The following is a 115,343-nucleotide window of genomic DNA, read 5'->3' as shown; positions in this document are numbered from 1 at the left end:
GTCGACACTTTATCAGCACCGTAAATCAACTCTTCAGCAAGTCGGCCTCCATAAAGGCTTGAAATCATAGACTCCAAGTGCTGGCGAGACATACTGACTCTGTCTTGCTCTGGCAGGTACATCGTTACACCAAGCGCACGACCACGAGGAATAATCGAGACCTTGTACACTGGGTCATGCTCTGGTACCAAACGACCAACAATTGCGTGACCTGCTTCGTGATAAGCCGTTGACTCTTTAGTTTCTTGAGACATCACCATCGATTTGCGCTCTGCGCCCATCATGATTTTGTCTTTAGCCAGTTCAAACTCGACCATTGATACCACACGCTTGTTGCCACGAGCAGCAAACAGAGCAGCCTCGTTAACAAGGTTAGCCAAGTCTGCGCCAGAGAAACCTGGCGTACCACGGGCAATCAAGGATGCTTCAACATCGCCAGCCAATGGAACTTTACGCATGTGGACCTTAATGATTTGCTCACGACCACGGACATCCGGTAATCCAACAACGACCTGACGGTCAAAACGACCCGGGCGAAGGAGTGCAGGGTCAAGCACGTCAGGGCGGTTAGTTGCAGCGATAACTATAATGCCTTCGTTGCCTTCAAAACCATCCATCTCAACCAGCATCTGGTTGAGAGTCTGCTCACGTTCATCGTGACCGCCACCTAGACCTGCGCCACGCTGACGACCCACTGCATCAATTTCATCGATGAAAATGATACATGGTGAAGCTTTCTTGGCTTGCTCGAACATGTCACGCACACGTGATGCACCAACACCAACGAACATTTCAACAAAATCAGAACCTGAGATGGTAAAAAACGGCACTTTAGCTTCACCTGCAATCGCTTTTGCAAGCAAAGTTTTACCCGTACCAGGAGGACCAACCATCAACACGCCTGTTGGGATTTTTCCACCAAGTTTCTGGAATCGGCTCGGGTCACGAAGGTAATCAACCAGCTCTTTGACATCTTCTTTGGCTTCTTCAACACCAGCAACGTCGTTAAACGTCGTTTTAATCTGCTCCTCGCTCATCATGCGGGCTTTAGACTTACCAAAGGACATCGCGCCCTTGCCACCACCGCCCTGCATTTGACGCATGAAGAAGATCCAGACACCGATGAGAAGTAACATCGGGAACCAAGAGATAAAGATGGATGCGAGAATGCTCGGTTCTTCAGGAGGCGTACCTCTTACGCGAACTTTCTTGTTGATCAAATCATCAAGAAGTTTCGGATCTTGATAAACAGGCATGTAAGTTACGTAGCTCGTGCCTTCACGGCGCGTTACCTTCAGCTCACGATCGTTGAACTGTACTTCCTGTATTCTACCGTCTCCGACTTCTTGGACGAACGTTGTATAGTCGACTTGACGGCTTGAACCGTCGTTCGGACCAAAGTTCTGAAAAACAGACATCAGTACGACGGCGATTACCAACCACAAAATCAAGTTTTTTGCCATGTCACTCAAGGTGTTAGCCCCGCGATAACTATATAGATTAATGTAGAGTACTACAGTTTGTAACCTGTAGCCACAATGTAAACCTCACGTGAACGGGCACGAGAGGAATCTGGTTTCCGGATTTTAACCGCTTTGAACATCTTACGGACTTCAGCCAGATACTGATCAAAGCCCTCTCCTTGGAACACTTTAACCACGAACGCACCATTCGGTGCCAGCACCTCACGACACATATCAAGAGCGAGCTCAACAAGATACATAGCACGAGGTTGGTCTGATGCCTGATTACCGCTCATATTGGGCGCCATATCAGACATCACTACATCAACCATATCAGGTTTAATGCGCTCTAGCAGTGCGTCAAGTACCGCTTCTTCACGAAAATCGCCCTGAAGAAAGCTTACGCCGGGTAATGAGTCCATCGGTAGAATGTCACAGGCTATTACCTGACCATCATCACCAACTTGCTCTGCGGCATATTGCGACCATCCACCCGGTGCAGCACCGAGATCGACGACCGTCATACCCCGCTTTAACAGCTTATCTTTCCCTTGAATCTCTTCAATCTTGAAAATAGCACGGGAACGAAAGCCTTTCTTCTGAGCTTCAAGGACATACTTATCATCAAAATGCTCTTTTAACCAGCGGCCAGAGCTCGCTGAATGTTTCTTTTTACTCATATTTTAACCTGAACCAACCCGGCCACAGCCAATGGGTTTGAAGTGTTTAGGATGATACATGTTCAGTTTGATAACAGATGGCGGTAGAATGGCACGTTTTCAACCCCTAGCAAGCAGAAAATCGAGTCAATATGAATCTAAGCACCAAACAGAAGCAGCATCTCAAAGGACTGGCTCACTCACTGAAACCTGTAGTTTGATGGGTGCCAACGGCCTGACAGAAGCCGTTCTGGCTGAAATTGAACTCGCTCTTAATCACCATGAACTGATCAAAGTTAAGGTTGCATCGGAAGACCGTGACACCAAGAACCTGATTGTCGACGCGATTGTTCGTGAGACAAAAGCTGAGAAAGTTCAGGTCATCGGTAAAACACTGGTTCTATACCGCCAGAGCGAAGAGCGCAAAATCGAACTGCCGCGTAAATAAGTTAAGGCCGCATCAGCGGCCTTTTCTTGTTTCATCCGCAACATTTGCTAACAATTTTTGTTAACTCGCAGACTCAAGCGTATTCAACACTGTCGATTTCAAACTCTTTTAAACCGCCCGGTGTAGTGATCGCGACTTCATCACCTTCTTCTTTACCGATCAAACCACGAGCTATCGGTGAATTTACAGAGATTAGGTTTTGTTTGATGTCGGCCTCGTCATCACCAACGATTTGGTAAGTCACTTCAGCGTCTGTTTCCGCGTCTATCAAGGTCACTGTCGCACCAAAAATGACTTTGCCGTTGTTCGGCAGTTTTGCCACGTCGATGACTTGAGCGACTGACAATTTGTACTCGATATCTCTAATCTGTGCTTCACAGATCCCCTGCTCTTCACGAGCAGCGTGATACTCTGCGTTCTCTTTCAAATCACCAAGCTCACGGGCTTCTCCGATAGCCTGAGTGATCACAGGGCGACGCTTTAACAAACGCTCCAACTCTTCCCGCAGTTGCTGCTCACCACGAACAGTCATTGGTACTTTATCCATGAATAACAATACCTCGTTACCCAAAGCATATAGCTTCGGCAAAAACAAAGCCGCGCCCAACCTAAGTTGAGCGCAGACATATAAATCAATGTAGACCAGACAGTGTAAACAAGATCAGCCAGCAAATCATCTATCAATTTTTAGACACGGTATGACATGAGATCAACGATACGTAAATCAGGGCTGAGGTTCATTTACTCTTGTTGCGACAATAGATGATAAGGTTCAAACATCAGGTGAATTGAGACACTTATTCAGAAATTCTTTTGTACCCTTAATAGCGAGCCTGTTATTTGAGTATCGCTATGAGACCCCTGATTCTTTCGCTTCTTCTCTGCGTAAGCTTTTCCAGTTACGCCGTCAGTCTGCCTACCATCAACGCACTACTGCCTGAGGGGCACCAACTGGCGCTGTCGGTTGTTGATCCATCAACCAATCAGACTCGCCACACTTTTTCAGCTAATAAGCTCTTACCACCTGCAAGCACCCAAAAGCTCGTTACTGCACTTGCTGTGACACTCACTTTGCCTGAGCATTTTCGATTCACTACTCAGCTTACGGTCGCACAGGATAATCTTGTCATCCATTTCTCAGGAGATCCAACACTTACCCGAAGCGATCTCAAAGGGTTACTCCAGCAAGCTCGCCAGAAGGGAATTCGGGTGATAAAAGGTGATTTATGGATAGATAACACCGCATTTTCCGGCTACGAAAGAGCCATTGGCTGGCCATGGGACATTCTGGGTGTCTGCTACAGCGCCCCCTCTAGTGCTGTCGTTCTGGAACATAATTGCTTTCAAGGTTCTATATATACCGACAGTCGTAAAGGGACAACACGAACTTTTGTACCAGAGCATCAGCCAGTCACAGTGACTACTGACGCAAGAACTGTTTCGCGAAATGAGCAAAAACGAACGCACTGCGAACTGGAACTTTATACCTATGAGCATAACCGCTATCACCTCAGCGGTTGTCTTCCTCCGAGAAAAGACCCGTTACCACTGAAATTCGCGCTACAAGACCCGACGCATTACGTTAAAAGTGTTCTGAATGCGTTATTGAGGGAAACAGGTATTAAATTGCTCGGGACTATTAGAGTCGGTAAGCCTGTTTATCGAAGTCAGTTGATTGCGAGTCACCACTCTGTCACCCGAAATACTCTGCTCAATAAAATGCTCAAGCGCTCCGATAACCTGATTGCTGATAACTTATTAAAAACCCTCGGTAGGAAAACCTATCAAGTCGCGGGCACTTTCCAAAACGGCGTGGCGGCAGTTAAAGAGACATTGTTGGAAAAGACGGGCATTGACTTAAAAACCGCTGTGCTGGTTGATGGCTCTGGACTATCGAGAAATAACCGGATGACGGCAGAGCAGCTTATTGCTGTTCTAAGTTACATATATCGCCACCCAGAGCTGGGGATATTGGATATGCTGCCTGTCGCAGGTATTGACGGCACGCTTCGGTATCGACAAAGCGTCAGAAAATATCCGATAAAAGGAAAACTCCGCGCCAAAACAGGCACATTGTTTGGTAGCTATAACCTTGCAGGTTTGATTGAGACTGAAAGTGGCAAGCCGTTGTTGGTTGCTCAGCTTGTTGCGAACTACCACTTACCTGAAAGCGAAAAACCGACACCCCGTGGCGCGAGTCCAATATCTCAATTTGAATACGCTTTATATCATGCACTGTTTAAATCAGAACTAACGCGATAACTCATTTAGGCGGGTTTAAAGACAAAAAAACCCGCCTAAATGAGGCGGGCAAGGAGGTTGTTTCTACTGCCGAATTCAATCCGGCTTATTTTTCATATACGTTTGGCATTAGCCTTTGTACTTTTCCGCAACACGCGCGTGAAGTTCCTGAACTGAACTCACTTTGCTTGGATCCCAAGCGGTATGAGCCATACAGGTTGCAAACGCTGCATTAAGTGTTGTGGTGTAGTTAACTTTCTCAGCCAGTGCGCCACGACGTAGAACTTTAGAGTCCTGAATTGCCTGACGACCCTCTGTGGTGTTAACAATGTAGCTGTATTCACCATTCTTGATACGGTCAAGAATATGCGGACGACCTTCGTGAACCTTGTTCACCAGACGTGGGTTAATACCCGCTTCGCCAAGAATCACCGCAGTACCGTGCGTTGCGTCAAGCTCATAGCCAAGCTTCACCAGTTTCGCTGCAAGGTCAACAACACGTTGCTTGTCATTGTTACGAACAGACAGCAGGGCACGACCGCCTTGGTCTTTGTACTGCTTTCCGCAACCCATGTCAGCTTTCGCAAATGCTTCCGCAAATGTATCGCCAACACCCATGACTTCACCTGTAGAGCGCATTTCAGGGCCAAGGAGTGGGTCAACACCCGGGAACTTGTTGAATGGCAACACCACTTCTTTCACTGAGTAGTACGGTGGAATAATTTCCGTTGTAAACCCCTGTGATTCTAGTGACTGACCCGCCATCACGCGCGCAGCAATTTTCGCCAGAGGTGCGCCTGTTGCTTTAGAGACAAAAGGCACAGTACGTGCAGCACGTGGGTTAACCTCAATCAGGTAAACCTCGCCGTCTTTGACTGCAAACTGCGTGTTCATCAGACCGCGAACGCCCAATTCAAACGCCAGCTTCTCAACTTGTTGTCGCATCACATCCTGAATTTCCTGACTCAAGGTGTATGCTGGCAGTGAACATGCTGAGTCACCTGAGTGGACACCCGCCTGCTCGATGTGCTCCATGATACCGCCGATAACAACACGCTCACCGTCACAGATAGCATCGATATCAACTTCAATCGCATCATCAAGGAAACGATCCAGAAGCACAGGAGATTCGTTAGACACACTTACCGCTTCATTGAAGTAACGGCGCAGGTCACTCTCGTCATACACAATTTCCATTGCACGGCCACCCAAAACGTAAGATGGGCGAACAACTAACGGATAACCGATTTCACGAGATTTCTCTACCGCCTGCTCAAGGGCAGTAACTGTCGCGTTCTCTGGTTGCTTCAGGCCAAGACGTTCAACAGCAGCTTGGAAACGCTCGCGGTCTTCAGCGCGGTCGATAGCATCTGGGCTAGTACCGATAATTGGTACACCAGCAGATTCAAGAGCACGAGCCAGTTTCAGCGGCGTTTGGCCACCATACTGAACAATCACGCCTTTCGGCTTTTCAACACGAACGATAGACAATACATCTTCCAGAGTAACCGGTTCGAAATACAGACGATCAGAAGTGTCGTAGTCAGTGGATACTGTTTCAGGGTTACAGTTAACCATAATAGTTTCGTAACCGTCTTCACGCAGCGCCAGCGCGGCATGTACACAGCAATAATCGAACTCGATGCCCTGACCGATACGGTTCGGACCGCCACCCAAAACCATGATCTTGTCGCGGTCAGATGGGTTAGATTCACACTCTTCATCGTATGAGCTGTACATGTACGCCGTATCAGACGAGAACTCAGCGGCACAGGTATCAACACGCTTGTAAACCGGATGAATCTCAAACTGGTCACGTAGTTTGCGTACTTCGCTTTCGCTGACGCCCAACAGCGTGCTCAAACGAGTATCAGAGAAACCTTTGCGCTTCAGCTTGCGCAGGAAGTCTTTGTTCAGACCAGCAAAGCCCTTCTCTTTCACTTCTTCTTCAAGTTTAACAAGCTCTTCAATCTGAACCAGGAACCAACGGTCAACGTTAGTCAGGTTGAATACACCGTCTACAGACATGCCCGCACGGAATGCGTCAGCAATGTACCAGATACGCTCAGCACCTGCGTCTTTCAGCTCGTGACGAATCTTCGTCAATGCATCTTCGTCATCAAGATTAACCATCTCGTCGAAGCCTGAAGCACCCACTTCAAGGCCACGCAGTGCTTTTTGCAGCGATTCTTGCTGGTTACGACCAATCGCCATAACTTCACCAACAGACTTCATCTGTGTGGTCAGACGGTCATTGGCGCCAGCAAATTTTTCAAAGTTGAAGCGAGGAATTTTGGTAACAACATAGTCGATGGTGGGTTCGAATGACGCTGGGGTTGCACCACCAGTGATGTCGTTCATCAGCTCATCGAGGGTGAAGCCAATAGCCAGTTTGGCTGCAACTTTCGCAATTGGGAAGCCCGTAGCTTTCGATGCCAACGCTGAAGAGCGAGATACACGCGGGTTCATCTCGATGATAACCATACGGCCATCTTTCGGGTTGATACCAAACTGAACGTTTGAACCACCCGTTTCAACACCAATCTCACGCAGTACCGCCAAAGAGGCGTTACGCATCAACTGATATTCTTTATCTGTCAGAGTTTGTGCAGGCGCAACCGTGATGGAGTCACCGGTGTGGATACCCATCGCATCGAAGTTTTCGATAGCACACACGATGATGCAGTTGTCGTTTTTGTCACGAACAACTTCCATCTCGTACTCTTTCCAACCAATCAGAGATTCGTCAATCAGCAGCTCGTTGGTTGGAGACAGATCCAGACCACGGCGACAGATTTCTTCGAACTCTTCTTTGTTATATGCGATACCGCCACCCGTACCGCCCATAGTGAACGAAGGACGGATAATACATGGGAAGCCCACCATATCCAGAACCCCATAGGCTTCTTCCATGGATTTAGCGGTATCAGCGCGTGGACATTCCAGACCGATAGATTTCATTGCTTTATCAAAGCGCGAGCGGTCTTCCGCTTTATCAATCGCGTCGGCTGTCGCACCAATCATTTCAACGCCGAACTCTTCCAGTACGCCGTGACGCTCAAGGTCAAGCGCACAGTTCAGTGCAGTCTGGCCACCCATGGTCGGCAAAACTGCATCAGGGCGTTCTTTGGCGATGATGTTGCGCACAACCTCCCATTGAATTGGCTCGATGTAAGTAGCATCAGCCATTTCTGGGTCGGTCATGATGGTAGCTGGGTTAGAGTTAACGAGTATGACTCGGTAGCCCTCTTCACGCAGCGCTTTACAAGCCTGGGCACCTGAGTAATCGAACTCACAGGCCTGACCGATAACGATAGGACCTGCTCCCAGGATAAGAATACTTTTAATGTCTGTACGTTTTGGCATTCTTTGTTGCTCCGGTTTACGCGCTGTGTTGTTTAATCAGTTCAATGAAGTGGTCGAAAAGCGGGGCTGCATCATGCGGGCCCGGGCTCGCTTCAGGGTGTCCCTGGAAGCTGAACGCTGGCTTATCGGTGCGATGAATCCCTTGCAGGGAACCATCAAACAGAGACTTGTGCGTCGCTCGCAGGTTCTCTGGCAGCGTATCTTCATCCGCTGCAAAACCGTGGTTCTGGCTGGTGATCATCACGACATCGCGGTCGAGATCTTTCACAGGGTGGTTAGCACCGTGGTGACCGAATTTCATCTTCACGGTTTTTGCGCCACTTGCCAGAGCAAGGATTTGGTGACCAAGGCAGATCCCGAAAATAGGCAGGCCTTTGTCTAGGAATGTTTTGGTTGCTTCAATCGCGTAATCACATGGCTCAGGGTCACCCGGACCATTTGACAAGAAAACACCATCGGGATTCAGAGCCAACACCTCTTCTGCTGATGTCTGAGCGGGGACAACTGTCAGACGACAACCGCGGTCAACCAGCATGCGAAGGATGTTTCTTTTCGCGCCGAAGTCATAAGCAACAACGTGATAAGGCAGTTCACTGTCATCTTTTGCTGCAGGCAGGCCACCTTCCAGCGTCCAAGAGCCTTGCTTCCACTGATAGGTTTCTTGCGTTGTCACTTCTTTCGCAAGGTCCATCCCCTTCAGGCCCGGGAATGCCTTCGCTTTCGCCAGTGCCAATGCGTCGTCAAGATTCTCGCCCGCCATGATGCAACCATTCTGGGCACCTTTCTCACGAAGCAAACGTGTCAGCTTACGCGTATCGATATCAGCGATGCCAACGATATTCTGTGACTTAAGGTAATCGGATAGAGACTGTTGATTACGGAAGTTAGAAGCAAGAAGTGGTAGGTCGCGAATGACCAGACCTTGAGCGTGGATTTGGGAGGATTCTTCGTCTTCGGAATTTGTTCCGGTGTTGCCAATGTGGGGATAAGTAAGAGTAACGATCTGTTGGGAATAGGAAGGGTCAGTGAGTATTTCCTGATATCCCGTCATCGAAGTGTTAAACACCACTTCACCAACGGCCGTTCCATCAGCACCAATAGATGCACCGTGGAATATAGTCCCATCTTCTAGGACCAAGAGCGCAGACTTGCCCAAGACAACCTCCATATAAATAAAAATGCAACCAATGCGAATATATACGCAAAAATCATTTCAAACAATGACCAGACAATCACTTTGGTGATTTCTGACAAATTGCGCGCATTCTAGAGACACCCGGCTGGAGTGTCAACATTTCTCACAAAAAAAGAGCACAACTTTTAGCGACCTCATGGCACATTCATAATTAAGGCACCATAAAGCAACATTAACGCCAGCATTTTCGACAAAATATGTAATTTTGTTTCCAGATTTACCCACAATCTGGCAAAAACTGGCACATTACAGATTTCAAGCGTAGGCAAACGATAAAATGGCTCTCAGCAACGCTCATTTTGAGCCACAAACTCAATTCACACACTTAAAAGCCCAAAACACACAATAACCAGTTAACAAAGCAGCCAAATGAACCAATAAGTTAACCATCTATCTTTTCAGTAAAAAAAACGGCGGGATAATTCCCACCGCATAAATACTCATTAGAAGTCATTGAGACCAAGCACATCGTGCATGGTATAGAACCCGCTTGGTTTATCCACCAGCCAAATGGCAGACCTCACGGCACCATTTGCAAATGTCATTCTGCTTGATGCTTTATGAGTGATCTCTACTCGCTCACCGATATCAGCGAACATTGCGGTGTGTTCGCCAACCACATCACCAGCACGTATTGTTGCAAAGCCGATTTCATCACGTGTTCTTTCTCCCGTAATGCCTTCGCGGGCATATACAGCAACATCACTTAGCTTGTTGCCCATCGCTCCAGCGATCGCTTCGCCCATGCCAAGTGCCGTTCCAGAAGGTGCATCTACTTTGTGTCTATGGTGGGCTTCAACAATCTCGATGTCGCAATAATCACCCATGACTTTCGCCGCTTTCTCTAGCAGCTTGAACACAAGATTCACACCGACGCTGTAGTTTGGTGCCATGATCATTGACACGTCTTTGGACGCTTCATCGACCAGCGCCTTTTCCTCTTCGGTAAAGCCCGTCGTACCGATTACAATCTTCTTACCGTGCTTACGGCATAGCTCGATATTCGCCAGCGTTGAAGCAGGCGCTGTGAAATCAATGATCACATCAAAGTTGTCGACGACCTTTTCAAGATCATCAACCAACTCAACCTCAAGCTTCCCAATTGCCGCTAACTCACCTGCATCAGCACCGACCAGACTTGACTCGGGACGCTCGCTCGCTGCCTTTAGTGTGGCACCCTCAATACTTTCCGTAGCTTGGATTAACTGTCGACCCATGCGACCGGCTGCGCCAGCAACTGCAATGCGAACCATGTGTTTCCCCTTATTTCCTTTCCCCTGAGGGTATTAACGTGTGTACTAAACGACTGATCACTCTACCCCGAAGTGCCAATAATGTATATGTGCATCATTGATCTCTTCATTGAAACCTGAAGCACATAAAAACCAGTGTGTAAAAAAGGAAGCCAATTGGCTTCCTTCGATTAATCAATCTGCTTCACCTGAAGCTCTTTCGGCACTTCGAAGAACATATTCTCCTCTCGGCCCTCAAGATCTTCGACTGTTGTACCACCGTATTCCTTGATCCTATCAATGATAAGATTCACCAGTTCTTCAGGTGCAGAAGCTCCAGCAGTCACACCAACACGCGTCTTGCCGGTAAACCAGTCTTTCTGAACGTCATCAGCGCTGTCAGTTAAATGCCCGGGTGTGCCGAGTTTTTCACTTAGTTCCCTTAATCGATTGGAGTTTGAGCTGTTTTTTGAGCCAACGACAACGACAACATCGCATTGAGAAGCCAAATCACGAACCGCATCTTGTCGGTTCTGAGTGGCGTAGCAAATGTCGTCTTTACGTGGTCCCTGAATCTCAGGGAAAACTTCACGCAGCTTATTAATAACGTCAGCCGTCTCATCAACAGACAGTGTTGTCTGGCTGACATAATGAAGGTTTGATGGGTCTTTAACGGTTAATGAATACACGTCCTCTGGCTTCTCAACCAGATACATGCCACCTTCATCACTCGCGTATTGGCCCATCGTGCCTTCAACCTCAGGGTGACCCGCGTGACCAATCAAGACAACTTCCATATGACGGCGGCTAGCACGCGCAACTTCCATATGTACTTTTGTGACTAATGGGCAGGTTGCATCAAACACCGTAAGACTACGAGATTTCGCTTCATTTCTTACAGCCTGAGACACACCATGGGCAGAAAATATCACGATATTGTCATCAGGGACTTCGTGCAGTTCTTCGACGAAAATTGCCCCGCGTGCTTTCAGGCCATCCACCACGAACCGATTGTGAACCACTTCGTGGCGCACGTATATCGGGGGTTGATACATTTCAAGTGCACGATCAACGATACTGATTGCTCGATCGACACCAGCACAGAAACCACGTGGGTTTGATAACAGAATTTTCATCGTGTTGCCTTATTACTCGACGCTTATGATTTCAACATCAAATATCACACGCTGACCAGCCAGCGGATGATTAAAATCTACAGTTACTGATTCACCCGTAATTCCCGTGATAACTCCGGGAATATCCTGACCACCAGGACCAGCGAAGGCCACTATAGTACCCTCTTCTGCAGGTATGTCGCCACCAAATTGACTACGATCAACGTGATGAATGTTATCAGGATTTGGCATACCAAAGGCATCTTCGGGCTCAAGAGTGAAGCTGGAGCTCTCCCCAACCGTCAAGCCCACCAGACACTTTTCAAAGTTCTCTGTCAGGCTGCCGTCTCCCATCACAAGCTTGGCGGGTTTGCCTGACGTTCTTGTGCTGTCAGCGACGGAGCCATCTTCCAGTTTGATGGAAAAATGCATGATGACCTGACTGTCTGCACCAATTGTACTCATTATTATCGCTTCCTTGGCAAAAGTTCACGTTTACACATCTCGTCTCGGTAGGTGTAAACAATCTTTTTTTGTATCTCCCTATTTCAACAGACAGCCATTACGAAGAAAGTCTGTGACATAGGGATATTATGAATACGACGCCAACCGCAAAAGCGGCCAGCGCCATTATGACAATTCACCGATGTGCTATTCAGTGCCTTTTTCTTGTCTGGAATCGGAACGGAAACTATCCAGCAGCATCAATGCAGCACCAACACAAATAGCACTGTCTGCCAAGTTAAATGCCGGGAAATGGCTTGTTCCCCAGAAGAAGTCGAGAAAGTCGACCACATAACCGTGAACAAGTCGGTCAAACAGATTACCCAGTGCACCACCAATGATCAGTGCGTAAGACACATTCACCATTCTCTGCGTCGCGGGGGTTTGACGCATCCAGTACACCAGCATTCCTGAGACACCCAATGCGATAACACTGAACATCCATCGTTGCCAGCCACCTGCATCACTCAGAAAACTGAACGCGGCACCATAGTTGTGCACATAAGTCAGGTTGAAGAAAGGCAACAGCTCAATACTGTAAGCAGGGCCGTACTGCATGGTATTCATTACCAACAGCTTGGTTCCAATATCCAGCACGAAGACCAGAAGCGCCAGCCAAAGCCAGCGCAATCCAGACGTTTGCTCCGTCGAGTTCGTCATTAGGCAAATCGGCGCGTTTCGCCGTCTCCATCAATGTTACTGACACAGCGGCCACAAATCCCTTCATGCCCTTCGATTTCACCCACATCGGACACGTAGTGCCAACAGCGATCACACTTCTTAGCCTCTGACTTGGTCACAGAAACGAATAAACCTTCCATATCTGTTGCTGTCGCGGTTTCCGGAGCCTCATCAGCAGAGACAACGTCTGCTTTTGACGTCAGCAGCACGAAACGCAACTCATCACCAATCCCCTGAAGCTTTTCTGCCAGCTCTGGTTTCGCAAACAAAGTGACTTCAGCTTCCAGCGAACCACCGATCAGCTTCTCGTTACGCGCCTGCTCAAGCAATTTATTTACCGCACCACGCACGCTCAAAAGTTCAGCCCAGAACGCATTGTTCAGGTTTTCATCTTCAGCCAGACCAAACAGGCCGTCGTACCAGACTTCAGTGAAGACAAATTTGTTGCGAGCTGTTTTATCCGCTTGCTTCTGAGGCATCTCATTCCAGATCTCATCAGCAGTGAATGACATGATAGGCGCCATCCAACGAACCAAGGCTTCAACGATATGGAACAACGCCGTCTGACAGCTGCGATGTGCATGGCTTCCCGCTTTCGCTGTGTATTGACGGTCTTTGATGATATCGAGGTAGAAAGAGCCCATTTCGATAGAACAGAATTGCATCAAACGCTGAGTCACAGCGTGGAAGTTACATTCTTCGAAAGCTTTCAGGATTTCTTCCTGTGCTTCTTTTGCTTTACCTACTGCCCAGCGATCAGCCACAACCATGTCAGAAGGCGCAACCATGTCTGTTTCAGGGTTAAAGCCGTTCAGGTTAGCCAGCAGGAAACGTGCTGTGTTACGAATACGGCGATATGCATCAGCACTTCGTTTCAGGATCTCGTCTGAGACGGTCATTTCACCGGTGTAGTCAGTCGATGCCACCCACAGACGCAGGATGTCGCCACCCAGCTTATTCATCACTTCCTGAGGTGAAACCACGTTACCGATAGACTTAGACATCTTGCGGCCCTGACCATCAACGGTGAAACCGTGAGTCAGTACCTGCGTGTAAGGTGCACGGTTTTTGATAGCAACAGACGTCAGCAGTGATGACTGGAACCAACCGCGATGTTGGTCGGAGCCTTCGAGGTACATATCAGCTTCGTGGCCAGCAAACTCTTCGCGCTGGTTAACCACTGCAGAGTGTGTCGCACCTGAGTCAAACCAAACATCCAAAGTATCGAGCACTTTTTCATAGTTAGCCGCATCAGCACCCAACAGCTCTTCACTGTCGAGATCCCACCATGCCTGAATACCGCTTTCTTCGACTTTTTGAGCCACTTGCTCAATCAGTTCAATGGTATTTGGATGAAGTTCAGCTGTTTCTTTGTGTACAAACAGCGCGATTGGCACACCCCACGTACGCTGGCGGGAAATACACCAGTCAGGGCGACCGTCAACCATTGATTCGATGCGGTTTTGACCCCACTCAGGGATCCATTGTACAGATTTGATCTCTTCCATCGCTTTAGAGCGAAGGCCAGCCTTGTCCATCGAAATGAACCATTGTGGTGTCGCACGGAAGATGATCGGTGTTTTGTGACGCCAGCAGTGTGGGTAACTGTGCTCGTATTTGTGGTGATGCAGCAATGCACCTTTTTCTTCCAGCACAGCAACCACGTTATCGTTAGCTTTAAATACATGCTGCCCGGCGAAAAGCTCGGTGTCCGGCAAGTAAACACCGTTACTACCGACAGGGTTAGCCACTTCAAGGTTGTATTGTTGACCAACCACAAAGTCTTCCTGACCATGACCCGGAGCAGTATGTACAACACCCGTACCCGATTCTGTAGTCACATGATCGCCAAGGATCACAGGTACATCGTAGGCATAAAACGGGTGGTTAAACCGCAGCAGCTCAAGCGCCTTACCTGAACATACACCCAGCGTGCGGTAGTTTTCGATGCCAGCACGTTCCATCACGTCTTTTGCAAGTTCAGCTGCCACAATCAGGCGAGCAGGCTTGTCGCCTTCAAGCTGAACAAGCACGTATTCAAGTGCTTCTGCAACAGCAACAGCGCGGTTTGCAGGCAGGGTCCACGGAGTGGTGGTCCAGATAACGATAGATACGTCCCCCTCACCCTGTTCTGACAAATCAAATTTGCTCAGAACAGCCTGCTCATCAGCAGCAAGAAACTTCACATCAATCGATGGGGACACTTTGTCGTAGTACTCAACCTCGGCTTCTGCCAGCGCAGAACCACAGTCGGTACACCAGTGAACAGGTTTGAAGCCTTTGTGAAGGTGGCCATTATCGGCAATTTTACCCAAAGCACGAATAATGTTGGCTTCGGTGTTAAAGTCCATGGTCAGATAAGGCTTGTCCCAAGCACCCAATACACCAAGGCGCTTGAAATCTGCCATCTGGCCTTCGACTTGTTTAGCAGCATACTCACGGCATTTTTGGCGAAATTCAGCAGCAGTCACCTTCTGGCCCGGTTTGCCCACTTTTTTCTCTACTTTGAGTTCAATAGGTAGGCCGTGACAATCCCAACCAGGCACATAAGGTGCATCAAAGTCTGACAGGGTTTTTGACTTGATAATAATGTCTTTAAGGATTTTATTGACTGAGTGACCAATATGAATATCACCGTTTGCATACGGAGGGCCGTCATGCAGGATGAAAGATTTTTTGCCTTTTTTCGCCTTACGGATCTCTCCGTACAGATCTTCATCGTACCAGCGTTTAAGCATTTCAGGCTCACGCTTGGCAAGATTACCTCGCATCGGAAAACCGGTTTCCGGCAGGTTTAAGGTATCTTTAAAGTCACTCATTAATTGTTTATTCCGTATGGACGTTTTTGACATTACTCTTCTCAGCGAGCCAGTCACGAGCCGTCTGAGTATCAAGTTGAATTTGTGCTTTAAGCTCATCAAGTGAGCCAAATTTCTTCTCGTCGCGCAGTTTATTCAGTAACTGCACTTCAATATGCCGACCGTACAAGTTTGTATCGACATCAAAAAGGTGTACTTCTAGCTGCTGCCTGACTCCGTCTACAGTTGGACGAGTACCCACATTGGCAACACCGTTAACCAGTTCGTTTGATTCTATTCCAGCTACTTTGACAACGTAAACACCTGAAACGGGTGAAACAAGTCGTTTTAGAGGTATGTTGGCTGTTGGGAACCCCAGCGTTCTTCCCAATTTTTGTCCGTGTGCAACCCGACCCGTCACACTGTAGGGGCGTCCCAGCATTTTTGCAGCCGATGCTTGGTCGCCATTTGCCAATACCTGACGAATGGCTGTGCTGCTTACACGCTGTTCAGAGACACAGAAACTTTGGGTGCTGACAACCTCGAACCCGACTTTCTCGGCTTGTTGCTCAAGGTAAGAGAAATCGCCCTTGCGCTTAGCACCGAAACGAAAGTCGTCACCAACCACCAGAAACTTAACACCCAAGCGTTGTACCAACAAGCGATGAACAAAATCCTCGGGCGACATTGACGCGAATTTCAGATTAAAGTTAACCACCAGAAGCCTATCGACACCAAGAGCTTTCAGCTGCTGATATTTATCTCTCAGGCGTGTCAGCCTTGCGGGTGCAGCATCGCCTGCAAAGAGCTCTTGTGGTTGCGGCTCAAACAGCAGTACTGTCGCTGGCAGCCCAAGATGCTTTGCTTTCTCAATGACGTTTGACAACACTGCCCTGTGGCCAAGATGGACACCATCAAAATTTCCGATCGTCAACACACAGTTTTTGTGTTCATCGCGGATGTTATGAATACCCCGGATCAATTCCATATCGTTTTAGTGGCTTCCCCTTAGAAAACTGGCGGATTATATACTAGTCGGAACAATCACTCTATATCTGCACGCTCAGCTACCCGCTTTGAGGTGGCGAGGTCTTAATCCTGTAAGCAGGAGTACTGCAAAATAAGACAAGGCTCCAGCACCAATCAACAAGGTTAGATCCAACCCACGCTGCCAAAGCGGTGACGCCAACCATTCAGAAAAACTTGGGTTCAACGAATAAACCGTCGCAGACATAAAAGCCACCGCTATTATCAACCGAGCAACAAACACAATGGTTGCACGTTTAATTCGGTATACACCATCAAGATGAAGACCACGATACAGTAATGCTGCATTCACCAGCGCAGACAAAGAGGTCGCAATAGCCAGTCCAACATATCCATACAAATACGCAAAGATAAAGTTGAAGCCCATGTTGCTGACCATAGCAATAATGCCAATTTTCACTGGTGTTTTCGTGTCCTGACGCGCGTAGTAACCTGGAGCCAACACCTTTATTAACATAAAGCTTAACAGACCACTGGCATATGCATGAGTGAAAGCGATGCAGCATCCACATCAGACGGTAAAAACTGACCGCGCATGAATAGGACCATTAGCATTGGCTTAGCCAGTAAAATCATACCCGCCAACGCAGGAATACCCAGCAAGAGTACCATCCGGATTCCCCAATCTAGGTTGAAGAGAACTCTTCCGCCGTCTTCTCAACGTGCTTTTTGGATAATGCAGGTAAGATGACCGTCGCAATAGCAATACCAAACATACCTAACGGAAATTCAAGCAACCGATCGGCGTAATAAAGCCAGCTAACAGCGCTATCACCAAGAAAGCTGGCAATAAACGTATCGAACAACAAATTGATTTGGCTAACCGAGACCCCGAACAAAGCTGGGATCATTAAGGTTCTGACTTTGATAACACCAGGGTGAGACCAGCCCCATTTAGGCCTAATCAACATGCCCTCTCCATACAAAAACGGCAGCTGAAAAAGAAACTGAATTAAGCCGCCTAAAAATACGCCGATGGCAAGACCGGTTTCGGGGTGTTCGAGGTTGGTGAAAGAAATATGGCGGCAAGGATCATTGCGATGTTTAAAAACACAGGGGTAAACGAAGATACTGCAAACTTGCCAATGGTATTTAATATTGACCCCGATAAGGCAACGAAAGTAATGAACCAGAGGTAGGGAAAAGTGATTTTTAGCAAAAAGCTGGCAATTTCGTATTTTCCCCCATTAGGCCCCTGGTTTATCCAGTCAGAAAACCACCCTGCTGCAAATAGCGCCATGATCACAGGAGACGCAACGATGCCTATCAGGGTAACCACTGTCACCAGCAGGCCCAGCGTGCCTGATGCGTACGCGATAAATTCCCGGGTTTTATTTTTATCACCACTCGCCTCGTATTCTGCAATGACAGGAACAAACGCTTGCGAAAACGCGCCTTCAGCAAAAAGACGGCGCAAAAAGTTAGGTATTTTGTTCGCCATCAAGAAGGCATCGGCAGCGCCACCAGCCCCCATCAGGTTGGCAATGACGATATCTCTCGCCAGCCCCATCACTCGGGAAACCATGGTCATGGTGCTTACTATTAAACCTGAGCGAAAAAGTCGCTTTGACACGCTGTTCCCCTTAAAAGAGTCGTTATTGTTATGGTTTTGACCGACAGCGCATTTTACCGCGCGTAACCCCGCCGCACTCGTCACTTCAGCTGTTAATTATCGAACAAAAGGCTTACTTCATGAAAAGAATGCTGTTAGAATCCGTCGCCATATTAACCGCGATGACCGCCTTACGCCAACATCGACACATGTTCGACTTGGTGCGGCGGATATTTGCACAAATGAATTGACAACACGGGTAAAAAGAGGCATATTCCTCGGCCTTAAATTGTCACCGAATACAAGATTTGGGAGTTAGACCCTTGGCGAATATCAAGTCTGCTAAGAAGCGTGCAATCCAATCTGAGAAGCGTCGCCAGCACAATGCAAGCCGTCGCTCAATGATGCGCACTTACATGAAAAAAACTATCGCAGCAATCTCTGCAGGCGATAAAGAAGCCGCTACTCAAGCATTTGGCGAAGTAACACCAGTTCTGGATCGCATGGCTACTAAGGGCCTGATCCACAAGAACAAGGCTGCTCGTCATAAAGCTAGCTTCGCTGCTCAAATCAAAGCTCTGTAAGAGTTATTGATTCGATAAAAAACCGGCTTATGCCGGTTTTTTTGTTGGTAATGAAAGGTGCTTTTTAAAACACTATTTACAATAGAGTTGGTAAAGCATGGTTATCATTTCTCTGACCTCCAGACTTTTCAACGAATAGTAAACAGTCTGTGCCTCTTTACGCGTAGCAACAAGCTCGTCTCGTCTTAGCCAAGCTAGGTGCTGAGAGAGAGCGGATTGACTTAAACCCAGTTTCTCACTGAGTATGCCCACTGAGATCTCTCCTTCAAGTAAGTAACACAAAATAATCAAACGTCTTTCATTTGCCATAGCCTTCAGCAAGGTAACTGCCTGCGGACTATTTTCCTGCATCTTCTTTAATTCCATTTTCTTACCACTCAAGCGATGTAATATTCCACTGACAAACCACCAGCGGCTGAAACCAAGGAAAACATGACAACTATTGTTATTGACTCTCAGCTTTGGTCCTGAAAAAGAGAAGAGAGGTTCGCTTCACAAATTCGGGCAACAGCCGGATGTTTAATCATGCGTTCGGCGAATATAACGAAATATTCCTCTTTCAGCTCTTCCACTCTTGCGACTTCTGCAACATTGGGCAGTTTCATCTTTTCAACATATGAGCTAGGAGCCAGAAAGATAGCCTCGCTATTTACACCAAACGCTTTCATCAGGGCCGCATCATCGAACTCACCCAAGATATCAGGCGTAATTCCTTGCGTGTCAAACCATTGTTTCACCTTACGCCCCATCGCAGAACGGCTACCAGGGATCAGTAGTTTGTTTTGCTCAAGGCATTCAGGGTATGACGATAGTTTCACACCTTGTGAACAAAAAAAGCTCATGGTGCTTTCACCGAGCTTTACACTGAAAAGGCCCTCATTTTGCGAGGAATCAACGGGACAATCAGATAGGATCATATCCAGCTTGTGTTGCCGGAGCTTCTCTAATAAAAGCTCGTGGGTTGATTCAAAGCATCGAAGGTGGACACCATCCTCGGCAGAGGAGCCATGCAGTAAAACCGCACTAACTAGCTCTTTTGATAAGGCATCAGCAACACCGACCTCAAATAGCAGGTTCTCTCTTTGGCTGTAGTTAACGATATCCAATAGTTCGTAACTCAAGCCAAACATTCGGTCTGCATACTTGAACACGAGTTGCCCCAATTCAGTGGGTTCAACATAGCGACCGTTTCGCTTCGTCAGTTTTCCTTCAAGTCTTTCTTCTAGCGTTCTGATCTGGCCGGTAACGGTCTGAGGGGTTAAAAACAGCGCGTCAGCGGCTTTAGTGATCGAACCTTGTTTGCATACCATCCAAAAATAATAAAGATGGTTGTAATTGAGATGCGACATACTGAGCCTTTATTCCGATGAGGGGACAGCTTACGCTGTCCCTCCGGTGGCCGCAATACGAGGTATCGAGGGTAATATTAGGAAAGTATGTTGAACGACTAGTAGTCTATTCCCGCATCTTTTTCATCATTTTGCGCCAGACTCTGGTCATCATTTGGCAATACTTGACGCAGTATGAAATAGCCAACCAGTGCAGATACGGTAGAGCCAATCAAAATACCAATTCGAGATTCGGTAATATATGAGCTCTCAACACCTACAAAAGCCAGAGATGAGATGAAGATAGACATGGTGAAGCCAATACCACAGAGGATGGAAACAGCGAATATCTGTTTAAAGTCAACGCGTTCTGGCAATTGAGCAATACCCAGTTTCACCGCCAACCAACTGAAAGTGAATATGCCAAGGGGTTTGCCAATGAACAACCCGAGCATGATGCCTAAAGGCAATACGCCTGTCAGGCGGTCCGGCGAAAAGCCTTCCAGCGAGATACCTGCATTCGCAAAGGCAAAAATAGGCAATATAAGAAACGCACCAAAGGGATGAAGCGCATGCTCCATTGTCTTGAGTGGCGATTTGTCTCCTTTCTCATTGCCCTCGAGCGGAACAGTGAACCCGAGCACGACACCCGCAAGTGTTGCGTGAACACCTGATTGAAGCACACTGAACCAGAGCACGGCACCTACAACAACATACCAACGTATCGCTCTCACGTTTAAATAATTAAGCGCAAAGAGAACAGCGGTAGCGACAAACGCTACAGACAAGGCGGTGACTGATAGGTCGCTGCTGTAGAAAAGGGCAATAATGACAATAACGCCCAAGTCGTCAATGATGGCTAATGCCAACAGGAATACTTTCAGCGCAAGGGGCACACGGTTGCCAAGAAGAGCCATAACCCCCAAAGCAAACGCAATGTCTGTTGCAGCAGGGATTGCCCAGCCGTTAACGGTAACCGGATCAGAACTATTGAAAACAAGATAAATGAGTGCGGGAGCAACCATACCGCCCACAGCGGCGATTGCGGGAAAGATAGCTTTTTCTTTGGTGTTAAGGGCCCCTTCAATCAGCTCCCTTTTTACTTCAAGACCGATAAGTAAAAAGAAAATAGCCATGAAGCCATCATTGATCCAATGTTCTACTGATAACCCTGCAATATAGGTGTGCAGAGTCACATCGTAGAGAGAATAAAGTGGTGAGTTCGCTACAAGCATTGCCAGCAGTGCTGCGACAATCAGGACAATGCCTGCCGCTGATTCCACTTTCATAAACTGACGGATAACATCAGTCATTGCTTTTCCTTCTTCAACTGAATTGCGAGTCATATCGTTAGTCTATCTATCACTTCGATGAGGGAATAATCGCTTGTTTGGAGCTTACGTATCGGAAAAACCGAAATCCGGTTCCGTAACAATCATGGAGAATCACAACGACAAAGGCCAATCGATACTTTTAACACGAGACATTGATCTCAAACCGCTAAGACATTCACCTGATAAATGAACGACGAAACAAACCCACCTTAACCCCGTTAAATCAGAGTGTTAAGTTAGACCAGACACATCAAATTTTAATAATATATTCATTAAAATTTATATTATCGTCACACTCAATCAAGACTGTAATATTAATGAAATATTAACTCCATACTATGCCTTCAGATTTTTAAATTGACATATTTCTGACAAATTACTGTCATGGAGCTTTAGGTATGACATCTCAGATTTCAACGGTTAGTGAGTCTTCATCAAAGAATTGGTTTAGATGGACCAAGCTAGCCTTTATGCTTTACATGTTGCTCGTCGCTGTTGCGATGGTCGGTAGCGGCTTTAAATGGGCAACTGGTGAGCATGCAAAAGAACTGTTTGAGTTTGCATCCCATCCAGTCGCTGCACTGATGATTGGTATTGCAGCAACAGCACTGATACAGTCATCAAGCACCGTTACCTCGATCATTGTTGGTCTAGTAGCTGGCGGCCTCCCCCTTGAAACTGCAATTCCTATGGTTATGGGTGCCAACATCGGTACGACTGTAACCAACACTCTGGTGAGCTTGGGCCACGCGCGTTGTAAAGAAGAGTTCCGTCGCGCCTTTACTTGTGCCACTGTTCATGACTTCTTCAATCTTTTCGCTGTCGCAATCTTCTTACCCTTGGAGATGGCATTCGGTCTGTTAAACAAAATCTCTGCATGGTTGGTCTCGCCACTGACCAGCGCGAGTGACATGAGCATCAAAAGCTTCAACTTCATCAAACCTTTGACAAAGCCTGTTGTCAGTGCGGTGAAAGGTCCGCTTGAAGCGCTGCCAAACAACACAGGCGGGATTATCATGATTGCCTTGGGTATCTTCATCATCATTGCTGCCATCACTCTCATGGGCAAACTGATGAAGAAACTGATGGTTGGTCGCGCAAAAGAAATCCTCAAGAGCGCCATCGGTCGTGGTCCGCTTCACGGAATCTTTTCTGGCTCAGTCGTGACTGTACTGGTACAAAGCTCATCAACAACAACAAGCCTAATGGTTCCTCTTGTCGGTACTGGCGTCCTAAAAGTGCGTGATGTGTACCCATTCACCCTTGGCGCGAACATCGGTACCTGTATCACTGCACTTCTGGCAGCGACCGCCGTGACAGGAGAAAATGCCATCTTTGCTCTGCAAATTGCATTGGTTCACCTGACGTTCAACATTCTTGCGACGCTGCTGATATTCGGTATTCCAGTACTGCGCGAACTTCCGTTGAAAGCCGCTCACTGGTTAGGTCAGTTGGCTGAACGTTCACAACTGGCTGTTGTCAGCTACATGGCTGTCGTCTTTCTGTTTGTTCCAGGAGCGGTTCTGTTCCTTACTCAGTAACGACCATATAGCGAAAAAAGAAAGCGTCCTTAAGGGCGCTTTTTTTGTTTAGCAAACAGTAGATGTAATCTAGCCCGTTTCCTTTCCCATCAAGAACGCAATTACAATATTTGAACGCCCTATCCTCCCCCGGCGATGTTACAATTCACCCAACAAACAAAAGAAGATGAAGCCATGAAACAATATCTGGATTTGTGTCAACGTATTGTTGATGAGGGCGTTTGGGTAGACAACAAGCGTACTGGAAAGAAGTGCCTGACCGTTATCAATGCAGACCTGACCTATGATGTCGCCAACGGTGAATTTCCACTGGTCACAACGAGGAAGAGCTTCTGGAAATCAGCCATTGCGGAAATGATTGGCTACCTGCGTGGTTACCAGAGCGCAGAAGATTTCCGAAAGCTAGGCACAAAAACATGGGATGCCAATGCCAACGATAATGCGGTGTGGTTAGCAAGCCCCCACAGGAAGGGGACAGATGATATTGGTGAAGCTTATGGTGTTGTTGGACGGGGCTGGCGAACCGCTGATGGCAGTCGCATTGACCTGTTAAGTCAGATTATTGACGATCTCTCACAAGGCATCGATAACCGTGGTGAAATATTGACATTTTATAACCCAGGTATTTTCGAGCGTGCCTGTCTTCGTCCATGTATGTACAGTCACCACTTTTCGCTGTTGGGAGACACCTTATACCTGAACAGCACACAGAGAAGCTGTGACGTCCCGTTGGGGCTTAATTTCAACATGGTTCAGGTATACTTCCTGTTGGCGATTGTTGCCCAAATAACAGGCAAAAAGCCCGGAAAGGCTTACCACAAAATCGTAAACGCCCACATCTACGGAGACCAGTTGGAGCTAATGCGAGACGTACAACTGAAACGTGAACCTCTTTCACCACCTACATTCAAAATCAACCCAGACATTAAAACGCTCGAAGATCTGGAAACATGGGTGACCTTGGATGACTTTGAGGTTGAAGGTTACGAGAGCCATGAGCCAATCAAATACCCCTTCTCGGTGTAGATCAGTGACTCAAATCAATAATAAAGGCATGTCTGGCAAGGCGTGCTTTTGTTCATTCTTGTAAACATACACGCTAAATAAGCATCGTAAATGCTACACAAATCAGAAACAACGCAAAGACTTTCTTAATCGCATCTACCGGAAGCTGCGTCGCGAGTCTGGCACCATATCCAGTGGTTAATACTGACGTCGATACAATACCTAAAAGTGCTGGCAGGTAAACGTAACCAATGCTGTAAGGAGGCAATGGTTCATGGTGATGAAAGCCAAAGAAAATAAAGCCTGTCATACCTGATATTGCCAAGAAGACACCGCACAGCGAAGCACTGCCTATTGCCCTCCTCATTTCAACTCCAAAGTAACTGAGATATGGCACAATCAGAGAGCCACCACCGATACCCGCGAGGCTCGACGTCACACCTATTCCCGTTCCACCTATGAGATTGCCAAATTTATCAGGGAGTGCTGCAGACGATTTAAATCGCATAGAAATCAACATCTGAATTGCTAACAGTAAGACGATACCCCCAAAAACCTTCGGCAAAATCTCTGTTGGCATCATGTCAGCCAACGCACTACCCAATAATCCTCCGATAAGAATACCCGGAAGGAGTGTACGAATAACTCTGATGTCTACATTACCCATTTTGTAGTGGCTGCGAGCAGACGAGGACGCCGTAAGCACAATACTGGCAAGCGAAGTGGCCAGTGCCATGGGCATCACCTGATCAGGGACAATATCGACTAATGGGAACAAAAAAGTCAACGCGGGAACCACCAGTAAACCGCCCCCAATACCTAATAAACCAGCCAACAGGCCGACAACAGATCCCAGAGCAAGACACGTAAGAAAAATCCACAAAGTGGCATCAAGCATAACTACTTCCTATCTGCCGACTCTGAGAATATCCCCCAGGTTATGCAGTTTTAAAAACGTTTCTGATTCAGTGCGGATTTCAGAAGCCAAAGGCAGCCTTGAAATCGTATTGATGTGCTTCTCCAATGATTTAACACTGAGATGCCGGAGAACATACTTTATTCGTGCAACACTTCGCGTGTTCATGCTAAGTTGGCGATACCCCATTCCAACGAGCAGCATTGCTCCCAAAGGATCACCAGCAAGCTCACCACACACACAAACTGGCAATTTATTGCGCTGACAAGTTTGAAGGATATTCTGCAACGCGGCAATAACAGAGGGATGTAAAGAGTCATAAACGTCCGACACACGGACATTATTCCTGTCTACTGCCAGCAAATATTGAGTGAGGTCATTTGTTCCCACTGAAATAAAATCTGCATGTTTAGCCACAGCATCAAGCTGATACAAAATCGACGGTACCTCAACCATCACACCGATATGAGGACGGTTGAGGGTCTTACCCTCTGCCTCAGCCATTTCCATGACTTCTTCGAACGCGCGATCAATAAGGATTTTGGCATCCAGCAACTCATTAAGGCCTGAAACCATAGGAAGCAGAATCGCGAGATTATCCAGGCCAATACTCGCTCTCAACATCGCTCTTATCTGAATAAGAAAGATATCCGGATGATCGAGCGTGAACCTGATACCACGCCAGCCAAGGAAGGGGTTATCCTCTTCAATCGTCAGATATGGCAGCGGCTTGTCACCACCGATATCTAAAGATCGCATAACCACCGGCTGACCCCGATATGCCTCAAGGATAGATTGATACAGTAAGCTTTGGTCATCTTCTGAGGGAAAGCTCGACTGCATAAGGAAAGGGATTTCGGTCCGGTATAGTCCTACACCATCCACACCATGATTGATTGCGATACCTGTATCGGCACTCAAGCCTGCATTGAGGTGTATTTCGACATTGGTGCCATCAGCAAGCTGGGTATTCTCAGTAAACTCGCTATCAAGGAGCAACTCAATTTCAGCCTCTTCCTCAAGCAGCTTTTCGTACTCTTGCAGCACGACTGGCGAAGGCTCAACAAACACCTTACCTTGATAACCATCGAGCACGATTTGTTTTCCATGTACGGAGGCAGGACGAAAGTCGACCCCCATAACAGCAGGAATGCCCATTGCTCTGGCGAGAATCGCTGCGTGAGCGTTAACCGCGCCCTCCTCGGCAACTATCCCAGCAAGCTTGTTTCTTGGGATAGACGCGAGCATACCGGCAGTCAACTCACGTGCGAGTAATATGATTGGCGTATCAAGTTGCCAATCGGGAGAAGCCTGCTGCTGCAAAAAAAGAAGAAGGCGTTGCCCTAGCTCCCGAATATCAGATGCTCGTTGTTTCAAGTAGGGATCTGACATTGCACCAAAGCGCTCAACGAAGCTGTCTACCGCTTGTTTCAGCGCCCATTCAGCCATATCTCCCTGCTTGATGCGCTCAACGATTGCATCTCGCAACATGGGGTCATTCAACAAGTGGGTAAACAGATCGAAGATAGCAATAACATCTGCATTTAAATCAAGGTCAAGACGCTTTCTAAACTTACGAAAATCGGCGCAGGCTGCATTAATGGCATCTTCAAGACGTTCAATGTCTCTCGGTTGATTTAATGTTGACGCCGGCAGCACATCATCAAGTTCAGGTCGGTTTAGATCAAACCATGCCTGCGCTATAGCTATACCTTGCGATGCTGCAGCACCACCCAACACCGTTGCATCATTTTCAGGCCATAGGCCTTGCGCTTTAGCATGTGCAAAAATAACGGCCAGCTGCGCTGCGAGGGTAACTAGAAATGACTCTTCGCTTTCGTCGAAATGACGGGAATCTTTTTGCTGAACAACGAGGATCCCCAGCACTTCACGTCGATAAATGATTGGTGTACCGAGGAAAGAGTGAAAAACATCCTCTCCGGTCTCGGGAAAATGCTTGAACCTAGGGTGCTTTTTCACGTTGGCAACGTTGATGGGCTCTGCACGCTTACCAACGAGGCCAACCAGACCCTCACCAAAGTCGAGAATAACTGAGCCAGACGAAGCCTCAAGCCCCTGGCTGGCCATCAGTTCATAGGTTTGTGTTTGGTGGTCAGCGATATACACAGAGCAACATTCTGTATCCATTGCCAGGCACGTTTCTCTGACCAAAGCTTCGAGTGACTCACTGACACTGCCAGACGACGCTACTTTATGTACAATGTCGCGCAACTTGGTCAGCATCAGTTTCCTCTCTCTACAGCACAGGGTTACTTTTTATTATGTCCTTTACGCGGCTTCTTTCTGGCCTTTCTTTCCCTGAATGGCATAGCGATAGACGCGAACTCTTTCATCGCCCGGCGATATACGTCCCGCTTAAAAGAAACCACTTGCCTCACAGGATACCAATAGCTAACCCATCGCCAGCCATCAAACTCCGGTGAAGCTCCACATTGCATGTTAACTCTCGACTCGTCACACTCAAGTTTGAGCAAAAACCACTTCTGCTTTTGCCCAATACAAACAGGCTTTGAATCCCAGCGAACTAAACGCTTTGGCAACTTATAGCGTAGCCAATGACGACTGGTCGCTAAAACCCTGACATCTTTTTTCGTCAGCCCGACTTCTTCATATAACTCCCTGAACATCGCCTGTTCCGGAGTTTCACCCTCATCAATTCCTCCTTGAGGAAATTGCCATGAATGTTGTCCACATCGACGAGCCCAGAGTACCTGACCGTGGCTGTTACATATTACGATCCCTACATTGGGACGGTAGCCATCGCCATCTATCACTGGACGACCTCAAACATAAATCTCTATTAACAGTAATTTTTTCACAGAATGCCCACAGTGGTAAACAAACAATGTAACTGGATGCGCGTTTTTGGGGATTAACCCCTACATTGAGGATAAATAGGCCAAGCGCAGGAAGTTATAAACAGCGACATGAGACCTAAAGCACATTTATTCACGCTTTCTGTGGATAGATGTGTGAAGAAACGGCTTGGTTCTTATTTCAGTCAGTTAAAAACTGCAAAAAATCAAATATACAAGCAGAGAATAAATTTAATTTATACTTTAAAATCAATTATTTATATTTAAACCTCAAAGTCCACGCGAGAAGATCCGACAAAGAAAAAGATCCAAAACTCAAGTCGGTCAAAGATCGTTCAACTTAGTCACAAATAAACGATGTTGAGTGAAACGCATACATTCATCACGAATATGACCTGAAAACAAAGATTTCAACCACTGATCATGCATACACCAGATCCAGAACAAACCCTTGATCCTCCCAGCCTGTGGATATCTTTCATCTCATCGCCTGTAAATGCAATCTGGCTGGTATTTTTTTACTTGTCCTGCTAGCGTTAGCCCAAACTCGACAAACAAGAAAATTATGACACCTGCCCCCCAATCCGAGTCAGAGCTTCTCCAAAGAGCATTAGACCTCGCGGGCTTTACGCTGGGAGAAATAGCAGCCAAGCTGAGCATAAACTGTCCGCAAGATCTCAAGCGAGAAAAAGGCTGGGTTGGTATGTTACTCGAAGCTTGGTTGGGCGCGACAGCAGGCAGCAAGCCAATGCAAGACTTCGAAAATCTGGGTATTGAGCTTAAAAGCATTCCAATCAGCTACATAGGCAAACCACTTGAAACAACCTTTGTCTGCGTCGCCCCGCTCACAGGTGTTCATGGTCTAAGTTGGGAAAATAGTCATATTCGACAAAAACTGTCCAAAGTGCTCTGGATCCCCGTAGAAGGAGAACGTGATATCCCCGTCCCTGACCGCCAGGTTGGTATGCCGCTACTTTGGCAGCCCAGTGAAGAAGATGAACGTCAGCTGAAAGCCGACTGGGAAGAACTGATGGAGATGATCACGCTTGGCAATGTGTCCAAGATAAACGCCAAGCATGGAGAATATTTGCAGCTAAGGCCAAAAGCAATGAATGGAAAAGTACTGACAGAAGCTTATGGCGCAAACGGGCAACCCATTAAAGCGCAACCAAAAGGGTTTTATCTTCGCAAAGCGTTTACCCAGAGGATCCTAAACAAACATTTTGTTGTGCCGGATTAAATATGCACAACGAAAAACTGCACAGTGTCATGTTTGCGCCATGCAGCATTAGCGTAGAAAATACATGAAGCTAGAGGCGAATTTCCATGTCCTCTTTCGTAGCAGGTGTCGCTGGCCCAAATTCGTCATAAGGGTCCATCAGACGAAGCGTTACCTTCTCAATACCCAATTTTCTGAGACTATCACTCACGCGCTCAATAGTCTCGAAGTGCATCATCTGATCATGGTCATCACGCAGAGGTTCTAGTTGGCCTTTCACCTCGACTTCAACCATGTATTGCACCCCTCCGGCATGGGCAACAATGTAACAATGAGGAATATCTTCAGGGTGTGACTGTATCCAATATTTCAATTGCTTAAGTTTCATCCTTGCACCTCCTTCCTGCGCTATGTTTAAAGACTAGTAAAGAAAGATATTTCCCTACGGTAAATAATGCTCAAATGATAACCACTACACACAATTAACCTTCAAGACTGAAATGCACCAAAAATCAGGTCATAGAGCTTCACAAACTACCAATTTTTTCTTCCGTTAACTCAATCAAGCATGAGCTATTTTCGGTAATACAGGGCTCTGCGCACAATATTCATAGCCAAGGAGAAGGAATGAAATACCACACGCTACCCCACACAGATCTCGAAGTGAGCAAGATTTGCCTCGGTACAATGACCTTTGGTCAGCAAAACTCAGAGTCTGAGGCACACCAGCAACTAAACTTTGCTTTTGAAAAAGGCGTTAACTTTATAGATACCGCTGAAATGTATGCCATTCCACCAACTAAAGAGACACAAGGGCTAACTGAATCTTATATTGGTAGCTGGCTTAAACAATCAGGAAAAAGAGACAAAGTCGTTGTTGCTACAAAGGTTGCAGGCCCACGGGGTGTGCCTTACATACGTCCAGAGATGTCTCTTGATAGGCGAAACATCCGTCAGGCATTGGAAGATAGTCTGAACAGACTTCAGACTGACTATATCGATCTCTATCAGGTTCATTGGCCGCAAAGGCAAGTTAATAGCTTTGGTTCTCTCAACTACCAACACCATGATGAAAACCCAGGCGTCACCTTACTCGATACCCTTGATGCACTATCGGAACTGGTCAAAGAAGGAAAAATTAGACATATCGGCGTGTCTAATGAGACGCCATGGGGCGTCATGTCTTACTTACAGTTGGCGGAGAAGCACAGTCTTTCGCGCATCGTCTCGATACAAAATCCCTACAACCTGTTAAACCGAAGTTTTGAGGTTGGACTATCCGAAATTAGCTTTAGAGAGGGCGTTGAGCTACTTGCATACTCGCCGATGGCATTCGGTAGTCTCTCTGGTAAATATTTGGGCAATACCAAACCAGAGGGCGCGCGATGCACTAAATGGCTGCGCTTCCAACGCTATTTTACGCCGCAAGGATTAAAAGCCACCGAAGCCTATGTTGAACTTGCAAAAGCAAACGATTTGGACCCAGCCCAGATGGCACTGGCGTTTGTAAATAGTCGCTCTTTTTTGGCAAGTAATATTATTGGGGCAACAACGCTTGAGCAACTTGAAAAGAATATCGCCAGTATTGAACTCGAACTTAGCGACGAACTGTTGACTGAAATAGATGCCATCGCGACTCAGTATTCGAACCCATGTCCCTAAGTTAGCCTCTCAAGGCTGAATTTAGGCAATAAAAAAGCGCCTCTCGGCGCTTTTTTATTCTCGTCATTACACAGCATGCCTTAATATTAGTGCTCGCTGAATTTTCGCCTGTTTTCGTTTAGCAACAAAACCGATATTCATCTCTGGTCGATGACAGAAACCATCGTCATCAAAACCAATGTCTCTCATGATATGAGCGGGCAGCGCTCCACCTTGAAAGTGCTGAATTCTTACTGTTTTGTTTGCTTGTTTTTTCTCTAAAATTACATCCAGCATAATCAATAAAGTGGCTAACTGGACTAACAATGAATTTCTCATTAATTTTCGATCTCTCGTCGTCAGGCTCGCGCATCTTTTGTCGCGAAGCCTGGGAATCACGTTACGAGGTTCAACCTAAGCCTTCGTCTAAGGCGCAAAGTTTCACGTCTCGCGGTAAATGTGGTTGAAGCTTGAGTTCTGTATGTGCTGCCATCTTTTTCAAGACCAAGGTCTCGAGCCATATGCTCGGTTAGTCCTTGGATTTGATATCGAACTGGCCTTAAGGCACGGATCTGACGTCTGTTTTCAAGTTCCAAATCCAGACGCACGAGCTGAGAAGCTAAATAAGTTAGTAAGTACATGTTTCTCTCCTGTAAGGGCGTTGTTTTACCGGGAGAGATACTGAGAGGAAGAGGGGTTAGCCAGTGCCGCAGTATATCTCCGCGGCCAATTTAGGACTACGGAATATTTTACTTAGTATCCTGCTTGACAAAGGTGCCAGCAGCGAGGTTTTTCGGTGATTGAGTGTGTTTAAATGTGTTCATCACAAACCTCCTTAAGCAAATGATTCCGTTAGTTAAGTTACGTATATAGTATTCATTTATAAGACATTCTTTTCAACAACTTAATGCCAAACAGGTCAAATTTGGTACAAAAACCTAAACCAAACCGTTATGACTACTAATTATCCGAATTATTATCGTAGTATCATTTTTTAGACAGCTCATATAGCTAATATTTAGTCATGGAAAATAATCAGCTGTATTTTTCTGATATCAAATGCAAAAAAGGCCACCGAAAGGTGACCTTTAAATGATTTATCTCTTAAGCCTATTGATTAGCGGAAGCTTCTCGGTGCCGGTATCAAGCTATGTTTATTCAGCAAGCGATACATGGTTGCACGAGACACACCCAGTTCTTTTGCTGCGGCAGACACTTGACCATTATTGCTCTCGAGTACAGCGAGTAATGCATCACGTTCAGATTCTTCACGAATCTTACGCAGGCTCTGCTTGTAGTCGCCTTGGCGCGGTAGGTCGAGGTGTTCAGCTTCAATCACCAAATTATCGGCCAATAAAACAGCACGTTTAACTTGGTTGATGAGCTCACGCACATTACCCGGCCAACTGTAGTTGGTCAGAATTTTATTCCCTTCTTCTGAGAATGTGCGCGCCTGCGTGTTGTACTGACGTGCAAACTTCAACAAGAAGTGCTCAGCCAACTCGGGAATATCTGAACCACGCTCTTTCAGCGACGGCACAGAGATTCGTAATACATTCAGTCTGAAGAACAAGTCTTCACGGAATTGCCCCTCAGCAACGGCTTTCTCAAGATCCATGTGCGTTGCAGCAATGACGCGAACATCCAGCTCTTTCGAGTACATGTCATCATGCGATTCAACAGTGCCATCTTGCAGCAAATGCAGAAGGTGGGCCTGAAGACTCAAGGGCAAGTCGCCAATTTCATCGAGGAACAAGGTACCCTGATGAGCTTGTGCCACTTTACCTTCAGTATTTTCGTCACCGAAAAGTTCTGCCTGAATTAACTTCTCTGGCAGCGCACTGCATTTAACAGAGACAAAAGGTCCTTTTGCACGGGTAGAAGCATTGTGGATAGCCATACCCACCAGCTCTTTACCTGTGCCACTCTCACCGTTAATGAGAATAGAAACGTCTGTTGGTGCGACACGGCGGACTTGATCACGCAGTTTCTTCATACTGGTTGTTTTACCCAGCAGCCCCATATCACTATGGTCGCCAAGCTGAGGCCAGACATGCCTTTCCAACTTGAGCATTCCCAATTGGTGACCAATGGTGCTCATAAACTGCGTATCAGGAATTGGTGATGTGAAATAATCGATGCAGAAGCTGACAATAAACTGACAGATAGCATCGTTCTTTAGTTGATCTTCTCTGATGAGTGCCAACCAGCGAACCTGCTTATTACGGTTTACCAGAGAGGCAACGCCATTAAGGCTGAAATCGTCGTGACTAATGTCGACGACGCCGATACACGGTCCAATGTCCTGAAGTAAGGACTGTGCAGCACGTAGGTCGTAGCAGCGGTGACAACGCCATCCTGCCTGCTCTAGTGTGGCTAACCAGGGCTCGTAGGTTCCACCTACGACAACCAGTGAACTTGGTACTGATTCCGATCTAAATTGCATACCCATAACAGTCTGACCCTATTTACCTTCTATTATTCCGTTAAATGGCACTGTTTAATTGTTGAGTATCATTATACTTATCAGCGACAACTGTCTCGTCTCATAGTTGAAACAAACCAGTAATCAATCATTATTTTCGCCAGAAAATACAACAATTATTGGTGTTACTCTTCTGCCTTTAACGAATAATATTTTTGGTAAAGTCTATTGTTATTCAGCTATTTATCTCAGGCGTTATTATGTTTCCTGTCAGTTTTTCTAACCATTCAAAAAACAAATTTTAAAAATGAGATAGTGAGTAGCTTTCTAACTTTATTTATTAAATAGTAGACCAGAGTGTATTTATTAACGATTTCATTGCCTTTCATATAAAGCACCTGTCATCAATACAAAACATGTGAATCACTGAAAAGCCTCAGTGTTGAGACAAAGGCTACCTGATGAAAGAACTGAGTATGGTTGCACCTTTTCACTTAAATATTATGGATATTGCACTGAAACCATTGAATTAACATCACTATTAGAATCAAATATCACTGCATTTTTCAAGTGTTACCGTGACTCTCTCAATAAAACCCAATAATTTTAATTGATAATATTATTCATAATATTAATGAGTTAGATAACAATTGGATAAGATTTGTAAACAGATAATAGAAAAAGGAATATTCTATACTTCGAGAATGGTCACACTTAGTACCCATTCACTTCTAAATCTGAGCAGTGAAATTTTTGTATTTATTATGTTTATCTGCATTTAGAGTGAGAAAAGTATATGCGTCTCGATGATACAGGAAGGTTAATTTTTGGCTCGCTAAAAACAAAAAAAGCACTGACAACGCCAGTGCTTTTTTCCTGATTAAATTTAACAATCAGCTATTGTTTTGTGGGCGCATCGCCGGGAACAGAATCACGTCGCGAATCGTCTGAGTGTTAGTGAAAAGCATCACCAGACGGTCAATACCGATTCCCTGACCTGCTGTAGGCGGCAGACCATGCTCAAGAGCACGAATGTAGTCTGCATCGTAGAACATCGCCTCATCGTCACCCGCATCTTTAGCATTCACCTGTGCCTTGAAGCGGTTATCTTGATCTTCAGCATCGTTGAGCTCAGAGAAGCCATTTGCCACTTCACGGCCACCAACGAAGAACTCAAAGCGGTCAGTGATGAACGGGTTGTCATCGCTACGACGCGCCAGCGGTGAGATATCTGCCGGATATTCAGTGATGAAGGTAGGCTGAATAAGCTTTGGCTCCGCCGTTTCACCAAATATCTCTTCCAGAAGCTGGCCACAGTTCCAGAACTTCTCAACGTAGATACCCAAGTCTTCAGCGATACCCGCCATCAGGTCACGATCCTGCACTGAGTCGTATGTCAGCGCCTGTATCTTGTCGTTACCCGAGTTGTACTCTTTTATTGCATCCAGCATGCTCAGACGCGGATATGGGCCACCGAAATCAACCTGCTCTTCACCGTATGGCATCACTGATGCACCCAGTACTTGCTTCGAAACACTGCTCAGCATTTCTTCCGTCAAATCCATCAGGTCACGATAGTCCGCGTACGCCATATAGAATTCCATCATGGTGAATTCAGGGTTATGGCGGGTTGATAGACCTTCGTTACGGAAGTTACGGTTGATCTCAAACACGCGTTCAAAGCCACCGACAACCAGGCGCTTGAGGTATAGCTCTGGCGCGATGCGAAGGTACATATCAATGTCCAGCGCGTTGTGGTGGGTAATGAATGGACGCGCTGAAGCACCACCGGGGATGGTCTGCATCATTGGCGTTTCCACTTCCATAAACCCTTTCTCAGTCATGAAGCTGCGGATAGCCTGAACTACTTTAGAACGCACGATGAACGCGTTGCGTGAGTCGTCGTTTACAATCAGGTCAACATAACGCTGACGATAGCGCTGTTCCTGATCAGCAAGACCATGGAATTTTTCAGGAAGTGGACGCAATGCTTTGGTCAACAGCTGGAACTCATCCATGTCGACGTACAAATCGCCTTTACCCGATTTTTGCAGCGCACCTTTTACTCCGATGATGTCACCGATATCCAGCCCCTGATACTGCTCTTTCAACACTTTCTGCACGTCTTTGGTGGCGTAAGACTGAATCCGGCCCGTCACGTCTTGCAAAGAAAGGAAAGGACCACGCTTGGCCATGATACGACCAGCAACGCTTACCTGGTAGTTAAGCTCTGCCAGCTCTTCTTTGGTTTTCTCACCAAATTCAGCCTGAAGATCTGCCGCTTTGTGCTCGCGACGGAAGTCGTTAGGGTGACCGTTCGCTTTGCAGTGCTGGCGAATATGGTTCAGTTTGGCACGACGCTCCGCAATCAGCTTGTTTTCGTCTTGTAACTGGTCAGTCATAGTGAACCTTAAATAAACATGGGTATTACAAACCAGATTTCAGGCTGGCTTCAATGAATCGGTCGAGGTCGCCGTCCAACACGACCTGCGTGTTACGGTTTTCAACCCCGGTACGTAAATCTTTAATTCTTGAGTCATCAAGAACATAGGAACGGATCTGACTGCCCCAGCCAATGTCTGACTTAGCATCTTCGTTCGCTTGCTTCTCGGCATTTTGCTTTTGAAGCTCAAGCTCGAACAGCTTCGCACGTAGCTGTTTCATCGCCTGATCTTTGTTCTTATGCTGACTTCGATCATTCTGACACTGCACAACGGTATTGGTCGGAACGTGAGTAATACGTACCGCTGATTCCGTGGTGTTAACGTGTTGACCACCCGCACCTGAAGCACGATAGACATCGATGCGAAGATCCGACGGGTTGATATCAATATCGATATTTTCATCTACTTCTGGATAGATGAACGCAGAAGCGAAGGAGGTATGACGACGACCGCCTGAGTCAAACGGTGACTTTCTTACCAGACGGTGAACACCAGTCTCAGTGCGCAGCCAACCATAAGCGTATTCGCCGCTAATGCGAACAGTCGCCGATTTCAGCCCGGCAACATCGCCCTCAGAAACTTCAATCACTTCGCTCTTGAAGCCTTTGGCATCGGCCCAACGCAAGTACATACGAAGCATCATTGATGTCCAGTCTTGCGCTTCCGTACCACCCGAGCCTGCTTGCAGGTCGATGTAGCAGTCAGAGGAATCGTGATCACCAGCAAACATACGACGGAACTCAAGCTTCTCCAGCTTGGTTTCCAGATCAGCCAGTTCAGGCTCAATCTCATCGAACGTGTCCTGATCGCCCTCTTCCACTGCTAATTCCAGCAGTTCAGTCACGTACTCGCCACCCTGATCCAGTTGGTCGATGGTCTCGACCACGGCTTGCAGTGCAGCACGCTCTTTACCTAGCGCCTGTGCACGGTCTGGTTCGTTCCAGACATCAGGTTGCTCAAGTTCTGCGTTTACTTCTTCAAGACGCTCTTTTCTGGCGTCATAGTCAAAGATACCCCCGAAGGACATTAGTGCGCTCAGCAATGTCCGTCAGACGGTTTTTTATCGGATTGATTTCAAACATGGTCACTTTCTAAATCAGAGTGAAAGGAATACCGGAAACGGTACAAACGCTGAATTTTAACGAATTGCGTGGACAATAAACAGAGTGTGATGGCCTTCAAAGGCTGTTTTTTTCACCAGCCACCGGGAAATCGCATTATCCCGGTGGCAATTCGCGTTTCACGCTGAGCACTTTGGCGCGTATAGCCAAAGACTGAGAGGGAGTAGGTTAAACCGCAGAAACGTGTTCGACCATCAGTTGCAATGTTCGATTACCGCGATACTCATTCACATCTAGGCGATAAGCAAGCTCGACAAGCTTGGCTGACGGATCTGGCCAGCGTTTTAAATCGATATTAAACGCAATTGCATCAACCATCTGCCTCCCATCGCGGGCTCAAGCATCAGTTTCAAATGCTTCCCTCCTACCAAGCGCTGATTGAGCACTTTGAATCGGCCATCAAACAGAGGCTCAGAGAAACCTTGCCCCCAGGGACCACCCGCTCTCAGCGTTTCAGCGACATCAAGATTCAGCTCAGTGGGCAGTAATTCACCGTCTGACAGCAATACACCTTTCAGAGCGTCTTCATCAAGCTCACTTCGTACAACCGCGTCAAAGGCATCACAGAAACGTTTAAACTCTTTTTCTTCGATAGTTAGGCCAGCCGCCATCGCATGGCCACCAAACTTCATGATAAGCCCCGGGTTCTGAGTATCAATCAAATCCAGCGCATCACGCATGTGTAAACCAGGGATCGAACGCGCCGACCCTTTTATTGTGCCTTCACCGCCATCAGCAAAAGCAATCACAGGACGGTGGAACTTGTCTTTGATCCGCGATGCAAGGATCCCGATGACGCCCTGATGCCATTCGCGTTGGAACAGCGCGAGCCCGAAAGGTAACGCATTTTTCTCACCAAACTGAAGGCGCTCACAAATGGCAACCGCTTCCTCTTTCATCCCCTGCTCTATCTCTTTGCGGGTCTGGTTGAGTGCATCCAACTCAGTGGCCATCTGACGCGCAGCAGGCAAGTGTTGGCAGAGCAGCAACTCGACACCAAAAGACATATCGTCAAGGCGTCCTGCTGCGTTGATACGGGGACCGAGTGCGAAACCAAAATCACTGGCAACCAGCGTTTGTGCATTGCGGTTCGAGACTTCAATCAGCGCCTGAATACCCGGGCGACATTTTCCTGCCCGAATACGCATTAAACCCTGATGCACCAGAATACGGTTATTACGATCGAGTGACACTACATCCGCTACGGTCCCAAGTGCGACAAGATCAAGCAATTCGGCAAGGTTCGGCTCCGGGATCTGACGTGAAGCAAACCAGTTGGTCTGACGAAGGTGCGCTCTTAGCGCCAGCATCAGATAAAATGCAACGCCGACACCTGCAAGTGACTTTGACGGAAAATCACACTCATTGAGATTGGGGTTTACCATAGCGTCTGCATCCGGCAAGGTCGCACCGGGGAGGTGATGGTCAGTGACTAACACCCGCATTCCTAATGCTTTTGCTGCAGCAACACCTTCAATCGATGAAACACCATTATCAACGGTCATGATCACTTCGGCGCCTTTTGCCGCAGCCTGCTCGACCACTTCTGGGCTCAGTCCATAACCGTCGTCAAAACGGTTTGGCACCAGATAATCAACATTCGAACACCCAAGCATTCTGAGCGCAGAAACAGATAGGGCAGAGCTGGTCGCGCCATCGGCATCAAAGTCCCCGACCACGATGATACGCTCGCCCTTTTCAATCGCATCAGCCAAAAGAACCACGGCTTTTTCCATACCAAATAACTGGTTAAAGTTCAGAAGGCCTTTGGCCCCACGCTCTAAATCATCATCGCTGGTGACACCACGATTGGCGTAGATACGTTGTAAAATAGACGGGATACTTGCTGAGAATGCAGGGTTTTCAGCCGCATGGCGACGCTTTATTTCAATCATGATCTTAGGCAGGGCTCTGTGTCGGTGGCTTTGCTGGCTTCATTCTGCCGCCCCTGTTCGGAAAGCACAATCAAAGGATGCACAATTTGCTGACCGTTTTCTCAGACAGCGTCAAAAATGAAAAAGCCAGCACAAGGCTGGCTTTTAGCTGACTATCTAAAAACGGTATTAGCTATTTTCGTGATTTTGCAGCATCTGCAGCAGTTGCTGTGGAGGTAGGTAACCTGACATCAAGGTGCCATCGTTCAGCAAGAGTGCTGGCGTACCAGTCACGCCCACAGCACCACCCAACACAAGATGACGTTTTACTAGGTCATCGCACTGGTTGCTGGTTTTGTCGAATTGACGACGTTTCGCTTTGTCCATCGCGTCTTTCTTGTCTTTCTCACACCAGATTGCACTCATCTGCGGGAAGTTAGGCGCCTGCGGGCCTGAACGTGGATAGGCAAGGTAACGGATAGTAATGCCGAGGTCGTTATATTCCGCCATTTGGCTGTGCAGTTTTGAGCAATAGCCACAGCTGGTGTCGGTAAAGACGGTAACAACATACTTCTCGTTTTTAGCCGGATAGATGATCATCTCGTCTTGCACGTTCGCTTCATCAAACAACTTCTTGTTGCGTTTAGCTTTAGTGCGCTCAGTCAGGTTGACCGAATCCGTATCTGTCGTGTGTATCAGGCTGCCATAGATAAAGTACGAACCGTCACTGTTGGAATAGACAACCCCATCATTTGTGACAACTTCATAGATACCTTTCAATGGGCTGGATTCAACGCTGTCGACAGACAAACGGTATCTTTCAAGCACTTTTTTAATCGCTTGCTCATTAGGTCCGGTCTCGTCAGCATGCGCGACTGGTGTTAATGCTGCGCCCGCAAGCAACGCCGCGGCAATCAATCGTTTTATCATCATTTTCCTGTAATCCAAGTTAGCGCAGAGCTTTCATCAGCCCGCTACTTTGAAACAAATAACCAGACCTAGCAAATGCATGCCATCTAGTGGCTGGTAAAAACCCATCTATTATGCCCGAGGATGGTGTTCCAGATGCAACTGTTTTAGTCGCTCGGTTGCAACATGGGTATAGATTTGTGTTGTTGATAGATCACTGTGTCCCAACAACATTTGTACCACTCGTAAGTCAGCACCGTGATTAAGGAGGTGCGTCGCAAAGGCGTGGCGCAATACATGTGGAGATAACAGCTCATTATCAATACCTGCCACCGTGGCGTAAAACTTTAGACGATGCCAAAACGTCTGGCGTGTCATCTGCCGCCCACGGCGGCTAGGGAAAAAGACATCGGTCGTCTGTTCCCCAATAAGCACAGACCGACTTTTTTCCAAATAACTTTCCACCCAATCGATAGCAGCTTCTCCCATGGGGACCAAACGCTCTTTGCCACCTTTACCGATCACTCGAACAACGCCCTGTCGCAGACTGACATTTTCTGTAGTCAAACTGACCAGCTCTGTCACACGTAAGCCAGTCGCATAAAGTAGCTCCATCATGGCTTTATCGCGAAGCTCAATAGGATCTTCGACATTCGGCGCACTTAACAGGTCATCCACCTGTTGTTCGGACAAATCTTTTGGCAGGCGTTTAGGGAGCTTGGGGCTGATCAAGACCGCTGTCGGGTCGTCTTCACGAATTTTTTCCCGATACAGATACTGAAAGAGTCGGCGGATAGCAGACAGCATCCTCGCACGACTGGTTTGTTTGTAATCTTGATCAAAAAGCCAGTATTGGTAGCTTTGCAGCGACTCGGTACTGATATCCGTCAATGATAACGAGGAGGTCGACATCCACTGACATAGCTTCTGCAAGTCATTACGGTAAGAGGCCAGCGTGTTTTCTGACAAACCTCTCTCCATCCACATGGCATCCAGAAACCGCTCAACCTGTGCCATATTTTGTTCCATTTTTTACTCACTTAGAGGATATCGATCAATTAAGACACGTTACCCCAGTCAAACGGAAAAGCAAGCATCTAAAGGCTGTTATTACTGGTGGAACCGCGCGCTGAAAGGTAAAATCCGCACACTCAACGTAAATGGAAAGAGAAATGAAGATAGGCCTGTTTTACGGTTCGTCCACCTGTTACACAGAGATGGCAGCCGAAAAAATCCGTGACATTTTGGGTGAGGATCTGGTTGATATTCATAACATCAAGGAATGTCAGGTCACTGATATGGCCAACTATGACCTGCTGCTGCTCGGTATCTCAACGTGGGATTTCGGCGAGCTGCAGGAAGATTGGGAAGCTATCTGGGATCAGTTGAACGGTCTGGAACTGAGCGGGAAAATAGCTGCTCTGTTTGGTCTTGGCGATCAGGAAGGCTATGCAGAATGGTTCCTTGATGCCATGGGTATGTTGCACGACCAATTACTACCGACAGGCCTCAATTTCATTGGCTATTGGCCGAACGAAGGCTATAGCTTCGATGCTTCAAAAGCCCTGACGGATGACAAAAAACACTTTGTAGGGCTAGCGCTTGATGAAGATAGCCAATATGACCTCAGCGATGAACGCATCGCTACTTGGTGCGAGCAGGTGTTACTCGAGTATCAAGCGCTTCTCTGAAACAAAAAACACCTTCGAAGGTGGTTTTTTTATCACTTCATGGTGCGAAAGCTCAAGGCTCAAGAAATCGCAACACTCGCGACAGACGGGCGCTTAAATAGCTTCATTGCCAAGATAGTCACAGCCGTTGGCATCAGCCACGCCATACCATAGTCAAACAAAGGCAAAGCGCTTAACGCTGACATATCCATACCCGCTACTTTTGCGGCGTCAATAAGAGCAAAAACCAGCGAGACTGACAGAACAGTCCTAAATGCTAACTCAGGGTTAGGCATAAAGCGACGAAGGAAAGTCATGGCAATCAAAGCAATGGCTACCGGATACAACGCGAATAGGACAGGAATGGAGAATGCAATTAACTGTGTCAGGCCAACATTTGCTACCACAGCACAGGCAATTGACAGGATCACCACCCACTTCTTGTAGGTCAGTTTTGTCAGCGAGCTGAAGTAATCCGCACACGCTGAAACGATACCAATCACTGTTGTCAGACACGCCAGCACGATAATAACTGACAGGATGATTTGACCTGCAGGACCAAACAGCGACAACACATAGGCCGCCAGAATTTCACCACCGTTCGCTGCACCACCTGCCACGGCACTGGCCGTCGCACCAAGATAGAACAGTGAGATGTAAACAAATGCGAGACCCGCAGCCGCTATTACGCCAGCCGTGATCAGGTATTTGCAGGTTTCGGCCTCTGACTCCACACCCTTCTTGCGGATCACGTCAACAATCAGCATACCGAACATCAGTGCCGCAAAGGTATCCATGGTGTTATAACCTTCGAGGAAACCTGTCGTGAATGCCTGATCAACATAAGCGCCCTGCGCGGAAGCAATATCACCTTGCGGGTTCATTACCACGGCGACGGCAAGCACAGCCAGCGCGGCAAACAGCGCAGGTGTTAAGAATTTACCGATAGTGTCAATGAGTTTGCCTGAGAGAGTGAGAACGCCATAGCAATGGCAAAGAAAACGATAGAAAACAGGGTTAGTTCAAATTGACTTGGCGCAGACAGGAAAGGCTTAAAACCCATCTCATAAGCCACAAGCCCGGCGCGAGGTGCCGCAAAGGCCGGACCAATAACGATGAAGATCAGCACTGCCATTACTGTCGCGACCGACTTGGGTAAATCACGTGTCAGACCGCTCCAACCGCCACCAGCGACGGCAACAGCAATGATACCTATCAGGGGTAAACCGACAGCGGTGAGCAAAAATCCGAACATGGCAGTCAAAGTGTGTTCACCAGCCAGTAATCCGGCTTGTGGAGGAAAAATGATGTTGCCTGCACCGAGGAAGAACGCGAAGGTCATAAAACCTAATGCCAGAACATCGCTGGCTTTAAATGTTTTTTTCAATGGATAACCTACTTATTATGTTGTGTTTGCAATTTTGGCGAGCGGATCCGAAATGTTGGATTATTTAAACTTTGGATCTCAATTTTTATGAATGATGAATAAATTCTGTTTCACTTACAACAGCCATTCAAATTTAAGTTTTAATATCCAATACAAATCATAATTAAAGAATATATAACTGATTTTTTATTTTTAATTGGATTTATTTGTTGCAATTTTGCACAAAACCACAACTAACAATAATTTAATTTTTAAGATAAATGTCACATAAATAATAGGGTGCGTAGAGATAAATGGGTAAACGCTTTCAGTTCAAACAATTTGTAGTCGAAGACTTTGGCTGCGGTATGCCTGTCAGTACCGATGGCATTATGCTCGGTGCTTGGGCGACAGCACAAACTAACAGCCGGATACTTGATATTGGCACCGGAACAGGTCTGCTGTCCTTGATGATGGCGCAGCGTTTTCCCGACACTTCGATAACCGCAGTGGATATCGACGCAACTGCAGTAGACGCTGCACAACAAAACGCAGCGGCAAGCCCTTGGTCTCAGCGCATTCAGATTCAACAGCAGGACATTACTGACTGGCAGACGACTACGCGTTTTGACACCATTGTGTGCAACCCTCCTTACTTTAATAGCGGGGAAGCATCCACCAATTCCCGGCGTGCCACTGCGAGACATACTGTCACGCTTTCACATCAATCCCTGCTTAACGCATTATCGATGCTGATAACACCTCAGGGGCAGGCACATTTAATTTTGCCTGTCTATGAAGCAAAAGCATTGATAGAAGAAGCCAAAGATTCAGGATTACATGTCAGCCGTTTACTTGAAGTTGCCCCTACCGAGGCCAAGCCTATATCCCGTCACCTGTTCACCTTAGTAAAAAACAGACCAGAGAAAATCGATGCTCAGTCACTGGTTATCCGGCAGCAGGGAGCGTACAGTGAAGCTTTTATTGCCCTGACGAGAGATTTTTACCTTAAGATGTGATGATCCTTTACACAGAAATCTCTATAATGCCGCCCCTGACTTTGAGTGGAGAATAAACGCGTGCGAACATTTGCTGAACTGGACCTGGATCCTCAACTGCTACAAGCCATAGATGAAATAGGCTTTGAGCGACCAACCGCAGTCCAAGCTGGCGTGATCCCTCATGGCATGGACGGCCGCGATATCATGGCCTCTGCACCAACAGGGACCGGAAAAACAGCGGCATTTCTTTTGCCAGCCTTACAACATTTGTTGGATTTCCCTCGACAGAAACCCGGCCCTGCACGCGTACTCATTCTGACTCCTACCCGCGAACTTGCGATTCAGGTTGCTGATCAGGCACGTGCCCTAGCCAAGTACACTGAACTGAAGGTTATCACTATCACGGGCGGTATTTCGTATCAGGATCACGCAGAGATCTTGGTAAGACGCAGGATATCGTAGTCGCGACACCGGGTCGTCTGATGGAGTATATCGATGCTGAGCGTTTTGATTGCCGCGCAATTGAAAGCCTGATCCTTGATGAAGCTGACCGTATGCTGGATATGGGCTTTGGCCCTGCGGTAGACAAACTGTCAGACGAATGCCGCTGGCGTAAACAAAGTATGTTGTTTTCAGCGACACTGGAAGGCCGTGGCGTGAAAGGCTTTAAAGCTGATCTGCTGAATGATCCGATTGAATTCAGCGCTGAGCCGCCACGTCGCGAGCGTAAAAAGATCACCCAGTGGTACCACAGATGTGATGATCTAGACCACAAGCATGCACTGCTGACAAACATCCTGAACAAACATGCAGAACGTGCGATTGTGTTCGTTAAAACCCGTGACCGCCTTGCCGACCTGCGCGACGCACTGACCAGCCTCAATGTTAAATGTGCATGGATCCAGGGCGAAATGGCACAGGTCAAACGTAATAACGCCATCAAACGCTTTTCAGACGGTGACGTAAACGTACTACTGGCAACAGACGTGGCTGCTCGCGGTATCGATGTGCCTGATATCAGCCATGTCATCAACTATGACCTGCCCCGTACCGCTGATATCTACTTACACCGTATTGGTCGTACTGCCCGTGCGGGCAAAAAAGGTACCGCCATTTCACTGGTCGAAGCACATGATCAGCCCATGATGGACCGAATCGGTCGCTACATGAAAGAAGAAGTAAAAGAGCGCTATGTCGAAGGCTTGAAGCCACAGCATAAGAAGCCAGAATTCAAAAAGAAAAAGAAGAAAAAGCCAGACAGCAAGAAGACTGCAAAAGGCAAAGCGAAAAAAGCCGTTAAGCGCACAGCCAAAGCGCCAGCTACCAAAGTAGCTTCAGCGAAAGAAGCTAAGTAGCTTTAGTGAAATCGCTCTAGCAGTTAAGTGCTGCAAAACAAAAAAGGTTAGCTAACGCTAACCTTTTTTATGTTTGGTCGTGAGAGGATTATTGCTCTTCGCGCTTAAACACCAACTCTTTGTCATTCGACGACGCTTCATCAAAATAGTAACCAGCGACATCAAACGCCTTTAGCGCGTCCACAGACTCAATGCGGTTATCAATGATATAGCGCGCCATCATGCCGCGCGCTTTCTTGGCGTAGAAGCTGATCACCTTATACTGACCGTTTTTGCAGTCTTTGAAGACTGGCGTGATGATATTCGCCTTAAGACTCTTAGGCTTCACTGACTTAAAGTACTCATTCGATGCCAGATTCACCAATACACCGTCCCCTTGAGCAGACAACGCAGCATTCAGCTCGTCAGTGATTAACTCACCCCAAAACTGGTAAAGGTTAGTGCCGCGTTCATTGGCCAGTTTGGTTCCCATCTCTAAGCGGTAAGGCTGCATCAGGTCAAGTGGGCGCAACAGGCCATACAGGCCGGACAACATCCGCAAGTGATCCTGAGCCCAATCAAAGTCAGCATCGCTCATAGTTTCGGCTTCAAGCCCTGTGTAGACATCGCCTTTGAACGCAAGCAATGCCTGACGCGCATTTTCCTGTGTAAAGGTCGGCTGCCACTCAGCGAAACGGGCTGCATTCAGTCCGGCAATCTTATCACTGACTTTCATCAGACTGGCAATGTCCGCTGGCGTTAACTTGCGGCATTCTTCAATCAGCTCAGCAGAATGCTCGGTCATTGTTGGCAGCGTAAATTTGTCAGTCGCCAATGGCGATTCATAGTCGAGTGTTTTCGCAGGGGAAACCACGATCAGCATATTCTTGTCCTTCAGGCTTGGCTCGATGAGTCTTATCAAAAAAGGTTACCATTCAGACATAAAAAAGCCACACGTTTGGGTGCGGCTTTTTTCTATCATTGTGATGGGGAAAACCGATTAGGCGCGTTCTTTATCCCAAATACCCTTCTCAATCTGGTTGTGCAGCTCAGGATAACGACGGACATCAAAGCTAGGCACCTTACCCAGCTTCAATTGCTGGTTATAGTCTTTGGCAAGCTTCACCACCGTACCGCCGAGCAGAAGCACCGCAATCATGTTGACGATAGCCATCATACCCATAGAGGTATCCGCCATGATCCACACCAAAGGCACATCAGCCTGCGCACCAAACATCACCATTGCAATCACAAACAGACGGAACACATTCAGGCCAGCCTTGTGGTTATGCTCAAGGAATATCAGGTTCGTCTCGGCGTAAGAATAGTTGGCAATGATTGACGTAAACGCGAAGAAGAAAATTGCGATGGCAATGAAATGGCCCCCCCAGTCTCCCACCTGACTCGACAGCGCTCGCTGTGTCAGCTCGATACCAGTAATTTCACTGCCGGGCATGTACTCGCCTGAAATCAGAATAATCGCCACTGTCGCCGAACAAATCACAATCGTATCGACAAACACACCCAGCATTTGCACATAGCCCTGCGACGCTGGATGCGGAGGATACGGCGTTGCACTGGCTGCAGCATTAGGCGCTGAACCATCCCCGCTTCGTTCGAGAACAAGCCGCGCTTGATACCCTGAATCATTCCCTGCGCCACGGTATAGCCGAGCGCTCCTGCACCCGCTTCGTTAAAGCCAAATGCACTTTTCACGATAAGTGCAATGATACCGGGGACTTTCTCGATATTCGTGAACATCACATAAAACGCGAGGATCAGATACAGCACCGCCATCAGAGGAACAATGATCTCCGCCGTACGGGCAATTTTTCTCAGGCCGCCAAAAATGACAAACGCCGACATCGCCACCAGCACAGCGCCAACGTAAAGCGGATCCCATCCGAAAGCGTTGTAAGCTGCGTTGGTGATTGAGTTCGCCTGAACCGCATTGAAAATAAGACCGAATGCGATGATCAGCAAGACTGAGAATACGCAGCCCATCCAACGCATACCCAAGCCTTTTTCCATGTAATAGGCAGGACCGCCACGAAAGTTACCATCGTCATCACGGGTTTTGTAAAGCTGGGCTAAGGTACTCTCTGCAAATGCAGTCGACATCCCCAGCATGGCTATCAGCCACATCCAGAAAATCGCGCCGGGGCCACCGAGCGTCAGTGCAACAGCAATACCAGCCATGTTTCCTGTACCGACCCGGGCTGCCAGGCTGGTGCACAGAGCCTGAAAAGACGAGATACCCGCGTTATCAGACTTACGGCTGCTTTTCATCACCTTGAACATGTGGCCAAAGTGTCTGAACTGAATAAAGCCCAACCGTACCGTGAAAAGAATCCCGCCGCCGATGAGGAGATAAATGAGAACTGATCCCCAGATCAGGTCATTTAAAAAGTTAATAAGACTTACCACGCCTACCTCTCTTTGCGCTTATACATTCCTGCCAGCAGTGTGAGTTAAAAGAGTTAATATCAGGCTCGGACAGCAAGCATAGTACTTGCTATCGAAAAAGACAGGCATCAAAGCCACGAACCAACTCTGAGTGCCAAAAGATAATGATGAGTTTGGCTATCTTGCCTGTGCTGGCAATAATTCGCGGGAGATGATGCAGATATAGTCACCAAAAATCAACAGATATTTGAAATGTTATATTGTTTAAAAAATTATATTTAATATTTAAATGCAAACTTTATCAATTAATTAGCGCAACACACTAAGAGCAAACCTTTATCACTTCCCGTAACATTTTATGATTCTCATTCATGAAAATGTCATCCCTATCAGACATTCTACGTTTCGTGTGATCAAAGCCTCATTGGCGATGGGACGTGGGCCGATTCAAAGTTTGAACTTGATTCCGCTCAACGCATCAATAAAGCTGTCATTTACGGGTTAAAACGTAATCACCCACCCAATAAATCTGACCGCGATCTCACTAAATATTCACCAACGTACAACAAATGAGAAACTATCCGATTTTATTTTCTGTTTGGTTGTGATACTTAATTACTGACCACTACGGAAAGATGAGGTGAAATTATGGAAAGCTTTGCCTTTAATGAAACGCTAGAAGCAGAAAAACCATCGCGCGGTGGGCGTTCGAAACAAGCTAAAAGGAAGTGGAGAGAAATTGAAGCGCTAAAAGACAGACAACGTCTTCGTAAAGAGCTCGAGGACATTGATATGCTTGGGGACTTCTCTGACTCTGAATTCGATATCTAACCTAACTGAAGACTGCTGATTTATACCCATTAACATGGAAGGGTTGCATTAAAGAGGCAGACATAAGGCGCCACTCAGGCGCCTTTTTTTGTGCTCAGATTTCTTATCCGGCTTCCTGTTCATCCAGTTTTGGCTGCCAATCAATGGCTGGCTGACCCTTTTCAGACAAAATACGATTGGTCGCAGAAAAGTGCCCGGAGCCAAAGAACCCACGATGCGCTGACAATGGCGATGGATGCGGCGCTTCAAGCACATGGTGCTTCTGCCTGTCTATCATCTTCCCTTTCTTGCGCGCATGAGAACCCCATAATAGGAAAATCACTCCTTCGCGGTGCTCATTCACCGCTGCAATCACGCGGTCTGTGAACGTTTCCCATCCCAACGAAGCGTGCGAGTGGGCATTCCCTTGCTCAACAGTAAGCACCGTATTAAGCAGCAATACCCCCTGATCAGTCCAACTTTTCAAGTAACCGTGCCTTGGGATCTCAAACCCGTCGATATCCTGCGCAAGCTCTTTGTACATATTGGCAAGAGAAGGTGGCGGCTTAATACCGGGAAGAACAGAAAAACACAGCCCATGCGCCTGTGAAGGGCCGTGGTAAGGGTCCTGCCCTAAAATGACGACCCGAACATCGGCCAGCTCGGTATAACGGAAGGCATTAAACACATCCTCTTTCGGCGGGTAAATATCTTTACCACTGGCCCGCTCATTGGCGACGTATTCCATCGTCTGTATAAAGTAATCTTGCTCCTTTTCATGTCCAATGACATCGTGCCATGTGATTCCCGGCATCACGCTATCCCCGATTAATGATTCAAAGCCTTTATTCTACCCAAAAAAGTTTTCTATACAGCACTGACGTCAGTGCTAAAAAGAGAAAACCCGGCATTTGCCGGGTTTTTCAGTAATGAGCTGGCGGTTTATCCGGCCACTTCCATCAAGAACGCTCTCAGCTGACCAAAGTCTGCATCTCGTTCGTGTGAGAGGAGGTCCATCACTGCATGCTTAGCCAGTGGGCCTGGCAGCGGTACATCAATGTTTAAGATTTCATCGACAGATTCTTTAAACTTCGCTGGGTGAGCGGTACAAAGGAATAAGCCATGCTCACCTTCCGCAAGCTGCTCATTCAGTACACGGTAGGCAATAGCACCGTGAGGCTCACACAGGTAGCCCGTTTCATGCATTTCTTTCAATGTCTCGGCGGTTTGCTCGTCAGAGACAGCACCAGCACCCAGCTCATCAAGCCCCCAACCTTTGAGACGACAAAGCTCTTCGATACGAGGCCAGTTGTTGGGTTGGCTAACATCCATGGCGTTTGAGAGCGTTGGAATGGTCTCTTCCGGAGTCCACTCACCGGTTTGCAGGTATCGTGGAACCGTGTCATTGACATTGGTTGCGGCAATAAATCGTTTTACAGGCAGGCCCGCTGCTTTTGCCAAAAGCCCGGCAGTCAGGTTACCAAAGTTACCACTCGGTACGGCAACAACCAGATCTTTACGCTGCTCTGGCGTGAGCTGAGATACTGCCTCGAAGTAATAACAGATTTGCGCCATCAGACGGCTGATGTTGATTGAGTTAGCAGAGTTCAGACCAATCGCCTTACGCAGCTCAGCATCATCAAAGGCCTGCTTAACCATAGCCTGACAATCATCGAATGTGCCATTGATGGCGATGGTGTGGATGTTGCCGCCAAGCGTACAGAAAAGTTTCTCTTGCAGTGGCTGATTTTGCCTTTCGGGTACAGAATAACAACCTGAATGTTTTCCATGCCATAGAAAGCATGGGCAACAGCAGCACCTGTGTCACCAGATGTCGCAGTCAAGATAGTGATTTTACCGCCGTCAGAGACTGCTGCCAGTGACTGCGCCATAAAACGGCCACCGAAGTCTTTAAACGCCAAAGTTGGACCGTGGAACAGCTCTAGGGCGTGAACCTTATCCGACACTTTTTCGATAGGCGCAGGGAATGCAAAAGCATCGCCTACCATTTTCTTTACTTTGTCTTCTGATAGCTCGTCACCAATAAATGCTGACAAAATTTTGCTGCTACGGCTGACAAAGTCCATATCAAGAAGATATCCACGTCTTCAAATGCAGGAAGGTCTGAAGGAAAAAACAGTCCTTGATTACGACCAAGTCCCTGCCTCACGGCTTGACCAAATGAAACCTGCTCGTCGTTTTCTTTTATGTTGTATAACTTCATAACTCACTTCCTGTCACTGTCGAGCCATTAGTATCAAGCCGACATACGTGGACAAATCCTTCTTCATTCTGAACGTAATTTTCACTTAGCCATTTGGCTACACGCTGCGCCACGGCTTCGTCATCAGTGATACTGAACAGGGTTGGACCGGAGCCAGAAATCCCTGTAGCCAGTGCGCCTGCCTCTTTGGCGTATTTACGTGCATTGGCAAAGCCTGGCAGTAATTTTTCACGATACGGCTCTGCAACCACATCTTTGATCATATTCGCCGCAAGCTTTGGCTGCCCAGAGTAACAACCATGAATGAATCCTGCCAGATGGCGGCCATGGTTTATTACATCCTGCCGACGATACTGCGCTGGCAAAATAGCTCTCGCTTCCGCAGTAGGGACCTTGATGCCCGGATAAGCCATCACCCAGAACCAGTTTTCAAAACAAGGTACCTGTTGGCTGATGATGCCTTCATCTTCAACCATGAGTTGCAAACCACCCAAATAGCAAGGTGCAACGTTGTCGTAGTGAAGACTGCCGGAGATCTGCGCTTCCATTTCGCCCATCAGGGCCAGCAATGCGTTTTCGTCCAGTGGTTGGTCATGAAAACGGTTAAGTGCATCCAAGGCGGCGACAATCGAGCAGGCACTTGAACCCAGCCCTGAGCCAATCGGCATGTTCTTTTCAAGTGTCATCGACACCGGACGAACAGCGATATCACGCTTTTTCAGTTCTCTTGTAAACACCAGATAGCAATGGAAGACGATGTTCTCTTCATGATTCTCCGGCAGTTTATCAACAAAACTACCAGCACATGACAGGCTAAACGGCGTTGAGCCACCGTCCGCCACTAAGACACGGTCACCAAGCAAGGTGCCATCAACTGGGGACACTGCCGCCCCCAATACATCAAAACCCACACTGACATTGCCTATCGATGCCGGGGCGTAAACTACAACACTCATCTTAAACTCCCAGCTTCCAGCCAAGTGTCCGCATCAGGTCGGCAAAAACGCCCGCTGCGGTGACTTCCGTACCCGCACCGTAACCGCGAAGTACCATTGGAATTGGCTGATAGTAACGGCTGTAGAATGCCAGTGCATTCTCACCGTCTTTGATCTTGAACATTGGGTCGTCGCTATCAACGGCCAGCAGTTTCACCTGACATTTACCTTTCTCGATTGAGCCTACATAGCGCAGCACTTTTCCTTCACTCTGAGCATCATCGATGAGCCCTTTGAAATAAGCATCCGCTTCTGGCAAACGCTGCATAAAGGCAGCTACATCACCAGAGGCATCAAAGCCTGGCGGTAACGCCGGCTCGACCTCGACGTCTTCCAGCTCAAGGTGCATACCACTCTCACGGGCAAGGATCAGCAGCTTACGGGCAACGTCCATACCCGATAAATCATCACGAGGATCAGGTTCTGTGAAACCATTATCGCGGGCAACACTGGTCGCGGCACTGAAGCTTTCGCCTTCATCCAGCTTACCGAAGATATGTGACAAAGAGCCTGAAAGGATGCCGTTGAACTTCTCAAGCTCATCACCCGCAGCAATCAGGTTTTGTAAGTTCTCAATAACTGGCAGTCCTGCCCCCACCGTGGTGTCATACATGAATTTGCGGCGCGTAGAGCGCGCAGCCTGACGTAGCTGGGTGTAGTAAGCCATTCCTGCAGTATTGGCTTTTTTGTTCGGTGTAATAACGTGGAAACCTGCTGACAGGAAATCAGCATATTGATCAGCGATGCTTTGCTCTGACGTGCAGTCGATAAATACAGGGTTGATGATATGATTCTGTTCGACCAAACGCACCATGCGGGCCAAACTGAATGGTTCTGTGTTCGCTTTGAGCGTGTCTCGCCATTTATCAAGCTCGACACCATTGCTATCAAGTAACAAACCTTTACTGTTGGCCAGACCACAAACACGGATGACAATGCCTTGCTCAGCAAGCGTTGTCTGCTGACGGCGCACTTGCTCCACCAGCTCACCACCTACACCGCCGACGCCAACAATAAACACGTCCAAGTAATGCTTACTGTTGAAGAGGTTTTCGTGACAGGCTTTCACTGCTTCTGAAACACGACCATCAGGCACTACCGCAGAGATTGAACGCTCTGATGACCCCTGAGCAATCGCAACGATATTGACGTTAACTTCTGCCAACGAAGTGAAGAATTGCGAAGCCACACCTTTCGATGTGCGCATGCCGTCACCAACAAGCGATACGATGGCGACATTGTCCTGAAATTCAACGGGCTCGAGCAATCCATTTTCAAGCTCAAGCTCAAAGTTATCCTGCAATGCCTGCTGTGCCTGAACTTTATCTGCCTGTTCAATACAGAAGCTGATGCTGTATTCAGACGATGACTGGGTAATTAAAACCACTGACACGCCTGCTGATGACATCGCACCAAATACGCGCGCAGCCATGCCCACCATGCCTTTCATGCCCGGCCCTGAGATATTGACCATGCTCAGGTCGCCCAGCGTGGTGATGCCTTTGACTGGCAGGTTTTCCTCATTAGCGCTGTTGCCGATAAGTGTTCCCAAACCCTGTGGGTTAGCGGTATTTTTGATGAGGCATGGAATGTGGAAGCGAGCAATCGGAAGGATAGTTTTTGGATGGAGAACTTTCGCACCAAAGTATGACAGCTCCATCGCTTCTTGATAGCTCAGCGATTTTAGAAGTTTCGCATCCGGCACTAATCTCGGATCGCAGCTGTAAACGCCGTCAACATCCGTCCAGATTTCACACGCATCGGCACGAATACAGGCTGCCAGAACGGCCGCAGAATAATCAGAGCCGTTTCGGCCCAGTGTCACCAGCTCGCCTTGCTCGTTAGCAGCAGTAAAGCCAGGCATTAAACCAATGTGCTTCGCTGGAATAGGCTCAAGACGAAAACGCTCAGAAGAAACCTCAATATCGACCATGGCTTCAAGGTACTCACCTTTCGCTTGCAGATAATGCGTTGGGTCGATAACAAAGGTATTGTGACCACGGGCTTCGAGCAGTGCTGACATTGTTGCGATAGACAGACGCTCACCTTTGCTGATGATGCGAGCATGAACATTGTCTGGGCACAGACCAAGAAGCGAGATACCACTGATGTATTTTTTGAGCTGATTCAGCGTACTTGAAAGCTTATCGTACAAAGGTGCTGTTTCAAGCCCCGGCTCCATCTTCGACAGGCCTTCGAACAAGTCAGTGAAAATCGACTCAATCTCTGCAACCTGCTGGTCTGCTTCGCCGTTCTTCACTGTTTGATTAATCACTGCAACCAGGCCGTTGGTTACTTTTGCTGGCGCTGAAAGTACTGCTGATACATCACTCTGGCAGGTGTTGCTGGTGATGATATCGGCAGCCCTGCTGAATCGCTCTGCGTTTGCCAGCGACGTTCCGCCAAATTTTAGGACTCGCATCCTTTCCTCCAATTTCCATGCTGCAATTTTTGTAAAAAAAAAGCCCGCACCTCTTGGTGCGGGCTTTCTTATAGAATTTTGTGCATATCAGCCCGCACCTGCACCTGTAATGCCGGTAATAATGATAATGGTGGTGGTGATAGCAGTTGTTTGCATTGATTTGTCACATCTCGCGCTACAGTTATATAACCTTTACCCAAACAGTGTTGCAAGGTCAATAAAAATTTAAGTTTTATACGGAAAAACCACGTAAAAAAATAATTAAAAAGTATAATTTTCAAAAATGAGAATCAGTAACAGCCTAGCGGATCTTGTCTTGCGATCGTCGCAACATCAGGACATAGTGATGCAATAAAAAATGAATAAATTTGCAATTTTCGGGAGGGGAAGATGTCGGTGTCCATGGAAGAACTGGTGGCCCAAACTATATTACAAGGCTCAGACGCTATGTATGGCCGCTTTCTGGATGTCACGGTTGGCGCTCAGGAACGTTTTGAACAACAAGACTGGAAAAGCGTTCAAAAGGCACTGAAATCCCGCATCAATTTTTACGACCATCATGTCGGTCTTGTTACCCAGCAACTGAGAATAATGCTGGGAAAGAAGCATGCGACACGATCTTTCCTCCAAGCGGTCAAAACTGAATATATAAAGCTGCTAGATGATTATCCTAGGTATGACATTGCAGAGAGCTTTTTTAACTCTGTTTATTGCAGGATATTCGATCATAGAAATATCCGCCGTGACAAGCTCTTCGTTAGCAGTTCACAAGGCGGGCGGATTCCCAAATACCCGACACCTTTACTTCGCCGCTATCAGTGTAAAGACTGCCTGCCTACGACGATACGTAAGCTGCTTGATGACACGCCTTTCACCTTGCCTTGGCAAGACAAAGAGCGAGATATATTGCTTATAGTCAATGCATTACAAGAAAGTCTTGGGCCTCAGCTGACCGACGAAATATCTCTCGACATGATCAGAGAGCCCTTTTTCCGAAATAAAGGGGCATACTTGATTGGTCGCATGGAGCTGGCGAATCAGACAAGGCCTTTGGTATTGCCAGTTCTTATCAACGAACAAGGCGAACTGTATGTCGATGCCTGTTTGTCGTCTGCGGATGACGTCAGCATAATATTTGGCTTCGCTCGCTCATATTTTATGGTTTATGCTCCGGTACCTGCGGCCTTGGTTGATTTTCTCAGCCAGCTAATGCCGAATAAAACACCCGGTCAACTCTACACTTCAATTGGATGTCAGAAACACGGTAAAACTGAGCTTTATCGTGAGTTCATCAATCATATCGACAGCTCAGATGATAAATTCGAGATCGCAGCGGGCATCAAAGGCATGGTGATGTCTGTGTTCACTCTGCCTTCATACGGGTTCGTCTTCAAAATCATCAAAGATCGCTTTGCACCGCAAAAGAGCATGACCCATGCGGCGGTGAAGGAAAAATACCAGTTAGTCAAAGAGCATGACCGTGTTGGCCGCATGGCAGACACATTGGAATACAGGAACTTCAGCTTTCCCAGAAACCGCTTTAATGACGAATTGATTGAGGAGCTTCTTGCCGTTGCACCGTCGAACGTCAAAGTCACCGAGACTGAGGTCTTTATTCGTCATATGTACATGGAGCGCCGAATGATCCCGCTCAATATTTATATGGAGCAGGCGAACGACGACGAGCTGAGGGAAGTGGTCAAGGAATACGGTGATGCCATTAAACAATTGGCTGCTGCAAATATCTTTGCCGGAGACATGCTGTTCAAAAACTTTGGCGTCACTCGACACAACCGAGTGATTTTTTACGACTACGACGAAATCAGCTACCTCACTGAAGTCAATTTCCGCAAAATTCCGCCGCCTCGCTATCCAGAAGACGAGATGGCCGCAGAGCTTGGTATAGCGTTGGTGAAAATGACGTATTTCCAGAGGAGTTCAGAACCTTCCTGTTGATCAATCCAAAAATCCGGGCACTGTTTGAGGAGTTGCATTCAGACCTTTTCTCCGCCAGCTATTGGCAGAACCTCCAGCAAAACATAGATAAAGGGGTCTTTAACGATGTTCGTCCTTACAGCACAAGGAATCGATTGAGAACACCAGAAAGTGTTTACGAATCATAAGGAAGTTCCCTAAAGATGAGGCATATTGGTACTTTATATTTGAAATGTTGCGTAAGGTTTTAAATAGAATGCAACAGGTGCCAATATTTTCATTAATTAATTATCCGCTCACTAATATTTGTTCTAGTATCAAGATCCCGACTAAAAACAAATACAGGGACGGTGGCGTATGAAACATGTTTTACTCGCCTCACTATTCGCATTAGGGACGACAGCAGCACATGCAGCTGACGAACAGCAAGTCGACAAAGAACTGTCGCCTTGGGTGACCAGTTCACTACAGGCTGGTAATGCCGGATTCGACAGTTGGACGTTAACGACAGGTTATCACTACCCGCTGATGGAGCAGGTCAACGTCTTCGTGGCAACAGAAGTGACACTGGCTGCTAAAGACAGTGCTTCACGTGGTCTATTGAGCGGGATTGAGTATAACTTCGGCGATATCTTGAGCATCAAAGGCGAGGTTCAGGCGCAGAAAGAGAACAGCTCAACGGAAGGTATTATTGGTATGAGTACCCAGCTGTCCATTACCGAAGATATGAACCTCGAAGCGGCATTGGATTATGCGTTTACCGAGGATGCTGATAACACCACACAGTATAAGCTGGGCGTGGGGGTTAAGTTTTAACCCTCACTTTATATATCGAACGAGAACGTTGTTTCGCTTTCTTTTCTAATCCGCTCCACCGAGCTCAACAGGGTGTTCACTCAGCATCACACCATTCAAGTCTGCATACAGATAATCGCCAGGCGCGACTAAAATACCTGCAATGCGTAACGGTACATCCTGCTCGCCAGCGCCACGTTTTTCTGTTTTTATCGGACACGCACCGAGTGCCTTCACGCCAAGATCCATCATACTTAGAGCTGAAACATCGCGAACGGCACCGTTAACTATAATTCCTTGCCAACCATTTTTTACTGCCAGTTCAGCAAGCTGATCGCCCAATAACGCTTTATTAAGATTGCCATGGCCATCAATAAACAGCACACGCCCCTCTCCGGGACCAGACAAAATCTCTCTGACCTTGGTGTTATCCTCAAAACAGCGCAGTGTCACCACTCTTCCATGGAAAGTAGGGTTACCGCCATAATCTAACCATTGTTGCGGTATCCAACGAAGTAACTCTCCATGTTCATCACTTATATCTGGCAGCAAGTCAGTCATGTCATTCCCTATCTCTTAGACGTAAAAATGAAAGCGCAGCAGAGATATCATCATCAACTGCTACGCAACAATCAAAGGCATTAAACCCGTAACTTTATCTTCTTAATTTTTCTTATTTACAGAGACGCAGCATCAAGAAAGTCTCTTACACGCATCGCACTTTTCTTTGGTGCCTCAACCATGGGTAGATGTCCAATACCAGGCCAGATTTCAGAAACAATCTGCGGTACATGCTGTTCCCAAAGTTTCGCCGAGCTCTTATCTAGAATTTGATCTTCTTCACCCCAAATCAACAAAACAGGTGAACCAATTTTCGTCAGCTCTTCCTGAATAGCGTCTTGGGAGAAGTCACGACCGATCTGAGCCAGCTCTTCACGTCTTTGCTGGTAGTCTGCCGCCATGCCGTTAAGCACAAAACCCGGGATCCAAGGTGGATTAGACATGGTCATTTGGAAAAACTCATCAAATTCTTCTTTTGAATTCACCTCAAAAATATTTCGTTGTGAATCTCTGAGGATCTGAAGACGTTTACCTGGCCTCGGCTCATCAAGGCCTGCTGGATCAAAAAGAACTGTAGCGCTGACAACCTCGGGGAAGTTTGCCGCGACATACGCACCAATTTTACCACCCATTGAGCTACCGATGATGTTGACTGATTTCAAGTCTAGAAGGTCAATCAGCTCTTTAACCCTTCCTGCTTGCGCTTGGGTTGTGTAACTCCACGTATGACTGAACCCGGTTTCACCGTGTCCCGCTAAATCAGGAATGACCACATGGAAGTCATCAGTGAAGTGTCTGGCAAATCGTAGCCAGTTGGTTTTATCTGCACTGTAACCATGAATCAGAAGCAATGTAGGTTTTTGCTGACCCGCGTTTGCCTCGTAGAAATAAATCGGATGCTCTTTGAGGTCAACCGTCTTTTTTTCAAAGCCGTAGACCAACGCCTCGGTGGAAGAAGAAACTTGATAAGCCATTTGGCCAAATATAGGAAAGTGGTGAATGACCCACACACCCAAACACAGAAGCAATGCTCCAGGCAGAAAAATCCCTTTCATAATCCATATCTCTTTATTTGTAATAAGCTTGACGCTAAAAAGTCAGCCGGTTATCAAAATGTCCGAGATTAACAGGCTGAAAATGAGGTGCTAACAACACTGGCACCAATATTAGATTTTTATTATTAACCCAGTAGAATGCATTTTGCTGCCACGTTTCTGATACAGCGAACAGATCCGACCTGTTTGCTTTGACCGCAAAGCTACTTTCTTGCCATAACATATCGGGGGATCCGGCAGTAAGGGACACATACTCCCACCCGCACTCACTAATATAATGTTCTAATTGAGCGTTTCGCTCATTATTTTGGGCATCTGTATGCGCAATACTCTCTGGGTTACTGGCGGTGATAATGCCAAACGAACTGAAATCGATCGACGTTGGGACATCGAAGCAGGGCGTCTGATAATGTTTCCAGAGAATTGATGATTCAGGCATCACTTCATTTTCCATTCCATATTTAAAATAATGACAAAAGAGAAAGTTCATTATTTACCATGAGTTAGAAATAGAAGAATTAATACTAAATTATCCTTTAGTCATTCAAGATGCGGAGTCGAAATGTACTTTTTCGAAAAAAATTCACATCAAATTACGACAAATGATTGTTAGCACGCTGTTAAATGAATACAATCAACAGCATCCAAAGGATTTAACAGTGATTAGCAAAATGTTAGTCGCTTGCAGTTTCTAAAAAAAATCTGCAATAAGCTTCTCTAAGGACGGCGCAAAAGCAGGTCAAGGTGAATAAGCGAACTGACCGCTGAAAGATTCCTGTCTCTGCACCCTTTGTTCGCCAATTGAACAATGTAAACGAATTTATATACCGGACTCCTTACAGAAATTTAGGTAATGCCAATGCAAACCCCTCACATCCTGATTGTAGAAGACGAACACGTCACTCGTAATACGCTGAAAAGCATTTTTGAAGCCGAAGGCTACGCCGTGCTTGAAGCGAACGACGGCGAAGAAATGCACCGCTTGCTTACGGATAATCTGGTAAATCTCGTCATCATGGATATCAACCTGCCAGGAAAAAATGGCCTGCTGCTTGCTCGCGAACTGAGAGAGCAAGGCGACATGGCACTGATGTTTTTGACTGGTCGTGACAATGAAGTAGACAAAATCCTTGGCCTTGAAATCGGTGCCGATGACTACATCACCAAGCCATTCAACCCTCGTGAACTGACAATTCGTGCCCGCAACCTTTTGACTCGTGCAATGAGCAAAGGTCAAATTTCAGAAGAAAAACGCTCTGTTGAACGTTATGAGTTCAATGGGTGGAGCCTTGAAATCAACAGCCGCTCGCTGCTGACTCCAGAAGGTGAACTCATCAAACTGCCACGCTCTGAGTTTCGTGCTCTGCTTCACTTCTGTGAAAACCCAGGTAAGATTCAAACCCGTGCCGACCTTCTGAAGAAGATGACAGGTCGTGAGCTGAAACCACACGACCGTACCGTCGATGTCACCATTCGTCGTATTCGTAAGCACTTTGAGTCTCACGGCGATACACCTGAAATTATTGCCACCATTCATGGTGAAGGTTATCGCTTTTGCGGAAGCCTTGAAGACGCTTAGTATTAGCGTTTTAAGAAAAGCCTGCGTCATGCAGGCTTTTTTATTGTCTGGAGAACAGGGGGATGATCAGGAGGAAGACTCTGACGTATAACTCTCCAACCAACGTTTCAGCACTTCAATATCTTGCGGATAGCAATTTTTAATCTCATCAACCCAGTCACCAATATTTTCCCACCATGCCGGCAGCTCTGGCGATTGGGCTTTCTGCGCAATTTTTTGAATATGTTTAAGGCCAATTGAACCTGCCGCACCTTTGATCTTGTGCGCTTCGCTGGTGATACCCTCTTCATCTTTCGCTGTCATATTACTATCAAGGATCTTTACGTATTCCGGCATGAGATCTTCAAACATTGCAATACTTTGTAACACAGGCTCTGGCCCCACTATATCAACGTAAGAGGTCAGCATCTCTAAATCCAGCAAGGTATCTTCAACAGCGGTTTGTCTACAGCTCTCTGACGGCTCGGGGAATTCTACAAGCGTCTCTTGGCTATCGGCTAAACGGCCGATTACGCGATTCATGGCGCTGACATTAATCGGTTTACTGATTGCGTCATCCATGCCCTGATCCAGATAGTGTTTTTTGTCACTGATAACATTGGCAGTCAAGGCCACCAGCGGTGGTAACATTTCTCCAGATGCTCTGAGCGCTGCTGCGATATCAAACCCTGTCATATCAGGAAGTTGAATATCCAAGAGCAGAAGATCAAAGGTACCATTTTCATAAGTATCAAGCGCCTCCTTTCCGCAGCGAGCCACTGTCACAATATGTCCCATGCTTTCAAGAAGGTTTTTGGCAACGGTAATGTTCAGTTCAATGTCTTCGACAAGCAGAATGCGCAAAGGTGCAGAGGATGCTTTTTGAGGCTTCTCCTCAACTATTTGCGCTTTAGCGATAGGAGCCGAGAAAGACACAGTGAAGGTGCTCCCCTCACCGAGCTCACTGAATACCGTGATATCACCGCCCATCAAGCGGATCAGTTTGCGCGATACAGCAAGTCCTATACCAGTACCCACTGCATGCAGGTTGTCTTCGCCCTGCTCAACCTGATAGTACATGGCAAAGATTTTATCGACTTCGTCTTCAGGAATACCAATACCGCTATCTTCTATTTCAAAAACCAACTCAGCCTTGTCATCAACCACGTCACAACTGACCATAACATTGACACACCCCTCTTTGGTAAACTTCACGGCATTGCCAACGAGGTTCCAAAGTACCTGACGAAGACGAGTCACATCGATTTCTATTTGTGGAACCAGAGGGGTGAGCCTGTCTAGTGAGAAGCGAAGCCCTTTCTGTTCCGCCATCAACCCACTGATATTTTCTATTTCGGTCACGAAATCTGGTAAATCAATGGGCTGAGGGAGCAACTCAAGACGGCTTCTGTCAGACTTGTCCATATCAATTATGTCGTTAAAGATATTTCCTAGAGTAATCGCACTGACATGGATGGTACGCATGTAACCATGTTGTTCATCATCAAGCTTGCTGTCGAGTAGCATTCGACTTAAGCCAACAATGCCGTTAAGCGGTGTTCTCAACTCATGACTAATGGTAGAGATGAATGCTGTTTTATCACGGCTGGCTTTCTCTAGCGCGTCTTGGTAGTGCTTTCTTTCGGTAATCTCGCGGCCAAAACCTACCAGACCGAGTCTGCGACCATCTCTAGAGAAGAAAGGCACTTTTCGTAATTCAAAATAGGCTTTCCTGCCGTCGGTATAGTCCAGCCACTGTTCATAAGTCAGTGAAATATTACCATCAAAAACCTGCTTATCGGTCTCTGCAACCTTAGTGGCTACGGACTCCCGATATACATCCCAGGGAGTAAGTCCCACCAATTCGGCCTCTTTCTTACCCAGTAATTCCTCCATGGCACGGTTGCATCCGGAGAACTGGCCTTTTTCATTGCGGTAATAGATGAGATCAGGAGAGGCATCGAGAAATGAGCGTAATAGTTGGGATTGTTCAGCAAGTTCAAGCTGGGCTTTTTCTCTTTGTTCAACCTCTCCCTCAAGATCTCGCATCGCTGTCTCACGCGCTATCTGTGCACGCTTTCGCTCTTCGATTTCTTGATTCAGTTGATCAATGTTATCAGTCAGACGACGGTTAAGGTCGAGATCCCGTGCGCGCATCTCTTCCAGCTTAAATACCAGCTTTGACAGGCGTCGACGCGACTCCTCAAGTTGATCAACAACCACAGACAAGAAATACACCGCCCATGGCGTGATCAATAAGCCAAAAAATACCGATCGAACAAGATCAATATTTTCTACCCGTCCATTAATGACCAAAGTGATCCCCACCTGAACAACAACAGCAAGGGCAACCAGCGCTAAAGCCAGCAACAGACTGAATCTAATGATCCCGAGCTTGACCAGTAAATCAACGTAATACTGGGCAAGGACTTTAATTTGTCTCATTGGAACTACCTGATAACAATGCAGTGGCTATCATAGCTGCGGTAAGCAGCAGACAAAAGCCCGTTAAGAAACAACAGGCCATTTCATATGGTGAGGGAGTTAAATAACGGGCTCCGCCTCTCTGACAGGCGTCGTGCCTGCGCATTCAATTTTCGCTTTACCCGTATTTTTTGCGCGATACATAGCTTCGTCAGCCAGCTCTACAAGCATACCGTAGTCCTGATTTGGGTCAGGAACCAGTGTGCAATGCCTTGGCTTAAGGTAAGGCGATCAGCTACAGAAGAGAACGCATGAGGAATGTTGATTTCGTGCAGACGTTCGGAAATATTCTCTGCCACAATTCTGGCCCCCTCAATGGGAGTATTGGGCAGAAGGATAGCAAACTCTTCACCACCATAGCGTGCGACAAGATCCAGCGGACGTCGCACTACCTGTTGAAAACATTTCGCGACCAAGCGAAGCGCTTTGTCTCCGCTCTGGTGTCCATAGTTATCGTTATAAGGTTTGAAATGATCAATATCGCACAGAATGAGAGACAATGGTTGTCTGTCACGGGCATGTGATGACCACATTTTGGTAATTTTCTCATCGAGACTTCTGCGGTTAGCCACTTTTGTCAGGCCGTCGATGAAGCTCAGTTCTTCCAGCTCCATGATGGCATCTGCGAGCTGCTGCTGCGTCGCTTTCCGCTCAGTGATGTCGCGAGCCATTACCAAGACACCAACAACTTCGTCGATGGGATCTTTAAACTGCGTTTTGGTCACTTCATACCAGACTTGAGAGCCATCCTCTTTCATCACCAGATCTTCGTAGCGCAGTGCAGTACCGCTATTAATAACGTCTTTTTCCTGTTTTTTATTTTGTTCTAGAATTTCAGGGTCAATCACGTCAATGGCCCTTTGGCCTTCCAGATCCGGCGTACTTGCACCTACAGAGCTGGCGTAGCTTCATTTGCCCCGAGATAAACATAATGTTCATTAAACACACCAATAGGGTCTGCACTAGCCTTGAATATTGACTCAAGCAAGTTGCTTCGCTTATTGAGTTCCTGCTCGACAGACTGTCGGGTTTCTATTTCCTGCTCGAGTACCTGTTGTATCATGTGCCAATTCGTCACATCGTGACTAATACTCAAGGTGCCGAGGAGTTGACCATCATCCCCACGGATAAGTGTTTGGCTGGTTTCAAGCAAACAACTGTTACCTGTCGGGTCAGTTACCCAGTTTTGAATCTTTCGACGACCTTCTGGCAGTTCAGATCCAAAAAAGACCCCTTCTTCCTCGCGCTTTCCCCAGAAAAGATCATACGAAAGGTTCGTGGCAACAATTTTTCCTTCTTTATTCTGGAAACACACCAATTCAGCAAGTGCATCAATGACGCTTCGCATAATCTGATTGCCACTTTGGAAAAAAGGATCAGGCCGGCTATGCCGAGGGTTGATATCAAGCGTTAATACCCAGCCTTTCTTACCTCGAATCCACAACGGCAAACCCGAAACAGTGACTTGCATGTCGTTAGAGCTGCCATTATGGCCAACATCAATCGCAGCATCAGCAAAACACTTGGGCCACGGCTGCATCTTTATAAAGCGGCAAAAATTAATCTGATCATCTTTATCGGTGAATCGAAAGCTGTCATTTCTTTCTTGCAGCTGAAAGCCACGAATCGAACTTTGGTTTGCAAAGTAAATCTCGCCAGTTTCCGCAGAAACAATGGCTTTAGGCGTGTTTAAATTCGACAGATACTTGCGCCAGGTTTTTTCCTCGATCATACGGTATCGGCGCATCAAAAAGGCGCCAATAGCAATGCCCGCTATCAACGTTGAGATGAGTAAAAACCAGTGGAATAAATTCATTACACCTAAATCCGATTACCGTAAAGTCCAGATATACATATCCAGCGCATAGCATACGTTGGAAAAATAATTCTTATAGACTTTTGACCAATTTCAGTGAGCCACCTTGTGTTTTGTATGACCCGTGTCAAATTGACGACAAAACAAGCACTTCAGCGCCGAAAAAATGACGCTCATCTTGCATTCACCCTGCGATGAGAGTCACTCAAAATACTAAAAAGCAAACATGATTTACTTATATTTCTGTTCATATCAACCCTTACCCGCTCAAAAATGATACACACGATTCATATGAAAGTTAATTACAAAAATTAACTGAAAGAGTAACTATCCACGGCTATAGGTGCTAGGAAAAATTATTCATTATTTACGGGGTATTATTCATAAAGGTGTCACTTTAAGTACATTAAAAATCAAATAAAACAAAGATCAGTGTGATTTTTGTTCATTTTTTTATGGTAATTAAATTACTAAATATGTAGGATGAGGACGTCTGCGAATAATTTAAATATGATTTCAGTCGCACTGTTAACCGGAGTGGACAACGATTTCACAAGCACTTTAGTCACTCCGTTTTCGTGTCTGGAAATTAACAAGCAGCACAACAAGGCTGGCGAGCAACCAGTCTTTTTTTGACTCCAATTTTTATTTATCGGTGTCAGCAAAGAATCAGTGAGGAAATGCCAGGAAAAGGCATAAGTAAGGATGACGGGTGTGACGCACACTCGTGTCAACTGGAAGGACGTAAGCATGACTGAAACGATGCATTCTAGTCAGGGACTATATGTGCCTGAAATGGAGCACGATGCCTGTGGCATCGGCTTTGTGGCTCATCTGAAAAATCAGAAGTCACATAATATTATTACCCAAGCACTCGACATGCTGGCCCGAATGGAACACCGAGGGGGTCAGGGCTGTGACCCGTGCTCAGGTGATGGTGCTGGCATTCTTCTACAAAAACCCCATGAATTTCTCACGCAGGAAGCCGCCAAAGAAGGCCTTACTCTTCCAGCCGCTGACCAATATGGTGTCGGCGTTATTCTGTTCCCTAAAGATCCTTCAAAGCGCGAGAGCTGTCGTGAGATCTTTGAGCGAAATGTTCAGCGACTGAATCTCCAAGTTATCGGTTATCGTGTATTGCCAACAGATAACAGCATGATTGGCGATGACCCGCTCAGCACTGAGCCACAATTCGAACATGCTTTTGTCACAGGTGGCAGCCAAATGCCAACTGATGAACTAGAACGAAAGCTTTTTGTATTAAGAAATTACACGGTTAAACTCTGCCTTGAAGGCGTTGAGAACATCGGGGATGATTTCTATATCAACTCGTTCTCTTGTAAGACGCTGGTTTACAAAGGTCAACTAACGACTGAACAAGTTCCTCAGTACTTTCTTGATTTGCAGAACCAAGCAATGACCACAGCGCTTGCGCTGGTGCATTCTCGCTTCTCAACCAACACTTTCCCAAGATGCGTCTGGCTCAACCTTTCCGCTACATCGCTCACAATGGTGAAATCAACACCGTACGTGGCAATGTAAACTGGATGAAAGCACGTGAGGCGCTGTTATCTTCAACCGCATTCAGCGAGCAAGAGCTGAAAATGCTACTGCCAGTGTGTCAGGATTTAGCATCAGACTCCGCTAACTTCGACATGGCACTAGAGCTTCTTGTTTTGTCAGGCCGAAGCGTACCGCACGCCTTGATGATGATGATCCGGAGGCTTGGCAAGAAAACGCAGACATGGATCCGAAACGTCGCGCGTTTTATCAATATCACGCCAACATTATGGAACCATGGGATGGCCCAGCGTCACTTTGTTTTACTGATGGCGTGAAGGTAGGTGCGACACTTGACCGTAATGGTCTTCGCCCAAGCAGATATACAGTCACTAAAGACGACTTCCTGATCATGGCATCAGAAAGTGGTGTGGTTGAGATAGCGCCCGAGAACGTTCATTACCGTGGCCGCTTGCAGCCGGGTAGAATTTTCGTGGCCGATCTGGAACAAGGCAGAATCATCTCTGATGAAGAGGTGAAAACAGAAATTGCATCTGCGCAGCCTTACCCGCAGTGGTTGGCTGACAACATGCAGCCCATCGATGCTCTATCAGACACAGATTATGTTCATGTTCAGCCACAGCCTGAGGAATTGTTGCACAAGCAGCAGGCATTCGGTGTGTCATCTGAAGAAGTGAACGATATTCTTCTGCCGATGTTTAGAGAAGGCAAAGAAGCATTGGGCTCAATGGGTGCTGACTGGCCGCTTGCGGTGCTTTCGCACCAATCACAGCATCTTGCTAACTACTTTAAGCAGCTATTTGCCCAGGTCACCAACCCACCGATTGACCCAATCCGTGAGCGTATGGTGATGTCACTGAAAAACTACCTCGGTGCCGATCATAACCTGCTGGCAGAGTCTGCTGAGCACTGTGCAAAAATTGAAATCGACAGCCCGGTTATCAGCAACATCCAACTTGAGAAGCTGAGAAACAACACTCAGTCTCATCTCAAGGCCATTACGCTTTCTACGCTGTTTGTCGCTGATGGTCAGTCTGGGCAACTTGAAAACGCATTGAACACATTGTGCGAGCAGGCTGAAAAAGCGGTAAATGAGGGTAATGTACTCCTCATTCTGAGTGACAAAGGCGTCAGCCCTGAGCTTGCTGGCATCCCTGCTATGCTGGCTGTAGGTGCGGTACACCATCACCTTATTCGCTGCGGTTTGCGTGCCAAGGCTGACATTATTGCTGAAACCGGCGATGTACGTGAGACCCATCATTTCGCCACAGCGATTGGATACGGTGCCAACGCGGTTAACCCGTATCTGATTTATGAAACTGCCATAGACCAGCAACGTATCGGCAAATTGTCTGCCGATGCTGATCCTGATGAACTATTCAACCTTTACAGAAAAGCGATTGATGCGGGTCTTCTGAAGATCTTCTCTAAAATGGGGATCTCAACCGTTCAGTCATATCACGGCGCTCAAATTTTTGAAGCACTCGGTATCAGCAAAGCTGTCGTTGATAAGTACTTCACTGGCACGGTCTCACGTATCGAAGGTCTGACTGCCGATGATATTGCACGTGAAGTATTGGTTCGTCATCGCTTTGGTTATCCAACGCGTGAAATCCCAGTTCAGACCTTGGACGTGGGTGGTGTTTACCAGTGGAAACAACGTGGTGAAAAACACCTCTTTAACCCAACAACGATCCACTTGCTGCAGAACTCAACGCGCAACAAAGACTACGATCAGTTTAAGAAATACTGCCAGGCGGTTGACCGTCAGGGCGACAAAGCCGCGACGCTCAGAAGTCAACTTGAGTTTGCCGCTAACCCGGCAGGAAGCATTTCGATTGATGAGGTAGAACCAGCAGAGAGCATCCTTAAACGTTTTGCAACGGGCGCGATGAGCTTTGGTTCAATCTCGTATGAGGCTCACTCGACGCTTGCCGTCGCTATGAACCGCATAGGCGCGAAATCGAACTCTGGTGAAGGTGGTGAAGATCCGGCACGTTTTGAGAAAAAAGAAAACGGCGACTGGGAACGCTCCGCTATCAAACAGGTTGCGTCTGGCCGTTTCGGTGTGACGTCTTACTACTTGACCAACGCAGAAGAAATTCAGATCAAGATGGCACAGGGTGCGAAGCCCGGTGAAGGCGGTCAATTACCTGGCCACAAAGTTGATGACTGGATTGGTCGTACCCGTCACTCGACCCCGGGCGTCGGTCTGATTTCTCCACCGCCACACCACGATATCTATCTATCGAAGATCTGGCACAGCTGATTTATGACCTGAAAAACGCGAACCGTAAAGCGCGCGTTAACGTCAAGCTGGTCTCAGAAGCGGGTGTTGGTACCATCGCATCCGGTGTTGCCAAGGCAAAAGCAGACGTGGTTCTGATTGCAGGGTTCGATGGTGGAACAGGCGCATCGCCAATCTCGTCAATTAAACACGCAGGTTTACCATGGGAGCTTGGCCTTGCTGAAACGCACCAGACACTGCTGAAAAATGGTCTGCGTAACCGTATCGTTGTTCAGTCTGATGGTCAGATGAAAACACCACGCGACCTAGCGGTAGCGACGTTGCTGGGTGCCGAAGAATGGGGGGTTGCAACCGCTGCATTGGTTGTTGAAGGTTGTATCATGATGCGTAAGTGTCACCTCAACACCTGCCCTGTGGGTATCGCAACCCAGAACAAAACGCTGCGTGAACGCTTCGATGGACGCGTTGACGACGTTGTTACCTTCTTCAGCTATATGGCGGAAGGTCTGCGCGAAATCATGGCCGAGCTGGGTTATCGCACCATCAATGAAATGGTTGGACAGTCTCAGCACTTGAAAACGCGCGAAAATATAGGCCACTGGAAATACCAGAATTTGGACCTCTCAACGGTGCTTTACAAAGCAGAGCCTCGCGACACTGATGGCATGTATTGCCAGAGAAAGCAGGACCACTGCATTGATGCGGTACTGGATCGCCAGTTGATTTCTGTCGCGTCCGATGCGCTGAAAGAAGGCAAGAAAGTGGATGCGTCATTCGCGATCACTAACCTTGACCGCAGCACAGGCACCATGCTGTCGAATGAAATATCGAAAGCTTATAAAGATAGCGGGCTACCAGAGCCAATGTCGGTTGACTTTAAAGGGTCCGCAGGACAAAGCTTCGGGGCATTCCTTGCCAAAGGCGTCACATTTACCGTTGAAGGTGATGCGAACGACTACTGGGGTAAAGGTCTGTCGGGCGGCACATTGGTCCTCTATCCTGATAGCAACAGCGATTTGATTGCGGAAGACAACATCATCGTGGGTAACGTCTGTTTCTACGGTGCGACCTCTGGTGAGTCTTTCATACGCGGTATCGCGGGTGAACGTTTCTGTGTACGTAACTCCGGTGCCAAAGTCGTTGTAGAAGGCATTGGTGACCACGGTTGTGAATACATGACAGGTGGTGTTGCCATCGTATTGGGTCAGACAGGTCGTAACTTTGCCGCAGGCATGAGTGGCGGCGTCGCGTACGTCTGGGACCAGATGAAAGACTTTAAGCACAAACTGAATGATGAGCTGGTAGATATCGATCCACTCGATGATGAAGACATTCAGCTGCTTAAAACGATGATCACCAAGCATCACGAGCTGACGGGAAGTACCGTCGCTGATATGTTCCTCGGTAACTTTGAGAAGAACCTGAAGCATATCGTCAAAGTCATGCCACGTGATTACAAAGCCGTGCTGGAAGCGAAAAAAGCTGCCGCAGCAAACAAAGATGAAATGGAGGCCATCAATGGGTAAGCCAACCGGATTCCTCGAATTTGGCCGAGAATTGCCAGCCAAAGTCGACCCTTCTGTCCGTATTCAGGACAACAAAGAATTCGTGCTGAACGAAGAGTTCGGCACAAAAGTTAACGATCAGGCATCTCGCTGCATGGACTGCGGCGTGCCCTTCTGCCACAACGGCTGTCCAATCGGGAACATCATTCCTGAGTTCAACGACGCCGTCTACCGTGACAGTTGGGAAGAAGCTTGGCACATCTTAAGCAGCACCAATAACTTTCCTGAGTTTACTGGGCGTATCTGTCCGGCACCGTGTGAAACTGCCTGTGTTTTGGGCATAAACCAAGACCCAATCACCATTTGTAACATCGAAAAAAGTATCGTCGAAAAAGCCTACAAAGAAGGCTATGCGAAACCAAAAACACCGACCTCGAGAACCGGAAAGAAGGCTGCCGTTATCGGGTCCGGGCCAGCAGGTTTGGCTGCTGCTGAGCAGCTCAACAGTGCCGGACATACTGTCACTGTTTTCGAACGAGACGAGAAAGTGGGTGGTCTGCTGAGATTTGGTATTCCGGACTTCAAACTCGGTATGGACATCATTGATCGTAAAGTCGATTTGATGGAGCAAGCTGGGATCGAATTCGTTGTTGATGCTCACATCGGTGTAGACGTTGATGCCAAAACGCTTCGCGAAGAGTACGACGTAGTCGTGTTGACTGGCGGCTCCACAGTGCCTCGTAACCTGCCTGTTCCCGGGCGCGAGTTGAAAGGCGTCCACTTCGCAATGGAGTTTCTAGGCCAGAATAACCGCCGCGCTAACAACATGGACCTTAAAGCAGAGCCTATTCATGCTGCTGACAAGAAAGTACTTGTTATCGGTGGTGGTGACACAGGCTCCGACTGCGTCGGTACCTCGAATCGCCACGGTGCGAGCAGCGTGACTCAGGTAGAGATCATGCCTATTCCGCCTGAAAAACGTCCTGCTAACATGCCGTGGCCTCAATATCCAATGATCCTGAGAACATCGACTTCGCATGAAGAAGGCTGTGATCGTCACTGGAATATCCTGACCAAAGAGTTTGTCGGTGATGACGCAGGCAACCTGACAGGCGTACGAGTGGCTGATATCGTGTGGCAAGATGCCAAGCCCGGTGAACGTCCTGGCTTTGACGAAGTGGCTGGCTCTGAGCGTGTCATTGAATGTGACTTAGCACTGTTGGCGATGGGCTTTTTGCACCCAGAACCACAGGGCGTGCTCGCTCAGCTGGAAGTTGGACTGGATGAGAGAGGCAACGTTGCCACGACTGATTTCCAAACCAATCAACCAGGCGTATTTGCAGCAGGCGATATGCGTACAGGCCAGTCATTAGTTGTACGTTGTATCAACGAAGGCCGTGAGTGTGCCCGAGCTGTCGATGCTTACCTGATGGGTGACACAAATCTTGAGTCTATTAACGACTCTCTAATGATTTCAGCCTGAATCAATTCTCAAAGCAAACGTTTTCGTAGCCAGCCGTGAGGCTGGCTTTTTACCCTTTCATCCCCCTTATTCACTCTCACCTCCAAAATTGTAAAAAATCATCTCTAATCGCAATAAAACAAGCGGCCTCTCTCGTAATGAGAACCAATCTAATCACAATAAAAAACTACTATTCAGAAGCAAACTCAACATATTTGTCTATCTAAGAGAAAAGTGTTACAGATATGAGAGAAATTTGACCCAAATGAAAATAATAGATAACGTGTTGGACAAGAAAGACTAAAGACACTGGCACAGAGTGTCGCAAAAATGCAGTAACTGCCCTAGGCAGTCGCAAGGGAGAATTGCAATGTCGCTGTACGATCCAAAGCTGGAGAAGGATAACTGTGGATTTGGCCTAATTGCCCATACAGAGGGTCAAGCCAGCCACAAGTTAGTCCGCACAGCTATAACCGCACTGGACCGAATGACTCACCGTGGCGCGATTAACGCCGACGGTAAAACCGGAGACGGCTGCGGGCTCCTCCTTCAAAAGCCTGATGCCTTCTTTCGCATCGTCGCTGAGGAAAATGAGTGGGCGCTGAGTAAGCTATACGCCGTCGGTATGATTTTCTTGAGCCAGATCCTGTCAAAGCGCAGCTTGCTAAAGACGCTTTTGAACGCGAGATTCAGGCAGAAACGCTATCTACCGTAGGTTGGCGTACCGTTCCTACTAATCCTGATGTACTGGGCGAAATAGCCACCAGTACATTGCCTGCTATTGAGCAAGTTTTCATTAACGCCCCCGCAGGATGGCGTGCACGTGACCTAGAACGTCGTTTGTATATTGCCCGCCGCCGTATTGAAAAGGCGCTTTCTGAAGACACAGATTTCTATATCACTAGCCTCTCGACAAGAACAATCGTCTACAAAGGCTTGTGTATGCCAGCAGATCTACCCAGATTCTATCTAGATCTGGCTGACCTACGACTTGAGTCATCGATCTGTCTGTTCCACCAGCGTTTTTCGACTAACACCCAACCCCGCTGGCCGTTGGCTCAGCCATTCCGTTACCTGGCACACAATGGTGAAATCAACACCATCGAAGGTAATCGCCAGTGGGCCCGAGCACGCGCCTATAAATTCAGTTCGCCGTTGCTGCCTGATCTCAGTCAAGCGGCACCTTTTGTGAATGAAACAGGTTCAGATTCCTCAAGCCTCGATAACATGCTTGAAGTCTTCCTCTCAGGCGGTATGGACTTGTTCCGTGCAATGCGAATGCTGGTGCCGCCAGCATGGCAAAACCACCCTGATATGGACCCGGCTCTACGCGCCTTCTATGACTTCAACTCCATGCACATGGAGCCGTGGGATGGCCCTGCGGGCATCGTGATGTCAGACGGCCGTTATGCTGCCTGTAACCTTGACCGAAATGGTCTGCGCCCTGCACGCTATGTGGTAACCAAAGACAAGCTGATCACTCTGGCATCTGAAGTCGGTATCTGGGAATACGCCCCGGATGAAGTTGCTGAAAAAGGCCGGGTTGGTCCCGGTGAACTGCTGGTCATTGACACTTTTGAAGGCGAAGTCTGGCACTCAAAAGACATCGATAACGAGCTGAAAAGTCGCCACCCATACTCAGAGTGGCTAGATAAAAATGTTAAGCGTCTGGTTCCGTTCGAAAGCATGGAAATGGATGATGCTTCCGGCACCCGCAGTATGGATGATGAAGAGCTGCATGTTTATCACAAGCAGTTCGGCGTCTCAGCGGAAGAAATTGATCAGGTGTTGCGGGTTCTTGGCGACATTGGTCAAGAAGCAACCGGTTCAATGGGTGACGATACCCCTATGGCAGTGCTGTCATCAAAAGAGCGCAATATTGCCGATTATTTCCGCCAGAAGTTTGCACAGGTCACTAACCCGCCTATCGACCCATTGCGTGAAAACCACGTGATGTCGCTGGCAACCTGTATCGGCCGTGAAATGAACGTGTTCTGTGAAACCGACGGTCACGCCCAGCGCGTTGCGTTCAAGAGTCCGGTACTGCTTTATTCAGACATGGTCCAATTGCTGGAACTTGATGATGAGCATTACCGTAACAGCACCATAGACATTAATTACGATCCGGAAGACAAAGATCTCAAAACGGCTATCCTCGACCTTTGTGATCAAGTGGAGAAGGATGTTCGCGATGGCACCGTGTTGGTTGTGCTTTCAGACCGCGGTCTGACAAAAGGCAAGCTTCCCATTCCGGCAGCAATGGCTGTCGGTGCCGCGCAACAGCGTCTCGTTGAAGCCAACCTACGTTGTGATGCCAACATCGTGATTGAAACAGGTTCAGCACGTGACCCGCACCAGTTTGCAGTCCTCCTTGGCTTCGGTGCCACAGCGGTGTATCCATATCTAGCTTACGAATCAATCGCCAAACTGGCAGATTCGGGCATTATAGAAAGAAATTACCGCGAGGCGATGCTGAATTTCCGCAACGGCATCAACAAAGGCTTGTTCAAGATCATGTCCAAAATGGGCATTTCGACCATTGCCTCATACCGTTGCTCACAGTTGTTTGAAGCAATCGGCCTGAACGATAATGTGGTTGACCTTTGCTTTAAGGGTGTCGCCAGCCGTATTCAAGGTGCGGATTTTGATGACTTCCAGCAAGACCTGATAAACCTTGCACGTCGAGCATGGGCGAAGCGCAAACCCATTGAACATGGTGGTTTGCTGAAATATGTTCATGGCGGTGAATACCATGCTACAACCCTGACGTCGTGCAGCAGCTTCAATCTGCGGTTAAATCAGGCGATGCTTCCGACTACAAAACCTATGCAGAATCGGTAAACAGCCGTCCAGTGTCATCACTACGCGACCTGTTTGCCATTAAGCCTGTCGAAACGCCGTTGGCCCTTGATGCCGTTGAGCCTGCGAGTGAGCTGTTCAAGCGCTTTGACTCGGCAGCCATGTCAATTGGTGCCTTGAGCCCTGAGGCTCACGAAGCGCTGGCTATCGCGATGAACCGTCTGGGTGGTAACTCAAATTCGGGTGAAGGCGGTGAAGATCCACGCCGCTTCAATTCTGAGCGTAATTCACGCATCAAACAAATCGCCTCAGGTCGCTTCGGTGTCACGCCACACTACCTGACCAATGCAGATGTGTTGCAAATCAAAGTTGCGCAGGGTGCTAAGCCGGGTGAAGGTGGTCAGCTACCGGGACACAAAGTCACGGCAGAGATTGCTCGCCTACGTTACTCGGTGCAAGGTGTCACACTGATTTCGCCACCTCCTCACCACGATATCTACTCGATTGAGGATTTGGCACAGCTGATTTTCGACCTTAAGCAAGTGAATCCGAAAGCACTGGTCTCGGTCAAACTGGTGTCTGAACCAGGTGTCGGGACTATCGCAGTCGGCGTTGCGAAAGCTTATGCTGACCTGATCACCGTATCCGGTTATGACGGTGGTACAGGCGCAAGCCCATTAACCTCTGTCAAATATGCGGGCAGCCCGTGGGAGCTTGGTCTGGCTGAAACCCAGCAGGCACTGGTGAGCAATGGGCTTCGTCATAAAATCCGCTTGCAAGTAGATGGCGGTCTTAAAACGGGCCTCGATATCATCAAAGCCACTATTCTGGGTGCAGAAAGCTTTGGTTTCGGTACCGCGCCAATGGTCGCACTGGGTTGTAAATACTTGCGTATTTGTCACCTGAACAACTGTGCAACGGGTGTTGCCACTCAGGATGACACACTGCGTCGCGAATATTTCAAGGGCTTGCCAGAGCAAGTCATGAACTTCTTTATCGGTCTAGGTGAAGAAGTGCGCGAGCTGATGGCAAAACTGGGGGTAGAGAAACTGACAGACCTGATTGGTCGCACCGACCTTCTGGACGTCATCGAAGGTTACAGTGCCAAACAACTCAAGCTTGACCTGACCCATATTTTGGAAAGCCCGGCACCAGTTGAAGGTAAAACCGTTTACTGGAGTGAACCCAACGCGCCGTTCGATAAAGCCGAGCTCAACCAAGCACTGCTTGAAACCTTTGCAGATGCTATTGAAAAACGTCAGCCTGCGAAAGCCTTTATGGACATTCGTAACACTGACCGTTCAGTTGGTGCGAGCGTTTCCGGTGCAGTTGCCAGTCGCTACGGTAACCAGGGGATGGCAGCAACCCCTCTGGATATCTATCTGCAAGGTACTGCAGGTCAGTCCTTCGGTGTGTGGAACGCAGGTGGTGTGAACCTGACACTGACAGGCGATGCCAATGACTACGTCGGTAAAGGTATGGCGGGTGGCCAGATCATTATCAAGCCACCTATGGGCTCAGCCTTTGCCAGCCACGAGTCCACCATTGTGGGTAACACGTGTCTGTACGGTGCCACTGGCGGAAAACTGTTTGCAGCAGGTACAGCAGGTGAACGATTCGCGGTACGTAACTCCGGCGCACTCGCGGTTGTTGAGGGCGCGGGTGACAACGCCTGTGAATACATGACAGGCGGCATTATCGCGATTCTTGGCCACACCGGGGTTAACTTCGGTGCAGGTATGACAGGCGGTTTTGCGTACGTGCTTGATGAATCAGGCGACTTCGCGGGGCGCGTCAACCCTGAACTGGTTGAAGCAATTTCTCTCGATAATCTGGCTATCCATCAAGAGCACTTACGCGGCTTGATTGATGATCACCTTGAGCTTACCGGCTCAACGCGGGCGCAGGACATCCTCGCCGATTTCGAACAATGGATAAGTAAATTCTATCTGGTGAAACCTAAAGCGGCAGATGTACGTTCTCTGCTGGGTCACCAAAGCCGCAGCGCCGCAGAATTGCGCGTGCAGGCGCAGTAAGGAGGGACCCGTGAGTCAAAACGTTTATCAATTTATCGATGTACAGCGCATCGACCCAAGAAAAAAGCCGCTGAAAGCAAGGAAAACCGAGTTCGTAGAGATCTACGAACCTTTTACAGGCACGCAGGCATCAGCGCAGGCTGACCGCTGCCTTGACTGTGGTAACCCTTACTGTGAGTGGAAATGTCCGGTTCATAATTACATCCCGCAATGGTTGAAACTGGCCAATGAGGGACGAATTATTGAAGCGGTTGAACTGTCACACCAAACCAACAGCTTGCCGGAAGTCTGTGGCCGCGTTTGTCCTCAGGATAGACTGTGCGAAGGCTCTTGTACCCTGAGTGATGACTTTGGCGCCGTGACCATTGGTAATGTAGAAAAATACATTACTGACAAAGCCTTTGAGATGGGCTGGAAGCCGGACATGTCGCACGTTGAGTGGACTGACAAAAAAGTCGCTATCATCGGTGCGGGCCCTGCGGGTCTTGCTTGTGCGGATATTCTCGTCCGCAATGGCGTGAAGCCTGTGGTCTTTGATCGCTATCCAGAGATTGGCGGCCTATTAACCTTCGGCATCCCGTCATTCAAACTCGAGAAAGGCGTGATGGAGAATCGTCACCGTATCTTTGCTGACATGGGTGTTGAATTCCGCTTAAACACCGAAGTCGGTAAAGACGTCACCATGCAAGAACTCATCGATGAGTACGATGCTGTTTTCCTTGGCGTAGGTACTTACAAGAACATGCGTGCAAACCTCGATAATGAGGATGCGCCGGGCGTTTACGATGCACTGCCATTCTTGGTGGCCAACACCTACAAGGTAATGGATATCAAGGAAAGTGCCCCCGATTATATCGATATGGCTGGTAAAAAAGTCGTAGTACTTGGTGGTGGTGACACCGCGATGGACTGCTTGAGAACGTCGATTCGTCAGGGCGCGACCAAAGTGACCTGTGCGTACCGTCGTGATGAAGCCAACATGCCGGGTTCACGCCGCGAAGTTAAAAATGCGCGTGAAGAAGGTGTCGAGTTCATGTTTAACCTTCAACCTGTGGGACTTGAGGTGAATGCAAAGGGTGCTGTCACGGGAGTCACCGTTGTTCGCACTGAACTGGGAGAACCAGACGGAGCAGGTCGTCGTCGTCCACAACCCGTGGAAGGCAGCGAGCACACGCTCGAAGCTGATGCGGTGATCATGGCCTTTGGCTTCCAGCCACACCAGATGGAATGGCTCACCCCTTATGGCGTAGAGCTGGACCAATGGGGACGAATCAAGGCACCAACCAGTGGCAGCTTTGCTTATCAGACAAGTAACGGCAAGATCTTTGCAGGCGGCGATGCTGTTCGCGGTTCAGACCTTGTCGTCACCGCCATTGACGAAGGCCGTAAAGCAGCGGATGGCATCATGGACTATCTCGACATCTAATGATGCTGAACGTAACACCTTAGTAAAAAAAGAAAAGTGTCCGACTCGGGCACTTTTTTTTCGTCACGCATTTCTGCCATGGTAAACTGTGCGCCTTATTTTTAACCCATACGAGATCTGAGATGAAAATTGGTATTATTGGTGCCATGGAGCAGGAAGTTACTCTGCTGAAAGCAAAACTGGAAAACTGTCAGCTGCAGGAAGTTGCAGGATGTAAGTTCTTCACCGGTAAGCTGTTTGGTACAGATATCATCCTGCTGCAATCAGGTATTGGTAAAGTCGCGGCATCGGTGGGTACATCGGTATTACTTGAGCGCTTTAAACCAGAACTGGTTATCAACACTGGCTCTGCGGGCGGGTTTGACCCTTCTCTGAATCTGGGTGATGTGGTTATCTCATCGGCGGTTGCTCACCACGACGCGGATGTCACAGCGTTTGGCTATGCGATGGGCCAGTTGCCGGGGCAACCTGCGACATTTGATTCAGACGCAGCCTTGATGGAAGTGGCAGAAAAAGCGCTGGCAGCAATGTCTCCTGCGCCACACGCACTGCGCGGTCTGATTTGTACGGGTGATGCCTTCATTCATAGCGTTGAGCGTCAGTCTTACATTCGTGAACACTTCCCGAATGTTATCGCTGTTGAAATGGAAGCCGCAGCTATCGCTCAGACTTGCCACCAGTTCTCGGTGCCGTTTGTTGTGGTGCGTGCCATTTCGGATGTTGCCGATAAAGAATCCCCAATGAGTTTTGAGGAATTCCTGCCACTGGCTGCAAAAAGCTCAAGTGCCATGGTAGAAAAAATGGTTGAACTGCTGGCAGACTAACTCGCTATGATGCCGGATATTTTCACCGTGTTACTGGAAACACCCTCCTTGCTTGCCATGTGGGGCGCTTTGCTATTCCATTGGGTTTATCCGGCTCAGGGCGCATTCAGCCCAAAGCCATACTGGCACAAACTGGCCACTGAGATTGCTGTTCGCGTCCATCACACCACTGACAGCAGAACCCAGCAAAGGCTTGCAGGCACGCTCACCTTGATGCTTTTGAGTCTGACCACACTCGTCTTCTGTATTGCGCTCCAGCAAGTGGTATGGATGCAGTGGTTCCTCGATTTTCTTCTTCTCTGGTTCGCGCTGAACTGGCGACCACTCCATGAGAGTCATCAGCGACTTGCAGGCGCACTGTCAAGAGAAGACAAGCTTTCAGCGAGGGAAGCACTGGCACCGCAGGTCAACAGAGACACCTCTTCACTATCAGCCATTGGCCTTGGTAAAGCGGGCGCTGAAACTCTAACCGTCGGCTATTGCCGGCAACTGATTTCGGTATTGTTCTGGTATGCCCTTCTCGGCGGCCCTGGTGCTTTCACCTATGCCCTGACAATGCAACTGGCCCGAATGTGGTCACCGAATCAGGTCCGCTATCAGGACTATGGCTTACCTGTCAGCAAAGTGATGACCTTGCTTGATTGGTTACCAACACGCTTGTTTGCGCTGCTTATTGCGGCAGGTAAAAACGGATACCACGCCCTTTCCGCCATCAAACAACAGGGACAACAATGGCGGGAGCAAGGCAAAGGCTGGTTGCTGGCAGCAATTGGCACAAAATTTCAACTGGCCCTTGGTGGGCCCGTTGTCTATGACCAGCAAAAGCTGAAACGAAAATCCATTGGTGGCGATATCGCCCCTACTGCTTCCCACCTCATGCTTGTGTCCCGTCATTTATGGGCCAGATCTTTACTGTGGATTGGGTTGCAGAGTTTACTTATGTTCTTGGGAAGGATCCTGTAATGAAGCGCTTTTTATTTACCATTTTGTTATCACTGCCAGTCGTTGCTCATGCCGCAGAGCTAAAAGTGATCAGCCTTTCACCTCATGCTACTGAGCTGGCTTACACGGCCGGTCTGGGTGATGCGATGATCGCTGTCGATGATTACAGTCACTACCCTGCTGAAGTCGATAAACTAGAGCATGTCGCAAGCTACAAGGGGCTGAATATTGAACGAATCGCGGCACTTCAGCCAGATTTGGTCATTTCTTGGAAAGGCGGTAACCCCGCTGACCAAGTAGAAAAACTTGAGAAGCTAGGCATTACTGTTTTCCATTCAACCCTGAGCACTTTGGATAACACAGCTAACGAGCTAGAGGCGCTAAGCAAGTATGCGTCTGATTCAAGCATCGGTGAAAAAGCCGCCGATGAAATGCGCAAAGAGTTGGCCGAAATCCGTAAGGCCCAAGAAGGAAAGGCGCAGGTAGCTTATTTTTATCAGCTGAGTTCAAACCCTCTGTTTACCGTTAGCGGTAACAACTGGCCAAACCCACTCTTTGCTATCTGTGGCGGTAAAAATACTTTCGAGGCGGCCAGTGCTGCTTACCCGCAGGTCAACAAAGAGCAGGTCATAGTGAAAAAGCCAGAGGCCATTTTCTATGCGGACGGTTCGACAGATCCAAAAGTGTTCTGGGAATCTTGGAAAGATCACCTGCCAGCAGCGCAATCAGAAGCTGTATTTAACCTGACTGCTGACTGGGTGAATCAAGCCACGCCTCGCTCATTGAAAGCCGTCAAACAGATTTGTACAGCAATGGACAAGGTGCGCGAGCAGGCTTAATCACCGTTCGAAAGCCCATATAAAAACGCGCTGATATAGCGCGTTTTTTAATCCCTATCGCAACTTAGTAAAGCATTTGCCTTACTTAAATAAAAACCCCCTACTATGTAAATAAATAACTTTACTAAAGCAATAATGGAGTCAGCGATGGGCTATGGAGCAAACACCAACAAAAAACACTCGATTGGCAACACACTGCGACTGCGGATGAATACCCAACTCTGCAAAATCACTGAGGGGGCTTAAGATGTTTTCACCACTTACCGAAAACAGCTTGCAGCTGGTCAGTCAGGCACACAAGTATCTCCCGACCTACGGAGGAAGCTTGTCAAACCACCTTCCAATGGCCTTAATGGCGATGGAGAAGATTGGCGCAAATAGACAGCAGCTTGAAACAGAATATCGAGCACATGAACAACACCTTGAATTATTTTCTGAGTCACGGTTAATCAACAATCTACAACCAGAAAGAGGCAATCCAGATACGCTTCTGGCCTTGATCGATTTTTATCATGCCGACATCGTTGCCAACGGGATGAGAGAAGCAGTTGAAAAAGCAATCAATGAGTTACTGCCCGGCCTCGCGGCCGCTTCCTTTCACGGCATTATCAGGCTCAGCTACGCTGTCGAATCTAACAGCCCACATGAAGTCAGTCATGCACTAGGGCTTTTCGCCGCCAACTACGTCTCACCGGGTCCACTTATCAGAGATCCCATGCTGACGCTTGAACAGCACCTCGGAAATGCCACAACACGTTTTTCGGACCAGAAATACCCTGAAGGCTTATTTCGGATGATATCCAGTTTCTGTCTCAGCAACCCAGATACCAAGAAATTGCTGCAGTACCTGAAGTGATCGACCGAGCGAAAATAGTTCGGCTCGTCACCACGCAATTTATCGCATCCAATGATTTCACCTTGCTACATGGTGTCACTGGTTTGCAGGCATTGCTGTCTCTTGAACCTTTCATTGACGACATTGATAAAGCCTTGGGATATTTTTGGCAGGCTTACGTCGCAGCAGTATGTACATCTACTTATCGCCATGCTTTTGTGCCACTGGCAACCACAAGTGATAACCAAAAAGAGTGGAATAGCTGGTTTACCAAAGCGTTAGCCTCCAAAAACGATCACACGATCAAGCTCGTCTACAGCTGCGCGTGGTTATATCAATCCATAGCCTTACCGGAACTCTTGATGGCAATCCAAGCCGTATTGGGAGAACAATCATGAAAAAAATTGCCATCATCTACTACTCCAAAAATGGCACAACCCACAAACTGGCAGAGCACGTAGCCAAAGGTGTGATGGAGGCCGATATTGCCCCCCTGCTCTATCAGATAAAAGATGAAGATATCGAACAAGGGCGCTTCAAAGATAATGCCATTTTTGAATCCCTCCGCGATTGCACAGCCATCATCTTTGGTTGCCCAACATACATGGGGAGTGTGCCCGCCCAGTTCAAAGCCTTTATTGATGCATCCAGCCCGGAATGGGTCGAGCAACGCTGGGTAAATAAGCTGGCGGCAGGCTTTACGATTGGCGGAAGCATTGGTGGTGATTTGCATCACACCATCAATTACCTGCAGGTACTGGCGACGCAGCACAGTATGCTTTGGTGTGGGCTCGACAGGCCGGATGGCTCAGGCACGGATGAATTCAATCGTTTCAGTGGACAAACAGGCGTGATGGCAGCCGTTGAAAATGGAGATGGCCCAATACAACAGGTCGATCTGAAAACAGCCCATCATCTGGGTAAACGTGTGGCAACCCTTGCCAGCCGATTTAATCAATGACAAAACGAAAAAAGGCGCTGACGCGCCTTTTTAATCATGTATAAAGAGTGAATCAGTTCAGTGATACACGGGCAAACTTTCGTTTACCTACCTGATACACAGCTTGACCCGATTCTGGAATCAATTTGGTATCAGAGACTTTTTCGCCATCAATCTTTACAGCACCCTGACGGATCATACGCATCGCGTCAGACGTTGAACCAACCAGACCTGCATCTTTTAGGAGGTTCGCGATCGCTACACCTTGACCGAACTCAAACTCAGGCATCTCATCAGGCATTGCACCTTTTTGGAAACGGTTGATGAACTCGGCCTCAGCAGCGTCAGCATCTGCTTCGCTGTGGAAGCGCGCAATGATCTCTTTCGCCAGAGAGATCTTCACATCACGCGGGTTCTTGCCATTTTCGATATCTGTCTTAAGCTGCTCAACCTCTTCAAGTGGACGGAAAGAAAGCAGCTCATAGTAGTTCCACATCAAGTCATCAGAGATAGACATGATTTTACCAAACATCTCGCCCGGGGCATCCGTCACACCAATGTAGTTATGGGCTGACTTAGACATCTTCTTAACGCCATCAAGACCCACCAGCAAAGGCATGGTAATGATCACCTGTTGCTTTTGACCGTGCTGCTTTTGCAGTTCACGTCCCATCAACAGGTTGAACTTCTGGTCGGTACCACCGAGCTCAACATCCGCTTCCAGAGCCACGGAATCATAGCCTTGTAGAAGCGGGTAAATGAACTCGTGAATAGCGATAGGTTGGTTGGTGCTGTAACGCTTTTTGAAATCATCACGCTCAAGCATACGAGCAACTGTAGAGCTTGCAGCCAGACGGATCATACCGACTGTACCCAGCTCGTTCAGCCAGTCTGAGTTAAACTCAAAACGGGTCTTTTCTGGGTCCAGAATTTTGAACGCCTGCTCTTTATACGTCTCGGCGTTTTTCAGCACTTCCTCTCTCGTCAACGGAGGACGTGTCGCATTCTTACCTGTCGGGTCACCCACTGTCGCAGTGAAGTCACCCACCAGAAAAATCACTTCGTGGCCAAGTTCCTGGAATGCGCGAAGCTTATTCATCACCACAGTGTGGCCCAAATGAATATCCGGAGCTGTCGGATCCATGCCCAGTTTGATACGTAAAGGACGATTTTCTTTCAGTTTTGCAATTAATTCCTCTTCAGGAATCAGCTCCTCAACGCCACGCTTTATTTCAGCTAGCGCAGCTTCAATGCTCGCCATAGTTAAATGCTCCCAAGAATCGGCAATTTGTGATAGAGCGACATACTACTTGAATAGCGATGGTTTTTGAAACCAGTTAGACTTATTACTGTCAAAAGGAACTGGCTGATGTAGTTACAGAATCTCAAATCTGTGGCACCGAAGAGCTTCTGTTCTCATTTCATTTTTTTGTAATATTGAACACTTGATGCATATAAGAAGAAAAATGGCTTTGCCAAGGAAATATCAAACCGTCATCGCAGGCCTCAGTGCAGCGCTCGTTATCGCCCTGCTACTGCCAAGCCAACAAGAGCTCGACACTTCCCAGACTCTGGAAACTGGGAAGCTTTATGCAGTGCCTATTAAACACCACGCTTTGCTTCCCCCTGCAGGTCAGGAAGTGCTGGCAAATATTGAGCCTTTGGAATGGAAAACAGTGACAGTAAAATCAGGTGATACCCTGTCAACACTGTTTAACGCTGAAGGGATCAGTGCCAATGTACTGTATAAACTGATAAACAGCAGTGAAGAAGCGAAGAGCTTAACCCGTTTGCGCCCCGGCGATAAGCTGCGTATGGGCTTTGACGGAGACCAGCAATTAGTCAAACTGGAACAACCGCAAGGTGTGAATACCACCTTGGTGATCACCCGGGTGGATGACAAGTTTCAGTCAAAAATAGACAGTAAGCCCATTGACACACAGATGGGGTTCGCCAGCGCTGAAATTACCTCAAACTTCTGGAATGCAGCAATCTCCGGTGGCCTGACAGCAAATCAAATCATGCAAATTGCTGAGATATTTGGCTGGGACATCGACTTCGCCCTCGATATCAGAGCAGGCGATCACTTTGAGGTTCTGTTTGAAGAGCAATTTATCGAAGGCGAGCGCATTGGCCGGGGTGAGATTTTAGCCGCGACTTTTACCAACCAAGGTGATGTATTTACAGCAGTGCGCTCAGAAACGGGTGAGTATTATGACGCTGATGGGCGTGCAATGCGTAAAGCATTTCTGCGTACCCCCCTTAACTTTCGCCGGGTAAGCTCAAACTTCGGTCGCCGCCTCCATCCCGTCACAGGACAGATGAAGGCGCACCGCGGCACAGACTATGCCGCACCTGTAGGCACCCCTGTATGGGCAGCAGGTGATGGTACTGTTCGCACCTCGGGCTACAACAAATACAATGGTAATTACATTATCATTCAGCACAATAACACCTACACCACCAAGTACCTTCATCTGTCGAAGCGTCTCGTCAAAAAAGGGCAGCGTGTAAAGCAAGGACAAACAATTGGTAAAGTAGGAAGAACTGGCCGTGTAACTGGCGCGCACCTTCACTATGAATTCTTGGTGAATGGTCGCCATAAAAACCCTAGAACGGTCAAATTACCTCAAGCACGCTCATTAACAGGTAAAGCGAAAACCGATTTTATCTCTCTAGCTGAAAAGAGGTTAGCAACCCTTAATCAGTTCAGTCAGATACTGGCCTCTCTTGGGCCAATTCATCGCAACGATGATTCCTGATTTACCTTAGCCGCAAAAGGCAATCCAAATTTTCGGAACAAAAAAAGCAGCGCAATGCGCTGCTTTTTCGTTATCAATGAGTGCACCATCGAATCACTCACCCTTCAATACTTTCGCACGTCAGTTCACAACTTCAGATTTAGTATTCACTTCTGCCGCTGGCCCACTTTGTGAAGTACTGGCCTGTTCTTGGGCAAGCTCGTCGGGAATAGACAACGCCTGCTTTTGATTAGGCAGATAGTCATTCATCTCTTTTCTCACCCTAATCTTGTCACCGCCAAACATCAGCAAACATGGCGTAAGCACTAATGTCAATAAGGTAGAAAATGCCAGACCGCCTGATACCGCAGTAGCTAGTTGTGACCACCACTGTGTGCTCGGCGCGCCAAATTCAACTTTCTGATTTATCAGATCGATATTCATCTCCAATACCATTGGCAACAAACCAAGAATCGTCGTGACTGTCGTAAGCATAACAGGACGAAGACGCTGAGCACCCGTTGAAAGAATCGCGTGGACCTTACTGAGGCCACTTCGACGCAACACGTTATAGGTATCAATCAAAACGATGTTGTTGTTCACCACGATCCCTGCCAAGGTGATTACACCGATACCTGACATGATAACGCCGAAAGGACGTTGGAATACCAGCAAACCAAGGAATACACCAACCGTTGAAAACAGAACAGCACTGAGGATCAGAAACGCCTGATAGAAGCTGTTGAACTGAGTGATGAGGATCATTGCCATCACAGCGAGTGCGACAATAAACGCGTTCATCAGGAATTCCATACTCTTCTGCTGCTCTTCATCCTGACCACGAATTTTGAACGTCACACCTTCAGGCATGTTCATTTCAGCTAACGCGGCTTTGAGTGCTGGCAGTTCAGTGCTGAGCTGATAGCCATTGGCCATATCCGCGCGGATATTCAACACCCGCTTACCGTCGACACGGTTAATCGTACCTTGTTTAGGTTCCGGTTTGACGGTGGCAAAGTTGGTAATAGGCACCATACCGTAAGGGGTATTGACCCTTAGCTCATCAAAACGGCCAATATCACGTTTATCCTCAGGATAGCGAACCAGAATGTCGACTTCTTTATCTGAATCATCCGGCAGGTAGTCGCCAATTTTCAGACCATTAGTGACAAACTGCACCGTGTTACCAACAAGGCTCGCTGATGCACCAAAGCGGGCAGCATCTGAGCGATCGACATCAATGGTCCAGTCGATGCCCTCTTTATCCATGGTATCGTTGATGTTGGTAAAGGTTGACTGATTCTCCAGCCAGACTTTGACCTGATACGCCGCGTCGTTCAGTGCTTCTTTTGATGTCGCGCTGAGCTGAATATCGAGATCATTTTCGCTTGGTGGCCCTGCGCTTGGGAATTTAAATTCAAGCTGCAAACCAGCGAGATCCGCTGTCTTTTCTCTCAACTCCTCAATGATCTCTTTGACCTTGCGGCGATACTGCCAGTCGACAGGTTTCATCTGGATGGTGCCGATTTGATCACGGCCACCTGTGCGGGTGTAGATGGTCTGGATCTCATCCATTCCTGAAAGACGCTGCTCAACTTCTTGCATCAGCGCGTGCTTTTCATAGATAGAAAGATCCCCGTCTGAACGGACATTGACGTTAAACACTTCAGGGTCAACATCAGGGAAAAACTCTGTCCCTAGGCCTGATTGTCCGTAGGCATAGATCGTACCAGCTGCAATGGCCAGTGCCAGACCGACCACTTTGAGTGGGTGACGGATAGCACCTTTAAGAACTTTCAAATAGACGCGGGTGAATCCGGTCGCCTGATTGAAATCACCTTCTTCAAGGGCAACGAGCTTCTGTTTTTCTTTGGCCGATAAGGTTCTTGGTTTACCCAACAAACTGCCCAGCACAGGTACGAACAATAATGCCATGACAAGCGATGCAGTCAGAGTCGCTATCAAGGTCAACGGCAAGTACTTCATGAACTCGCCCGTGGTATCCGGCCAGAACAGCATGGGTGCGAACGCCGCCAGTGTGGTCGCCGTTGATGCAATGATAGGCCATGCCATTCGCTTCGCCGCTTCCTGATAGGCTTCGCGACGATGAACACCTTCACGCATTCGCCTGTCAGCAAACTCAGTGACAACAATGGCCCCATCAACCAGCATACCCACCGCCATGATCAACGAGAACAGAACGACAATATTGACTGTCAGACCTGACATGCCCAACACCAAAAGCCCGGTCAGGAATGAACCCGGAATTGAAATGCCTACCAGCAATGCTGTTCTGGCACCTAAAATGGCAACAATGACCACGACCACAAGGATAATTGCAGACAGAATGTTGTTCTGAAGGTCGGTCAACATCATTTTGACAGTCTTTGACTCGTCTGATGTATATTTTACCAGCAGATTTTCTGGCCACTCCGGCTGTTTCTGCGCTTCTTCAATCACAGCCTTCACAAGGCCGACGGTCTCGATGATGTTCTCACCAGCTCGCTTTTTGATATCCATAACCACAGCAGGCTGCCCGTCGAGACGCGCGAAGCTACCCGGGTCACGAAATGTTCTGCGGACGGTAGCAATATCGCCGAAGGTGACGACTTTCTTACCATCTACCTTTACAGGCAAGTCTAAGACGTCTTGTACAGTTTCAAACACCGAGGGTATTTTGACCGAGAATCGCCCGTTACCATTATCGATAAAGCCCGCCGCGATAACCTGGTTATTGTTTGAAACGAGGTTAAAAATATCTTGCAAAACCAGGTTATAACTCTCGAGCAAGAGCGGATCGACCACTATCTCGACAACGTCATCACGGTCACCCGCAATATCAACTTCCAGTATTTGCTTATAGCCCTCAAGGACATCACGCAGTTTTCTAGCAACGGTCACCATGGTTCTTTCTGGCGCTGTACCGTAAAGCGCGACTGAGAGGACGGGCATCTGACCCGCCATGGTTACTTCATTAACTGTCGGTTTATCAGCACCTGCCGGGAGTCGCGGAGCCACTTTATCAACAGCCTCACGAACATCCGTCATTGCCTCATCGAGATCAACGCCGACATTGAAATCCAGCGTTATCGAGCCGTGACCTTCTGATGCGGTCGCGGTCATCTCTTTCACACCTTCAATCGAGCGAAGCTCCTGCTCGACAGGTCGAATAAGAAGACGCTCTGCGTCGGTAGGAGAAATTCCCTGATGATTTACAGAGACATAAATAATTGGAATTTTTATGTCTGGGTTGGCTTCTTTGGGAATAGAAATGTAGGTGCTTGCGCCAGCAAGCAATAAACAAATAAGCAGCACCACCATGGTCCGGGTGCGCATCAAGGATGCATCAATCAATCCACGCATGAATGAGCTCCTTACTATTTAGTCGCTGAAACAGCAATCACCTGATCGCCATCTCGGACAAAGCCTTGCCCTTTGGTGATCAAATTGACGCTGTCGCCAAGGCCTGAAAGCCATACGCCGTCTTTTTCCGTTTTCACCAGATTGATAGGCATGAATTTAACTTGGTCGCCTGAGAGGGTTTTCACACCCAAGTTGCCTTTGTTGTCTAATGCCAACATGGATGGCGTTACCTTAACAGCCAAACTTTCTTCCAAAGGCAAGTCAATTTCAGTACTGATTCCGGCTGGAATAGAGAACGTTGGGTTGGGTAATTCTAGCTCCACATCAAATGTGTTGGTTTGATCAGAAGCTATACTCGCGCGATAGCGGAGTGTCGCGACAGCCTCGTTCCCATTGAGCAGTTTTATTGGCGCCTTAGTGCCAAGTTTCACTTTTTCAATATGGCGCTCACTGACATTAGCTTTGACAACCAGCGGATCAAGGTCGACAAGATGGGCTACGACGTCACCTGATTTGACATAATCGCCCAATTCAATATTGATTTGATCAACGACGCCATCAAAAGGAGCACGAATTTCTGTCCGTGCAAGACCAAGTTCAAGATTTTCTAATGCTGCTCTTGCGTCAATAAGGTTGGCTTCCGCTTGTGAAAATGCGACTTCACCTTGCAGCCCTCTCTTTTTTAACGACTTTGCCGCGTTGTATTCTTTCTGTCGTACAGTGAGTAGAGATTTTGCGCGCTTTAGCTGTGAAGGACGATCCGTCTTATCAAAGGCCATGATCACATCGCCTTTGCTTACCAGTGCGCCTTTACTCACCTTAACCTCAGTAACAGTAGAAGCGATTTCAGAACGAAGGCTGATCTGACGATCAGGCGTTGTTTTACCGTAAAGGGAAATACTTCTGATCACTGGCTGGGCAACAAAAGTATCGTAGGTCACTTTGGCGAGAGGAACTTGAGTTTCGGTTTTTACTGCTTGCTCGTCAGTGCTCTGGTCTCCATTCGCAACCCATGCAACCAGCATCGCCATGAAAGAAGCAGAAATGATCCAAGGGTGACGGGAAAAAAATCGACTGAATGATGAACTGTCTTCGTTCGGCATTATTCTCTATTCCTCTGAGTTGAATGCGAAGAAATACGTCGCAATAACGCGTATGGTTTTCGACGATGCGTCAAATTCCCATCTTTTATACACCCTGAAGGAGTTATCGACCACAAGCTGTCGTAACATTACGAACATTTACATTTAAGTATGGGGTGAGTCACATAAAAATGAAATTTAAGGCAAGGGAAACAGGGTAACTGAAATGAGTATAATACCCCAATAAAGCAAATCAACCTTGTTGCATAATCAATCGGCCACTTAAGATTTGATATCAATGGCAAGGAAAACACGAGGGGTATATCTCGTTTAGCATTGTGAACATGACAGACAAATTGGACGTGAAAAGGTGTCGACTTAACGCTCAGAAATAAATGTGCTTATAAGATATGACGAATGCCTTGATGAGGTTAGGCTAATTTTGAGGGGAGGGGTCCGCAAATAAAAAACACTGTAAAAAGCAAGGCAGGAGTGTTGGGATAGAGCGGCGCACAAATATGTCCGCCACTTCGATTACACGCTAAAGGATGCGCCACAACCACATGTTGTTGTCGCGTTTGGGTTATTCACGAAAAATCGTGCTCCTTCCAAACCTTCAGTGTAATCAACAGTACCACCCAGTAAGTACTGCAAACTCATGGGATCGACAACCAGCGTCACACCACTTTTCTCTATTGTCATATCACCGTCATTCACAGCCTCATCAAAAGTAAAGCCGTACTGAAAACCGCTACAACCACCGCCGGTGATATAAACACGCAGTTTCAGGTCCGGGTTCTCTTCCTCAGTGATCAGCGATTTTACCTTGTTCGCCGCTACTTCGGAAAACTCCAGTGGCAAATTGGTATCACTCATTGTTACCTCACAAAGTCTATCTCTATTCCTTCTATTATCTATTAGCGGCGTATATCGTTCAAGCATTCGCCGCCTAAGTATCTTTTTATTAGCATTACAGTGAAGTGTAACTGGCTTAATTGGTGTTTGACCCGCAAAAAACAGAGCTGAGCGAAGTTAACCTTTCCGACATGGAGTTTACGCTGTATCCAATATTGAACTCGCCAGTAAGTCACTCTTTTCGGTACAATGAAATAGAACAATTAATCAGAATATCAAGCTCAGGAACCTACCATGACCAAATCTGCTGAGTTATTCCAGCAAGCCCGTAAAACCATCCCAGGCGGTGTAAACTCACCTGTCAGAGCCTTCGCTGGCGTTGGAGGAGATCCAATTTTCGTTGAACGTGCTGATGGCGCATACATGTACGACGCGGATGGTAAAGCGTATATCGACTACATCGGATCCTGGGGCCCAATGATTCTCGGTCACAACCATCCAGCTATCAGAGATGCTGTCGTTGAAGCCGCACAAAACGGCTTGAGCTTCGGTGCGCCAACTGCTCGAGAAATCACATTAGCAGAGCTGGTCAGTGAAATCGTCCCATCAATGGAAATGGTGAGGATGGTAAATTCAGGTACTGAAGCAACCATGAGCGCAATCCGACTGGCTCGAGGCTTTACAGGACGTGATAAGTTCATCAAGTTTGAAGGTAACTATCACGGTCACGCAGACTGTCTGCTAGTGAAAGCAGGGTCTGGCGCATTAACGTTGGGTGAACCTACATCACCGGGTGTGCCTGCTGATTTTGCTAAGCACACCCTTACCGGTATACACAACGACCTCGACTCAGTAAAAGCAATGTTCGAAGCGTACCCTGAGGAGATTTCTTGCATCATCGTTGAACCTGTCGCAGGGAACATGAACTGTATTCCGCCTCAACCGGGCTTCCTTGAGGGGCTTCGCGACATTTGCGACCAAAACGGCGCACTGCTGATTTTTGATGAGGTGATGACGGGCTTCCGAGTTGCTCTCGGAGGTGCTCAGGCATACTACAACGTCAAACCAGACTTAACGACTTTAGGTAAAGTGATCGGCGGCGGCATGCCTGTTGGGGCTTTTGGTGGACGCCGTGATGTTATGGAGTTTATCGCACCGACGGGGCCTGTTTATCAGGCGGGTACACTATCAGGAAACCCAATTGCAATGGCGGCAGGTACAACAGCTCTGTCTATTCTTCGCCAAGAAGGTAACGAGCAGCACCTCGCTGAAATCACCAAGCGACTGGCCGAAGCTTAAAGCCGCCGCAGACCGTCATGGTGTGCCTTTGGCAACGAATCAGGTTGGTGGCATGTTTGGGTTCTTCTTTACTGATAAAGAGGAAATCACTTGCTTTGCTGATGTACAGCAGTGTGATATCGAAAAGTTTAAACGCTTCTTTCATCTGATGTTAGATGAGGGCGTGTATCTTGCTCCATCCGCATTCGAGGCCAGCTTTACCTCTCTGGCTCACGGTGAGAAAGAAATTGAAGCGACACTTGCAGCTGCTGATAGAGCATTTGAAGCCCTATCGAATGACGCCTAAGTGGATGTATAGAGGAAACGGCGCGGTAGCGCCGTTTTCATTGCCAGATAAAGCTCAACGCCAAAGCGCGACAACAAGTATCAGAAGCAACACAGCCAGACATGAGGTCAAACCGGGACGATACTTTTTCCTAGAGTTGCATTTGCCTTCACAACATCCCATCAAATAAGACCTTTTTCCTGTAAATTTGCCAGCGTATCATACCTCTATACCTAGTATGTCCACTACCAAGGTGGTCAAAACGACAGGAATGAATACCGTGGCTTCAAAAATGAAAATAGAAACACGACATTGGACGCTCATTGTAGCGCTGTTGATCGCTTTTTATGCCTGCTACACACTAATAGAACCCTATGTTGGCTCTATTGTGCTGGCGTTCATTGTTTCACTGCTTTTTGCTCCCCTTCATGGCAAGATTAAAACGCTGCTGCCAAACAAAAGTAATCTCGCTGCCGCGCTGTCGTGTTTGTTATTAACTGTCATCATCATCATCCCTTTAATTGTCGTGTTCGCCGCCATATTGAATCAAGGGTTGAAGTTTTTCAGCGACAGTTACGCATGGTTTTCCTCTGGCGGCGCTGAGATCATTCTTAACTCTCCGCAGGTCACTTACGCCATCAATTTGGTTAATTCACTCCCTATAGAGCCTATTACCGCGCAAGAAATTGCGCAGAAGGCGGCGAGTACACTTTCTAAGTTCAGTGGGCAGATGCTCTCGTTTAGCTCTAAGTTTGTTGGCGACATTACTGGCATGTTCGTCAATTTCCTTTTGATGCTTTTTGTTTTGTTCTTTCTTCTTCGCGATCACGCAAAAATCATTCAAACCCTCAGACACGTGATCCCTCTCTCCCGCAGTCAGGAAGATACATTGCTGGAAGAAGTTGAAAAAGTGGCTAAATCGGCAGTGCTGGGCTCTTTTTTGACAGCACTTGCTCAAGGCCTGGTGGGTGGGTTTGCAATGTGGCTCGCCGGATTCCCGGGACTATTCTGGGGCACCATGATGGCCTTTGCTTCATTCATTCCGGTAGTGGGAACGGCGCTCATTTGGCTGCCTTCTGCAATTTATCTGCTACTCATCGGTCAGTGGGAGTGGGGAATTTTTCTAATTGCATGGGGAGCATTGGTCGTGGGGTCCGTTGACAACATTCTCAGGCCGCTATTGATGCAGGGTAATTCAGGTATGAATACCCTCCTGATTTTCTTCTCTTTGATTGGTGGCCTGCACGTCTTTGGTCTAATGGGCCTAATCTATGGCCCCATCGTCTTCAGTGTCACCTTGGTGTTGTTCCACATGTATGAAATCGAGTTTCACCAATTTCTCGACAAGCAGGATAATTCCTGACTCTCATACCTAATGCTGCCTGAATAACGGCGCGTGTTCCCACAGACTGACCTTTGTGGGACAATGCGCGCCGAATTTCTTCAACAGAGGCACCGCATGTCTTACAGCACTCCAAGCCAGGTCGTGGCACGTCAACTCGAATATTTTGAAGGTAAAAACCTGCTCATTGCAGGAGAGTTGGAAGATACCTTCGCGACTGAGCTTTGCGAGGTGGCAGCAAGCGTCTCTGTGTTTACTACCAATCTAGCATTTGCAAACAAGATGGATACATTCAGCCAAGTGACCACTTACTTTGGTGCTGAGTTTCCAGCGAACAAAACTATCGATATGGTTTTGCTGTATTGGCCTAAAGCAAAAGCTGAAGCTCAATATCTGCTCGCAATGCTGATGGCCCGCTGCGCAGAGAACTGCGAAATCTGTGTAGTCGGTGAGAACAGAAGTGGCGTCAAAAGTATTGAAAAGCTGTTTACCGATTACGGCAAGGTCACTAAGTTTGACACTGCACGCCGATGCAGTTTTTACTGGGGCCAGTGTACAGAAACACCAAAACCATTCTCAATCAATGACTGGTTCAAGAGCTATCCGCTGGAATTCGGCGATACGTCTTTGACAATTCGCGCACTGCCCGGTGTGTTCAGTCAAAATGAATTGGATGTAGGCAGTAAGTTACTCCTCGATAATCTCCCACCATTAAAGGGCAAAACACTCGATTTCGGCTGTGGCGCTGGCGTGATAGGCGCAGTGATAAAAAGTCGATACCCAGAAGCGTCGGTGACAATGGTGGATATCAGCGCATTGGCTGTTGAGTCAGCAAAAGAGACGTTTCGATTTAACGATCTTAACGGAGATGTTGTCGCTTCTGACGTTTACAGTAAGGTTACTGAAAAGTACGACAATATTATTAGTAACCCCCCGTTTCATGCGGGTTTGAAGACCTATTATGCTGCGACAGAAACCTTTATTAAAAAAGCGCCTTCAAAGCTCACTCACCGAGGTAAACTGATGATTGTGGCAAATAGTTTTCTTCGCTATCCACCTTTGATTGAAGAAGCCTTCGGTACATGCGAAGTGCTGGATAAAACATCGAAGTTTGCAATTTACAGCGCTGATAAGCACTAACACCAATGGGACTGCCCTTGAGGGCAGTCCGTTAATTTCGTCAAATATGCCAACTTCACCGCGTTACCGCCATCACTCACTTGCCAACTCACGGCAACATAGTCAAAAATGCGCCGAATATGGATGCACTATTGCGATGAACATAGGCAATCCACAAGTAACAAACGACCCCAAAGCTCATTGGTCAGGCTGAAAAATGAAGAAAAAGCAGAAGTTCAAACGACTTCAACACACACTGATGATCGCCTTTCTGGTTCTCAGTGTGACTCCTCTTACCCTATTGGCAACGTTTTTCCTGTCATCACATACCAGCGATCTTAAAGAACAAAGCACCAACCATATGGCCTCGCTGCGTGATAACAAGAAAGAGCAGCTACTTAACTACTTTAACAGCCTTCGTCAGGATGTTGATGCCTTTGCATCGTCAGAGCTTGCCACAAACAGTGGTGGTCGTTTCTATGGGTTAGTAGGTGCTTACGCGCAATTAGGTGAGATCCCCGAAGAAACAAGAAAACTCCTGAGAGAGAGATACCTTAATCAGGGGTTTGCCAATGCTAACTCAGGCATCAGAAAGTACAGCGGTAACTACAGCATGGCGTTCGATCGCTATAACCGCCCCTACCGGGAATATCTCAAACGATCCCAATTCGATGAAGTGCTCTTGGTCAACATGTCTGGTGATGTTGTTTATGCAGCAAGCCAAAGCGATTCTCTGGCCGAAAACCTCCTCTCGTCAAAATGGAAAAGTACCACTGAAGGTAAAGCATTTTCGGAAATTCAAGGCAAAACAGAAGCTTGGCTAAAAGGGAAAGTAGAGCAAAGAAAGCTCACTGGTGACGGCTCGACAAACACCACCAAACCCATCGTCTTTACGGATTTTGTATCGAGCGGCGATGACGGTAAAACCGCTTGGTTTGCTACTGCTATTACGCAAAACGACTATCTTCACAGCTATGTGTTATTTCGATTGTCTGACAAAAAAATGATCGAGATGCTTAGCCGAGATTCGCAAGACAACTTTGTGACCACATTGCTTGTCGGCGAAGACCATAACCTCAGAAACCCATCTGGTGACGACAATGCCAACAAACTCTTCAGTCAGGCCATTGACGAAGCGCTGGGCGGAGAGACAGGCGTCGGTAGCTTTACCAACTTTGATAATACGCAGGTATTAAGTGCGTACACACCCGTTGTTATTATGGGTTACAAATGGGGATTAGTCCTCGAGCTTCCGGAAGTTTACGCTTATGCAAGGATTGATCAGCTAGAGAAAATCTTTTTCGTTGTCATGGTATCGGCGATCATTTTAGTGATCCTCGCCTCTCACATGCTTTCGAACTCCATTACCTCACCGCTTCTCAGGCTCACATGGGCAGCAGAGCAAGTTTCTGCTGGAGATATGGAGCAGGAAATCGCATTTACCGACAGAAAAGATGAAATTGGCCGGTTGGCAACCAGCTTTGCCCGGATGCAGCGTTCGATATCCGACAAAATTGCTTTAATTAAAGAGCAAAACGCCAAGCTCGAAGAAAACTTAGCCTTGATAAAGCAAAAAAATAACGAGCTAAAGCAAGCAGATAAAATGAAAGATGACTTTCTGGCAACCACTTCACATGAGTTGAGAACGCCCCTTCATGGCATGGTAGGTATGGCCGAGTCTATGCTGGCTGGTACAGAAGGAAACAACATAGAGCAACACAAGAACCAGCTACAGATGATAATCAGTAGCGGCCAGCGTCTTTCTGGGTTGGTCGATGACCTTCTTGATTACCACAAAATGCGCTACGGCGAACTCGATCTGCAATTAGAGGCTGTTGATACCGCCAGCGCCGTGCGTTTGGTTATAGAGCTTTCCAGTCACCTGATTGGTAATAAACCTGTCCGTATTATCAATCAAATGCCTATCGACCTTCCTTTGGTGAAAGCGGATGAGCAACGCTTGGAGCAGGTTCTATATACCTGGTTGGTAACGCCATTAAGTACACAGATGAAGGTAAAGTCATCATCAATGGTGAGTTCAGAGACAATATGATCCGCATTCAGGTGACGGATACTGGTCAAGGCATCCCAAGTGAGGAGATCGACTACATCTTTGAGCCGCTGACACAAGCACGTCAGGATAGCTCCACGTATCGTCAGGGAGCAGGGCTCGGGCTTTCCATCAGCCGAAAATTGATAGAAATCATGGATGGACAGCTGTATGTCAGCAGTCAGCCAATGATAGGGACGACGTTTAGCTTTACCCTTCCCCTCGCATCAGAGCAAGATATTGCCATTCGCAAGCAAAGTGGCAAACGTCATCACTTCACAGCACCCGTGCGGCAGGAGACGTTCAAAGATTCAGAATGTTTTGAAGAAAACCCGCATGCGCCGTTAATTCTTGTCGTTGATGATGAGCCGTTAACCTACAAATTCTCAAAAACTTCCTTCATTTGGAAGGCTATCGTGTGATCACGGCGGAAAATGGTCGCCAAGCAATAGAAATGGTAACGCTCGAAAAACCGCAAATGCTACTACTCGATGTGATGATGCCGGAACTCAGCGGTTATGATGTCTGTGAACATCTGCGAGAGCACCACAGCAAAACTGAACTGCCTATCATTATGCTATCGGCACTGACGCAAATGCAGGACCGCATTAAAGGCTTTGATGTCGGTGCTAACGATTACCTTGCCAAACCATTTAACAAAGACGAGATCACTGCTCGTATCCGTGCCTACATTGACGCACACCTCACGGAGAGGGAGCGCGAGCAAAACGCAGTATTACAGAAAGAAATACATCGACGTGAGCAAGCTGAAGCAGGATTGATTGAAGCTCAAAACCGACTCCTTAGCCTGCTAGATTCAGTGCCCGAATCTATTATCTGTGTCAATGAGTCAGGCAGGATCCGCTATGCCAACGATGCCTGCGGTAATCTGTTTAACTTGCAGCCCGAACAAATAGAACGTCACATGCTGGAAGATTTTCTAATCACGCCTCTGCCAGATGCTAGCAGCAGCAAAGGCCACTACAGCGGCAATCTAAACTTTCGAGTCAGTGGTATTACCACTCAGATACAGACTGATGTGTTTGTTTTGCCCGAGTCTTCTGGCATCGACACTGTATTGCTACTCAGTACCAGTGAAGACATGCCAACCAAACGTGTGGGCATTTTGGAGAATGCTATTCAGGCGCTGGCTGATTACGCCTACGATGGAAGCCAAAGCTACCTAGAAGACCTCAGAGGTCTTGGTGGTGAATTTAGTCGTATGGCTGACAAACTCGACCACGATAAGCCAAATAAGGCCGATATGTTGCGCGAAACCTTGGTGACCGTCATGGTTGGTACACTCGATTTCTGGCAAAAAGAAACGGGTAAAAACAAGTTTGCGTTGGCAGAGGAGAGTGGCCTTTGGCGCGTGTATTTAGATAGAAGCACGTTACAAACCCGAACATTAGATAAATACCTTCAGGTTGAAACTCTACCAAAATCACCGCGCTGGCGAACGGTACTCAAAACCATCGATTACGTACTGGAAAAGTGCCCCAACACATCAGCAGAACATTCGGAAATTAAAGCGCAGAGAGAGCGGCTCCAAACGCTAATAACCCGATAAAACTCGAAACAAAATCTCTTCGTAAAAGCCCATTTCTGGGCTTTTTTTCTACTACTACAAAGGCAGCTAAACACTAGTTTCACGTGGCGAATTTATGTTCAAAAAATAGACTCGTCCAGTGGGTTAGTGATGAGAAAAAAGTGATTTAGTTGATGAAGTGATAATTTTATACTACTTCTGAGAACAAAATCACAACAAATGAAAGACGTAAATTCACGTTAAAAAAAAATCAAAATGACACGTTAGAGATCCGTGTCACTCAAGCAAAAAAACACTAATAAACTATTGTTTTTACTTATTTAAATTCATATTAACCATGTAGGAAACCCCCTGTCATCGTAACTTCACATATAGTAATAAACTCATCAATGAGGTCGATTACACAACCACTTTTGACGGAATTTACGTAGACCGCGATTCATTTGACGTTTTTAACGGGTGGCGTGATTGACCACAACGACGATGCGGAGTTTCCTAGGGGTGCACTGAGCTTGCACGGCCATGTGAATGTTGAGCTCATCAACTCTCATAGCGAGCTTAGGCCTGACCCAAGTGAAACGGGTGAGAAATAAGAATGGAACGAAAAGCTGAGTAAGGAATAACGAATGCTTACCACGTTGAAAAAATCTAAAGTAGCACTTGCGGTGGTCGCTGCTGCTACTGCCTTTATGGCTCCTACAGCAAGCGCAGCAGACCAGGTAGAACTGACAGTAGTACCAGACTTCTACCCGCAACTGACTCGCAACTTTAACCCATATTTGCAAAATAACCTGCGTAGTACGCGTGACTTCGTTTACGAGCAACTGGTTATTTTTAACCAACTGGATGGCAACAAAGCTGTTCCACGTTTGGCGAAAGGCTACACCGTTTCTGATGACCTGCGCAAAGTAACGTTCGAAATCCGTGAAGGCGTTAAATGGTCAGACGGACAAGCATTTACTCCTGAAGACGTTAAGTATTCTTTTGATCTGATCCGTGAAAACTCAGTACTTGACCTGCCAGGTAACGGCAAGCTGATCACTGACGTTAAAGTCAAAGGCAACAACGTTGAAATCAGCCTGGCTGAAGCAAATGCATCAGCAGCGTTCAAGCTGGTTCAAACTCCAATTGTTCCTAAGCACATCTGGAGCAAAGTTGAAAAGCCAGAGGCATTTGCTAACGAAAACCCAGTTGGTACAGGTCCATTTACAGAAGTTTCTTCGTTCACTAGCAACCTTTACGTTCAGTGTGAAAACCCTAACTACTGGGATGCAGCGAACCTAGACGTAGACTGTCTGCGTATGCCGCTGATCAAAGACAACGATGGTCTTCTGGCTAAAGCAGTAGCATCTGAGCTTGACTGGTCAACTTCTTTCATTCCTGACATCGAAGCAACATACGGTTCAGCGAACAAGAACCACCAGCACTGGTCTGCACCAATCGGTGGTCCAGTTAACTTCTTGGTTAACTTCCAACACCCGGATGCAGCGAAGAACGAAGCTCTGACTAATCTGAACTTCCGTCGTGCTCTGTCAGCATCTCTTGACCGTGAGTCAATCGTTGACATCGCATACTACGGCAACGGTTCACCACTGCACTCAGGTGCAGGTCTGGCTGCTTTCTACGAAAGCTGGTCTGACGCGTCAGTATACAAAGCAAACAAAGCTTACAACACATTCAACACTGCATATGCGAAGAAACTTCTTAAAGAAGCTGGCTTCAAAGACGTAGACGGTGACGGATTTGTTGAAACTCCGACTGGTAAGAAGTTTGAGCTTGAAGTTCAAACTGTTACTGGCTGGACTGACTGGAACAACGCTTCAATCCTGGCTGTAGAGAACTTTGCTGAAGCAGGTATCAATGCGAAATCTGTTACTCCTGACTTTGCTGTTTACAACAGCAACATGACTGGCGGTACGTTCGATATTGCTCTGACTAACTACTTCAACGGTCCAGATCCATGGTTGACGTGGGATTCAGGTTTCCACTCTCGCTTCATGGCGAAAGAAGGTAACCCGCGTTTCGCAATGCACCGTTACCAGAACGCTGAAGTTGATGCACTGCTTGACGGCTTCTACAAGACTGCTGACAAAGCTGAGCAACTGAAGTCTGCACAGAAAATCCAGAAGATTCTGGCTGATAACCAAACCGTTATCCCAGTACTTTCTGGCGCTGCGCAGTACCAGTACAACACCACTCGCTTCACTGGCTGGTGGAATGGCGACAACGCTAAAGGTAACCCAAGTATCCACCAGGGCGTACCAGAGCGTCTGCTTCACGTTCTTGACCTGAAGCCAAAAGCTTAATCTTACAGGCAACTGTAATCAGGCGGTGCAATCAGCACCGCCATTTTCCCCAAGAAAAACAACTTATTTTGACCATTGGGGTTTTGAATTCTCTGGTCGCGGCTTTGCTGTGCCATTAAAGGTGTGAGTTATGGGATTTTTCTTAAATCGTTTAATGTTTTATTTTGGCGCATTGCTTATCGCAATCACGCTGAACTTTATCTTGCCGCGTGCCATGCCGGGCGACCCGGTGACCATGATGTTTGCCAATATGACAGCTCAGGTGACACCTGAACGTATCGCGGCAATGAAAGAGCTACTGGGATTCAATAACGACCCACTCTATATCCAATACTTCACATACATCAAAAGTATTTTCTCTTGGGAGTTAGGCGTATCGACTACGTTCTATCCCATGCAAGTTAATGACCTTATTAGTGGCTCAATTGGCTGGACACTTTTCCTCGCAGGTAGCTCTGTTGTACTTGCCTTCTGTATCGGTTCAGTTCTGGGTATCTTTGCCGCTTGGCGTCGTGGCAGTAAATTTGACTCATTTATTTCTCCCGGTTTCATGGCATTACAAGCTGTACCGCCAGTCGTTATCGGTATATTAGTCCTGTTCACATTTGCGATCAGTACCAAGTGGTTCCCAACCGCATACGGCCAACCTGAGGGCGCTATCCTCGACTGGACAAGCTGGGATACTTACACAGGTATTCTTTACCACGCTGCACTTCCGCTTCTCTGTGCGACCGTCGCACAAATCGGTGGTTTCCTTATCAGTATGCGCAATAACATGATTAACCTTCTCAACGAAGATTACATCACCATGGCCAAGGGTAAGGGCCTGAACGAAAACCGTGTTGTATTCAACTACGCAGCAAGAAACGCATTGCTTCCTACGGTAACAGCCCTATCGATGGCTCTTGGTATGGCCATTGGTGGACAGCTTGTTGTTGAGATGATCTTCCAGTATCCAGGCCTAGGCACAGTTATGCTGAATGCCGTTAATGCTCGTGACTATCAAGTACTTCAGGGTCTGCTGATTATGATTACCCTGGTGATGCTGTTATTTAACTTTCTTGCCGACATACTCGTCGTAATGCTAGATCCTCGCCTACGTAAGGGAGGCAAATAACCATGAAAGAACTATTCAAGATCATCAAAGGAAACAACAAAGCGCTGTTTGGTGTAGTCACTCTGTTGTTGTTCATTGTGGCAGCGATTTTCGCACCATTCATCACCAGTCATGCGCCTGACAAGCGAACAGGTAAGCCGCATGAATACCCGAGTGCAATCGTAAAGGCCGCGCAGGCGAACCCTGATGGTTGGGTAGCAGAAAACCTTGCTGATAATAGCCGTCGCCTCCGCATGTCAAAAGAAGCTGACCACGTGCTTGGCACAACACGCCTTGGTAGAGATGTATGGTCACAAGTGGTATACGGTGCGCGCACTTCTCTGATGGTTGGTTTACTGGCTGGTATTTTCGTCTGTGTTACCGCAACCATAATGGGTATATCGGCAGGTTATTTTGGCGGCCGTGTCGACAACATTTTGTCTGGCGCTATGAACGTCATGCTCGTTGTACCTCAACTCCCAATCATCATGGTTATCGCAGCCTTTGTTGGCGAGGCGGGCCCATTGGTGATAGCCATGGTTATTGCCTTAACCTCCTGGGCTTGGGGAGCGAGAGTGATCCGAGCACAAACGCTTTCTCTGCGTGAGAAAGAATTTGTAAAAGCTGCCGAGGTCCTTGGTGAGTCACGTCTGCGTATTCTCTTTGTAGAGATATTGCCAAACCTAATTCCGCTTGTTGGCGCCAGCTTTATCGGTTCAGTTATGTACGCCATTTTGACCGAGTCAGTACTGTCGTTTATCGGTATGGGCAGCCCTAATAGCGTTAGCTGGGGTTCAATGCTTTACAACGTAAGAACGTCTTCATCTATGTTCTTGGGGATCTGGTGGGAAGTCCTTGCACCATGTATCGCCTTGACCGTCTTATCTCTGGCATTGGCACTTATCAACTTCGCGGTTGACGAGATTGCCAACCCAGCACTACGCGCCCAGAAAGGCATGCGTCGCTGGAAGAAAATGCAGGAAGAAGACCAAAAAACCCGTCAGGAAGAAAAACCTGCCATTCAGGAAGTTGCTTGGAGTGGTGAGAAATGAGCATGAGAGAACCATTACTGTCTGTCCGCAATCTTTGCGTTGACTATATTACTGATGCGGGCGATGTTCGCGCCGTTAACAATGTAAGTTTTGATATTGGTAAAGGTGAAGTGCTTGGCCTTGCGGGTGAATCAGGCTGCGGTAAGTCTACCGTTGCCTTTTCCCTGATGCGCCTTCACAAGCCGCCCGCATTTATTAGCGGTGGCGAAGTTCTCTTCAATGGTGAAGATGTCCTGAAATACAGTGACCAACGCATGCAGGCATTCCGCTGGAGCGAAATGTCAATGGTTTTCCAGTCAGCGATGAACGCACTGAACCCTGTTCTGAACATGGAAGAGCAGTTCTGTGATGTCATTATGCGCCACACCAATATGACACGAGAGCAAGCTGTTCGTCGTGCTGAGGGTCTGCTGGAAATCGTTGATATTCACCCTAGCCGTCTTCGCGATTACCCTCACCAGTTCTCTGGAGGTATGCGTCAACGTCTGGTTATCGCTGTTGCGCTGGCACTAAACCCTAAGCTCATCATCATGGATGAGCCTACAACCGCGCTTGACGTTGTTGTACAACGCGAAATTTTGCAAAAAATCTACGCACTGAAAGAAGAGTTTGGCTTCTCCATTCTCTTCATTACGCACGACCTCTCTTTGATGGTGGAGTTCACTGACCGCATCGGTGTGATGTATGCGGGTCAGCTGATTGAAGTTGCACCATCTAAAGAAATTCTGGCAAACCCATTCCACCCGTATACGGAAGGTCTAGCCGGGTCGTTCCCTCCACTGACAGGCCCGAAACCAAAACTGACTGGTATTCCGGGTAACCCGCTGAACCTTCTGGAAGTTCCTCAGGGTTGTCGTTTCCAAGCTCGCTGTAGCAAAGCGAAAGAAAGCTGCTTTAAGACAGCAACTCGCCTGACAGAAGTAGAGCAAAACCGTTTAACCAATTGCCACCTGTTTACAGGCCTGTGATTGCGTCGGTGTGAATTGAGGAAGTAATGATGAGCGTAGAATTAGGTCAACCAATTGTTGAAGGCAAAAATCTGGTAAAAGATTTTGAGATCAACAGTAACTCATTGAATAAGCCCGTGATGCGTGCCATCAATGATGTGTCATTCAAATTATATAAAAGCCGTGGCCTGTCTGTTGTTGGTGAATCCGGTTCAGGTAAATCAACCACAGCAAAAATGATCGCCAAAATGTACCAGCCTAACCAAGGCACTATCGAGTACAAAGGGCGTGATATCGAAACCATTAAAAAACACCAGGACCTGATGGAATACCGTCAGGGTGTTCAAATGGTTTGGCAAGACCCGTTCGGTTCTTTGAACCCAACGCAAAACATCTTCCACCATATTGCTCGACCGCTGAAAATCCACAACAAAATCAGTGGTAGCAATAAAGAGCTGGAAGAGCGTGTCTACGAACTGCTTGAGCAGGTTGGTCTGACGCCTGCAAAAGAGACGTCGGCTAAGTTCCCCCACCAGCTCTCTGGCGGTCAGCGTCAACGTGTCAACCTGGCACGAAACATCGCTGTGGGTGCTGAAGTTGTCCTGGCTGACGAACCGACATCAATGCTCGACGTTTCTATCCGTGCAGGTGTACTTAACCTGATGGAAGAAATGAAGTTCGAACGTGAAATGGCATTGCTTTACATCACCCACGATATCGCAACTGCGCGTTATATCGCAGAAGATCTCGCCGTGATGTATGTCGGTCATATGGTTGAGTGGGGTGATACTGAAGAAATCATTCACCGTCCACAACACCCTTATACCAAGCTTCTGGTTTCAGCCGTTCCGGATCCGAGTAAGTCAATTCACCATCAGCTAGAAGGCAATAAAGGTGAAATCCCGCTTTGGACACCAGACACCAAAGGTTGCCCATTTGCCGGTCGCTGCTTGCATGCAACAGACAAATGTAAAGAGGCCCTACCGGGTGTGACCAAGCTGTCTGACAACCACTTTGTTCGTTGTTACCTCTACGAATAAGGCCATTTGTGTTTAGTAACATGTTTCGAGGATAAACTATGCAGTTGTTACTCAACCATCTTGGCTACGATTGCCAAAGCAGCAAAAAAGCACTCATCGTGACCCGGGCTTCGTGCCCGGTTACTGTCGTTCAGGTCCTCGACAGCCAGACAGGCGAGACCGTGATGGATGTACCTCTGACACCATCAGGCAATGTTGATAACTGGCAAATTGGTGACGTCTATCTCGCTGATTTCTCCTCACTGACAAAAGCAGGTACGTATCAAGTACGTGCTGGCGATGTGACCTCAGAACGTTTTGACATCAAGTCTGATTTCCTGATTCAACGTACTTTCTCTGACATCATTCACTACTTCAAATCACAGCGCTGCAGCGGCGACTTTGATGATGCCGATAGTCAGGCTTCTCTTGTCGGTACAGAACGCTACGCCGATGTGCACGGTGGCTGGTATGACGCATCAGGCGATGTCAGTAAATACCTGAGCCACCTCTCCTACGCCAACTATATGAATCCACAGCAAACCCCAATGGTAGTGTGGAACATGCTAAAAGCACTGGAGTTGGCTGACTCACAACTTGCACCGTTCGTGAAATCACGTCTTGTTGATGAAGCCCTTTTCGGTGCAGATTTCCTCGTACGTATGCAAGACCCTGCGGGTTTCTTCTACCTCACCGTCTTCGACAAGTGGAGCAAAGATACTGCTCAGCGTGAGATTTGTGCGTACGAAACGCAAGATGGCCACAAGACCGATGCGTTTGAGGCCGGGTTCAGACAAGGTGCAGGCGTTAGCATTGCAGCGCTTGCTGCAGCTGCACGACAAAAAACACAGGGCGAGTTTCCGAGTCAACAATATCTCATTACGGCTGAACGCGGATACTGGCACCTGATTGAACACAACAATGCGTATCTGGATAACGGACAGGAAAACCTGATTGACGCTTATTGCGCGTTGCTCGCAGCGGTTGAGCTGTTCCGGACAACAGGCTCAGACGAGTATCTGACAGAAGCACGCCGTTGGGCGGATGTTCTCTCTCAGTACCAACAAAATGACGAGCAATGGCAACACTTCTGGTCTGCGACAGAAAACGGCAGCAGGCCTTATTTCCATGCCGCCGAAGCAGGCTTGCCCGCTATTGCGCTGATGCAATATCTGGCTATTGAACATGATGCTGCGTTAACGGAAAAATATCAGCAGGTACTGGGGCAGGCTCTGCAATTTGAGCTGTCTATTACCTCAGAAGTCAGTAACCCCTTCGGTTACCCTCGCCAATACACTAAGCCAGTATCTGGAGATAAGCGCAGCAGCTTCTTCGTGGCTCAGGATAACGAAACCGGTTACTGGTGGCAGGGCGAGAATGCACGCCTGGGTTCACTCGCCGCGATGGCGTTCATGGCCAGTGATGTATCGCTCGATACCTCTTTAACATCTGAGCTAAAAAAATACGGTCAGAACGCAATCGACTGGGTGCTCGGTCTGAACCCTTACGACATGTGCATGCTCGATGGATATGGCCGTAACAACCCGGACTACCTGCCAGATCTTGGCTTCTTCAATGCTTATGGTGGTATCTGTAACGGGATCACAGCAGGTTTCGACGATCCTAAGGGCATTGCATTTAATCCAGATCCGCAAAAAGACGACATGCTGCAAAACTGGCGCTGGGGCGAACAATGGATCCCTCATGCTGCATGGTTCCTGCTGGCGATCGCCGCACAAAGCAAGGATCTGCAGGATGAGTAAGTATTTTTGTGGTGTCGACGGTGGCGGCACATCTTGTCGAGCACGCATTACCGACGCAGCAGGCAACCTTCTTGGCGAAGCAAAAACCGGAAGCGCTAATATCCTGCTGGGTGTTGAGCTTGCCATGGACTCTCTGCAAACCGCCATCGGTGAAGCCGCGCAGCAAGCAGGGATTGTCGATATGCCTGACATCTCTGTTGGACTGGCATTAGCTGGCGCAGAGCAAAAAAATGCGTGGCACGCCTTCATGGCACTTCCCCACCCCTATGCACATATGACCCTGAACACTGACGGTTACGGTGCGTGTATGGGCGCGTTTTCGGGTGATGACGGTGCCATCGTGATTGCAGGTACCGGCTCTGTCGGCGTCATGACGCATCAGGGAAAACAAACTGTTATCGGTGGCCGCGAATTCCCCATTTCCGACCAAGGTGGCGGCGCGTCATGGGTTTGCGCCTGATTCAGCAAACACTGCTTGCCAATGACGGCCTCCGTCCAGTAAGCGCTCTGGTGGGCCATGTTCTCGATCACTTTGATAACGATATTGATGCCATTGTCGACTGGTCAAAAACAGCGAAGCCAAGAGATTACGGTCAGTTCAGCCCCGCGATTTTTGCCTTTGCTGAGCAGCGCGACCCATTGGCCATTGAGATGCTAAAAGCCACTGCTGATGACATTGAGCGCCTTATTATCGGCCTTCACCGCAAAGGGGCCAGCAAAGTCGCGCTAATGGGCAGTATCGGTGAACGCATTGTGCCTTGGTTGATGCCTGCAGCTGCATCTCTACTGGTGAAGCCTGCTGGCGATGCCATGGACGGTGCATTGCTGATGGCCAGAGGACATCACAACTTATATTGATTTTTTCTGGGCTGGCGAATAATCAGCTCAGACATTTAATACCGTTTGCCAGTAACACTGGCGGTTAACAAGAGACTGGGTGCCAACAAAGCGCTCATACACAATGAACTGTCGGGATGAATGATGACGTCTCAGTCCCGATCAGTGCAGGATAGCGAATAAGGATACATCAATGAAATACGGTTATTTTGATAATGAAAACAGGGAATATGTCATCACCCGCCCTGATGTTCCGGCGCCGTGGACAAACTACCTTGGCACGGAAAAATTCTGTACCGTTATCTCTCACAATGCAGGCGGTTACAGTTTCTATAACAGCCCGGAATATAATCGCGTAACCAAATTCCGTCCAAACGCGACCTTCGACCGTCCGGGTCACTATGTTTATCTGCGTGATGATGAGACAGGCGATTACTGGTCTATCTCATGGCAGCCAGTAGCAAAGAGCCTTGAAGAAGCCAGCTACGAAGTACGTCACGGCCTTTCATACTCGAAATTCAAGTGTGAATACAACGGCATCACGGCATCGAAAACCCTGTTTGTACCAAAAGGTGAAGACGCACAGGTCTGGGATGTCAAAGTGAAAAACGACGGCGACAAGCCGCGTACTATAAGTGCATTCTCTTTTGTTGAGTTCTCGTTCAGCCACATTCAGTCTGATAACCAGAACCATCAAATGAGCCTCTACTCAGCGGGTACGTCATACAAAAATGGCGTGATTGAGTACGATCTCTACTACAACACCAACGACTATGAAGGCTTCTACTATCTGGCTTCAAACTTTGAACCAGACAGCTACGACGGCCAACGTGACAGCTTCCTTGGCTTATACCGTGACGAAGCGAACCCAATCGCAGTAGAGAAAGGTCGTTGCTCTAACCACGTACAGACGTGTTACAACCACTGTGGCTCTCTGCACAAGCAATTCGTTATCCAGCCGGGTGAAGAAGTACGCTTTGTTTTCGTACTGGGCATGGGTAAAGGCGAAGGTGAGCGTCTTCGCGAGAAGTATCAAGATTTTGCTAACGTTGATGCCGCATTTGCTGGTATCCGCGAGCATTGGGACAGTCGTTGCGCCAAGTTCAGCGTGAAGTCGCCAAACGAAGGTCTGGACACCATGATCAATGCATGGACCCTTTATCAGGCTGAAACCTGTGTGGTTTGGTCACGCTTCGCATCATTTATCGAAGTGGGCGGTCGTACAGGCCTTGGTTACCGTGACACAGCGCAGGATGCAATCTCAGTCCCGCACTCCAACCCTGAGATGACCAGAAAGCGTCTGGTTGACCTACTCCGCGGTCAGGTTAAAGCCGGTTACGGTCTCCACCTGTTCGATCCAGACTGGTTCGATCCTGAAAAAGCAGACGTTGAGCCATCGAAATCTCCAACTGTTGTCCCAACGCCAAGCGACGAAGACAAGATACACGGTATTGAAGACACCTGTTCAGACGATCACCTGTGGCTGGTACCCACCATCTGCAAATACGTGACAGAAACAGGCGAAGAAGGCTTCTTTGACGAAGTAATCCCTTATGCTGACGGCGGCGATGCCACCGTGTACGAGCACATGAAAGCAGCGCTTGATTTCTCTGCTGAGTATGTGGGCCAGACAGGTATCTGTAAAGGTCTACGCGCAGACTGGAATGACTGTCTGAACCTTGGCGGTGGTGAGTCGTCTATGGTGTCATTCCTGCACTTCTGGGCACTGCAAGAGTTCGTTTCACTGGCGAAGCACCTCGGCAAAACTGAAGATGTTGAGAAATACACCATCATGGCAGCCGACGTACGTGAAGCGTGTGAAGCGCACCTTTGGGATGACGAAGGCGAGTGGTATATCCGCGGCCTGACCAAAAACGGTGACAAAATCGGTACTGCTCAACAAACTGAAGGCTGCATCCACCTTGAGTCAAACACACTGGCAGTTCTGTCAGGCCTTGCTTCGCAAGAGCGTGGCGAGAAAGCGATGGATGCCGTTGACGAGAACCTGTTCTCTGAATTCGGTCTTCACCTGAATGCGCCGTCTTTCGCAACGCCAAATGATGACATCGGTTTTGTTACCCGTGTTTATCAGGGCGTGAAAGAAAACGGTGCCATCTTCTCTCACCCGAACCCATGGGCGTGGGTGGCTGAAGCCAAGCTGGGCCGTGGTGACCGTGCGATGAAGTTCTATGACGCACTGAACCCGTATAACCAAAATGAGATGATTGATACCCGCATCGCTGAACCTTACAGCTATGTGCAGTTCATCATGGGCCGCGACCATGAAAACCATGGCCGCGCAAACCACCCATGGCTGACAGGTACATCTGGCTGGGCATACTTTGCTGTGACCAACTTCATTCTGGGCGTACAGACTGGCTTTGATGGCCTGACGGTTGATCCATGTATTCCAACAAGCTGGCCGGGCTTTGAAGTTAACCGCGAGTGGCGCGGTGCAACTTATCAAATCAAAGTCGAAAACCCGAACGGTGTCAGCAAAGGCGTGACGTCAATCTTACTCAATGGCGAGGCAATCGAAGGCGCAATTCCAGCGCAAGCCGAAGGCACCGTCAACCAGGTTACCGTCGTACTGGGCTAACGGATTTTACGGGAGCCACGGCTCCCGTTTTTACTTTGAAAGGAATTCAAAATGATCAAGTTTGGTACCGGCGGCTGGCGCGCCCTGATTGGTGAAGAATTTACCCGTGGCAATGTTCGTCTGGCGGCACAAGGGCTGGCGAACATCATGGTCAACGAGAATGCGGTAGAACCGGGTTTCGTTATTGGTTTCGACAGACGTTTCCTGTCAGATAAAGCGGCAAAATGGTTCTCAGAAGTACTGGCAGCAAATGGCATTACGGTAAGCTTCATCGACAAGTTTGTCCCAACGCCTATAGTGATGTTCAAAGCCCGCGAGATGAAAACCCACTACTCTGCGTGTATCACGGCATCACACAACCCGGCAGACTACAACGGCATTAAAGTGTTTATCGAAGGCGGCCGCGACGCTGACGAGGTGATCACCGCGAAAATCGAAGAGCAGGTAACGACGCTTCAGCAAAGCGACATTAAGTCTGTCGATTTCGAAGAGGCAGTTGCGAACGGCAGTGTACAAATCATCAACCCAATGAATGAGTTCGTTGATGCGGTTATCGATTTTATCGACATTGAAGCGATAAAAGCGGCGAATCTACGTGTACTGATTGACCCAATGTTCGGTGTAGCGAAAAACGCCCTGCAAACCGTGTTAATCAACGGACGCTGCGACGTTGATGTGATTAACGATGGTCAAAACCCTTCGTTTGGCGGCTTAATGCCATCACCAAATGCCGCAACACTTTATCGCCTGAAGCACCTTGTTGCCCATGAAGGTTACGACATCGGTATCGGCACCGATGGCGATGCTGACCGTCTTGGTATCATCGATGAAAAAGGTAACTTCATTCATCCAAATGAAGTCTTGTTACTACTTTACTACTACCTTCTGGAATACAAAGGCTGGAAAGGCTCGGTTGTCCGCAACATTGCAACCACGCATCTGCTGGACAAAGTCGCAGCTGACCATGACGAGAAGTGTTTTGAAGTCCCTGTTGGCTTTAAACACATCAGTTCACAAATGGAAGCGGATGACTCTCTGATAGGCGGTGAAAGCTCAGGTGGCCTGACCATCCGTGGTCACATTAAAGGCAAAGATGGCGTATTTGCATCGAGCTTCTTGTTGAGATGATCAGTGTCACGGGCAAAAAATTGTCAGAACTGCTTGATGAAATCTATAGCAAATATGGCTATGCCTATACAGCAGAAGGTGACTGTACATTCAAGCCGTCTCAGCGCGAAGCGCTTTACAACAAGATTTATGTTGAAAAAGCACTGCCTGACTTCAAGCATGATATTGAAAAAGTCAGCTATGCCGATGGTCTTAAGGTCTATTTCAAGAGTGGTGGCTGGGCACTGCTGCGTTTCTCTGGTACCGAACCTCTTCTGCGTATCTTCGTAGAGTGGGAAGACAAAGAGACAGCAGAAGCAATGGTCGGCGATCTCAAGCAGTTTTTAGAACTGTAGTCGCTGAGGATGCTAACAGCAGACATAACGAAAACGCCCTGCTAAGCAGGGCGTTTTTTTTATTTAGAATACGCGTCTAAACGCCTTGATAAAGGGCTCAAACAGCCACTCAAAGAGTGTAGTTTTGTCTCCCAAGATATCAGCAGTGATCAGCATCCCCGGTTTAAATGAGTCCATATTATTCGTTGATCCACCTTCTCCTGCATAAATTTCAACGTCCGCTTTGTAGTAGAGAGAGCCTCGGGGCAGCTCAACAACGAAGTCAGTATGCTTAAAGGTCGAGCTAGACAGTCGGGTAATCCTTCCGGTAAAACTGCCATACTCGGAAACAGGAAACGCATCAACCACGACGCGAAGCGGTTTACCCACATCAATATCGACTAATTTCCCTGTCGGGATAAACACCACAGCATTGGTGATTTTCTCCGTTGCTGATGGGGTGATCTCCATGATCTCGCGCCCATCGACAATGATCGTATCGCCGCTAGCGACTTTGAGATTATTTACCACACCCGATTTATTGGCATAAATGCTGACTACACGATCCTCACTCAACTCAAGTAACTGCTTCTCTACTGATGAGATCTTCAACGCTTCAGCTTCGACATTGAGCCTGAGGTTGATATCTCTGCGCTTAATCTCACTACTCAGACGGTCAATCTCGGTACTCAGGCCTTTCTTCCTGAACCGATAGTTTGTCATTTCTTTTTCAGCATTAAGGAGCTTGAGTTTTTCCTGCTCTAACACAGTGCGAGATGTAAGATCCTTGCGGTAGAGCGATTTAATCCGCTCATTGTGATTTCGTAGCAGCTCCAGCGTGGATTGTTGCTGAGCCATCAAGCCGTCGAGAGTACGCAGTTGATCTATTTTGCTGTTTATCTCTTTTTTTATCGTTCTGACGCTAACAACATGCTCTTCTTTCAGGGTTTTTATTCGCTGATTTAAAGCAGTCATATCTTTCTGTAACTGGCCTATCAAGCTATCACCCAAGGTTGAAGAGCTAACAGACTGGTTATTCACTTTAATTCGGTAGAGAAGTTGGTCTTTACCGACAACACTGCCCTCTTCCACATCCACAGAAATTACCTGTCCCGTGTACTCACTCTTCACCACGGCGGTTTCATCAGTCGCAAGTAAATAACCCGGTGCAGCATCACTGGGAGAGTATTTCACTGTTCCCATCATGATAAGTGCGGTGACAAAAAATGACAGAAGACCATAGCAAAGCATTCTTAAGCCTGCTGGAACCTCCACACGACCCGAAACAAAACTGCCAAAGTTCTCTTTCATTTCTACCCCCATACTGGCTGGATCAGGCCGTCCATAGAACTTTTCTGCCAAGATCCACTCCAGCCATTGATCCGTTCTTTCCAAGACTTGTTGCTGCATATCGTTCACAACACGCGTTAACCATTGTCTGGCAATACGTCCAGAGTCTTCCGCTTCACTGTCTCTTATCGACAGCGCGCGTAATGTCAATGAATGACTGGAAAGGTTAAATATATTTATCGGCGTATCAATCGTATACACCGCACAATCTCTTTGATGCGTAATGACTGTGCTTAAACAGGCGGATAGCTGAATCGTCTTTGATAAAAACTTCACGGAGGCAAAATCCTGCATGCCAGCTGAAATGGTGGTTGGCATGATGACGTTAATCGCTTGACGCTCCATGTCTGACAAAAATGCCTGATCGAACTGAATTTCTGACGCCTTATAAACCGTCACTCGCCCCTCTTCAGTCAGAGTGTCACAGATACTCTGGAGGCGCTCGATGGTCATGTAACCTTTCAGCTTGTCATCGACAACCAAGTAAATTGGCATATCTCTTTGTCTAAGGCTACGAATCAGCAACAGTGCTGTGGTGAAATAGCAACCGAAAGGGTGAATGACAAATAGATTTAGTTTGCCTTGATGGCTGAGTAACAGTGTCTGTTCAGATGAAGAGTTGAATACCTTGGCAATACGACTAAAAAAAGCTTTAGACAACAGGTACTGGCTGAATGCACTCATCAAGTAGTCACGCTTTATGCGGCGAACGTATTGTTTTGACCGGCTTTTCATATCAGGCATGTAAGCCTGAATGTTATCCGCAATGAGTTGATTATCGATAGACTTAAACGAGAACCTGACAACGGGGCAATGAACCAGCTCAACAAACGGTAAGGCAGAAAAGAAAAAAGCCTCACAAGAAAGCGAGTCTTTAGACTGATTTTGCCACGCTGCGGATCAATCACTGACATGATTGACCTCTCGATGACGAAGTTTCCTCAACCGACCATTACTTACCAGATAAGCAGAGTCAAAACGTGTCATGATTGACGTATCGTGAGAGATAACAATCAAGGTGCATTTAACATGTTTAATAATGTTATCCACCAAACGCTTTGAGGTCCTTTCGTCAAGGTTAGAGGTGAATTCATCCAGAATAAGGAGCCTTGGTTTTTGATACAGCGCCCTTGCAATGAGCAAGCGTTGCTTCTGACCCGCAGAGAGAAAGCCTGAGTTATCAGATAACAGCGTTTTATATCCCACAGTCATCTTTTCGATATCTTTGTCTATCAGGCTCAGCTTGCACACATAGTCCAGATAGTCGTAATCAATGTCATAAGGACTTAAGGTGATGTTTTCCTCAATGCTCCCGGCAAAAATCTCATCATCCTGAGACAGTGTTGAAGTCAACGCCCTGTGGGCAACTGGGTTGAGTGAAAGCGTGTCGACCTTCTCAAGCTCAACCGTACCCGTGCTCTGACGGAATAACCCTGAGATAATACTGGTCAACGTGGTTTTACCCGAACCCGTTTTACCGATAATACAAACCTTTTCACCTTTATCTATTTTTAGGTTTACATTCTTAAGGATTTTATGTGGCGCACCAGCGGGCTGATAATCAAGTTGGTTGACATTAACACTTACCCCGTCGGCAAGATTAATCGCTTTCGATACTGGAAATGTCACCTGTCGCTCAATCGTTTTCTCATTTCGAGCAAGGTCTTCCACTTCAGATTCGTGATCAATAATGTCATTAACACGCTCTAAGTGAACTTCTATCGACTGTTTAACGATCAGCATTTCTACCAGCTTAATGACCTCCTCGGTAAAAATATTTTTATAGAGAATGAAGGCAAACATGGTTCCGACAGTCATATCACCTTTGATCACTAAGTAACCACCGAGCGTGACTATCAATAAAAGTTCTGAGTACAGAAAGAGCTTACTCAGAATGCCAATGTGAATATCAATTTTGGCCTTTTTAATATCCTGAGCAATGTAAGAAGAGAAGAAGCTCGACCAAGTATTATTTTTCCTAAACTCTGACGAATACGACTTAATCGTCTTGATCGATTTAATGATATCAATAGCTAATGAGTCAGATTTCACCCTGTCATTAATCAGCTGTTTTTCAACATGAATAACAGAGCGCTTGAACAAATACTTTGAAAGGGCGAAAACAAGCATGACCAGCACGGATAAGACAGAGAGAAGCACATTGAAGTACAACATGACAGAGATGGAAAGAGCGATCATCACTGTCGATGTCACAATGACAATAACGCCATCTACCATGTAATGTGTAATGCCCTCTGCGGAGCCTATCCGCGAGAGTGAATCACCCGTTGTTCTTCGATTAAAGTAATCAATAGGTAAATAAATAAGTTTCGCGAAGATACTGGTTGTCAGCTTTTCTTTAAGCCGGTTTCTTAAACTGACCTTTGTTATTTCTGCTACATAACTAAAGACGACTTCATGGAGAAATATAGCGGCAAAGACGACAGAGAGAACATAGAGGAGATCTAAATTGCCTTTCGATATTGCCTCGTCAACCACTTTCTGAACATAAAGTGGAGATAGCATAGAAATAAAAACAACAGTAAAACTCATCAGTAGGACAAGCAGTAGGTTGTTTCTAAAGCCAGGCATCACACGCTGTAATGCCTTAAAAGTAACAATACCTCTGCCGCTATCAGACAGAAGGTTACTTAAGTCAGGCTTTTTGTCGAAGTTTGGCGTCAGTTCTAATGCATAACCTGTCACCATCTCTGCGAAGTAGTCTCTCTTATATATTCGGCGACCAAGGGCAGGATCAATGACCTTCAGTTGATCATTACTGACTGACTCAAGAACAACGAAATGGTTCCCACCCCAATGGACAATACAGGGAAGTTCAAGTTCTTCCGGTTTATCGTTGTCGAATTTTACTGGGCTACAGTGGAAGCCAGCCATCAAGGCGACTTCTGAGATATCTTTGAGGTTCACACCCGCGCCGATTTCAGCTGGGTTGAGTTTACGAAGTTGAGGGAGAGTCAGTTCGACACCAAATTTGCTGGCAACCATAGCCAAACAAGCATTTCCACACTCGGTGACTTCGCTTTGAAGGATGACCTTAAGCGGGGCAGAACTCATATGTATAAGGCTCCCTGAAAATGCTATCTGAATCGCTACAGGATGTAGTGTCAGTAATTCAGCAAGTTGAAAGCGTCCAGCTTCCAACATTTATTGTCAGTCAAACGCTGACTTATTATATTATTTTATTTTTACGCATCTCCCTTATGACAAAGGAGATGCGTTTTTTCACTATTAATTGTTAATTATTTGTTACCGCCAAATAGGCCTTTAACAACGTTGGCAACAAGTGTAAATAAAGATTTCGCAACGTCGCCTAGAGTTGCGCTTGGAATAGCGTCAACAATAGTCAGAACAATATCAATGATACCGCCGAGAATACCACCAAGACCACCAGTACCACCGTTCACTTCTTTTGCTTCTTCCATAGTAATGACTTGTTTCATACTAGTTTCTCCATTTAATTATCGAATGCTTACCGTAATTTTTTACGCAAGGATTAATAGCAAATTCCCGAATAGCAGATTTGCAGCGGATTTCATAACCCGTACAAAAATAATAGGTCAAAAAATTAATCATTGAGATATTAATTTATAGCTATCTCTTTGCTGTATTTAATTAAGAAACACAATTATCAATAATGAAACACAATAAATATAAGAAAACTCACTCGCCAGTTAAAAATCAACATGTTAAGTTGCAAGTCATACATTACTAATTATTAACACAAGAATCATAGGTGATACTTTGGCGTACTTTCAATGGATTTTAGGGAAGAAAGAGCATAAAAACGACGATATCTCATAATAAAGACACACTGGAAGCATTGACAATAAGTAAACCAATGAAATATTTAAACATTCAATTAAAATAGAATGAAAAAATTGAACAAAAGCAGAAACACCTCTCACTTTAAACATCTATCATGCCATATAGCACTGATTTAAATTAATTTATTTATTAA

General features: G+C 47.4%; 72 protein-coding genes, 14 pseudogenes and 1 other annotated feature (1 of these 87 running past the window's edge). Of the genes and pseudogenes, 40 read left to right on the top strand and 46 right to left on the bottom strand.

Annotated elements, in window-relative coordinates; all coding sequences use genetic code 11:
• Positions 1 to 1,463: the 5' portion of an ATP-dependent zinc metalloprotease FtsH gene (gene ftsH / locus CS022_RS07275; protein WP_129121791.1), read on the bottom strand. Its footprint begins 499 nt before the window's first position; the window shows 1,463 of its 1,962 coding nt (coding positions 1-1,463); its start codon is at positions 1,461 to 1,463; its stop codon lies off the left edge, out of view.
• 50 nt (positions 1,464 to 1,513) lie between these two features.
• Positions 1,514 to 2,143, bottom strand: coding sequence for a 23S rRNA (uridine(2552)-2'-O)-methyltransferase RlmE (rlmE, locus tag CS022_RS07270; protein ID WP_129121737.1), 630 nt, complete (start codon positions 2,141 to 2,143; stop codon positions 1,514 to 1,516).
• 131 nt (positions 2,144 to 2,274) lie between these two features.
• Here rlmE and yhbY point away from each other — a divergent pair.
• Positions 2,275 to 2,570 (top strand): annotated as a pseudogene (yhbY, locus tag CS022_RS07265) (ribosome assembly RNA-binding protein YhbY).
• Between the two features lie 73 nt (positions 2,571 to 2,643).
• Here yhbY and greA read toward each other — a convergent pair.
• Positions 2,644 to 3,117 carry a transcription elongation factor GreA gene (gene greA, locus CS022_RS07260; protein ID WP_201746235.1) on the bottom strand — a complete coding sequence of 158 codons (474 nt, stop codon included), beginning with the start codon at positions 3,115 to 3,117 and terminating at the stop codon, positions 2,644 to 2,646.
• 305 nt (positions 3,118 to 3,422) lie between these two features.
• Here greA and dacB point away from each other — a divergent pair, with 305 nt between their 5' ends.
• Complete coding sequence (dacB, locus tag CS022_RS07255) at positions 3,423 to 4,832, top strand: serine-type D-Ala-D-Ala carboxypeptidase (RefSeq protein WP_129121736.1); 1,410 nt, start codon at positions 3,423 to 3,425, stop codon at positions 4,830 to 4,832.
• Positions 4,833 to 4,940: 108 nt separating this feature from the next.
• Here dacB and carB read toward each other — a convergent pair whose 3' ends face one another.
• From carB to murJ, 9 genes and pseudogenes are all read right to left on the bottom strand, one after another.
• Positions 4,941 to 8,177, bottom strand: a complete 3,237-nt coding sequence (gene carB / locus CS022_RS07250; RefSeq protein WP_129121735.1) for a carbamoyl-phosphate synthase large subunit — start codon at positions 8,175 to 8,177, stop codon at positions 4,941 to 4,943.
• 16 nt (positions 8,178 to 8,193) lie between these two features.
• Positions 8,194 to 9,333, bottom strand: coding sequence for a glutamine-hydrolyzing carbamoyl-phosphate synthase small subunit (gene carA / locus CS022_RS07245; RefSeq protein WP_129121734.1), 1,140 nt, complete (start codon positions 9,331 to 9,333; stop codon positions 8,194 to 8,196).
• Between the two features lie 482 nt (positions 9,334 to 9,815).
• A complete protein-coding gene (dapB, locus tag CS022_RS07240) occupies positions 9,816 to 10,625 on the bottom strand; it encodes a 4-hydroxy-tetrahydrodipicolinate reductase (RefSeq protein WP_129121733.1) in 810 nt (269 codons plus the stop codon).
• Positions 10,626 to 10,795: 170 nt separating this feature from the next.
• Positions 10,796 to 11,740, bottom strand: coding sequence for a 4-hydroxy-3-methylbut-2-enyl diphosphate reductase (gene ispH, locus CS022_RS07235; RefSeq protein WP_129121732.1), 945 nt, complete (start codon positions 11,738 to 11,740; stop codon positions 10,796 to 10,798).
• A 12-nt stretch (positions 11,741 to 11,752) separates the two neighbouring features.
• Positions 11,753 to 12,184, bottom strand: a complete 432-nt coding sequence (gene fkpB, locus CS022_RS07230) for an FKBP-type peptidyl-prolyl cis-trans isomerase (protein ID WP_129121731.1) — start codon at positions 12,182 to 12,184, stop codon at positions 11,753 to 11,755.
• Positions 12,185 to 12,370: 186 nt separating this feature from the next.
• Entirely contained in the window at positions 12,371 to 12,883 is a 513-nt protein-coding gene (gene lspA / locus CS022_RS07225; protein WP_129121730.1) for a signal peptidase II, read from the bottom strand.
• Positions 12,883 to 15,723, bottom strand: coding sequence for an isoleucine--tRNA ligase (ileS, locus tag CS022_RS07220; protein WP_129121729.1), 2,841 nt, complete (start codon positions 15,721 to 15,723; stop codon positions 12,883 to 12,885). Before ileS ends, lspA begins: the two co-directional genes overlap by 1 nt.
• 7 nt (positions 15,724 to 15,730) lie before the next feature.
• Entirely contained in the window at positions 15,731 to 16,690 is a 960-nt protein-coding gene (gene ribF / locus CS022_RS07215; protein WP_129121728.1) for a bifunctional riboflavin kinase/FAD synthetase, read from the bottom strand.
• Between the two features lie 75 nt (positions 16,691 to 16,765).
• A pseudogene (gene murJ / locus CS022_RS07210) lies at positions 16,766 to 18,190 on the bottom strand (murein biosynthesis integral membrane protein MurJ).
• Positions 18,191 to 18,624: 434 nt separating this feature from the next.
• Between murJ and rpsT the strand changes: the two are divergent.
• Positions 18,625 to 18,885 (top strand): 30S ribosomal protein S20, encoded by a 261-nt coding sequence (gene rpsT / locus CS022_RS07205; protein WP_129121727.1) that lies wholly within the window; start codon positions 18,625 to 18,627, stop codon positions 18,883 to 18,885.
• Between the two features lie 72 nt (positions 18,886 to 18,957).
• Here rpsT and CS022_RS07200 read toward each other — a convergent pair whose 3' ends face one another.
• The 3 genes from CS022_RS07200 to nhaA form a co-directional block, all read right to left on the bottom strand.
• A complete protein-coding gene (locus CS022_RS07200) occupies positions 18,958 to 19,251 on the bottom strand; it encodes an ArsR/SmtB family transcription factor (protein WP_129121726.1) in 294 nt (97 codons plus the stop codon).
• 89 nt (positions 19,252 to 19,340) lie between these two features.
• Positions 19,341 to 20,234, bottom strand: coding sequence for a transcriptional activator NhaR (gene nhaR / locus CS022_RS07195; protein ID WP_129121725.1), 894 nt, complete (start codon positions 20,232 to 20,234; stop codon positions 19,341 to 19,343).
• A gap of 98 nt (positions 20,235 to 20,332) precedes the next feature.
• Positions 20,333 to 21,526, bottom strand: a complete 1,194-nt coding sequence (gene nhaA, locus CS022_RS07190) for a Na+/H+ antiporter NhaA (RefSeq protein ID WP_129121724.1) — start codon at positions 21,524 to 21,526, stop codon at positions 20,333 to 20,335.
• A gap of 419 nt (positions 21,527 to 21,945) precedes the next feature.
• Between nhaA and CS022_RS07185 the strand changes: the two genes are divergently transcribed.
• Positions 21,946 to 23,088 (top strand): Na/Pi symporter, encoded by a 1,143-nt coding sequence (locus CS022_RS07185; protein WP_129121723.1) that lies wholly within the window; start codon positions 21,946 to 21,948, stop codon positions 23,086 to 23,088.
• A gap of 174 nt (positions 23,089 to 23,262) precedes the next feature.
• Positions 23,263 to 24,114, top strand: coding sequence for a thymidylate synthase (locus CS022_RS07180; protein ID WP_129121722.1), 852 nt, complete (start codon positions 23,263 to 23,265; stop codon positions 24,112 to 24,114).
• A gap of 73 nt (positions 24,115 to 24,187) precedes the next feature.
• Here CS022_RS07180 and CS022_RS07175 read toward each other — a convergent pair whose 3' ends face one another.
• The 3 genes from CS022_RS07175 to rppH are packed head-to-tail and all read right to left on the bottom strand — an operon-like array spanning position 24,188 to position 27,804.
• Positions 24,188 to 24,991, bottom strand: a complete 804-nt coding sequence (locus CS022_RS07175) for a sulfite exporter TauE/SafE family protein (RefSeq protein ID WP_129121721.1) — start codon at positions 24,989 to 24,991, stop codon at positions 24,188 to 24,190.
• 9 nt (positions 24,992 to 25,000) lie between these two features.
• Entirely contained in the window at positions 25,001 to 27,253 is a 2,253-nt protein-coding gene (ptsP, locus tag CS022_RS07170) for a phosphoenolpyruvate--protein phosphotransferase (protein WP_129121720.1), read from the bottom strand.
• A gap of 26 nt (positions 27,254 to 27,279) precedes the next feature.
• Positions 27,280 to 27,804 (bottom strand): RNA pyrophosphohydrolase, encoded by a 525-nt coding sequence (rppH, locus tag CS022_RS07165; RefSeq protein ID WP_129121719.1) that lies wholly within the window; start codon positions 27,802 to 27,804, stop codon positions 27,280 to 27,282.
• Between the two features lie 607 nt (positions 27,805 to 28,411).
• On the opposite strand from rppH, the gene mutH reads away from it, so the two are divergent.
• The gene (gene mutH, locus CS022_RS07160; protein WP_129121718.1) at positions 28,412 to 29,086 is read left to right on the top strand and encodes a DNA mismatch repair endonuclease MutH; all 675 of its coding nucleotides are present in this window, start codon (positions 28,412 to 28,414) and stop codon (positions 29,084 to 29,086) included.
• A 70-nt stretch (positions 29,087 to 29,156) separates the two neighbouring features.
• On the opposite strand, the gene CS022_RS07155 is transcribed toward mutH, so the two are convergent.
• Positions 29,157 to 29,453 carry a DUF6482 family protein gene (locus CS022_RS07155; protein ID WP_129121717.1) on the bottom strand — a complete coding sequence of 99 codons (297 nt, stop codon included), beginning with the start codon at positions 29,451 to 29,453 and terminating at the stop codon, positions 29,157 to 29,159.
• Between the two features lie 239 nt (positions 29,454 to 29,692).
• Between CS022_RS07155 and CS022_RS07150 the strand changes: the two genes are divergently transcribed.
• Positions 29,693 to 30,727, top strand: coding sequence for an NADP(H)-dependent aldo-keto reductase (locus CS022_RS07150; protein ID WP_129121716.1), 1,035 nt, complete (start codon positions 29,693 to 29,695; stop codon positions 30,725 to 30,727).
• A gap of 66 nt (positions 30,728 to 30,793) precedes the next feature.
• Here CS022_RS07150 and CS022_RS07145 read toward each other — a convergent pair whose 3' ends face one another.
• From CS022_RS07145 to xerD, 7 genes and pseudogenes are all read right to left on the bottom strand, one after another.
• Complete coding sequence (locus tag CS022_RS07145; protein ID WP_129121715.1) at positions 30,794 to 31,045, bottom strand: hypothetical protein; 252 nt, start codon at positions 31,043 to 31,045, stop codon at positions 30,794 to 30,796.
• 778 nt (positions 31,046 to 31,823) lie between these two features.
• Complete coding sequence (locus CS022_RS07140; RefSeq protein ID WP_129121714.1) at positions 31,824 to 33,158, bottom strand: sigma-54-dependent transcriptional regulator; 1,335 nt, start codon at positions 33,156 to 33,158, stop codon at positions 31,824 to 31,826.
• Between the two features lie 866 nt (positions 33,159 to 34,024).
• On the bottom strand, positions 34,025 to 35,533 hold the full coding sequence (gene lysS, locus CS022_RS07135) for a lysine--tRNA ligase (protein WP_129121713.1): 1,509 nt from the start codon (positions 35,531 to 35,533) through the stop codon (positions 34,025 to 34,027).
• A gap of 25 nt (positions 35,534 to 35,558) precedes the next feature.
• Positions 35,559 to 36,657 (bottom strand): peptide chain release factor 2 gene (prfB, locus tag CS022_RS07130; protein WP_129121712.1). Its coding sequence is split into 2 segments (ribosomal slippage): positions 35,559 to 36,581 and positions 36,583 to 36,657, totalling 1,098 coding nucleotides; the frame shifts between segments, so codons are not numbered across the junction.
• A gap of 207 nt (positions 36,658 to 36,864) precedes the next feature.
• Positions 36,865 to 38,591: pseudogene (gene recJ, locus CS022_RS07125) on the bottom strand (single-stranded-DNA-specific exonuclease RecJ).
• A 168-nt stretch (positions 38,592 to 38,759) separates the two neighbouring features.
• Entirely contained in the window at positions 38,760 to 39,503 is a 744-nt protein-coding gene (gene dsbC, locus CS022_RS07120) for a bifunctional protein-disulfide isomerase/oxidoreductase DsbC (protein WP_129121711.1), read from the bottom strand.
• A gap of 108 nt (positions 39,504 to 39,611) precedes the next feature.
• Positions 39,612 to 40,508, bottom strand: coding sequence for a site-specific tyrosine recombinase XerD (gene xerD / locus CS022_RS07115; RefSeq protein WP_129121710.1), 897 nt, complete (start codon positions 40,506 to 40,508; stop codon positions 39,612 to 39,614).
• 143 nt (positions 40,509 to 40,651) lie between these two features.
• On the opposite strand from xerD, the gene fldB reads away from it, so the two are divergent.
• Complete coding sequence (gene fldB, locus CS022_RS07110; RefSeq protein WP_129121709.1) at positions 40,652 to 41,170, top strand: flavodoxin FldB; 519 nt, start codon at positions 40,652 to 40,654, stop codon at positions 41,168 to 41,170.
• A 59-nt stretch (positions 41,171 to 41,229) separates the two neighbouring features.
• Here fldB and brnQ read toward each other — a convergent pair.
• Positions 41,230 to 42,536 (bottom strand): annotated as a pseudogene (gene brnQ, locus CS022_RS07105) (branched-chain amino acid transport system II carrier protein).
• A 293-nt stretch (positions 42,537 to 42,829) separates the two neighbouring features.
• Between brnQ and CS022_RS07100 the strand changes: the two are divergent.
• On the top strand, positions 42,830 to 43,534 hold the full coding sequence (locus CS022_RS07100) for a tRNA1(Val) (adenine(37)-N6)-methyltransferase (RefSeq protein WP_129121708.1): 705 nt from the start codon (positions 42,830 to 42,832) through the stop codon (positions 43,532 to 43,534).
• Between the two features lie 60 nt (positions 43,535 to 43,594).
• A pseudogene (gene srmB / locus CS022_RS07095) lies at positions 43,595 to 44,871 on the top strand (ATP-dependent RNA helicase SrmB).
• 88 nt (positions 44,872 to 44,959) lie between these two features.
• On the opposite strand, the gene yaaA reads toward srmB, so the two are convergent.
• Together yaaA and CS022_RS07085 are read right to left on the bottom strand one after the other, a co-directional pair.
• Positions 44,960 to 45,733 (bottom strand): peroxide stress protein YaaA, encoded by a 774-nt coding sequence (gene yaaA, locus CS022_RS07090; protein ID WP_129121707.1) that lies wholly within the window; start codon positions 45,731 to 45,733, stop codon positions 44,960 to 44,962.
• 117 nt (positions 45,734 to 45,850) lie between these two features.
• Positions 45,851 to 47,277: pseudogene (locus CS022_RS07085) on the bottom strand (alanine/glycine:cation symporter family protein).
• Between the two features lie 627 nt (positions 47,278 to 47,904).
• Here CS022_RS07085 and CS022_RS07080 point away from each other — a divergent pair.
• Positions 47,905 to 48,087 (top strand): DUF3545 family protein, encoded by a 183-nt coding sequence (locus CS022_RS07080; protein ID WP_129121706.1) that lies wholly within the window; start codon positions 47,905 to 47,907, stop codon positions 48,085 to 48,087.
• A gap of 103 nt (positions 48,088 to 48,190) precedes the next feature.
• Here CS022_RS07080 and ung read toward each other — a convergent pair whose 3' ends face one another.
• The 4 genes and pseudogenes from ung to thrA all read right to left on the bottom strand — a co-directional run bounded on the left by ung (position 48,191) and on the right by thrA (position 53,707).
• Positions 48,191 to 48,880 (bottom strand): uracil-DNA glycosylase, encoded by a 690-nt coding sequence (gene ung / locus CS022_RS07075; RefSeq protein ID WP_408057226.1) that lies wholly within the window; start codon positions 48,878 to 48,880, stop codon positions 48,191 to 48,193.
• Positions 48,881 to 49,008: 128 nt separating this feature from the next.
• A pseudogene (gene thrC, locus CS022_RS07070) lies at positions 49,009 to 50,290 on the bottom strand (threonine synthase).
• Positions 50,287 to 51,246, bottom strand: coding sequence for a homoserine kinase (gene thrB / locus CS022_RS07065; protein WP_129121704.1), 960 nt, complete (start codon positions 51,244 to 51,246; stop codon positions 50,287 to 50,289). Before thrB ends, thrC begins: the two are co-directional and overlap by 4 nt.
• 1 nt (position 51,247) lies before the next feature.
• The gene (thrA, locus tag CS022_RS07060) at positions 51,248 to 53,707 is read right to left on the bottom strand and encodes a bifunctional aspartate kinase/homoserine dehydrogenase I (RefSeq protein ID WP_129121703.1); all 2,460 of its coding nucleotides are present in this window, start codon (positions 53,705 to 53,707) and stop codon (positions 51,248 to 51,250) included.
• Positions 53,708 to 53,740: 33 nt separating this feature from the next.
• Positions 53,741 to 53,856, bottom strand: a sequence feature (Thr leader region).
• A gap of 241 nt (positions 53,857 to 54,097) precedes the next feature.
• On the opposite strand from thrA, the pseudogene aceK reads away from it, so the two are divergent.
• Both aceK and CS022_RS07050 read left to right on the top strand, forming a co-directional pair.
• Positions 54,098 to 55,830 (top strand): annotated as a pseudogene (aceK, locus tag CS022_RS07055) (bifunctional isocitrate dehydrogenase kinase/phosphatase).
• A 169-nt stretch (positions 55,831 to 55,999) separates the two neighbouring features.
• On the top strand, positions 56,000 to 56,458 hold the full coding sequence (locus CS022_RS07050) for a hypothetical protein (protein WP_129121702.1): 459 nt from the start codon (positions 56,000 to 56,002) through the stop codon (positions 56,456 to 56,458).
• A 45-nt stretch (positions 56,459 to 56,503) separates the two neighbouring features.
• On the opposite strand, the gene CS022_RS07045 is transcribed toward CS022_RS07050, so the two are convergent.
• The 3 genes from CS022_RS07045 to CS022_RS07035 form a co-directional block, all read right to left on the bottom strand.
• Positions 56,504 to 56,998: a putative 4-hydroxy-4-methyl-2-oxoglutarate aldolase gene (locus CS022_RS07045; RefSeq protein ID WP_129121701.1), complete on the bottom strand. Its 495-nt coding sequence runs from the start codon at positions 56,996 to 56,998 to the stop codon at positions 56,504 to 56,506.
• Positions 56,999 to 57,114: 116 nt separating this feature from the next.
• On the bottom strand, positions 57,115 to 58,053 hold the full coding sequence (locus CS022_RS07040; protein ID WP_129121700.1) for an alpha/beta fold hydrolase: 939 nt from the start codon (positions 58,051 to 58,053) through the stop codon (positions 57,115 to 57,117).
• A gap of 34 nt (positions 58,054 to 58,087) precedes the next feature.
• A complete protein-coding gene (locus CS022_RS07035; RefSeq protein WP_161569593.1) occupies positions 58,088 to 58,492 on the bottom strand; it encodes a DUF3293 domain-containing protein in 405 nt (134 codons plus the stop codon).
• Between the two features lie 420 nt (positions 58,493 to 58,912).
• Here CS022_RS07035 and arcA point away from each other — a divergent pair, with 420 nt between their 5' ends.
• The gene (gene arcA, locus CS022_RS07030; RefSeq protein ID WP_129121698.1) at positions 58,913 to 59,632 is read left to right on the top strand and encodes a two-component system response regulator ArcA; all 720 of its coding nucleotides are present in this window, start codon (positions 58,913 to 58,915) and stop codon (positions 59,630 to 59,632) included.
• Between the two features lie 66 nt (positions 59,633 to 59,698).
• On the opposite strand, the gene arcB is transcribed toward arcA, so the two are convergent.
• The 3 genes from arcB to CS022_RS26070 all read right to left on the bottom strand — a co-directional run bounded on the left by arcB (position 59,699) and on the right by CS022_RS26070 (position 63,911).
• Positions 59,699 to 62,056, bottom strand: coding sequence for an aerobic respiration two-component sensor histidine kinase ArcB (gene arcB / locus CS022_RS07025; RefSeq protein WP_129121697.1), 2,358 nt, complete (start codon positions 62,054 to 62,056; stop codon positions 59,699 to 59,701).
• 200 nt (positions 62,057 to 62,256) lie between these two features.
• A complete protein-coding gene (locus CS022_RS26075) occupies positions 62,257 to 62,943 on the bottom strand; it encodes a sensor domain-containing diguanylate cyclase (RefSeq protein WP_235869311.1) in 687 nt (228 codons plus the stop codon).
• A gap of 41 nt (positions 62,944 to 62,984) precedes the next feature.
• Positions 62,985 to 63,911: a PAS domain-containing protein gene (locus tag CS022_RS26070; protein ID WP_235869310.1), complete on the bottom strand. Its 927-nt coding sequence runs from the start codon at positions 63,909 to 63,911 to the stop codon at positions 62,985 to 62,987.
• Between the two features lie 705 nt (positions 63,912 to 64,616).
• Here CS022_RS26070 and gltB (CS022_RS07015) point away from each other — a divergent pair.
• From gltB (CS022_RS07015) to CS022_RS06970, 11 genes and pseudogenes are all read left to right on the top strand, one after another.
• Positions 64,617 to 68,156 (top strand): annotated as a pseudogene (gene gltB / locus CS022_RS07015) (glutamate synthase large subunit); the annotation flags it as partial.
• A gap of 18 nt (positions 68,157 to 68,174) precedes the next feature.
• Positions 68,175 to 69,206 (top strand): GltB/FmdC/FwdC-like GXGXG domain-containing protein, encoded by a 1,032-nt coding sequence (locus CS022_RS28025; protein ID WP_408057225.1) that lies wholly within the window; start codon positions 68,175 to 68,177, stop codon positions 69,204 to 69,206.
• Positions 69,199 to 70,668, top strand: coding sequence for a glutamate synthase subunit beta (locus CS022_RS07010; protein WP_129121696.1), 1,470 nt, complete (start codon positions 69,199 to 69,201; stop codon positions 70,666 to 70,668). Before CS022_RS28025 ends, CS022_RS07010 begins: the two co-directional genes overlap by 8 nt.
• A 349-nt stretch (positions 70,669 to 71,017) precedes the next feature.
• Positions 71,018 to 75,482: pseudogene (gene gltB / locus CS022_RS07005) on the top strand (glutamate synthase large subunit).
• 10 nt (positions 75,483 to 75,492) lie between these two features.
• The gene (locus tag CS022_RS07000) at positions 75,493 to 76,908 is read left to right on the top strand and encodes an FAD-dependent oxidoreductase (RefSeq protein ID WP_129121695.1); all 1,416 of its coding nucleotides are present in this window, start codon (positions 75,493 to 75,495) and stop codon (positions 76,906 to 76,908) included.
• Positions 76,909 to 77,030: 122 nt separating this feature from the next.
• Positions 77,031 to 77,732 carry a 5'-methylthioadenosine/S-adenosylhomocysteine nucleosidase gene (gene mtnN / locus CS022_RS06995; RefSeq protein WP_129121694.1) on the top strand — a complete coding sequence of 234 codons (702 nt, stop codon included), beginning with the start codon at positions 77,031 to 77,033 and terminating at the stop codon, positions 77,730 to 77,732.
• Positions 77,733 to 77,738: 6 nt separating this feature from the next.
• On the top strand, positions 77,739 to 78,695 hold the full coding sequence (locus tag CS022_RS06990) for a cobalamin biosynthesis family protein (RefSeq protein ID WP_129121693.1): 957 nt from the start codon (positions 77,739 to 77,741) through the stop codon (positions 78,693 to 78,695).
• Positions 78,695 to 79,513, top strand: coding sequence for a vitamin B12 ABC transporter substrate-binding protein BtuF (gene btuF / locus CS022_RS06985; protein WP_129121692.1), 819 nt, complete (start codon positions 78,695 to 78,697; stop codon positions 79,511 to 79,513). The genes CS022_RS06990 and btuF overlap by 1 nt, the downstream gene beginning before the upstream one ends.
• Positions 79,514 to 79,760: 247 nt before the next feature.
• Entirely contained in the window at positions 79,761 to 80,369 is a 609-nt protein-coding gene (locus tag CS022_RS06980) for a questin oxidase family protein (RefSeq protein WP_129121691.1), read from the top strand.
• Positions 80,366 to 80,746: a questin oxidase family protein gene (locus CS022_RS06975; RefSeq protein WP_161569592.1), complete on the top strand. Its 381-nt coding sequence runs from the start codon at positions 80,366 to 80,368 to the stop codon at positions 80,744 to 80,746. Before CS022_RS06980 ends, CS022_RS06975 begins: the two co-directional genes overlap by 4 nt.
• Positions 80,743 to 81,309 (top strand): flavodoxin family protein, encoded by a 567-nt coding sequence (locus tag CS022_RS06970; RefSeq protein WP_129121689.1) that lies wholly within the window; start codon positions 80,743 to 80,745, stop codon positions 81,307 to 81,309. The genes CS022_RS06975 and CS022_RS06970 overlap by 4 nt, the downstream gene beginning before the upstream one ends.
• A 52-nt stretch (positions 81,310 to 81,361) precedes the next feature.
• On the opposite strand, the gene tyrS is transcribed toward CS022_RS06970, so the two are convergent.
• Complete coding sequence (tyrS, locus tag CS022_RS06965) at positions 81,362 to 82,549, bottom strand: tyrosine--tRNA ligase (protein WP_129121688.1); 1,188 nt, start codon at positions 82,547 to 82,549, stop codon at positions 81,362 to 81,364.
• 187 nt (positions 82,550 to 82,736) lie between these two features.
• Here tyrS and CS022_RS06960 point away from each other — a divergent pair, with 187 nt between their 5' ends.
• Positions 82,737 to 84,050, top strand: coding sequence for a peptidoglycan DD-metalloendopeptidase family protein (locus CS022_RS06960; RefSeq protein ID WP_129121687.1), 1,314 nt, complete (start codon positions 82,737 to 82,739; stop codon positions 84,048 to 84,050).
• A gap of 120 nt (positions 84,051 to 84,170) precedes the next feature.
• On the opposite strand, the gene CS022_RS06955 is transcribed toward CS022_RS06960, so the two are convergent.
• The 3 genes from CS022_RS06955 to erpA form a co-directional block, all read right to left on the bottom strand.
• Positions 84,171 to 87,392 (bottom strand): efflux RND transporter permease subunit, encoded by a 3,222-nt coding sequence (locus CS022_RS06955; protein ID WP_129121686.1) that lies wholly within the window; start codon positions 87,390 to 87,392, stop codon positions 84,171 to 84,173.
• Between the two features lie 14 nt (positions 87,393 to 87,406).
• Complete coding sequence (locus tag CS022_RS06950) at positions 87,407 to 88,498, bottom strand: efflux RND transporter periplasmic adaptor subunit (RefSeq protein ID WP_201746237.1); 1,092 nt, start codon at positions 88,496 to 88,498, stop codon at positions 87,407 to 87,409.
• A 510-nt stretch (positions 88,499 to 89,008) separates the two neighbouring features.
• Entirely contained in the window at positions 89,009 to 89,350 is a 342-nt protein-coding gene (gene erpA, locus CS022_RS06945; RefSeq protein ID WP_129121684.1) for an iron-sulfur cluster insertion protein ErpA, read from the bottom strand.
• Positions 89,351 to 89,623: 273 nt separating this feature from the next.
• Here erpA and hemL point away from each other — a divergent pair.
• The 14 genes and pseudogenes from hemL to CS022_RS06880 all read left to right on the top strand — a co-directional run bounded on the left by hemL (position 89,624) and on the right by CS022_RS06880 (position 110,035).
• Positions 89,624 to 90,914: pseudogene (gene hemL / locus CS022_RS06940) on the top strand (glutamate-1-semialdehyde 2,1-aminomutase).
• A gap of 259 nt (positions 90,915 to 91,173) precedes the next feature.
• Complete coding sequence (locus CS022_RS06935; RefSeq protein WP_129121683.1) at positions 91,174 to 92,256, top strand: AI-2E family transporter; 1,083 nt, start codon at positions 91,174 to 91,176, stop codon at positions 92,254 to 92,256.
• 96 nt (positions 92,257 to 92,352) lie between these two features.
• Positions 92,353 to 93,375 carry a 16S rRNA (guanine(1207)-N(2))-methyltransferase RsmC gene (gene rsmC, locus CS022_RS06930; RefSeq protein ID WP_129121682.1) on the top strand — a complete coding sequence of 341 codons (1,023 nt, stop codon included), beginning with the start codon at positions 92,353 to 92,355 and terminating at the stop codon, positions 93,373 to 93,375.
• Positions 93,376 to 93,571: 196 nt separating this feature from the next.
• Positions 93,572 to 96,974: pseudogene (locus tag CS022_RS06925) on the top strand (response regulator).
• 422 nt (positions 96,975 to 97,396) lie between these two features.
• Positions 97,397 to 97,546: a hypothetical protein gene (locus tag CS022_RS24830; protein ID WP_161569591.1), complete on the top strand. Its 150-nt coding sequence runs from the start codon at positions 97,397 to 97,399 to the stop codon at positions 97,544 to 97,546.
• A 33-nt stretch (positions 97,547 to 97,579) separates the two neighbouring features.
• A complete protein-coding gene (locus tag CS022_RS06920) occupies positions 97,580 to 99,259 on the top strand; it encodes an ABC transporter substrate-binding protein (RefSeq protein WP_129121681.1) in 1,680 nt (559 codons plus the stop codon).
• Between the two features lie 130 nt (positions 99,260 to 99,389).
• Positions 99,390 to 100,376 carry an ABC transporter permease gene (locus CS022_RS06915; protein WP_129121680.1) on the top strand — a complete coding sequence of 329 codons (987 nt, stop codon included), beginning with the start codon at positions 99,390 to 99,392 and terminating at the stop codon, positions 100,374 to 100,376.
• A 2-nt stretch (positions 100,377 to 100,378) separates the two neighbouring features.
• Positions 100,379 to 101,407, top strand: coding sequence for an ABC transporter permease (locus CS022_RS06910; RefSeq protein ID WP_129121679.1), 1,029 nt, complete (start codon positions 100,379 to 100,381; stop codon positions 101,405 to 101,407).
• Between the two features lie 2 nt (positions 101,408 to 101,409).
• Complete coding sequence (locus CS022_RS06905; protein WP_129121678.1) at positions 101,410 to 102,375, top strand: ABC transporter ATP-binding protein; 966 nt, start codon at positions 101,410 to 101,412, stop codon at positions 102,373 to 102,375.
• Between the two features lie 29 nt (positions 102,376 to 102,404).
• Positions 102,405 to 103,394 (top strand): ABC transporter ATP-binding protein, encoded by a 990-nt coding sequence (locus CS022_RS06900; RefSeq protein WP_129121677.1) that lies wholly within the window; start codon positions 102,405 to 102,407, stop codon positions 103,392 to 103,394.
• Positions 103,395 to 103,432: 38 nt separating this feature from the next.
• Positions 103,433 to 105,136 carry a glycoside hydrolase family 9 protein gene (locus tag CS022_RS06895; protein WP_129121676.1) on the top strand — a complete coding sequence of 568 codons (1,704 nt, stop codon included), beginning with the start codon at positions 103,433 to 103,435 and terminating at the stop codon, positions 105,134 to 105,136.
• Positions 105,129 to 105,994 (top strand): annotated as a pseudogene (locus tag CS022_RS06890) (BadF/BadG/BcrA/BcrD ATPase family protein). The gene CS022_RS06895 and the pseudogene CS022_RS06890 overlap by 8 nt, the downstream one beginning before the upstream one ends.
• A 172-nt stretch (positions 105,995 to 106,166) precedes the next feature.
• Positions 106,167 to 108,572 carry a GH36-type glycosyl hydrolase domain-containing protein gene (locus CS022_RS06885; protein WP_129121675.1) on the top strand — a complete coding sequence of 802 codons (2,406 nt, stop codon included), beginning with the start codon at positions 106,167 to 106,169 and terminating at the stop codon, positions 108,570 to 108,572.
• A 51-nt stretch (positions 108,573 to 108,623) separates the two neighbouring features.
• Positions 108,624 to 110,035 (top strand): annotated as a pseudogene (locus CS022_RS06880) (phosphoglucomutase/phosphomannomutase family protein).
• A 63-nt stretch (positions 110,036 to 110,098) separates the two neighbouring features.
• Here the strand turns inward: CS022_RS06880 and CS022_RS06875 are convergent.
• The 3 genes from CS022_RS06875 to CS022_RS06865 all read right to left on the bottom strand — a co-directional run bounded on the left by CS022_RS06875 (position 110,099) and on the right by CS022_RS06865 (position 114,825).
• A complete protein-coding gene (locus CS022_RS06875; RefSeq protein WP_129121674.1) occupies positions 110,099 to 112,108 on the bottom strand; it encodes a putative HlyD family type I secretion protein in 2,010 nt (669 codons plus the stop codon).
• Between the two features lie 156 nt (positions 112,109 to 112,264).
• Positions 112,265 to 114,439, bottom strand: coding sequence for a peptidase domain-containing ABC transporter (locus CS022_RS06870; protein WP_161569590.1), 2,175 nt, complete (start codon positions 114,437 to 114,439; stop codon positions 112,265 to 112,267).
• 185 nt (positions 114,440 to 114,624) lie between these two features.
• Entirely contained in the window at positions 114,625 to 114,825 is a 201-nt protein-coding gene (locus CS022_RS06865; RefSeq protein WP_129121672.1) for a hypothetical protein, read from the bottom strand.
• Between the last annotated feature and the right edge of the window lie 518 nt (positions 114,826 to 115,343).

This window comes from Veronia nyctiphanis, from assembly GCF_004116385.1.
Taxonomy (GTDB): Bacteria; Pseudomonadota; Gammaproteobacteria; order Enterobacterales; family Vibrionaceae; genus Veronia; species Veronia nyctiphanis.
The sequence above is the reverse complement of the archived record's forward strand: the minus strand, read 5'-3'. Positions and strand labels throughout refer to the sequence as shown.

Bases quoted from the DNA above. Each gene is read 5' to 3' on its own strand.
- rsmC (WP_129121682.1), top strand. From the start codon at position 92,353: ATGTCTTACAGCACTCCAAGCCAGGTCGTGGCACGTCAACTCGAATAT.
- CS022_RS06905 (WP_129121678.1), top strand. From the start codon at position 101,410: ATGAGAGAACCATTACTGTCTGTCCGCAATCTTTGCGTTGACTATATT.
- erpA (WP_129121684.1), bottom strand. From the start codon at position 89,350: ATGAGTGATACCAATTTGCCACTGGAGTTTTCCGAAGTAGCGGCGAAC.
- CS022_RS07010 (WP_129121696.1), top strand. From the start codon at position 69,199: ATGGGTAAGCCAACCGGATTCCTCGAATTTGGCCGAGAATTGCCAGCC.
- CS022_RS06980 (WP_129121691.1), top strand. From the start codon at position 79,761: ATGTTTTCACCACTTACCGAAAACAGCTTGCAGCTGGTCAGTCAGGCA.
- CS022_RS06960 (WP_129121687.1), top strand. From the start codon at position 82,737: ATGCATATAAGAAGAAAAATGGCTTTGCCAAGGAAATATCAAACCGTC.
- nhaR (WP_129121725.1), bottom strand. From the start codon at position 20,234: ATGTCGCATCTCAATTACAACCATCTTTATTATTTTTGGATGGTATGC.
- CS022_RS07185 (WP_129121723.1), top strand. From the start codon at position 21,946: ATGACATCTCAGATTTCAACGGTTAGTGAGTCTTCATCAAAGAATTGG.
- CS022_RS07035 (WP_161569593.1), bottom strand. From the start codon at position 58,492: ATGCCTGAATCATCAATTCTCTGGAAACATTATCAGACGCCCTGCTTC.
- nhaA (WP_129121724.1), bottom strand. From the start codon at position 21,526: ATGACTGATGTTATCCGTCAGTTTATGAAAGTGGAATCAGCGGCAGGC.
- CS022_RS07145 (WP_129121715.1), bottom strand. From the start codon at position 31,045: ATGAGAAATTCATTGTTAGTCCAGTTAGCCACTTTATTGATTATGCTG.
- CS022_RS28025 (WP_408057225.1), top strand. From the start codon at position 68,175: ATGGCGGAAGGTCTGCGCGAAATCATGGCCGAGCTGGGTTATCGCACC.
- CS022_RS06895 (WP_129121676.1), top strand. From the start codon at position 103,433: ATGCAGTTGTTACTCAACCATCTTGGCTACGATTGCCAAAGCAGCAAA.
- dacB (WP_129121736.1), top strand. From the start codon at position 3,423: ATGAGACCCCTGATTCTTTCGCTTCTTCTCTGCGTAAGCTTTTCCAGT.
- mtnN (WP_129121694.1), top strand. From the start codon at position 77,031: ATGAAAATTGGTATTATTGGTGCCATGGAGCAGGAAGTTACTCTGCTG.
- CS022_RS06910 (WP_129121679.1), top strand. From the start codon at position 100,379: ATGAAAGAACTATTCAAGATCATCAAAGGAAACAACAAAGCGCTGTTT.
- xerD (WP_129121710.1), bottom strand. From the start codon at position 40,508: ATGGAACAAAATATGGCACAGGTTGAGCGGTTTCTGGATGCCATGTGG.
- CS022_RS07050 (WP_129121702.1), top strand. From the start codon at position 56,000: ATGAAACATGTTTTACTCGCCTCACTATTCGCATTAGGGACGACAGCA.
- CS022_RS06990 (WP_129121693.1), top strand. From the start codon at position 77,739: ATGATGCCGGATATTTTCACCGTGTTACTGGAAACACCCTCCTTGCTT.
- CS022_RS07140 (WP_129121714.1), bottom strand. From the start codon at position 33,158: ATGGGTATGCAATTTAGATCGGAATCAGTACCAAGTTCACTGGTTGTC.
- CS022_RS06955 (WP_129121686.1), bottom strand. From the start codon at position 87,392: ATGCGTGGATTGATTGATGCATCCTTGATGCGCACCCGGACCATGGTG.
- fldB (WP_129121709.1), top strand. From the start codon at position 40,652: ATGAAGATAGGCCTGTTTTACGGTTCGTCCACCTGTTACACAGAGATG.
- rlmE (WP_129121737.1), bottom strand. From the start codon at position 2,143: ATGAGTAAAAAGAAACATTCAGCGAGCTCTGGCCGCTGGTTAAAAGAG.
- arcB (WP_129121697.1), bottom strand. From the start codon at position 62,056: ATGAGACAAATTAAAGTCCTTGCCCAGTATTACGTTGATTTACTGGTC.
- fkpB (WP_129121731.1), bottom strand. From the start codon at position 12,184: ATGAGTACAATTGGTGCAGACAGTCAGGTCATCATGCATTTTTCCATC.
- CS022_RS06915 (WP_129121680.1), top strand. From the start codon at position 99,390: ATGGGATTTTTCTTAAATCGTTTAATGTTTTATTTTGGCGCATTGCTT.
- CS022_RS06870 (WP_161569590.1), bottom strand. From the start codon at position 114,439: ATGAGTTCTGCCCCGCTTAAGGTCATCCTTCAAAGCGAAGTCACCGAG.
- lysS (WP_129121713.1), bottom strand. From the start codon at position 35,533: ATGACTGACCAGTTACAAGACGAAAACAAGCTGATTGCGGAGCGTCGT.
- CS022_RS07180 (WP_129121722.1), top strand. From the start codon at position 23,263: ATGAAACAATATCTGGATTTGTGTCAACGTATTGTTGATGAGGGCGTT.
- ptsP (WP_129121720.1), bottom strand. From the start codon at position 27,253: ATGCTGACCAAGTTGCGCGACATTGTACATAAAGTAGCGTCGTCTGGC.
- CS022_RS07200 (WP_129121726.1), bottom strand. From the start codon at position 19,251: ATGGAATTAAAGAAGATGCAGGAAAATAGTCCGCAGGCAGTTACCTTG.
- dapB (WP_129121733.1), bottom strand. From the start codon at position 10,625: ATGGTTCGCATTGCAGTTGCTGGCGCAGCCGGTCGCATGGGTCGACAG.
- yaaA (WP_129121707.1), bottom strand. From the start codon at position 45,733: ATGCTGATCGTGGTTTCCCCTGCGAAAACACTCGACTATGAATCGCCA.
- ribF (WP_129121728.1), bottom strand. From the start codon at position 16,690: ATGGAATTGATCCGGGGTATTCATAACATCCGCGATGAACACAAAAAC.
- CS022_RS07175 (WP_129121721.1), bottom strand. From the start codon at position 24,991: ATGCTTGATGCCACTTTGTGGATTTTTCTTACGTGTCTTGCTCTGGGA.
- thrA (WP_129121703.1), bottom strand. From the start codon at position 53,707: ATGCGAGTCCTAAAATTTGGCGGAACGTCGCTGGCAAACGCAGAGCGA.
- CS022_RS07045 (WP_129121701.1), bottom strand. From the start codon at position 56,998: ATGACTGACTTGCTGCCAGATATAAGTGATGAACATGGAGAGTTACTT.
- CS022_RS26070 (WP_235869310.1), bottom strand. From the start codon at position 63,911: ATGAATTTATTCCACTGGTTTTTACTCATCTCAACGTTGATAGCGGGC.
- thrB (WP_129121704.1), bottom strand. From the start codon at position 51,246: ATGAGTGTTGTAGTTTACGCCCCGGCATCGATAGGCAATGTCAGTGTG.
- lspA (WP_129121730.1), bottom strand. From the start codon at position 12,883: ATGACGAACTCGACGGAGCAAACGTCTGGATTGCGCTGGCTTTGGCTG.
- CS022_RS06970 (WP_129121689.1), top strand. From the start codon at position 80,743: ATGAAAAAAATTGCCATCATCTACTACTCCAAAAATGGCACAACCCAC.
- dsbC (WP_129121711.1), bottom strand. From the start codon at position 39,503: ATGATGATAAAACGATTGATTGCCGCGGCGTTGCTTGCGGGCGCAGCA.
- CS022_RS07155 (WP_129121717.1), bottom strand. From the start codon at position 29,453: ATGAAACTTAAGCAATTGAAATATTGGATACAGTCACACCCTGAAGAT.
- CS022_RS06920 (WP_129121681.1), top strand. From the start codon at position 97,580: ATGCTTACCACGTTGAAAAAATCTAAAGTAGCACTTGCGGTGGTCGCT.
- CS022_RS07100 (WP_129121708.1), top strand. From the start codon at position 42,830: ATGGGTAAACGCTTTCAGTTCAAACAATTTGTAGTCGAAGACTTTGGC.
- btuF (WP_129121692.1), top strand. From the start codon at position 78,695: ATGAAGCGCTTTTTATTTACCATTTTGTTATCACTGCCAGTCGTTGCT.
- CS022_RS06865 (WP_129121672.1), bottom strand. From the start codon at position 114,825: ATGAAACAAGTCATTACTATGGAAGAAGCAAAAGAAGTGAACGGTGGT.
- CS022_RS06875 (WP_129121674.1), bottom strand. From the start codon at position 112,108: ATGCCTGATATGAAAAGCCGGTCAAAACAATACGTTCGCCGCATAAAG.
- CS022_RS06885 (WP_129121675.1), top strand. From the start codon at position 106,167: ATGAAATACGGTTATTTTGATAATGAAAACAGGGAATATGTCATCACC.
- greA (WP_201746235.1), bottom strand. From the start codon at position 3,117: ATGGATAAAGTACCAATGACTGTTCGTGGTGAGCAGCAACTGCGGGAA.
- CS022_RS07080 (WP_129121706.1), top strand. From the start codon at position 47,905: ATGGAAAGCTTTGCCTTTAATGAAACGCTAGAAGCAGAAAAACCATCG.
- tyrS (WP_129121688.1), bottom strand. From the start codon at position 82,549: ATGGCGAGCATTGAAGCTGCGCTAGCTGAAATAAAGCGTGGCGTTGAG.
- ileS (WP_129121729.1), bottom strand. From the start codon at position 15,723: ATGAGTGACTTTAAAGATACCTTAAACCTGCCGGAAACCGGTTTTCCG.
- mutH (WP_129121718.1), top strand. From the start codon at position 28,412: ATGACACCTGCCCCCCAATCCGAGTCAGAGCTTCTCCAAAGAGCATTA.
- CS022_RS07150 (WP_129121716.1), top strand. From the start codon at position 29,693: ATGAAATACCACACGCTACCCCACACAGATCTCGAAGTGAGCAAGATT.
- carB (WP_129121735.1), bottom strand. From the start codon at position 8,177: ATGCCAAAACGTACAGACATTAAAAGTATTCTTATCCTGGGAGCAGGT.
- ung (WP_408057226.1), bottom strand. From the start codon at position 48,880: ATGCCGGGAATCACATGGCACGATGTCATTGGACATGAAAAGGAGCAA.
- ispH (WP_129121732.1), bottom strand. From the start codon at position 11,740: ATGAAAATTCTGTTATCAAACCCACGTGGTTTCTGTGCTGGTGTCGAT.
- CS022_RS07040 (WP_129121700.1), bottom strand. From the start codon at position 58,053: ATGAAAGGGATTTTTCTGCCTGGAGCATTGCTTCTGTGTTTGGGTGTG.
- arcA (WP_129121698.1), top strand. From the start codon at position 58,913: ATGCAAACCCCTCACATCCTGATTGTAGAAGACGAACACGTCACTCGT.
- CS022_RS06900 (WP_129121677.1), top strand. From the start codon at position 102,405: ATGAGCGTAGAATTAGGTCAACCAATTGTTGAAGGCAAAAATCTGGTA.